Here is a 115,343-nt window from a genome sequence, read left to right on the forward strand (position 1 = left end):
ATAGGTGATGGTCGCCAGGCGATCGGCCCCTCCTTCGACGATGGCGCAATGAAGCGCCTCGCCATCGAGAAAGGTTGCCGCATCGCCGGAAAGCCGTAGTGTATTCTGCGCGCGGCGCGTTTCATTACGGGCTTCCCTGATGGTCTTGCCCATCTCGGACGAGATGATCCGGGCCATGTTCTCGGCATCGGCGGCAATCTCCGCTGCGAGTGCATTCAGCATGGCTCGCCGCTGCGCGGGCGTCGAACGGCGGAACTGCCATTGTGCCACCTTGGCGCGCCGGACCGCGGCTGCGATCTCTGTTGCGTCGCTCTCTGCGACTTCGCCGACGACCGAACCGTCGAAGGGATTGCGCACCATGACCGCGTTTGCGGCCGGAAAGCTTGCGCGTTGCATCTGTGTCATCTCAGAACCTCGTCTTGTCCTTCGGCGTGGGGAGGCACGCCCACCAGCGTGCCGATCGAAACAGGTCTTGCCGGCCAGCGCCGGCCGATCAGGTCACCGGGTGCCGGCGCCGGGATATCGGGCCGCAGCCGGGCCATGAGAGCCGCTGTATTCGCCGCGCAGAAGCGCCCCTGGCAGGCGCCCATGGCAAAACGGCCGTTGTGCTTGATCTCGCGGCCGGTCAGCGGATCGGGCCGGCTGCAAAGCTGGCGCAGGTCGCCGACGGTCCTACCTTCGCAACGGCAGAGGATCGTTTCGTCGGTCAGGCCATCCAAGAGAGAGCCGGACTGCACTGGAGCAAAAATACGGGCAAGTACGGCCTGCGACCGGCGATTGCGGGCGACAAGCTCCTCAAGCTCGTTGATCTCGTGCCGACCATGGGCCAGCAGACCCGCCATCATTCGCCCTGCGCGTTCGCCATCCGCCTCGGCGGCAACTGCGCCCAAAGCTTCGCGGCAATCGCCGGCGTGGATCACAAACGGTGCGGCCCGATTTACCGTCGTTTCCGGCGGCATGCCGAAATCGTTGGGCCGAATCCCGTCATGGAGACCGATGCGGTCCGCGAGAATTCGTCGCCGGCTGCCCTTGCGATCCTCGATGACGGCTGCAAGATCCTGTCCTTCCCTCTTGATGGAGACGAGCCGGTGCCCGCGCAACCACGGAACGCCGTGGCGATAGACTGTCCGGAGGTAGGAAAAAGCCTCTGCGAAAAGTCCTGGCGAAATCAGTATCTGCAGTCCTGCCGCGAGTTCCTTCGCCGGATCGCCGGCTTCCACAATCGCGACAGGCGGATTGCCGAGCCGCGCCATCTGAGCAGCGACTGCAATCAGTAGCGGCCCGCCACCGGCAAGCAGGATGCGGCCCTGCGGCGCCCGGCCGGTCTCCTTCATCATGACCTGCAATCCTCCGACCGTGGAGACACCGGCCAGATGCCAGCCGGGGCGCGGATAGACCTTCTCGACGGCACCGGTGGCAATGATCACGCCGCGAGGCTGCAGCCGGTCGAGTTTGCCTCTATCCCGATCGTCGATCAGGAATGTTCCGTCCCCATCGATCCCCAAGAAGACGGAATGGGTTCTGACCGGGACACCGGACTCGGCAAATCGTGTCGAAAGGCTCTGCCAACGCCGCTTTGCGGCGGCAGCCTGCGGTACCGGTTCGACGCCGTCGACCGGTTGCCGATAAATGGCACCGCCCGGTGCATGGCGCTGTTCGATCACCTCAACCTTCAGGCCCGTTCGAGAAGCGGCAATAGCCGCCGCAAGGCCGCCGGGACCAGCCCCGACAATGATGATGTCAGGCTCGCTCATGACCGATCCTCCAGAGGCGTGACGGTCATGCCGCTTCGCGCCGGCGTCAGGCAGGCTTCACAAGCCGTACCATCGACCCGGACGAGGCACGATTGGCAGGCACCGATTCCACAGAAATAGCGGGTTTCCCGGCCGAGCGCGTCCAGACCCAGGCGGACGATACCCGCAGCTTCCAGCGCCGCTGCTATGCTTTCGCCAGGCCGGAAACTGATCTCCCGACCCTGCCAGATGAAACGATTGACACTCATGCGGCCACCATGCCGGATTTGAAGCGCGCCGGGTCGAAAGGCACAAGATCGATGGAAGGGGCTTCCCCGCACACCAGTTCAGCCACCGTCCTGCCCACGATGGGACCTAGGCAGATGCCGTCGCCCTCGAAGCCGGTGGCGACGAAGGCGTTGTCCAAGCCGGGCACGCGCCCGATCAGCGGAAGCCCGTCGAGGACGGCCGTGCGATTGCCGGCAAAGCTCCGAAGCAGGCGGACATGCACAAGTTGCGGTACTAGAGCGACCGCATCGGCGAGAATCTGGGAAACGGCACCAATATCATTGGTGCGCCGGTCTCCGTGATCTTCCCGTGTTCCGCCAATCAGAAACTGTCCAGTCACAAGCGGATCGATGACAAGACCCAATCCACGGGCCGGTGTTGGCGCTCCGGGCTTGCGATTGCCCTTGGACATCAGATAGCGCCCGGACATGATGGAACCCGCGAAGGCCGCATTCAGCCTGGGGGCGCGTTCGGTCACCAGGAGCTGCCCCTTGCGCGGGATGAGGATATCCGCAAGCCCCAGCAGGGTCGCTGAGCCGGTTCCCGCCGCGATGACGACGACATCGGCTTTGATCTGACCTTTATGAGTTTCGACCCCAAGCGCTCGTCCATTTGCGTCGCGAAGAAGCGCATTTACCGGTGTATGGCGGTCAACCACAATGCCGGCGGCAGTCAGCAGGCGATGGACAATCTGGTAGCCGATCGCATGTCCCTCGCCATGCACTTGCACCGCGAGCCGAGTAGAGGGAGAAAGCGCGGGCAGCACCTCGAAAAGTGCGCCTCCGGTCAATCGCTCGATGCGAACACCCGCTTGTTCAAGCGCATCAGCATGAGCTTCCAGCACCGCGCACTCTTCATCAGAAGTTGCGACGATAAAGGTTGACCGGCTTTTGAAAAGGCCGGCGAAAAGCCCTTCGTGCTCAAGCTCGCGATAAAGCGCCACGCCGGCGATTGCCGCGACCATCATCGGGCCAGGCCTTTTGCTGGCGACCGAAACGGCACCGTCGGCCGCTCCAGTTGCCTCGGCGGCCGGAGCCGAAGCTTCGAGAAGCTGCACTCTTATCCCGCGGCGCGTCAGAAAATAGGCAATCGCGGCACCGACAATGCCGGAACCGATGACGATTGCTGTTTGAGGTATGGAAGAGCGCATCGAATGAACTGGTGCTGTTGCTTTCTTTGCACCGATATTGAAGTCTGCTGCCTCGGGCCGTCGATACAAGATGACGGTCTTCCGTCCTCACGAAATTTGTATCGGCTGCAGAGCCGATCAGTCCTAGAGCGTCTGGCAAGGGGGAAACGACGTGGCGAAGATCAGTCTCACTCTCATCCAGACCTTCTACCAGGTCGCGCGACACGGTTCTTTTTCGGGTGCGGCCCGGGAGCTCAATCTGAGCTACCAGTCGGCCGCCAATCACGTCCGCCGCCTGGAACAGATCCTCAAGGGGAAGCTCATAGAGTCCGAGCAGGGGGCAAAGCGCATATCGTTAACGCCCCGCGGAAGGGCGCTTTACAGTCTTCTCCATCCTGAACTCGACATCATGCTCGAACGCCTGACGAAACTGATCGAGAGCCAGCGCTCGTCACTGCGGGTGGGGATGCCGCAGGCGATCTTCTTTTACCTGTTCCCCAAGGTGCTTTCCCGTTTCAGGGAAGCTTTTCCAGACATCGAATTCTCTGTCTACGAACGCGATACGGTGCTCGCGGAACTCGTCAAGAACGGCAGCCTCGATGTCTGCATTTCGGAACGCTATTTCGGTGATCCAGTTGTGCCACAGCGTCTGCTGGGCAGCTACCGGCTGAGCCTTGTTTTTCCACGCAGCTGGGGCGAGCCGCCCGAGCAGCAGGACATTCCCGCCTGGGCGGAAGGAAAGCCGTTCATCACCTATGAGCCGGGACAGACGCTCCGCAACCTGGCGGTTGACTTTCTCGGACGCGACGGTGCGATCGTGCAGCCGGCCATCTCTACCTCGGGAAGTTCAAGCGTTATGCGATGCGTGGAGGCAGGGCTCGGCTTTTCGATTATCCCCTCCTGGTGCGTCGGCGCGGCGGATGTGGCCATCACCGCGGTCAGGCTCACCAATCTCCCCGAAGTACGCGTCTATTTCGGCAGCGCAGGCTTTCTGCAGACGCACCCGACAGTTCAGCGGCTTTTCGACGACTGTCTCCGGGAACTGGTCGGTCCCGTCTTCGATCCGCCACGGGGCAAGGAATATGCTCACCCGCCGCCCTGACCAGCGACATATAAAAAAGACGATAAGTACCTCCGAGTCTCTAGCATTGTTCCCGCTCCATTCGGGGATAGGCTTGGCTTTGTTCGGAGATGCGGCACCCGGAACTTGGGAAGCCGACCGAAAACAGGAAGATTTCTTGGGGAACAACGGAGAGACTGACGATGAACTTGATTTCGAAAATTTGCAGTGTGGCGGCGGTCGCACTGTCGCTGTTCGGGACGGCCGCCGGCGCAGGCACGATCGAGGATGTCCGTGCGCGGGGGGTGCTGCGCATTCCGGCGATCCTCAATGAAGTCCCGTATTTCAACAAGGACGTGCGAACTGGCGAGTGGCAGGGGTTCGTCATCGATATGGCTAAGGACATCGCCAAGACGCTCGATGTGAAGCTCGAAGTCGTCGAGTCGAGTTGGGCAAACGCCATTCTCGATGTCCAGAGCGGCAAGGTCGACATGGCTTTCGCGGTCACGGCGACCCCGGTGCGCGCCCTTTCGGTATCCTTCTCCGATCCGACCTATTACAACAGCTTCGTCCTCGTCTCGGCGAAGGACGACCTGACCGACAAGAGCTGGAACGAGCTGAACGACCCGAAATATACCTTTGCCGTCGATCTCGGATCGGCCCAGGACCTGATCACCCAGCAGTATCTGCCGAAGGCGAACATATTGCGTTTCAAGACCCGTGACGAAGCCATAGTCGCCGTCACCACCGGCAAGGCCGATGCCCTCGTGAACACCATGCTGAACGGGCTGGTGATCACCAAGAAGGCTCCGGCGATGGGCAGTGTCAAGGTTCCGACCCCGGTCCTGTCGACGCCGTCCGTCATCGCCGTGAACTATGGCGCGGACGAAACCTTCAAGAGCTTTGTTTCCGCCTGGGCCGAATACAACCGGCGTATCGGCAACAACCAAACCTGGATATTGAAGAGCCTCGACCCATTCGGCATCACGCTCACCGACATGCCGGTCGGGTTCGGCTTCGGCGGATAAGATATTCCGACGCTAATACGGATCGGCCATCGGCGGGCGCTGGTGGCCGATCCAAGCATTTGCATTAGGCCTGAGGATTACCTCGCCCAGCGTTTTTCGCGGCCTGCTCCAGAAGATTCTGGCAAAGCGTTCTCCGTCGGATTTCCAGCTATAAGTTCTTAAAAAATTCCGATCAGATTGCGGTACGGATGGATGAAATTAACCATCTGTTAACCATGGCAGCGATAGACATGGTCAACGATTTCTTTACGTAGATGACCAAAGTGCTAACAGACGCTCGCTCGATCCGCATCAAGGGCCGCTCTTTCCTGGCTGTCGTACTTTCTCCGGACCTTCCTTTCGATGATTGGCTGGTCCGGCTCGATGATCTGGCCGCGCGTTCGGCAGGCTTCTTCCTAGGACGGCCAGTCGTGCTCGATGTGGCCGATCTGCCGATCGACAGGACACAACTGAAGGAACTTCTTGGAGAATTCGCCCAGCGGAATGTCAGTATCATGGGTATAGAGGGCGCCCGCCCGTCGATTCTTGCTCAGGGAATGCCCCCTGCGTTGAAAGGCGGCAAACCGGTTTCCGACGAGGCTGTAGCCAAGGAACCGATCATCGAATTGCGCAATAGCCAGAGCAAACCTGTCGCGGCGGAAGTTCGGCCGGCATCGCAGTCCATCATCATTCGGGAGCCGGTGCGTTCGGGCCAGTCGGTCATCTTTCCGGAAGGCGACGTCACGGTTATCGGATCAGTCGCTTCGGGGGCGGAGATCATCGCCGGCGGATCGGTCCATATCTACGGCACCCTGCGCGGCCGTGCGATGGCGGGTTCTGTCGGCAACGCATCCGCGCGCATTTTCTGCCGCAAGCTCGAAGCCGAACTGCTCGCGATCGACGGCGTCTACAAGATGGCGGAAGACATGCCTCCCGGCCTTCGCGGGCAGCCTGTCCAGCTTTGGCTAGAAGGCGACACTATAATGGCAGAGACACTTATCTGAGCCGGAGCCCGGCCGGGAAACAGGAGAGAAAGATGGGGAAAGTCATCGTAGTCACGTCAGGCAAGGGCGGGGTTGGCAAGACGACCTCCAGCGCCGCGCTCGGAGCCGCCCTGGCCCAGAGAGGCGAGAAAGTCGCCGTCGTCGACTTTGACGTCGGCCTGCGCAACCTCGACCTGGTCATGGGTGCTGAGCGGCGGGTCGTCTACGATCTGGTGAACGTGATCCAGGGCGAGGCCAAGCTGCCGCAGGCATTGATCCGCGACAAAAGGCTCGAGACGCTGTTTCTGCTGCCTGCCTCGCAGACGCGTGACAAGGACGCCCTCACACCCGAAGGCGTCGAGCGCGTCATGGGTGAGCTGAAGCGCTATTTCGACTGGATCATCTGCGACAGCCCGGCCGGGATCGAGCGCGGCGCGACGCTGGCCATGCGTCATGCGGACATGGCGGTTGTCGTGACCAATCCGGAGGTTTCGTCGGTACGCGATTCCGATCGCATCATCGGCCTGCTCGACGCAAAGACGCTCAAGGCCGAGCGCGGCGAGCGCATGGAAAAGCACCTGCTGCTCACCCGTTACGACGCCAATCGCGCGGAACGCGGTGACATGCTCAAGGTCGATGACGTCCTGGAAATCCTGTCGATCCCGCTCATCGGCATCATTCCGGAAAGCATGGACGTTCTGCGCGCTTCCAACATCGGCGCACCGGTCACTCTCGCGGATGCGCGCAGCACGCCGGCCTTGGCCTATTTCGACGCCGCTCGCCGCCTTTCCGGCGAGGTGCTGCCGATCACGATTCCCGGCGAAAAACGGGGTATCTTCGGTAAAATTTTCGGAAGGAAAGCTGCATGAGCATTTTCAGTCTCTTCCGCAAGCAGAGGTCGGCACCGATGGCGCGCGAACGCCTGCAGGTGCTTCTCGCCCACGAACGCGCTTCGTCCGGCTCGGATCTGGTGTCGGTGCTTCGCGAGGAAATCCTCGCCGTCATTGCCAAGCACGTACAGGTCGACAATGACAAGGTGCAGGTGAAGATGGATCGCGACGAAAATGTCTCGATTCTGGAGATCGACGTCGAAATCCCACTGGATGCCGCCCAGCAGGCGGCTTGAGAGGAGGCGATCCGTTCCGGGCAGCCCAGCGGGTCAGAACTCCACCTCCAGTTCGATGATCTCTTCGGGCTCAGCCAAAGCGCCTTCGGTCCACTCGACCATCAGCGGCCAGGACAGAACGGTTTCCGAATAAGCCGCAAAGTCCGGCTCCAGCTCCACCGCATAGGTGCGAAAGCGAGTACAGACCGGCGCGTACATCGCGTCGGCGACCGTAGGGGCGGTGCCGAACAACCAGGGTCCGCCGCTCGCCTCCAGGCATTCGGTCCAGATCGCCTTCACGCGTTCGACATCCGGCCGGGCGCCGGAGAATATCTTGAAACGCTCGTGCCGGGCCTTGAGATTCATCGGCAAAGCCGAGCGGAGATTATGGAAGCCCGAATGCATCTCGCCCGAAACGGCGCGACAGCGGGCCCGCACCGCGATGTCTGCAGGCCAAAGCCCGGCATCCGGCTCTATCTCGTTGAGATATTCGGCGATCGCCAACGTGTCCCATACCGTCACGGCGCCATGGGTGAGCCGCGGCACCAGAACGGACGGCGAAAGCAGCAGAAGTTCCTGCCGGGCATCTTCATCCAATTCCACCAGAACTTCCTTGAAATCGAGCCCTGCCATGCGGCACAGGAGCCAGCCGCGCAGCGACCAGGAGGAATAGTTCTTCGAGGAAATCGTCAGTGTCGCCTGCGCCATCGGTCATGTCCCTGTCGAACCACATTGCGTTCCGGCGACAATCTTCTCGCATCGCAAGACATATTGCACTAGCATTTTTGCACCGCCGCAATTTCGCGGCAGGCGGGATCATACCCATGTTCTATCAGACCTACCAATTCCAGGATGACCTCATCGCCCCGATGCGCGACTTGGCGCACCGCCTGCAAGCGATGTCTTCGACCCTGTTCTGGGGTATCGAAAGCGAGATGGGACGGCACTGGTCTGCCACGCTCGAGATGCTCTCCCGCTTCAGGCTCACGCATAAGCGGCCAGACTTCGAGATTTCCTCGGTTATGGTCGGCAATCGGCAGGTGCCGGTCACCATCGAGATCGCGCTGGATATGCCTTTCGGCAAGCTTCTGCATTTTTCGGCGGATGTGGATGCGCCGCGGCCACGCGTGCTTGTGGTCGCACCGTTGTCCGGCCATTTTTCGACGCTTCTGCGTGGCACGGTGCAGACGTTGCTTCGCGACCATGAAGTCTACCTAACCGACTGGGTCAATGCTCGTGAAGTGTCGCTGTCGGCCGGCCGCTTCGGCATCGACGATTATACGGATTATCTCATCCGTTTCCTGGAAGAGATCGGACCAGGCGGACATATCCTTGCCGTCTGCCAGCCCTGTGTTCAGGCGCTGGCTGCCGTGGCGGTCATGTCGGAGGACCGGCATCCGGCAACGCCGCGCACCATGACCTTGATGGCCGGGCCGATCGATCCGCGAGAAAGCCCGACGAAGGTCAACGAACTCGCTCTTGGGAAACCTCTCTCCTGGTTCGAGACATCACTACTCAGCGGCGTTCCTCTGGGGTTTCCAGGCCAGGGACGGAGAGTCTATCCCGGATTTCTTCAACTCGTGGCGTTCATGAGCATGAACATGGAGCGCCATCAGGAATCCCATCGGAAGCTCTATCGTCATCTCGCCAAGGGTGAGACGGCGGAAGCCGACAAGATCAAGAAATTCTACGATGAATATTTCGCAGTGCTCGACCTCACCGCCGAATTCTACATAGAGACGATCGATCGGGTCTTCCAGAAAGCCGAGCTTGCAACGGGTGACTTTACCCATCATGGCAGCCAGGTCGATCCGGGACAGATCCGCAATACGGCATTGCTGACGGTCGAGGGGGGCCGCGACGATATCTGCGGGCTTGGCCAGACCTCGTCAGCGCATGATCTCTGTCGGTCCCTGCGGCCGCATCTGAGACGCCATCATCTCCAGGCCAATGTGGGCCATTATGGTGTGTTCAGCGGGCGCCGCTGGGAAGCGGAAATCTATCCCGTCGTCCGCAACATGATCCTCGCCATGGAATAGCTCCGCGCCCTGATACCGCCCGGACTGCTTGCATACGATCACTCTTCTGCTGTATGCAATAAGCGGGCAGGAGATAAAAGATGAGCCGCAGGGAACCAGTTTTTGGGTGGTGGGACGCTCCTCCGTTCATCGGCGAGCTGATCCAGTCATTGTCCGGCCGCGGCAAGGCCCTATTCGGGTTTTCCTCGCAGCCGGTGCAGAGCCGCGATCTGACGGGCCTTGCCGAGATGATCCTGTCGCGGCGCGGCGAGGTATCCGGCGCGATACTGGCGGAAGCCTTTCTTGAAGCCTATCGGCAGGCGAGCGTCGTGGAGCGGGAGGCTTTCATGCGCACCTTGCTGGAGCGGTTCGGCCCCGACCAAGGTATTCTGGACGCGGCGGTCGCTGCCTATCAGGCCGAGCCGGGTGCAAAGACAATTGCGCGGCTGCATGAGGCTGCTGAACCGCGCCGGCAGGAGCTCTTTCGCCGCATCAATTTCGCCAGGCGCGGCACGACGACGCTCGTCGAGATGCGCGAACACCTGATGGACATGCTCGGCAAGGAGCCTGCACTGCAGCCGGTCGATGTCGATTTCTGCCACCTCTTTTCCTCATGGTTCAATCGGGGTTTCCTGATGCTGCGATCGATCGACTGGAGCACGCCCGCCAATATCCTGGAGGCGCTGATCCGTTACGAGGCCGTGCACGATATCGACGGCTGGGACGACCTGCGGCGGCGGCTGGCACCGCCCGATCGCCGCTGCTTCGGCTTCTTCCACCCCCAATTGGAGGACGAGCCGCTGATCTTCGTGGAAGTGGCGCTGACCGACCACCTCGCATCGTCCGTCGACGCGCTGCTGGCGCGGGATCGCGCGCCGATGGACCCGAAGGATGCGACGACGGCGGTCTTCTATTCGATATCCAACTGCCAACGCGGGCTGGCCGGCATTTCGCTCGGCAACTTCCTCATCAAACAGGTGGTAAACGACCTGAAGCGCGAGTTGCCGCGGCTCGAGAATTTCGTGACGCTTTCGCCCATTCCGGGCTTCGGTGCATGGCTGCGCGGCGAAACTCGCGCCGAGGACAGCGAGGAGGTCGTTGCGGAGAAGAAGCTACTCGTCGCCCGATTGGAAGGCGATTGGACTTTGCTCGACGAGCGTGAACTCGACGCTATTCGCCGAGCCATGCTGCCGCTCGGAGCGCATTATCTGCTGAACGTCCGACGGAAGAACGGGCGGCCGGTGGACCCGGTGGCACGCTTTCATCTCGGCAACGGTGCGCAGGTCGAGCGGCTCAATTTCCTCGGCGACCGCTCACCCAAAGGCATGCGCCAGTCCTATGGCCTGATGGTCAACTACCGCTACCGGCTCGGCGAAATCGAGAAAAATCATGAAGCTTATGCCGAGAACGGCCATATCGCGGCGATGCCGGCGCTGCGGAAACTGGCCCAACCGGTATCGCAGGAGGTATATTGATGGCTGGCAATCTCTACGACGCGCTGCTTGGTGGGACCGAGGGGGAGGATCGGCTGCTTCTCAGGGACGAGACGGTCGGCACCATGAGCTATCGTGCCTTCACCGAGGAATGCGCCCGAATGGCTGGCGCGTTGCTGGAAGCCGGTCTCCAGTCGGGCGACCGCGTTGCCGTGCAGGCTGAGAAGTCCGTCGCGGCGCTCGCGCTCTATCTCGCGACTGTCAGGGCCGGCGGCATCTATCTGCCGCTCAACATCGCCTATACCCCGGCGGAAATCGAATATTTCCTGAACGATGCCGAACCGGCGATCTTCGTCTGCGATCCGGCGAAACTTCCGGCGCTGGCGCCGATCGCGAGCGCTGCCGGCGCCAAAGTGCTGACGCTCGATGCGACAGGCAAGGGAACGCTTGCCGATGCGGCAGCGGCAGCTCGGCCGCTTGCGGAAACCTCGCCGCGCGGCGGCAGCGACATCGCTGCGATCCTTTACACGTCGGGCACGACGGGACGCTCCAAAGGGGCAATGCTTTCGCACGACAACCTGCTTTCGAACGCGCACTCGCTGGTTGAAAGCTGGCATTTTACAGACAAGGACGTGCTGATCCACGCGCTGCCGATCTTCCACACCCACGGGCTTTTCGTTGCGACCAACGTGGTGCTCGCTTCGCGGGCTTCGATGATCTTCCAGGCGAAATTCGATCCGAACAAGATCATGGAAGCAATGCCGCAGGCGACTTGCCTGATGGGCGTGCCGACATTCTACACCCGCCTCCTGCAGCATCCCGGCCTTGACCGGCAAAACACGGCGCATATGCGCCTTTTCGTTTCCGGTTCTGCGCCGCTGCTGGCCGAGACTCACAGAGAATGGCAGGAACGCACCGGCCACGCGATCCTGGAACGCTATGGCATGACCGAGACCAACATGAATACGTCGAACCCCTATGACGGCCGACGCATCGCCAGCACGGTGGGTTTTCCTCTGCCGAGGGTCGAAATCCGCGTCACGGATCCGGAGACAGGCGCACTGCTGCGCACCGAGGAAATCGGCATGATCGAGGTGCGCGGCCCGAACGTGTTCCAGGGCTATTGGCGCATGCCGGAAAAGACGGCCGCCGAATTCCGCGAGGACGGATTCTTCATCACCGGCGACCTCGGCAAGGTGGATGAGGACGGCTACGTGCACATCGTCGGCCGCGGCAAGGACCTCATCATCACCGGCGGCTACAATGTATACCCGAAAGAGGTCGAAATGGAGATCGACGCCATGCCGGGCGTCAACGAAAGCGCTGTTTTCGGCGTCAGACATCCCGATTTCGGCGAGGGAATCATCGCTGCTGTGGTGCTGAAACCGGGCGCCGAACTCTCGGAGCAGCAAGTCATCAAAGCGCTTGACAGCCGGCTTGCAGCCTACAAACGCCCGAAGAAAGTAGCTTTCGTGCCGGAGCTTCCGCGCAACACCATGGGCAAAGTCCAGAAGAATATACTTCGCGACCAGTTCACCGGTACTTTCGAGCCCGACAGCAGCAAAAATAAGTCAGCCTGACTTTAGGGCTTGACGGATAATGTATACGAGTAGACTATGAATTGCATACGAGCAGTGTCATTTCGGGGAGGAAGTGGAATGCTGCAGCAGGGCAAGCCGGAGAGCGGTCAACCGCTTATCACCGTCCACAATCCGATGGGTTATCCACCGAAGGTCAGTCGCAAGCAGCCGGCCGCCCGGCCCACCAGTCTCGACGGGAAAGTCGTCTATCTTATTGACAGCCGTTTCGACGATTCCGTCGAGTTGTTGAAGCAGGTCGAGGCCTGGTTTGCCCGGAACATGCCCTCCGTCGAATTGCGCATCCGACAACTCGCCAGCACCTATGCCAAGGATGATCCGGCTCTCTGGGAAGAGATTAAGGCGAACGGCCATGCGGCGATCATCGGTGTCGGCCATTGCAGCACCTGCGCACCCGCCGTCACCACGCATGCGATAACACTGGAAACCAAATACGGGGTTCCGACCGCGGCAATCCATACGGATAAATTCGACAAGGTCGTGCGCTCGGTCGCCAAGATGGGCGGGCTGTCGCAGCAGCCGCTGGTTTTCGTGCCGCAGCCAGTCATGGGCAAGACGCCGGAAGAGCTGCGCGCCTATGTGGAAGGCATTGACCCGGTCAACGGCAAGCCGGTGATGCGAGAGATCATCGAGGCGCTGACGGTCGGCCTCGCCGCCGGCGCAGAGGACGGACATTTCGAGCGCAGCACGCCGCGATATGTGGAGTCCGACACTGAGGACAATCTCCACGCCTCCTTCCTGCGCAACAACTGGACGGACAAGCTGCCGATCATACTGCCGACGGATGCCCGCGTCGCAGATATGCTCGCCGGCACCTCCCGCACGCCCGAGGAGGTGGTCGGGCACATGCAGCCGACGACCAATCGCGGCCTGTGGGAATACACGGTCGAGAAAGTGGCGGTGAACGCCGTCATGGCCGGCGCGTCTCCGGAATATTTCCCGGTCATCCTGGCACTGGCGGCGGCGCAGGTCACTGCCCGTGGATCGACCTCCAGCTCGGCAGCCGCGATGGCGGTCGTCAACGGGCCGATCCGCGGCGAAATCGGCATGAACTGCGGCGTCGGCGCGCTCGGCCCGTATAGCCATGCCAATGCCACGATCGGCCGCGCCTTCGGGCTCCTGTCGCAGAACCTGCAGGGCGGCTCGGTTCCGGGTGAGACCTTCATGGGGTCGCTCGGTAACAACTATACCTACAACAACCTGACATTCGCAGAGAACGAGGAGCGCAGCCCCTGGGAGCCGCTCCATGTCCAGAAGGGTTTCGATGCGAAGACGAGCACAGTCAGCCTCTTCCACGGTTGCCGCTCGACGACCTTCAGCCTGGGACTGCGCAAGGAATACTGGCGCGAACATGTACGCGACATGCTGCTTGGCACGGACGCGATCACCGCGCCGACCCTCGTGCTCGATCCGATCTGCGCAAGGCAGTTCATCGATCGTGGCGGTTTCGTGAAGAAGCAAGATCTGCTGCACTTCATCTGGGAAACGGCGCAGATGCCGGCCGGTCGATACTGGGACCTGCAACTGGTACAGAACTACATCTATCCGCGCGCCACTTTCGGCGAAGAGCCGATGGCAGACAAGCTGAAGGCCGGCAGGGACGAACTCATCCATATCTTCCGCGAGCAGGATATAAACGTCGTGGTCGTGGGCGGCGAGTCCAACGGCTACTGGCAGATTTACGGCGCGCATTACCGCACCACCGTTTCCGTGGACGACTGGCGATGACCAGGGATGCGAACGATTACGACATTGCGATTATCGGCGCCGGTGTGGCGGGGCTCAATGCGGCAATCACGGCTGCACGACACGGCGCGCGCACGATCGTCATCGACATGCTCGGCGCCGGCGGCCAGGTGATCAATGTCGATCGCATCGACAATTTTCCGGGTCCGTCGGAAGGCATGTCCGGTTTCGAACTCGGCCCGATGCTGCAGATGCAGGCCGATGAAGCCGGCGTCGAATTCGCACTCGACACGATCGAAAGCGTCTCGAAGACAGACAGCGGTTTCCGCATCGCTGGTGCTGACCTGAATCTCACCGCAAGCGCGGTAATCGTCGCTGCGGGTTCCGCCAAACGCACGCTTGGCATTCCGGGTGCAGCGGAATTCGAAGGGCGCGGTGTTTCCCATTGCGCCTCCTGCGATGGCCCCCTGATGCGTGACAAGGAGGTCTGCATCGTCGGCGGCGGGGATTCGGCGCTCGATGAGGCCCTGACGCTGTCGGCTCATGCCTCGCGTGTGACCGTCATCCATCGCGGCCCGCGGCTGAAGGCCATTGCTGCGTTGCAGGCGAAAGTACGTGAGGCGGCGAATATCGATATCAGGCTCAATACGGTCGTACAGGCGATCCATGGCGAAGGTGGCGTCACCGCACTTTCCGCCCGTGACTTTTCGACGGGAGCGGAAAGTGAAATCCCATGCCACGGCGTCTTCATCTATGTCGGGCTGGAACCCCATACGGCCTTCCTCGGCGATACCGTCACGCTTGCGGCGGATGGCCGGATTGTCGTCGATCTCGACATGCAGACATCGGTACCAGGCATCTTCGCGGCGGGTGACATCCGCGCCCGCTCGGTCGCACATCTGGCGGCTTCAGCGGGCGACGGGGTAACGGCGGCAATTTCTGCAGTGCGCCACCTTGCCGCGGACGGCATCGAGCAACCGGCGAAACATTACGCGTCGACGGGATAGGATATCCATGAACGTGCAGCTCAAAGGCAAACAGGGCAAACCGAGCGTTCGCGATGCGATCGAGCAGGATATCGTTACCGGCTTCTATTCGCCCGGCGACAGGCTCGATGAAGCGGGCCTTGCGGCCCGTCATCAGGTCTCCCGCACACCCGTTCGCGAGGCGCTGATCCAGCTCAGCACCATGGGACTCGTGAAGATGGTGCCCAATCGCGGAGCCTTCGTTACCCAACTTACCGTCACCGAACTGGTCGAAATGTTCGAGGTGATGGGCGAGCTTGAAGCCATGTGCGCGCGGCTTGCGGCGCGGCGCATCCGGCCGGAGCAACTGAAGCTGCTGGAAGAGGCGCAACAGGCCTGCGCCAGTGCCCAGCAGGCAGGCAATTCGGACGACTATTATTACGCCAATGCGGAATTCCACCGGCTGATCTACGAAGCAAGCGGCAACGGGTTCCTCGCGGAAAGCGCCCATGCCCTGCAGCGGCGGCTGAAACCCTACCGGCGCCTGCAATTACGGGTGCCGGGACGTGTCAACAGTTCGCTTGCCGAGCACGAGGAGGTGCTTGCTGCGATCTGTGCCCGCGATGACGCCCGTGCCCGTGACGCGATGCGTGCTCATGTGGTCATCCAGGGCGAATATTTCAGCGATTTCCTGGCGCTCATGCGCCCGGTGGAGCGCCACCTCATACCTGGAGAATGACGGGAGCGAAATCTCCGAATCGGTGATGGCAGGGAAGGAACGCATGAACCTTTAGGCTCGGGAGGATTGAGCCTTTTGCCGGCAGCCGCCGGTTCAAACGGGAGGAGAGATCATGAAGCATGTCTTCAGTTATGTAGCCGGCTTTGTTCCGGCACTTGTGCTGGCGGCCGGCATTGCCGGTGCGGCCGAGATGACCGACGGAGAAAAACAGCTCTACGAGGCCGCCAGAAAGGAAGGCTCGGTCACCTGGTATGTTTCGCAGACGACGACTGAATTCGCCGATGGCATGTGCAATCTGTTCGAGAAGAAATATGCCGGCGTCGAATGCAATGTCGTGCGGGCTTCCGGCCAGGTGATTTTCCAGCGCCTTGTGCAGGAGCTTCAGGCCAAGGCTGTACAGGGAGACCTGATGTCGACCAACGACGATGGCCAGATGCTGCAGCTCAAGGAACAGGGCGCGCTCGCCCAGTTCGCGCCAGAAAACCTCAAGGACATGGTGCCGGTACTGCGCGACATGGCCGACAAGGAGCATTATTGGATCACGTCCGGCGTCTCGCCACTGGTGATAGCCTATAACACCAAGCTGGTTACCGAAGCGGAAGCGCCAAAGAACTGGACCGACCTCACCGATCCCAAATGGAAGGGCCAAGTTGCGGTCGGCCATCCGAGTTTTTCCGGTAGCGTTGGCCTCTGGACGATACTAATGAACGATCTTTACGGCTGGGACTTTTTCGAGAAGCTCGAGAAGAATGCGCCGCAGATCGGCCGTTCCGTTGCGGATGGGCATAACCTCGTCGTCTCCGGCGAACGAAAAGTGGCGCTTGCACCCCTGCCGCTGATCCTCTCGGATGCGGCCACCAAGAAAGCGCCCATCGCCGTCGTCTATCCAACTGACGGTGCGCTGCTTCCGCCGTCCGCAACCGGTATCCTGAAGGACGCGCCGCATCCGAATGCCGCGCGGCTTTTCGAGAATTTCCTGCTCGGTCCGGAGATCGCAGAGTATTTCTCCAAAGACTATCGTTATCCGCTGCGCGCCGGCGTGCCATTGGCCGAAGGCATGCGTCCCTTGGACAGCTACAAGACAAGGTCGATCGAGACGACCGAAGGCATAAGCAAGCTGCCGGACATTCAAGAAAAGTTCCGCGATACGTTCGGTATCTGAGCCTTTCCCCGAAGGCCGGTCCCATCCGGCCTTCGCCATGTTCTCGCGCGCAGGCGCGGATGAAGCGGAAAAATCCGACGCCTCCAACGATGAAGTGAGCGCCGATCATGACGAGTGTTTCCGATACTGATGCTATGAGCTGGACAAAAGACGAGCCGGCAAAGGCCCGCGTGCCCTGGCATCAGCGGCTGCAGCCGGCCAACCTGCTCTGGCTTTTTCTCGCCGGTATTCTGGTGGTCTTGATTATCGCACCCATGTGGACACTCGTGATCTCCAGCTTCACCGACGCCAAAACCGGCGGCTGGACGCTTCACAATTATGCGGAAGCCTATGGCAAGGAACGTCATATCACGGCGCTTACCAATACACTGAAGATGGGCGCCGCTGTCGTCGTGCTGAAACTGCTGTTTGGGGTGCCGCTCGCGTGGGCCTGCAGCCGCACCGACATGCCGGGCCGCAATTTCGTGCGTTATTCCGTATTCGGTGCCTTCATCATGCCACCCTATCTTGCCGGTGTCGGCTGGATCCTGCTTGCCGGTCCTAATACCGGCTGGATCAATAAGATCTGGCATGCTCTGACGGGGTCGACAGAACCACTGGTGAACATCTTCTCCTTCGGCGGGCTCGTTCTGGTCACGGCGATCGGCGGCTTCTTCCTCGTCTTCGTGCTGGTCAGCAGTGCCTTTGAGATGATCTCGTCGGAAATGGAGGATGCCGCCAATATACTTGGCGCCGGGCCGTTCAAGACGGCGATGAAGGTGACCTTCCCGCTTGTCATGCCGGCAATCATCGGGTCGGCGCTTCTTTCCTTCCTCGGTGCGATCGCGCTCTATGGCGTACCGGCGCTGATCTCGATTCCCGCGCGTTACCCGGTCGTGGTCATCCAGCTCACCGAGTTCTTCTCCTTTCCGCTCAGGCTGGAAGTGGCTGCCGCCTATTCAATGCCACTATTGCTGATCACGGCCGCCTTGCTCGGGTTGCAGAAGCTGATCCTGCGGCGCAAAGGCTATGTTTCGGTCAGTGGCAAGGGCGGCGAACGACGCATCGTCAAGCTCGGCAAATGGCGTTGGGTGTTGTTTACCTATTGCCTCATGGTCGTATCGCTCGCCGTCGTGATGCCGTTCTTAGTGCTTCTGCTCGCGGCCTTCTCGCAATCCTGGACGACCGGTTTCTCGTTCGACAACTTCACATTCGGCAATTTCCATTACGTGCTCTTCGAACATTCGAGCTCGCGGAGGGCATTGCTCGGCAGCATCGGTCTAGGCATCGCCGCCGCGACGGTCGCCATCGTCCTGGCACTCTTCATCGCTTACATCGTCCAGCGCCGGCTCCTGCCGTTCTCCGGCGTGCTCGCTTTCCTGGCGGTCTCCCCCTATGTCGTGCCGGGCATCGTGCTGGCTATCGGCTTTTATGCAGCCTATGCCCTGCCGCCGGTGGCGCTTTACGGCACCTACATGATCATGGCGCTCGCCTTCATCACCCGCTTCCTGCCAATCGCCTTTACCACCAGTTCGGCCGGCGTGCGCAGCATCCATCCGGAAATGGAGGAGGCGGTGCGCATCCTCGGCGGCGGGCGGACGACGGCGCTTCGTCATGTGGTCGGGCCGCTACTCAAGCGCACGCTTGCCGGCGGCTGGCTCCTGATCTTCGTGCCTGCCGCGCAGGAACTTTCGACCGCCATCTTCCTGGTCGGTCCCACCACGCGCGTCGTTTCCGTTGTGCTGCTCGATCTCAGCGAGGAAGGCGAGCTCGAAAAACTCGCGGCGCTGGGCTCACTTCTGTTGATCATCATCGTAGCGGTCGTTGCCGTCGGGATGAAATATCTCGGCCGCGACTTCATGTTGAGGAGGAGCTGATATGGACGGACTTGTCCTCAGGAAACTGGGTCGCCGTTTCGGTGCGGTAGATGCCGTTCTGGATTTCGACCTGCATATAAAGCCGGGTGAATTCGTCTCACTGCTGGGGCCGTCCGGCTGCGGCAAGACGACGACGCTCCGGATGATCGCCGGCTTCATCGATCCGACCTCCGGCTCGATCGAGCTGGACGGCAAGGTGCTTTCGGCACCGTCCGGCTCGGTGCCACCGGAAAAGCGCGGCATGTCGATGATCTTCCAGTCCTATGCGATCTGGCCGAACATGACGGTTTCGGAAAACGTCGCCTTCGGCCTCAATCTGCGCAAGCTGCCGGCCGAGGAGGTCAGGGCACGCGTGGGTGCCGTGCTGGAAACGGTCAGGATGAGCCATCTCGCCGACCGCTATCCTGCGGAGCTCTCCGGTGGGCAGCAGCAGCGCGTCGCACTCGCTCGCGCCGTCGTCATTCGCCCCGCCGTGCTTCTGCTCGATGAACCGCTCTCCAATCTCGACGCCAACTTACGCGAAGAAATGCGTTTCGAGATCAAGCGTATGCACGACGAGTTCCGCATCACTTCCGTCTATGTCACGCATGACCAAGGCGAAGCGATGGTGACCTCCGATCGTATCGCCGTGATGAACAACGGCCGGCTCGAACAGATCGACACACCCTACGCACTCTATAGCCGTCCCAAGACACGCTTCGTCGCAAGCTTCATTGGGCGCACCAATTTTCTCTCCGGCATCCGTGGCAATAGCATGATCGATTTTGCCGGCTTCAGTGTGCCGTTTGCGGCGATCGGTGAGGAGATGACGGGCGGCGGGCCGATCACCGTATCGATCCGGCCGCAGGCGATGAAGTTGTCCGCGACCGAAATGGCGAAGGACAAGACGATCAACCTGCCAGGCTCGGTGAAGCAGTCGTCGTTCCTGGGCGAAACCTGGGACTACGTCTTCCAGTCGCGCGAGGGGGGCTTGCAGTTTCGCGTCGCGGCACCGCCGGCGGACGTCTTTCCTGTCGGCACACCCGCGTGGCTGCAAATTGATCCTGCGCAGATCGTGCCGATCACGGACTGATGTTCACTGCAACCGTCCGGTGAGTTCTCAGGTTTGAGGAGATGCTGCTTCGGCGGGTGCACACTCGGTTTGCGCCAAGTGCACACTCGGCGGCGATGAGAGGAGATGAAAATTCGCCTCCGTCGCTCCTTCCTCAGATGCCGCCGACCTTTTCATTGAGGTCCGCCACAAGTCTCCGACGTCGCCGGATTTCCGAAAGAACCTCTCCAAAACGCTGCAGCCCGCGCCCCATCAGCATCGCCTTCAGTTTGATGAATGCTTCCGCCGTCGCGACGGCATCTCCCATCGCCGTATGCCGCTCTGCTTCGGTCAGGGGAATGGCGAGCCTGCGGGCCAACGCATCGAGTGTGTGCGTCTCGCTCTGTCCGAAGACGACGGCGGATAGGAGAACCGTATCGAGGACAGGATTGACGAAACGAATTCCTAGCTCCCTCTCCCTGCGGTAGAGGAATTCCATATCGAAAGGCGCATTGTGCGCCACAAGCACCGCCCCCTCCGCAAATTTATGGAATCGCTCGACCACTTCACGCGCACCTGGCGCATCGGCCACCATGGAATCCGTAACGCCGTGGACGGCCGAAGCGCTGGCAGGGATCGCTCGACCGGGATTGACCAGCGCCTCGAACATCTCTCCTTTAACGCGCTTGCCATTCACGATACGCACGGCCGCGATCTGCACGATTTCGTCGCCCTGCTCGGGCAGAAGTCCCGTCGTCTCCGTATCAAAAACGACATAGGTAAGATCATCCAGTTGCGCTTCGGCAATCTTTTCGTACTGAACACGCGAGAGCAGGTCGAAATCGTAGACGACCGTCCGCGAGAGATCGGTCGAGACCGGTTGCAGACGCTCGATCGGCTTCAATGTTGCGCCAAAACCACTTTCGGTTTCCGTGCGCAATTGCGTGATCTGTGTAGCATGTGCCGCGAGGATAGCATCCGCCGCCGGCCCGCCCTCCAGCACGGGCACGGCCAGCCATTCCTTGAGCTCACCGCCCGAGACGGAGGAGCCGGTCCAGCTGAGTGCGAGCATGGCGGCATCCCTCTCTTCCCGGATCGCTAGCCGGAAAGCCTTGACGCCGTTGCGATCCGCCACAAGCCGCGCCAGATACGCGAATAATGAGACGATATCGAAAGCGTTGCATCGCGCTGCCACCGGATCGACGTTGACGGCAAGGTTGATACCCTCATCCGCAAGCTCCCTCTGCAGCTGGTGCGCCAGTTCGCGGGCGTCGGCCGGGGCCATGGGCCAGCCATCGGAGCGGCAAGCTTCGAAGCGCTGCTCGAGATCACCCAAGGACGCATCGAGGGCCGCGACCTCACGCTCTACCGCAAACAACGTGTCGCGCGCTTTCGACTTATCGGGCTCGCCGAGAAACTGTCTGAGCGCCGCCACGACCGGGCGAAATCTCTCGAAGACATCGCTCAACAACACATCGCGACGCGCATAGGCCGCCACCTCGCTTGTCACATCGCGCAGCGTCATGGCATAGGCGCCGCTGTCGCCGCCATTATCGCCGATGAGGCGCATGCGGCCTGCCAGGCGGCGTGATCCACACGGGCTCATGCAAATGAATTCCACCACTGCATCTGGAGCATCCGCCTCCATCAGCCGGTGATGTGCATCGCGGATGGCACCGTCACTTAGATAATCGAAAAGGTTCCGATCGAGGCAGACCGGTCGCTGTGCGCCCGCGAGAAATCGCTGCGCCACGCCGTTATAGAAGACGAGATGATGGCGCCCAGTGCAGAGCAAGACCGCCGGCGGCACATCAGCGAGCAATTGCTCAAGCTTGCTCTTGTCCGACGACAGCCGAGCCGTTTCCCGCGCCACCGACTGCGCCAGCGAATTGCGGGTATGCGCAAGCGTCGCTGCTGCGGCCGATGCCGCCGCGGCGAGGTCACCAAGGTAGCGCGCATCGGCAGTTTCCATTTCCTCGTCGATATGGGCATGGGCATGTGCGCGCATAGCCGAAGCAACATTCCCGATCGGGCGTGCGACATAGGTATCGAATAGAAACCAGATCCAGGTGACGATCGCCAATATCCCGAAACCGGCGGCAACTGCGCCATGCATGAAGGCGTTGAACATCTCCGGATTCCCCTGGCGGTGGTAACCGAACCAGAGGCCGAGTGCCAGCGCAACCATCGAGCCGATAGCGATGGCTATGAAGAAAAGAAGAATTCGGCCGCGCAATCCTATTCGCACGTTAACGACGTCCTCAATCTTGCTTACACGCTGCGGCGAGCGTCGGATCATCCGCAGGAACATCCGACCATTTCGCCCCGATGATGGCGCCGTCCTCGGCAACGGTGACATCCTGATCGACAAGGTTCGCCTGTCGCTTGCCATTGCAATCGAATACCACTGTCACACGCACCGGCGGCTGCCAGCGCGCAGCCAGAACCAAATCCACCATGACCTGGCCCGGCTGTTCCGGATGACGCTTGGCACTGCCGGTGTCCACAGCGCTGAACCGGTCAATCACCGGCCGATAATAGGACCAGGGCCGCCAGAAAGAGCGATCCTCATGCTGCCATGTCACCGCGATCGTGGGCGGCATTGCGTTGGTAATCCGGGAGAACCAGCTGTACTCGCTCCACACTGCATAAAACAGCATGCCCAGCCCCGCCGCGGCCGGCACAATCCACTTCGGCAGGTGACCGCGGCTTATCCACCGGAGGCCCATGGCGATGCCTGCCAGTGCCACGCCTGCCACAACGGCTGCGATCAACTCGAATAGCATTCAATATTCCTCTATATGGGCGCCCTGCCGCTATTGGCCAGCGCCGATTGCATCGTGCGCACGACGACGAACGCGTCACGCAGATGGGAGCGTTCGAAGTCACCGAATTCATAGGGGCCAAGATAGTTGTCTGGCCGCAATCCCGCCCTCACCTGGGTCGCCTGATTGCGGAGTCTGAACTCGGCGATAAGGTCATAGGCTGCGATGAGATCGCGCGCTCCGGCCCCTGAAATGACACCCGCGTCCTCCGCCGCGAGCAACCGCGCCCGGGTATTCACCGGTGTCAGCCGCGCCATCAAGGCGTATACCCGCCCGAGATCGACGACGGGCACGACACCATTGTGCTTCATGTCGATCTGGTTGCGGTGTTCCCCATTGCGAACGGTGACAAGACCTCGCAAGAGACCGAGCGGCGGCGCATGTTTCAGGGAATTGCTGATCATATGGGCCACGAAGATCGAATTCCTGCTTGCCTGCTCCAAGGTCTGAGCCTGCAAACTTCCGAAAAGCGATACCGTGCCGGCTATGGGGCGCAGATCGAACATGACGCTTGCCAGCATCTGCGCCATCGGTTCCGGCGCGGTTATCCACCCGTGGAAGTACCCTCGCCAGACACTTACCGGCTGACACCAACGGGGATTGGTCGCCATCATGTCCCCTGGGCAGAAGACATATCCGCAGGCATCGAGGTTGTGGCTGACGAAACGGGCGAGTTTCTCGAACCATGGACGTTGGCTTTCGACGAAACTGTCATCGATGAAGATACAGTTATCCTGGTCGCTCACCCCGGCCTGTTCCTGCCTGCCTTGGCTGCCGCATGCGAGCCAGAGATAGGGAACGGGCGGAGGGCCCAGATCCCGCTCGGCAAGGACGATGAGCCGCCGTGTTACCGCATCGGCAATATCGGTAATCAGCCTGGTTACGACCTCGTGAGGATTGTTGCCGCCGACCAGTTGCGCGAGAAGCTGTGGAATGCGCGTCGTGATGTTTCGTAGATCCTCCACCTTTTCGGCGGCTGAAGCTTCGTGGATCAGCAGCGCCGAGGAGACGGCCTGAAATCGCGTCAGATCCGTCTGTGTAATCATGCCCACGAGCCGGTCACCTTCGACGACCGGCAGATGCCCGACGCCGCGCTCCAGCATCAGATTAAGGACGTCGGAACCCAGATCCTGCTCTGTAAGCCCGATGGGGTCCCGCGTCATCACGGTTGATACGGACGTGTTAACAGGGTCTAGGCCCTCGGCCAGCACTCTCGCAGCAAGATCACGCGTGGTGACGATGCCGACGAAGATTCCGTTGTCCACGACGCCGAGACTCGACACCTTGCGATCGCGCATGAGTTCCGCAGCATGCTTGACACTGTCCTTCGATGAGCAGACCAGCGGCGGCTTCGACATCAAGTCCCCGACCTTCCGCAAGGTCATGTCGGCGCGACGGACATCGTTGCTACTACCACGTGAGAAAAAGCGGGTATAGACCGGATGCTCAGCTAAAAGCCGCTTGAACTCGGCCGTGGGCAGGACAAGCAGGACGACGTCGGACAAGGCCCGGGCATTGGTGACGGCTCGGCCATCGGCCATCAGGCCGCGTTCGCCGAAAGAATTCCGCGGAGAAAGCTGAGAGATGACAGTGCCGGAAGAATCACGGATCTCGACGCTGCCTTCCATAACGAGATAGAGGCCGGGCAGGGGATCGCCACGGCTGTAGATTTCGCTGCCAGCCGACAGGCTTTGGCGGGTAAACCGTTGCGCGACATGATCAAACTCACGCCTTGGCAGGCTGTCATAGGGATGAACAGTCTCGAGAAACTTGGCTATATTAGGCGAGGTGGATCCCATAAGAGCCCTCATGCAAGCGCGCGAGGCCGGTTGATAGAAGAAAGCGGACGGCTATCACCGCCCGCTTCCTGCTGCATAAATGGATATCAGTGGCCTGTAGCCGCCCCGGCACCCCGCGGAACACGTATGGATTCCACGAGATCCTGTACATGCTGCGGCGGGGACTGGCTCATCATCGAGACGATATAGGCCGTCGCGAAGTTCAAGAGGGCGCCGATCGGGCCGAACGCCGTCGGCGGGATGCCGAACAGGTAGTTGGCCGGAACATCCGCCAGCATGTTGGTCCCCTTGATGAAGAACCATCCGAGGTAGGTGAACAGATAGAGGCACGTCACGATAAGACCGACGAGCATGCCGACCGTCGCGCCGACCGAGTTGATGCGCTTCGAGAAAATGCCCATCATCAGAACCGGGAAGATACTTGCTGCAGCAAGACCGAAGGCGAGCGCCACCGTCTGAGCAGCAAATCCGGGTGGGTTGAGACCCAGCAGAGTCGCAACAACAATGGCACCGGCCATGGCCACGCGGGCAGCCATGAGCTCACCCTTTTCGGAAATATCCGGTTTCATCCAATCCTTGATCAGATCGTGACTGATCGCGGATGAGATGGCAAGCAGCAGACCCGCGGCAGTCGACAAGGCTGCAGCAAGACCACCGGCAGCGATAAGGCCGATGACCCAGCCCGGAAGCTGCGCAATTTCCGGATTGGCGAGAACGAGAATATCATTGTTGATTTCCAGTTCATTGCCAGCCCAGCCACGCTCTGTTGCCTGAGCCTTGAAGCCCTCGGACTTGTCGTTATAATACTGCATGCGGCCGTCGCCGTTCTTGTCCTGGAATTTCAGGAGACCGGTCACTTCCCAGGTACGCATCCAGTCGGGACGCTCGTCATAGAGAACCGCCTGTTCCGAGGCGCCGTTCGGGAAGATCGTGTTGATGATGTTCAGGCGCGCCATAGCGCCGACCGCCGGAGCAGTCAGATAGAGAAGCGCGATAAACACCAGCGCCCAGCCTGCCGACCAGCGCGCATCAGCCACCTTCGGAACGGTGAAGAAGCGGATGATGACGTGCGGCAGGCCGGCGGTGCCAATCATCAGCGACAAGGTGAACAGGGTCATGTTCAGCATGGACCCCTGCGCGGTATAGGCCGTGAAGCCGAGGTCGGTAACGACCTGGTCGAGCTTCTGGAGCAGCGGCAGGCTCGATTCCATATGAGTCGAGAACAGACCGAGCGGCGGAACCGGATTGCCCGTGAGCTGGATCGATATGAAGATCGCCGGAATCGTATAGGCGATGATCAGGACAACATACTGGGCAACCTGAGTATAGGTAATGCCCTTCATACCACCTAGAACCGCGTAGACGAAAACAACTGCGGCAGCGATCCAGAGGCCGGTGGAGGATTCCACTTCAAGGAAGCGCGAGAAGGCAACGCCGGCACCGGTCATCTGACCGATAACATAGGTTACCGAGATGATAATGAGGCAGATTACCGCCACAAGACGTGCGCTCTGGCTGTAGAAGCGGTCACCGATGAACTGCGGCACCGTGTACTTGCCGAACTTGCGCAGATAGGGCGCAAGCAGAAGCGCGAGCAGAACATAGCCGCCGGTCCAGCCCATAAGATAAGTGGAATTGGCGTAGCCGACGCCGGCGATGAGGCCAGCCATCGAGATGAAAGAAGCGGCCGACATCCAGTCTGCCGCAGTCGCCATGCCGTTCATGACGGGGTGAACGCCGCGGTTTGCGGCGTAGAATTCAGCCGTGGAGCCGGCCCGGCTCCAGATTGCTATGCCGATGTAGATAGCGAAGGATGCCCCCACGATCAGCAGATTAAGCGTATATTGATCCATAATATAGGCCCGCCTTACTGCTCGTCGACGCCGAATTCGCGATCGATCTTGTTCATGTATATTGCATAGTAGAAGATCAACGCGATGAAGATGACGATCGACCCCTGCTGCGCAAACCAGAAACCGATATCCGTACCGCCGACCTTGATGCCGGACAGCGCCGGACGCAGCAGGATGCCGAAGCCGTAGGAAACGACCGCCCAGATCGCCAGACATATGCAGATGACACGCACATTCGCGGTCCAGTAGGCATTGGACGAAGACTTGTCCGCCATGAATGCTCCTCCCTTTTCAAAAGGCGCCAGTCGGCGCCTAACCCTCCAAGTCTATTTCTCCGACTCAACTCCTACGGCGGAATAGACCAGTGTTTAGAAGTAACCAAACCTCTGCCGCTGGTATATCCTCCGTTAGTCGTACATCCACAGCTCGCGACCGGTTTCGCCGGTTGCTACCGGACCAGGAGCATGTCGAGTGCAGAGTGGGCGTGAGCCAGCAGGGCGGGAAAGGCAAAGAGGCTGCGGCCAAGCGAAGCAAAACCCATGGAACCTTTCGTCAGCCTCAACCAGGCAATGACATCCGACTTGACCGATCCAGCATAGCCGATGGAAATTGAATCGAACCAGCCGACCTTTGCGAAAATCTGGCGGGAGTATTCATGGCGGCTCAGCCATCACTGATCGAAAACAGCTTCGTGATGCGGGAGTTGACGGAAACGATTCCGGTTGACACCATATCGTTGACCGCTGAAAAAGCCGTTACAAGCGGTGTGCCGGCGAGCATAAGCCAACGAAACGCTTATGTGCCCGGAACCTGTAATCGATTTGATTGACTGCAATGCATTTTAAGAACCTCTACGAGGAGAGTTGAGCCGCCGGCGTTTAGCTCGAACCGGAACACCTTGGAATGCCGGACTTCCCGATATTACGTCATGGTGGAAAGTGATGACGACATTCATCTCAAGATAAGAACCTGCCCGAACCCGTGGAGAATGGAACACTCCACTGCGCTGAAGTTGCTGATCGGAACCTACCAATGTCGCCTTTTCCACAAAACGCGCGAATTTTGATGTACAGCCACGACACGTTCGGCCTCGGCCATCTTCGGCGATGCAGGACGATTGCGCATTCGCTCGTCGATGCCTTCAGCGGGCTTCGTGTGCTCATCATTTCTGGGGCCACCATTGCCGGCGCGTTTGACTATCGGGCTCGCGTGGACTTCGTCAAAATTCCCAGTGTCATCAAGCTGCGCAATGGTGAATACACCTCGATGAACCGGCACATAGATCTTCACGATACGCTGAAGATGCGGCAGTCGATCATCCGTCATACAGCGGAGACATTTGAGCCGGACATCTTCATTGTCGACAAGGAGCCAATGGGCTTGCGTCGCGAGGTGGAGGAGACCCTGGTCTATCTGAAAACCAGAGGCACGGCCTTGGTGCTCGGCCTGCGTGAAGTCATGGACGCGCCACATCTTTTGAAGTCCGAGTGGGAACGAAACGACGTTCTCCGCAAGGTCGATCAGCTCTATGACGATATATGGGTCTATGGGCCTCCTGATTTCTACGATCCCCTCCTCGGGCTTGAGGTGCCACAGTCGCTGCGAGCGAAGATGAACTTCGTCGGCTTTCTGCAGCGCCAAGCTTCTCCCAAATCGCGCAACGGAACACGAGAGCGAGACGACTATATCCTTGTGACGACCGGCGGCGGCGGCGACGGCAGCGACCTCATCCGCGATGTGATCAACGCCTATGACAGTGATCCCACACTGACACAGCGGGCTCTCCTGGTGCTTGGGCCCTATATGCCCGCCGAGCAACGCCAACAGCTTACCCAGGCCGGTGCTCGGAATCCGGCGCTCGAAATCATCGAATTCGACAACCGGATGGAAGACCTGATCGCCGGCGCCAAAGCTGTCGTCGCCATGGGCGGCTACAATACCTATTGCGAAATCCTCTCCTTCGACAAGCCGGCTTTGATCATTCCGCGCATCCAGCCTCGGGAGGAGCAGTTGATACGTGCACTCCGAGCCCATGAACTCGGCTTGGTGGACATGCTCCATCCCGACGAATCGGTAAACGGACCCCGTCTGTCTCAGGCGCTCAAAGATCTCCTGAAGCGCCCACCACCGTCTGTCACCGCGCCGCATATGCAGCTGGATGGGTTGTCGAACATCTGCCAAATGGTCAACACTTGGCTCGGTCGCGATAATTCCGACCACCTCTCAGTGGTCCAAGGAGGATTGCCGTCCTGAACGGCCGGGTCGAACAGACGTTATCGTCGTATCTTTCCGACGCGTTCTGCAAGCAGTTCCCGGAGGATGATTGCGGTCTGCCGGGCTCCATCGAGCCGCAACGGAACCTCAATTGCGGAATCGAGCGCTAGGGCAGCCGGAATGGCCTCGACCAGCGCTTGTGCTGAAAGCGTCGCCTCGTCCACAGAGATTGCCAGACCAAGTTCCTGGAGTTTTTCGGCACGGGTCGTTTGCTCGGTCTCTCCGCCCGCGGCGAAAGGGATCAACACAGCCCGGCAGCGAGCCTGTAGAATATCGCAGACTGTGTTGTATCCAGCCTGTGAAATAGAAAGCCGCGCCTGCCCGAGCAGGCCTGGAAAATCCTTACGAAACCGAACGATCTCGATTTCCGGCGATGCCATCGCTACCAGGCGGTCCATTTCGGCTTGATCGAGGTTGGGACCGGCAATGACGCACCAGCGCCCAAGCGACGGTAGTTTCGGATAGGCCTCCATCGCCGCTTCGATCAGTTTTGCGCCAACGGCCCCTCCACCAGCGGAGACGATAACGTCGAATTCGGCCTCGCGCGGTTCCGGCGCAGGCGGTGCGACAAGACCGGTATAAGAGACCTTGTCGGCTATCTCAGCGGAAAGCGGGAAGGTTTCCTCTAGCCGTACGAAATTGGGATCACCATGGACGAGCACCCGGTCAAAATGGTCCCTGACGAGTGCTATCGTTTCCTCATCGCGGCCGGGCTTGCGATTCTCCTGCAGGATATCGCGTATCGAACTAATGACGAGGGGACGCGTTTCACAATGTTCAATTTCAGCCAGCAGCGGAAGGAGCTCGAAACGGACCTGCCGTCGGCCGAAAGGAAACGCCTCGATGATCACGATATCCGGCTGTCGCGCCCGGAACACGGCAAGAAGCTGTTCGCGACGCCGTGTCTCCGCTGCTTCGTCTATCGGATTTCCCGCAGCATCCTTAAGCTTTGAAAAACCGTCGCCGGCCGTCACCGCCGGTTCAAGCTGCACATGGTCGATCCCCGCAGCGGGAAAGCCTTCCAAGGGCAGGCCTCCCGTTACCATGGTGACCGAGAAATCACCCTCGCGCAGCGCGGCGGCAATGCGACTTGCACGGGCAAGATGGCCGATGCCGAGAAGGTGCTGGACATAGAAAAAAACCTTCGGAGAGGTCATGGAGCCGGCACCGGATTCAACGGGACAGCGATAGGCCGATCGGCAAACAAAGCCTGGAGCTGCCGGATGCTTTCGCGATGGTCGAATTCTGCGCGCACCTTCACTTCGGCGGCGATGCCTATCGCCCGACGACCCGCGGGGTCGCGAATGGCACTTTCGAGCATCTTCGCAAAAGCAACCGGATCTTCCGGTTCGACGAGGTAACCGTTCACGCCGTTTGAAAACATCTCGGGAATACCGGAGATCGAGGTCGAGACGCAGGCGAGCTTCTGGCTGGAAGCTTCGACAAGAACATTCGGAAGCCCGTCGCGATCGCCATTGCCAGTCACCCGGCAGGCTAGCGCGAAGATGTCGGAGCTGCGGTAATAGGCGAGGATTTCCTGCTGGGCCATCGCACCATGCCAACGGATGCGATCATCGATGCCCAGCCTATTGGCCAGAGCCTTGAGCTTGCTCAGTTCCTCGCCGCCTCCGATGTGCTCGAAACACCAGTGAAGATCGTCAGGCAGCAACGCCAGGGCTTTCAGCAGGACGTCGAAGCCCTTCTTGTCGACGGCACGTCCGACACTGAGAATAGTGATCGGCTGGCTCGCATCGGTACCGTCGCGCAATGGACGTTCCGCTTCGAAAGGCGGAAACCGGTCAAGATCGAGCCCGTGATAACTCAGATGCACGATCTCTTCACGCCTAGACAGACCACGAAGGCGCTCGAAACCCGCCTGGGTACAGGTGACGGTCCATCGCGCGTCGGCGAGCTTCTCGCGCAACTCCCATTCCTTTGTCGTCCAGATGTCCTTGGCATGCGCCGAAACGCTCCAGGGAATTCCGATCATACGGCTCGCATAACGCCCGACTGCCGCCGGCGTATGGATGAAGTGGACATGCAGCCAATCAGCCCCCTCAGGCCATTCGACGGCGAGTACGGCCGCCTGGCCGAAACGGCGGACGCGATTGCGCGTGAAATCCCGACCGAGATCACGTATGAAATCCTTGCACGCCGCGAAGAAGCCCGGCTTCGCACATGCGAGGATGAGAGAGCGCAGAACGCGGAACGGCTCCTCGTGCAGATACTCGGGCAGATAATGCACCGGTGCACGGATTTCGTCATGGATGGGATGACGCTTCTTGTCGGTCGGGCGGCGCATGGAAACGAGAACTAGCTCGAAACCGGCGCGTTCGAGGCCAAGCAGTTCCTGCGCGATGAATGTTTCGGAAAGCCGGGGATACCCCTTCAGCAGGACGACGAGTTTTCGCTGCATTGCTACGTTGATACTTTCCGATGTCGATGTGGCTATGGAACGACGTGTGGCAGCGGCGCCATGTGCAAGGATCAGTAGTCCGCAAGACGGCACATTGCAAGTTACCGATAAGGGTCTGCGGCATCGCGCAGTCCATCTCCCAGGAAGTTGAACGCCAGGATAACGACGATCACGGGAACAACCGGAAACAGCAGCCAGGGGTAGAGCGCGAGTACGTTGATGGTGCGGGCTTCCGTCAGAAGCACACCCCAACTCGTGATTGGCGGGCGCAAGCCGAGGCCGAGGAAGCTTAGCGTGGTTTCGCCAAGGATCATGCCGGGAATAGTGAGGGTCGCGCTGGCGATCAGGTGTGACATGAAACCGGGAATTAGGTGCCGGCCGATAATGCGCCAGTGGCTCGCTCCCATCAGTTGGGCCGCAAGAACGTAGTCCTCTTCACGCAAGGCCAGCAGTTTCGAGCGAACAGCCCGCGCAAGGCCCGTCCAGTCCAGCAGGCCAAGGATGAAAGTGATGCCAAGATAGATGACAAGCGGACTCCAATCCGCCGGCATGATGGCTGCAAGTGCCAGCCAGAGCGGAATGCTCGGAATTGACTGCAGGACTTCGATCACCCGCTGGACGAACAGATCGACGACACCTCCGTAATAGCCGGCGAGGCCGCCGATGACGATGCCGAGCAGGAAACTGGTGATGATACCCAGAAGTCCGATCGTCAACGAGATGCGCGCCCCGTAGAGAATGCGCGAAAGGACGTCCCGCCCCAGCCGATCGGTGCCAAGCAGGAAGAAATCCCCCTTCTGCGACGGACAGACCAAATGGAGATCGCTTTCGACGACACCCCAGAAACGATAAGCATCGCCGCGGCAGAAGAAGCGCAGCGGCTGCACGTTGTTCCGGTCATCGGTATAGACCCGGCGCAGCGTCTTCATATCGAGCGTCATATGGTGCCCATAGACGAAAGGCCCGACGAATTTCCCTTCATGGAACAATCGTACCCGCTGAGGCGGCGCATAGATGTTGTCCATGTTGCGCGTATGCAGATTGTAGGGAGCCAGGAATTCGATGAAGACGATGGACACGTAGGCGACGAGCAGCACGACTGCTGAAGCGAGGGCCAGCCGATGGCGGCGAAAGCGCCAGAACATCAACTGGAACTGCGACGCCTGCTTGAAAACCTTCTTCCCGTCTTTTGCCTGTTCGTCTGCATATGGGTCGAACGGTGTTGCGGAAACATAGTGCGGAAGGGGCTCGCCATCCGGCGGCAGCGAAGTGGTCATTTCATGCTCCCGCCCTTGAGTCGAATCCTCGGATCAAAGAGCGCGAGCGCGATATCGGAAATCAGTACGCCGATGACTGTCAGGAAGGCCAGGAACATCAGAAACGACCCGGCAAGATACATGTCCTGGCTCTGAAGCGCCCTGATCAGCAGCGGACCGGTCGTCTCCAGCGACAAGACGACGGCGGTGATCTCGGCACCGGAGATGATTGTCGGCAGAATGGAGCCGATGTCCGAGATGAAGAAGTTAAGCGACATGCGAAGCGGATATTTCACGAGGACGCGGAACGGATGGAGACCTCTGGCCCGGGCCGTCATCACATATTGCTTCTGCAACTCGTCCAGCAGGTTGGCTCTCAGGCGCCGGACCATGCCGGCCGTGCCGGCCGTGCCGATGATGATGACCGGAATCCAAAGATGCTCGAGGATGGACTTGAATTTATCCCAGCTCATCGACTGCCCTAGATATTGCGGGTCCATCAGGTTGCCGATCGACGTGCCGAACCAGATATTGGCGAAATACATGAAGACCAGCGCCAGCACGAAATTCGGAATGGCGAGGCCGATAAGCCCCACAAGAGTAAGCCCGTAGTCGCCCCAGCTATATTGATGCGTTGCTGAATAGATACCGATCGGGAAAGCGATCAGCCAGGTGAGAGCGATCGTCACCGTCGAGACTAGGATCGTCAGCCATAGCCGATCGCCAACCACATCGTTCACCGGCATGCGGTATTCGAATGAATAGCCGAAGTCGCCTACCAGCATGCCGGTGGCCCAACGCAGGTATCGGATCGGTGCCGGCTTATCGAAGCCGTAGCGCGCCCGCAACTCCTCGATCTCCTGCATGTCGGCCTTCTCGCCGATCGCCCGCATTTCGGCGACATAGCTTTCGAAATAGTCGCCCGGCGGCAGTTCGATGATCGTGAAGACGAACATCGAAATGAGGACCAATGTCGGGATCATCACCACGATCCGCCAGAGAATGTAGCGGACCATCAGACTTCCTCCTCCAGCCAGAAGGTGTCGGGCAGATAGACCCCGAGATAGGAAGTCGGATCGAAACCGAAGAGTCCCTTATCGGGCATGTTGCGCAGGCGGGACGAGCGGACAACAGGTTGAAGCGCCGCATTGACGATGCCGATCGTGAAAACCTGATCGGTGAAGCGTTGCAGCATCCTGTGCCAGATCGCCTCCCTTTCTGCAAAGGTCGACGCACGACGCCAGGCGCGCATGAGATCGACGAGTTCGATTGCCTCCGGCATGTCGGGAGGGTGGCCGTCGCTGCCGCCGGAGAGATAGTGAAGGCCCCAGACCGGCCATTGCAACTGATCATCGGCAGTAGGTGCCAGCTCCCTGGGCGGCATGTCCGCCGTCGGCACGCCGTTGTCCAGGCCCTGGAAGACCGACATGATGGCTTCACCGCCGATGACCCGCTTGCGAAAGAGATCCCGTTGCGAACTGTGGGAGAATAGCTTTATACCGATTTCGCGCCAATGATCGGCGATGAGTTCGAGCACATCGCTCTCGAAATTGTTTTCACCGGCATTCTCCACAATGATCGTGGCGGGTCGGCCATCCGGCAGGGACCGTATTCCGTGAGGGTACGTCCTCGGCAAGCCCGCCTCATCGAGAAGTCTGTTTGCCTCTTCAGGATCGTAAGCCGCCCAGGCCCGAGCATATTCGGGCTTGAAAAGCGGGCTTTCGGGGAGGATCGAATTGGCACTTTCATGTGCCAACCCGTAAAAAACTGCCTTGTTGATTTCCGCGCGGTCGATCGCGAGGGACAAAGCGCGCCGTACCCTGACATCCCTCAGAAGCAAGCGCCACACCTCGTCATTGCAGTTTAGATTCGGCAGTAGCGCGATGCGCGAACCTTGGGTACGCTTCCAAAGGTTTACCTTGATGGGAAAGCGGTCTTCGGCGCTTTTCAGGAACGTGTAGTCCGCAAAATCGATATTCATGAGCTGCAGGTCGCTTTCACCGGCGCCTGCCTTGGCGGCGATGATATCCGCCGAACTGACATTCAGCAGCACACGGTCGATATAGGGAAGCTGAGTGCCGTTTTCGTCGAGGCGATGGAAATAGGGGTTGCGAACGAATACGAACTGGGATGCGGGCGGCTCGGTCGTGTTGCGCCAGGGGTCGTGGGTCGGCAGGTCCGGATTTTCAGGCCGATTGGTGCGCGACATCTTGAGCTGCAGATCGCTCCACGTCTCGACGCGATATTTCTTGCACAGCTTGGCGAGGGTCTCCGGATCCTGATAGCGGGCGTGGAACTGCTTAAGATAGGCCGCCGGCATCGCCAGCTTCAGCGGCGATGGAGCGGCGAGCTGGGCAAGGAAATCCGGGTTAGGAGCATGCCAGCTGTAGCGCACTGTCCATTTGTCGAGGATTTCGAAGACCGGCGCCTGGTCATCCACCCGTAAATCGGTCGGAATACCGCCACGGTGCAATTCGCGATTGTTGTAGATATCTTCCCAGCAGAACCGGAAATCCTCCGTGGTAAATTCGCTGCCATCGGACCAGCAATGTCCCTGCCGAATGCGAAAGGTGAAGATGCGATCTTCCGTTGTTTCGAAACTTTCGAGAATATCCGGCTGCAGATTGAGCGCTTCGTCATAGCCGATAAGCCGAGCATAGCCGTAAATCGGCATCAGCCGGATATCGCGCTGCCCACCGATGAGCATGCGAATGGTGCCGCCTTGCTTGCCGGGCATGCGCCCCATGGCAGCCAGATCAACGCGCCGCGGCTTGTCCGGAAGACCTCCCGGAGTATCCGAGACTGCAGGCGAGGATTTACTCGATGCCGCTGCAATCCGCCCGGAAAGGGTAGTGGAGGCCAAAAGAACAAGGAGAGTACGACGGTTTATCATGATCGCAGCTCTCGTGCGTCGACATTGCGGCGCGCCAGGACCAGATGGCCATTGCCAAGGTCGGCATGGGCCAGCTCCTGTCCGCCGGCCTCGTCGTCGAACTGTTTGCCCCAGCCATGAAAGCCGCTTGTCTTCTTTTGGCCGAGCGCGGTGAAATCGAGCGGGTGATCGAGATCCGGCACAGGAATGGCCGCAATGAGCTTGCGCGTGTAGGGATGAACCGGATCTCTGAGAATGACTTCACGGGGGCCGATCTCGACAATACGCCCCGCATACATGACCGCCACCCGATCGGCCATGTAGTTCACCACCGCAAGATTATGCGAGATGAAGAGATAAGTGAGGCCAAGATCCTTCTTGAGATCCTTCAGCAGGTTGAGAATCTGGGCCTGGACCGAGACGTCCAAAGCCGATACCGGTTCGTCGCAGATCAGCAGTTCGGGACCGAGCGCCAAAGCTCTCGCGATGCCGATGCGCTGGCGCTGCCCACCGGAGAAGCTATGGGGATAGCGGGTGAGTGCCCCCTCATCGAGCCCCATGGTCCGGATGAGCCGACGCACCGAAGCCAGCCGATCGCTCCGGTTGCCGCGGTTGTGAATCTCAAGTCCTTCGCCGACGATATTGCGAACGGTCATGCGCGGCGAGAGTGACGAGATCGGGTCCTGAAAAACCATCTGAATCTTCTGGCGCAGCATCTCCAGATCGCGACCCCTTGCCTCCAGCACGTTGATGGAACGACCTTCCGTATTGAAAGCCACCGAACCGCCATCGGCGCTGAGGCCGCGCATGAGGATTTTGCTCAGCGTCGTCTTGCCGCAGCCACTCTCACCCACAAGACCAAGACTTTCGCCCCGGCGGATATCGAAGCTCACGTCGTTCACCGCTAAGGTGCGCCCTTGGCCGCCCCCGAAAAAGCCCGATTTCTTCGTGCTGAAGGATTTGCTAACGTGACGGACCGACAGGATGACATTCTGATCCGTTAGGCCCTTAAGGCCCTTGCGCTTGCCAAGCAGTTCCGAGCTGTCGATTTCGATTTCCCGCAAGGGCTTCAGGCGCTCACCGGGATGCATATCGAAATGCGGCACGGCAGCCATCAATCCCTTCGGATAGGGATGGATTGGCCGGCGGAATATGTCGTCGACGGTACCGGACTCCATGACTTCGCCGCGATAGGCGACCACGACCTCGTCGGCCAGATTGGTAACCACACCGAGATCGTGAGTGATCAGCAGCATCGCCATATGGAAGCGATCCTGGAGATCGCGGAGCAGTTTCAATATCTGCGCCTGGATCGTCACATCCAAAGCAGTCGTGGGCTCGTCAGCAATCAGAAGAGCCGGTCGGCAGATCAGTGCGGCGGCTATCATGGCGCGTTGGCGCATGCCGCCGGAGAGCTCGAAAGGGTACATCCGACGCACCTTGGCCGGGTCCCCGAAGCCTACAAGCGAGAGCATTTCGTCTATTCGCTCGAGCTGATCCTTGGCGGAGGATGCATCGTGGATACGTAGCGCCTCCTCGATCTGGTTGCCGACGGTATGGAGCGGTGAGAAAGATGTCATCGGCTCCTGAAAGATCATGCCGATGCGATTGCCTCGGATATGGCGGATCTGTCGTCCGTCGCGCGGCAGGCTTAGGAGATCGACCGACTGGCCGAGTGCGGGATCATTGTAAAGAATACGTCCGCCGATGGAGGCGATGGGGCTTTCTATCCCGACGATAGTGCGCCCGATGACCGACTTTCCAGACCCGGACTCGCCAACGAGCGCGGTCACCTTGCCAGGGCGGATACGCATGCTGAAATTCTTGACTGCGTTGATCCTACCGCCAAAAATCGGGAAACTGACTGACAGGTTTTCTATTCTCAGGAGGTCGGGCGTATATGTCATGCTGATCGCCCGCTTGCCGCGTGATCTGAAACCTGAGACTGTTGCTTCAGGGATGCTCGTCCATTGCCTAGCACTTTCATTGATGTTGTGCGCTCGCCTCGGCTGAGTGGCTCATCGAACGAAAACTGGACTACAGACATTGTATCACGAAAGCACGGGTCGCGCATTGGTTGACTGGGTTATAACAAGCATCGTAGCGCATAAGCTCTAGCATCGTCTATGCTGCAAATTCGTGTTTTTCAGGCTCGTTCATGAAAACCAGGCAATATTATAAAGACCTTCTGCGAGACGCCCAGGATCTCATCAGGAAAGGACTTTTCCAAGAAGCACGATCAATCCTCGATACACTGCTTGGCGAGGCTGACGCGATGGCAGAAGCCCTCGGAGCAAGAACTTCGCTAGGTCTACCAAGGCAATTGCAATCCGTCCTGCTAAAGCTCGCCAAATCCGAAGCAGATCCTATCCGGAAGATCAGTTATCAATATCATTTGGTGCCACCGCCCGAAATTATCGCAAAACATGTGAAATACAATGCGGATGAGCGCCGCATAATGGCTGCGGCCATGACTTTGCCGGTGCCGCGCGTCATCCACCAGATCTGGATCGGAAAGAAGCCGGTACCGGTGACGGTCGAGGCTTGGAGAGAACATGCCGACCTCCACGGCTACCGCCATCACCTCTGGCGCGAGGAGGACTTGCGCGCTGTCGGCGCATATGAAAATGCGATCTTCAAGGGAATGCTGGAGGCCGGCGATTATCCAGGCGCCGTCGATGTCGCGCGTTACCTGATCCTCGACCAAATCGGCGGAATTTATCTCGACTGCGACTGGTACCCGGCACAGCGCGGCGCAACTTTTCACGATCTCCTGCAGTTGAGCGGACTCGGAGCTTTTGCCGAGGATATCCCGCGCAATACCGGCGCAGGCGTTGCGCTGCTGGCCAATTCCTTCATTGCAGCACCGCCCAGCCATCCCGTCTTCTCCAAGATAATTGAAGCTCTGGCGGGCATCCGCGCGGAATTGCCTGGCGCACCGGCCTGGTGGACGACGGGACCGCTGCTTTTCACGGTCGCCGCCCGCTCAACCGCAATAAACCTCGCCCCCGCCGATTTTGTTGCCGCCAGCGCCCCTGCTGCTGCGACCTTGGACGAGGTTCGGCAGTTGGCAGCTAGAGCCGAAAACACAACATCCGGACTGCTGATTGCCTGGAAACCGTGGTGACTGAGGCCATTGCGGCCCATCAGTGTCGTGCTGTCCGGATGATTTCCTCACTACGCATCCAGCGGCACCCCGGGTGCCCGCGCGTCAGCTCAAACAGCGCTTCAAGAAAGCGCCAGGCGGATGCATCATGCACTAGGTGATGGCTCAGGATGCCAACCGTATCGAGCGGATGCCCGCTTAACTCCCCGATCCTTCGCAGAACTTCCCCAAACAACAAGTCCTCCGGCCGCCCTCCTCTGGTGCCGTGCCAGTCGATAATGTCGATATGAGTATTCAAAAGGGGAATGCGGTCGTTTCCGTTCTCCCTGCCGAAAGTCGAAAGCGCCTGAATGCCGAGAGGCGGAAGCGCTGGCAGCAGACCTCGATCGATACGGTTCCATGGGGGCACGAGCATGGGAAACGCGCGCTCCCCGAACAGACCCTCCAAACGCTTCCAACCTTGGTCGATTTCGGCCAGCACGACAGCAGGGTCCCGGTGCGATCCGAGTTCCTGCTTCTTCTCCCCTTCCGGGGCATGATTTTGATGGCTCCAGCCGTGTACGACCACGGTCACCAAAGGCTCATCCTCGAGCCTCGCAGCGAGGGATTGTCTGGCACCTGCTGGAATCACGGCGAGCGTGACTGGAACGTCGTTGTCGGTGGTGAGTTCGAGCAGCTGCTCAAGCGGATTTGTCGGCTCGGTCGCATCGTCGTCTCGCAACCAAAACGTGATCGGCCGGTTGTTTTCGACGGCGCGATCGAGAGCCCGCGCTACGAGATTCCTGGTCATGAAGAGGCTCCGATATATCTTGCCAGAATGTCCTGCAGCCTGATGGCTGCACGATCAACCGAACGCTCGCTGCCGGCGAACCGACGCGCCTCGACCGCCATAGCCTGCCTCTCCACTCCGGAAGTTAAAAGGCGCTCGATCGCAGCCGCGTAAGCGCTCACATCACCGGCGGTCATCAGCAGACCCGTGCGCCCGCTAGCGACAACTTCGGGGACGCCGGCGGTTTCTTCCGCAACCACAGGCAGGCCGGCAGCTTGCGCCTCCAGATAGGCCAAGCCGTAGGCCTCGCCGTGTCCGGGCCAGACATAAAGCGACGCAGCAGACAGCAGTTCGGCGATTTCGTCGGCGGTTTTGACACCATGCCAGCGGATTCGCTCCGGCGTGAGGAACCCGAATGCCGCTTCGACCTCGGCTCTCGCTGGCCCGTCACCGATTACATCCAGCGTCCACGGGAGATGCCGGAGAAGACGAAGGCTTTCGGCGAGCGCGCGGTAACTGTCGAGCTTGTCGCCCGGCCGCATCATGGCGACAGTGATCAGGCGAAAAGGCTCGGGCCTTGGTTCTCGAACCCGAAATGGGGCTGGATCGATGAATGCCGGCAGGCGTTCGAACCGACCTTGTGGAGCGACGGCACGAAGGCCTCGCTCATCCCGACCGGTGAAACAAAGATTCACGGCCGCCATTTGGACCGCGCTCAACACAGCCTCCTGGCTGAACACCCAAGCGCCTTCATTGCGTCGCAACGAGTAGGAGGCTTCTGCGGTCACATAAGGCAGCCCAAAATGCTGACAGAGCGCCGGACCGAGCAGATCGGGGGCCTTGTAATAGGGGTGATAACAGAACCACAGGTCGGGCTGTCCGCCGGAAGTCCATCCTTCTTCCAGCCGCGCAATCTCAGCTTGAGCGGCCTGCCGTCGTTCTGCAAGACTGGAGCTGCTTGCGGTCGGCATGAAGGAACGAAATTCTGAAGCGATCTCGACATCGTAGCCGGCAAGAGTGAGCGCCTGGATGAGCAGGCGCGCCATCAGTCGATCACCTGAAGGAACAGGGTGACCGGGGGGCTTCAAGGGTGAATAGAAGGCAATTTTCATAAGTGGACAATGACGAATGCGTGAGGGATCGGGCAAAGACTTGTATCAAGGCATAGCCAAACTTAAGTCACCGTCCGACCTTTCGATCACACTTGACACATTGGGACTTCTCTCTCAACTGTCGGCACTTCCCATATGCTGCGGAGCCAATCCTGAATGCTTGATACCACACATTCTTCCAAGCTCATGGCTGCTATTCGCGCGAAGACCGCAAAGGCGGGAGTGATCGGGCTCGGTTACGTTGGATTGCCGCTTGCCATGGCCTTTTCCCGTGCCGGCTTCGAGGTCATGGGCTTCGATATCGATCCCGGCAAAATTGTCGCCATCGACGAGAATCGCAGCTATATCGAGGCTGTGCCTAGTGAAGTCCTCGCCGTGGAGCGCGAGGCCGGTCGCTTCGCCGCGACATGCGATTTCGACCTCCTCGGCGACTACGACATCATTGCGATTTGCGTGCCGACGCCGTTGACTGCCAATCGCGATCCGGATCTCTCCTTCGTGGAGAAGACTGCACGCTCCATCGCTGCTACGTTGCGCCCCGGTCAGCTCATCGTTTTGGAATCCACCACCTATCCGGGCACGACCGACGAAATCGTCAAACCTATTCTGGAAGCGAAGGGCCTGACCAGCGGCATCGATTTCTACCTCGGCTATTCGCCGGAGCGGGAAGACCCCGGCAACCGGAATTTCCAGACTTCCACCATCCCCAAAGTGGTTTCAGGCGACGGCGACATTGCCAGCGCATTGATGTCGGCCTTCTACGGCTGCATTGTGAGTTCCGTCGTGCCCGTCTCCAGCAACGCCACAGCCGAGGCCGTCAAACTCACGGAGAATATCTTCCGGGCTGTCAACATCGCGCTCGTGAACGAATTGAAGCTCGTTTACGAAGCAATGGGAATAGACATCTGGGAGGTGATCGAAGCAGCAAAAACAAAGCCCTTCGGCTTCATGCCTTTCTATCCCGGCCCCGGTCTGGGGGGACATTGCATTCCCATCGACCCCTTTTACCTGACCTGGAGATCCCGCCAGTTCGAACAGCCGACGCGCTTCATCGAACTCGCAGGCGAAATCAATACGGCAATGCCCCGTCATGTGGTCAGCAGGCTTGCTGAAGCGCTCGACATGCGGTCAGGAAAGGCGCTCAGCCGGTCAAATGTGCTGATCATTGGGCTTGCCTACAAGAAGAACGTCCCGGATATCCGGGAAAGCCCGTCACTTCGCCTGATTGAGCTGATTGAGGCACGCGGCGGGAAAGCATCGTTTTACGATCCTCACGTAGCCGAGATTCCCTCAACTCGGGAGCATACAGCGCTTCGTGGTCGGAAAACGGTAACGTGGAATGAGCAGACGGTTCGCGCCTTCGATGCAGTGGTTGTCGCGACCGATCACGATGCGGTCGACTATGCGGCGCTTGCGGAATGGTCGACGCTGATCATCGACACCCGAAATATCTTCACCCGCTGCGGAATTGCGTCAGAAGCAATCGTAAAGGCCTAGGTCACAATATGAGCCGCTTGGATATTTTTATAAGCCGCATGATCGCGCAGCGCGATATCCTGAATTATATCCAGGCTAACGGCCTATTGCCTGGGGCCGGTGCAGTGCTCGAGGTCGGCCTCGGCAATGGCCGCAGCTACAGCCATCTTCGAGAACTGTTTCCCAACCGGCGGATCATAGCATTCGACCGCCATCTCGGGGCACACCGGACAGTTCTACCGGAACCGGAAGATTTCGTCATGGGGGAAATTCGAGAAACTGCGACCGGTTTTATCGGCTTCGATGCGGCACTCGCGCATGCGGATATTGGCACCGGATATCCGGAAAAGGACGCGATCATCATCACGTGGCTGCCGGAACTGATGGCTGGAATGCTGATTTCCGGCGGCATTGCAGTCAGCGGGCTTCCGCTCGATCATCCGCATCTCCGTCCGCTTCCACGGCTACCTTCGGTGGAAGAGGGGCGGTATTTCTTCTATCAACGCGCCTGAAACGCGCCCAACTCATCAGTTGGCGTTGGATGGAAAGTGTTCAAACAAACTGATGAGCTTTGACGGTATCCAGTTCGTCGGCCGTGTGCCGAAGCCGCTCCGCAAGCGTGCGGGTCACCCGCATCGTCATGTTCGGGCTGTCGTGGATGATCCGCGAGAAACAATCCTTGTTGATCTTGAGAGCCTCTACATGCGTGAGTGCCTTGGCGGTATTGGTGCGCTCGCCCTCGCAAAGGAGGCATATTTCGCCGACCACTGAATTAACGCCATTCTCGCGAATTTTCGTCTGGCCCGTGGGTGTCTCGAGCACGGTTTCCACTGTACCGCTGAGAATGACATAAGCAGAGTCGCCGCCATCGCCCTGCTTGAAAAGTTTCTGCCCCGGCTCGTAGCTCACGCGTTCGGACGCAAAGGCCAAGAGTTTCAGTTTGCAACCATCAAGGTCTGCAAAATAGGGCAACTTCTTCAGTAACTGCACTTCCTCACATAGCAACATCGCCGCCACCAATCGGATGCTATCAGATGATCGTTAGGCCACCAGTGCCTTGAATATACCACTTTCTTCCCGAAGTGTCTCGTACAAACCATCCTCCACAATTTCGCCGTTGTCAAACATAACCACTCTTTCAAACAATTTGGAAAGAGAAATGTTCGACAAGACCCATACGATTGTCGGATTGTTCTCCTGCTGGCGCAGATAGGTCAGGACATCGCTCACAATCTCCTCCTGCAAACGCCTTTCCTGGCCAGGCAGGGGCTTGTTGAAGATATAGAAATCCGAGCGGCGGATAAGGGCACGTGCCAAATTGAGCTTCTGCCGCTGAACCAGCGTCAACCGCCGGCCACCAGCACCGATGTCGAACTCCAACCCGACGCGCAGGAGCTGATGATAAAAGCCACGTTCCCGCGAGACTCTCGCTGCTATATTTCGGATTTCACTCGGAGCATCGGCATTTCGGTTGGCGATCTTGCCGAACAGGATGTTTTCCTGAAGGGTCGCATAGGACATATACGCATCTGGATCGTAATGCTCGATCAGTCCTCTGAGATGGGCCGGCAGCTCGGCGAAGAAAATCTCGCGTGCGCCGACGATCTTCTCTCTGAGATCATCGTGCAGAACGCCAAGGCGGTATCGCGGTTCGATATATTCGAGCGTCAACCGCACCACTGCGCGCTCCTCCTCCGCCGAGAGGGCATGGGAGCGGCGCGTTCCCAGCTTCTGCAATATCTGTTGGTAATAGACGATATCGTCAGCAGTGAGGAACGGCACCTGGTTGAAGAAGGGGTGATCGGGGGGAAGACCGGAAAAGATTTCCACCATATTGCCGGCAATGGTGAGGCCTGTATCGACGAAAGCTCTGAGAAGACCAACCTTGGCCAGCGCGGTATAGAAGTGGTCACTGTCGAGCAGGGCGCTCGTCTTGTCGAGCGGCTGCAAGGTCTTGCCGAACAGCAGATTCTCTCCCACCGTCGCCTCTTTATTGTAGACTTGAGGCTCGAACGGCACGATCAGGCCAGAGCGGCCCGTGCTGCGTATCTCGTTGTGAAGCGCATGACGCATCGCAACAACGTCAGCCACAAGCTGAGGATTTGATTGCGCATCCAGCGTGGAATGGAGCGCGAACTGTAGGATATCATCAGTCAGTTGCACCTTGTCGAGAGCGGCGAGGAGCGAATTCTTTATGTCACTCTTATCGCCATTATCGCTGATTGATGTCGTTCGGTGATCAACCCAGCTGGCTCGAACGTCGAAATCCGGATTGGAAGCCATTTGGGCTTCGCGAATTTCCCAGCGCCGTTGGTTCGCGGCATCTCCCTCATATTGGGCAGGCTCCACGGGGGCATGTTTCAAACCGTAAAGAAGATTGTCCTTGAGGCTTCCGTGGAAGAAGTAAGTGTCCGCCGATACGTAGGAGACGCGCCTTCCCGCGATCGATTCCGGAAGTTCCAGAATGTCATGGTCACCCAGGCAAATCTTGCCTGACGTCGGCCAGACCTGCCGCCCAAAAGCTTCCGCCAATGCCTCCGCGCCACGCCCGATGTTGTCGGCCATGGCCACAGACTCCCCTCGCGCCAGCCGGATCGACGCACCATTTAATACCCTGACGCCGCCTTCGTCCTCTATGACCAGATTTATCGCGGCCAGTTGTTCGCCGCTATATGGTTGACCTACGGAGGCAATTGCATGGGTCGCCGGGTCGATCAGATCATCAAACTCGAAATAGTCCCGGACCTGCTCGTACTTCACCTGCACATCCTGGCGCGCCTGATCCCAGTCGATCAGCTCCTTGAGCGGGCTTGGAAGATCCTTGTAAGCATTAATAACGGCGACAAGCTGACCGACGTCCAGCGATCCCCGCAACGCGAAGTAGCCGCCGATGAGATAGAAAAAGAAGGGCGTCAGCTGCGCAAGGAAGTTGTTCAGAAATTTGACGAGAAACTTCCACTGGTAGATGTCATAGCGGATCTTGAAGATCTGACCAAGTCGATTGGCGACATCCGCACGCTCATAGTTTGAAGTATCATAAGCATGGATAGTACCAATGCCTTCCACGACTTCGCCCACCTTGCCAGCCAGATGCCTGGCGGTAATCTGCCGCTGGCGGCCGAGTTCGATCAAGCGCCGGCGCATCCTTGGGATAACGATCACCTGCACAAGCACCATGACTGCAGCGACCAGTCCGAGCCAGAAACTCTGGAGCAATATGAACAGCATTGCTGCCACGGCCTGACCGCCCAGCATAGCGGGCTGAACGAAGGCATCGCCGGTGAAGCCGCCGAAAGGTTCCACCTCATCCTTGATCATACTGGCGATTTCGGCGCCGTGGATATTCTTGATGCGGCGCGGCGGAAAGCGCAGCACCCGATCGAAGAGTTCAAAGCGGATGCGGCGGAGCAAGCGCTCGCCAAGCCGCCCCTTGTAGGTATTGATATAATATTTGAAGAAATTATTGATAATGACCAGCGACAGAAACCCGCCGCTCAAAGCAACCAGTGTCTGCATACGCCCGAGCTGGAAACCTTCAAATGTATAGATCGATCCGAGCAGCGGCAGATTTATTTCAAATTCCATAAAAGGTTGGGTCGCATTCGGAGTCTCGAACCCCGCACCCTGGATAGGACCATTGATGATCTGCTTTGGCAGATCGAGCGACAAAAAATAGGGTATCATTGAAACCAATACGACAATCAGGACCCAGATCTGCTGAGGCCGGGTATGGTTCCAAATGTAGCGAAGCAGATTCTTTTCCATTATTTCTTCACAAGTACGCTAAAACCGGGTCCGGGTTGTGTATCCCCTGGCTAACTTTGCTGATGCGCGTTGCAGGCCAAATGATGGGGCGCAGAAATCAAGTTCAAATTGCGTAAGAAAACCCCATTCACGCGTTTGTGGCGGCTCCCCCAGTCAATTCCTCGAATCTAATATAGTATGCGAGCCTCGGGGTTCCATCAATTGGATTCGCAGGCGCGACATTTTTTGGATTTCCTCGACGTTTCCGCCCCTGCCTTGCCACGATCATCGATCGACGTGGCCCGGCATCCGAAGACTGGATCGGAGATTCGATGGGCGGGCGCAGATGGCCATAGGAAGGTCGCACCCACCGCCGCGATACGCATGGTCCGAAATCGGCTAACGATTGACTATCCGGCAGTATTCCGCTTGCTTTAAAACATCTTCGCAATTCGGCGAACGAATGAAATCGTCATAGTAAAGCGACCAGACATCAGGAGCGCCATCGCGATACGGGCCGAATTTGAAATATTGGTTATTTCCGAGGCCTCCATCGGAATGGCCAATCGAACCTTTTACCGAAACGATCCATTTGCCGTTTGCAAAAACCTCAAGATGACCGGTGCCATTGGGTCCCGGTTTGGAGAGCACCGCGAAATAAATCCAGCCTGAAGCGGGCTCCGGTATGACGTTGCCTCGCTCGGTAACTGAGATTTTCTCCGTGCAACTTGTAAACCGATCCGCATCGACCGCTTTCCAATCCGGCGGCCGTACCACAAGTGCGCGCATTTGATTTGTTTCGGGCCGGAGCCATACGGGTGTCGCGCCATCGGGGCATACCCCATTCCGCGGTGAGCTCACGAGGTCCGGGTGGTAGTTCGTTTCAACAGTTACGAAAATCTTGCCGCCACTGAAGCGGAACGCCAGATACGGGCTGAAATCGCCCTGTGCCTTCGGTCCGATTTCCCTCTTCCACTGGGCGATAAGATAGCGGTGGTCATCTGTTGGAATAGGGTCTGCAAATTTGACCGCAAACCCATACCAAACGGGAATCTCATAAGGGACGCGCAACGGCGTCCTTTCCCAAATCTCTGCCCGCTCGCTGCAGCCTGGATCGCTGGCCGGGCACAGGGAACGGACGCTCAACTTCAGTGCACCAGAGCCGCTGCGCCTGACCTTGCTCTGAAATTCAGCCGTACCAGCGGCTTGTTCGCTGTTTTCCCGATAGTAGAGGCCGCCTTCCTCGGTAAAACCCGACGAGTCGAACCCGTCGTGCAATATCCGCGAAGCCGAGTCCTTAGCCTGGGCTGCCGGGAAACCCAAGCAGGAGATCAGCATCGATGCTGCGATCAATATTCCTCGAAGATGCTCGGCCATGAAACCCCACCTGCTCCATCGTCGCGATTTATTTGAGCAAACCCCTTCAGAAAGCAAGATGAAACACTGGATCGTGATGGGAAATAGGGCTCAGGAGGACGTGTTTGACGAGAAATCTCCGGCCGGACAGCAGCCCGTGAGACATACTGAAAGTGTGTGCGATCTTGGACGATGTCCGGCTCTGGTGCATTCTGCATGAACGGGAGAGGAGCCGTTGATCTCAGCGAGAGAATCTGCGAGCGCCGGCAACGCAGAGAACAGTGGCAAGCGTAGCGACGACCATCATGGCGCTCACCTCTTCATGCAGAAGACCGGAGGCCAACAACAGGCCGAAGAACGGTTGAAGCAGTTGCAACTGCCCCACAGCCGCAATGCCTCCCAGTGCGAGACCGCGATACCAGAACACAAAGCCGACGAGCATGCTGAAGATGGACACATAGGCAAGCCCGATCCACGAAGCGCTCCCGATGCCTTGCCAGGTATCCGGAAGAGTCGTCAGGGCAAATGCCGCCATAAGCGGCAGCGCGAGGATCAAGGCCCAGGAAATTACCTGCCATCCCCCCAAAGTCCGCGAAAGTTTCGCACCCTCGGCATAGCCGAGCCCGCAGATGACGATCGCAGCGAACATCAACAGGCCACCTGTGACCGATACCTCTCCGCCAAATGTCAGAGCAAAACCGGTCACTATGACGCTGCCCAGCCCTGAGAACAGCCAGAAGAACGGATTGGGATGCTCCCCGCCTCGCAGGACTCCGAAGATGGCGGTCGCAAGAGGAAGAAGGCCAATGAATACGATCGAATGAGCTGACGTGATGTATTGCAGCGCCAGCGCCGTCAGCAGCGGAAAACCGATGACGACGCCAATCGCGACCACCGCGAGCGACAGGAGATCGCCAAAGGCCGGCCGGGGCTGACGAAGGGTAAAAAGGAGCGCTGCTCCAAACATTGCGGCAATTACCGCTCGAGCCGATGTCAGGAACAGCGGAGAAAAATCCGCCACCGCGACACGCGTCGCCGGGAGCGACCCGCTGAATATGATGACACCGAGGAGCCCGCTGCCCCAGCCTTCCATGGACGTCTTCATGGCACCTCACCTTTGCCCCGTCTGATACGCGCGAAACACTGGCGGAAACAGATACAGATCAGTACGATTTCGAATAACTGTATCAGTGTGCAGGACAATACAATTCTTGGAGGCAGACCATGCCGCGCAATCACGCGGGAAACCGGACATCGCAAGTCATGACGGCAATACGAACCAAGATTGCCGCCCGCACACTTGCGCCGGGAGACCGCCTTCCTTCGATCCGAGGTTTTGCAGCCGCCATGGGCGTGTCACCTTCCACTGTGGTCGAAGCCTATGATCGTCTTGCTGCGGTAGGATTGATCCGGGCCCAACGAGGCTCCGGTTTTTATGTCTCCAACAATGCTTTGCCACCACTGAAGCTGGCCGAGACGGAATCGCCGCAGACAAGGGCCGTCGATCCATTCTGGGTTTCGCGGCAGTCGCTTGATTCCGATGCCACGGTGTTGAAACCCGGTTGCGGCTGGCTTCCTGCTGACTGGATGCCGAATGACGCACTGAGGCGGGCCATCCGAAGCCTGGCGCGAAGCGACGACGACCTCCTTGCGTATTACGGCAGAACACGTGGCTCCCTGCAGTTGCGGCATCTCATGCTGGCCCGTTTTGCAGTGGAAGGTATCCAAGCCACGCCGGATCAATTGATGCTGACAAGTACGGGAACTCAGGCTCTTGACCTGATCTGTCGCTTCCTACTTCGTCCAGGCGACACCGTCATGATCGACGATCCCTGCTACTTCAATTTCCAGGCACTGCTGAAAGCCCATCAGGTGAAGATCATCGGCGTGCCTTACACGCCATCAGGCCCCGACGTTACGGCATTCGAAACTCTGCTAAGCGCCGAACGGCCGCGGGTCTATATCACCAATTCCGCGCTTCACAACCCGACGGGCGCGACGCTTTCGCCCCAGATCGCCCATCGTCTGCTGAACGCTGCGGCACGCCATGAAACGGCGATCATTGAGGACGACATCTTCGCCGATTTCGAGCCGGAACCGTCATCACGGTTGGCGGCGCTGGACGGATTGAACCGCGTCATCCGCATCGGCAGTTTCTCCAAGACGTTGTCGGCTTCGATACGCTGCGGATACATTGCATCTCGCCCCGATTGGATCGAGGGACTCCTGGATCTGCAGGTCGCCACCAACTTCGGGGGGCCTAGTCCGATCTGTACTGAACTGATCACCCACGTTCTGGGAGGCGGCAGCTATCGCAAGCATATGGAAGAGCTGCGGCAGAAGCTCGTCCGGGCGCGCCGTGAGGCCGTGGATAAACTGCACCGGCTCGGCATCAAGCCCTGGCTTTCACCGCGGGGCGGTTTTTATCTTTGGTGTCAACTTCCAGATGGCCTGGATTCTACGCAGATCGCACAAATCGCACTTGCCGAGAACGTTATCCTGGCCCCCGGCAACGTGTTCAGTGTATCGCAAAGTGCCGGCCGTTTCATGCGCTTCAACGTGGCCCACACACTGGATCTGCGCGTTCATCGAATCCTTGAAGATGTGCTGCGGAAGGCTGGTCAATAAATTGTCAGTCTGCCTCACCGCCAACGTCAACGACCCCTTCTCCGCCCCGGATCAACGAAGCGGGTGCGGCCGACGCCCGTTCATCTCCATAGACCATGCAGCTCAGGCAATGCCAAGCCCCCTTGCGTAATATTGAAAACCTGTTAAACGTTTCACAGTTAAACGTTTAACATCGAGGATGCGGTGGCACGCAGACGAGCAACATTGAAGGAAGTCGCGGAACGGGCGGGGGTCTCGATTGCCACCGTCTCGAACGTCTTCAGCGGCCGCAAGCCGGTGAATGATGATTTGCGCGAGAGGGTCGAAAAGGCAGCAAGAGAACTTTCCTTCCAAATCGACAGGGCGGCCTCGCAGCTAAAATCCGGAAAGGCCAGGGTTGTCGGCGTGCTGGTGCCGGATCTCGATGATACGTTCTTCACCTCGCTCATCTCGCGCATCGAGGTGATGGCTCTGAAGGACGGCTATGATGTCATTGTTGCAAGCTCGCGTGATGACCGGCAGTTGGAGGAGTCACGGCTGCACACACTGCTCGGCTGGCGGCCTTCGGGCATTATTGCTGTGCCGTGCTCGGATACGGTGCCGGATATTCTCGTCCGCGAAGTAGTGCATTTGCCGACCGTGCTGGTCGACCGCGTAATCGCGCAGGAAGCCGTCGCCGACACGGTGACGATCGACAATTTCGAGGCGGGCGAGATCGCCGGCCGCTATCTGGTCGAGATGGGTCATTCCGACATCGTGCTGGCGGCATCAGATCTGGATGTCGCGCCGATCCGCGAACGCGTCCGTGGTGCCGTTTCGATCGTGCAGAAGCTGACCGGCAAGGAGCCGGAGGCAGTTGCGCTGGGTTCGAATGCCGAGCGCGGCGCCGAACTCTTCGCCCATTGGCTCGAGCGGCATCCGCTGCCGTCAGCGGTCTTTGCACTCACGAACGTCACGACGCTTGCCGTCCTGACCGCACTTGCCCGGCAGAAGATCGATATTCCCGATCAGATCTCGATCATCGGCTTCGACGACTACACCTGGATGAGCGCCCGCAAGACGGCACTGACCGCGATCCGCCAGCCGGTGGACGACATTGCCCGCGTTGCATGGGAGCGGCTGCTGTTGCGCATGGAGGGAGACGTCTCCGAACCGACGCCGAGTATTCTGCACACCAGCCTGCAGGTTCGGGATTCAACCCGCCGACTGGTGCAGCCGGCAGATGGTGAAACGGCTCAGGGGACCGGCGAGCCGCCGGCCGGAAATGCCGCGGAGGAGCGGCCGAACAGCATCCATTAGGCGCGTGAGGAGAGTGCGCGCCGCACTGAAATGCCCGCATGGGAGGGACTTTTTTGCGTCTGAACAAGATTACCGAAGCGCTGCCATTCCTCGCGCCGGTACAGATACTGATCCTCAGTGTCATCGTCATTCCGTCGCTCTATGTCGTGTGGCTGAGCCTCAACGCGTCCAGCTTCGGGCAGTCGGCGACCTTCGTAGGGCTCGATAACTACATCAGGGTGCTCACCGATCCCGCCTTTCTGCTGGCGCTTGGCAATACGGTCTTGATCGTCATCTTCGCCGTGCATCTGGAACTGGCACTCGGGCTTGGAATGGCACTGCTTTTTGCAAGCGGCCTGCCCTTCCGGCGCGTCCTGCTCGTCGCTGTACTGGCGCCTTATGCCGTGAGCGAAGTCATCGCGGTTGCCATGTGGCGCTTCCTCTTCGACCCCGACGTCGGTCCGGTCACGGCCATGCTGACCTGGCTCGGCCTGCCGATGCTCGACTGGTCCTTCGAGCCGTCGCATGCGCTCATTATGATCGGTCTCCTGACGATCTGGCTGCACCTGCCCTTTACCTTCATCATCCTTTATGCGGCGCGTCTGGCGATCCCGAAGGATCTTTACGAGGCCGCGCGCATCGACGGTGCCACCGCCTTCGATGCCTTCCGCAGAGTGACAATACCGCTTCTCGGTCCGGCAATCGTGGTAGCGTTGCTCTTCCGCTACATCTTCGCCTTCCGCATTTTTTCGGAGGTCTGGCTGATGACCCAGGGCGGACCTGCCCGCTCGACCGAAGTGGTCGCGGTCTACCTCTACCAGGAGGCTTTCAGCTTCAACGCTTTCGGTACGGCAGCCGCCACCGCCTGGATCATGGTGCTCGCGTCGCTGCTTCTTGCGACCGGTTATGTGTTCCTTCTTCGCAAGCAGGTGGCCGGCAATGTGCACTGACAAGCTCGCCATCGGCCTCGGAAAAACGGTCGCAGTCGCGGTGATTCTCGTGTGGTCGCTCTTCCCGATCACCTTCATCCTCATGTCGTCCTTCAAGCCGGGACAGGACATTTTCGCGGTACCGCCGAAATTTGTCTTCTCGCCGACCATCCAGCACTATGTCGAACTCTGGAACGGCTGGGGCGTGTTCTTCGGCGGACTTTTAAACAGCACCATCATCACGGCAGGCGCTACCGTTCTCGCAATCACCACCAGCACGGCGGCCGGGTATGTCTATTCGCGCTACAGCAGCCGGATGCTGAATGCGAGCGTGATGTTCCTGATCATCGTACGCCTCATCCCACCGATCGTCGTGACATTGCCGCTCTTCCCGATCATCAACGCGATCGGCTTGAACGATACGCATATCGTCCTGATGGTGCTCTACGCGACCTTCTTCGTGTCACTCGGCACGGTGCTGATGCGCACGTTCATCGATCAGATCCCGCGCGAACTGGATGAGGCGGCGCAGATCGACGGCGCGGGGCGTCTCACGATCCTTCGGCGGGTCATTGTGCCGCTTGCTGCACCGGGCATCCTGGCGGTGGCTGTCTTCGTTGTCGTGTTCGCCTGGAACGAATTCCTGTTCGCCTTCATTTTCACCGCGACGCGAGCCAAGACCGCACCGCTGGTAATCTCCGAAATGATCGGATCGATCGACGGGGTCGACTGGGGCGTCCTGTTTGCCGCATCCACCGTTCAGCTCATCCCCGTTCTGCTCTTCGTCATCTTCATGAACCGCTATCTGGTGGCCGGCCTGACTGCCGGCGCGACCAAAGGCTGATCACTGTCTGAAAGGGAGGAAAATCATGTCAGACAAGGTATTCACGAACATTACACGTCGCGGGTTTCTCGGGACCTCGCTGGGAGGAGCGGCCATGTTAGCCGCCGGGCCATCCTTTGCCGTCGGCAAGACGCTCAACGTCCTGAGCCACAAGGTGCACCAGACCGTGCTCGGCTCCGGCTCCGGCGACGGCGATCTCCTGAAGGATTGGCGTACCGGCAATGATGCGGAGATCGTCTGGACGACATTCGACTCCAACCCGTTGCAGGATCGCCTCTTCCGCGAGGCGAGCCTCAATACTACCGACTTCAATGTCGGCTACATCGTCGATAACCGGCCGACCAAGCAGATCGCGGCCATGTTCGAGCCTCTCGACAGCTACCTGGAGAAGGATGCGATCGAGGACTTCGGCGACATCGCTCCAGGTCTCGTCCAAGGCATGACCGTTGATGGCAAGCTGATCGGCATTCCGGTCCGCCACGCGACGCAGGGCCTATTCTACAACGAGGCGCTTCTGGAAGAGCAGGGCATCAGCGCGCCGCCGACCACGCTGGAGGAACTGGTTGAGCAGGCCCAGAAGCTCACCTTTACCTCCAAGGCCGGCACACCGGTTGCGGGTATGGTTCTCGCGAGCGACCTCGCCGTCTTCCCGGTCATGTTCGCACGTGCTTTCGGCGGTGATTTCATCAACGCGAAATTCGAGCTGCTGCCGAACCCCGAAGCGATGGAAAAGGGCCTGACGGTTCTGCGAAAGATGTTCGAGAGTGGTGCCCTGCCACGCAGCTATGCGACTACCAAGAACGATGACCAGGTAACCTGGCTGCAGCAGGGCCGGGCCGCCTTTACGGTGCTGCCCTTCGCCCGAAATGCGCAATTGAACAACAAGGAACAGAGCAAGTTCCCAGGCAAGATCAAGGCGATCGAGTTCCCGATTTCGAGCGATCTCAAGGGCAAGGTGCCGATGTCTTCTATCGTCGAGGCCTGGGGCATGGTCATCCCGGCTAATTCCAAGGACAAAGAACTATCCTGGAAGTTCATCAAGGAGGTCTCCAGCAAGCGCGTGACGCTTGGCATGGCCAGGAACGGCAACGGCCCGGTACGCGTCTCGACCTATGCGGACCAGTCTTTCGTGAATAATCCGGTTGCCGCCGTCGAGGCCGAGGTCCTGAAGAATGCCCGCGGCGCCTTCCCGCCTTTCCCGGAAGCGGCGCGCGCTCAGTCGATCTTTCTCGAAGAGGTGCAACTCGCCGTCCTCGGCCGCAAGGAGATCAAGGAAGCGGTCGCCTCCATCGCCACGCGCGTGAAACCGCTCCTGCAGGCCTGAAGTTTCTAATCACCGTCCGGGCGTTCTACGCCCGGACGGGCGATATCGCCGGAACCGCCACGAATGACACGGACCTTCGGGTCCACTCCCACGAAAGAGACCAGGACAATGCCGAACACTACCATTCGATCAATCCAGGAGCCGGCCCGGGCAACACCCGTCATGGCCGAATATGACGTGCTCGTCGTGGGCGGCGGGCCGTCCGGTCTGACGTCTGCGCTTGCTGCTGCCGAAGACGGGCTGAGGGTCGGATTGATCGAAAGCCGCAGCTTCGTCGGCGGCAACATGACGATCGGTCTGCCGGTACTCGGTTTCCTCGGTCAGAAGGGCAACCAGATCATCGAAGGCCTGCCGCAGAAATTCATCGACCGGCTGAAGCTTCGTAACGCCGCAAGCGAGCACCGGCCCTGCCCGTTGCATATGGGCATCACCCTCGTCGAGCCGGAGGCCGTCAAGACCGTTGCGCTCGAAATGTTGACGGAAGCCGGCGTCGAAGTGCTATTTTACACCTTTTGCGCTGGCGTGATTATGGACGGCGATACGATCCGCGGCGTCATCACCGAGAGCAAGAGCGGCCGTGGCGCGATCCTCGGCAAGGTGGTCATCGATTGCACGGGGGATGCCGATGTCGCCTACCGCGCAGGCGTGCCTTGTGAAAAGGGCAATGCCCATGGCGGTATGCAACCTCCTACATTGATGTTCTGCCTCGCCGGCGTCGATACCGAGAAGCTTCGCCTCAGCATCGCCAACCAGCCGCCACAGGCGCGCACTTATCTGACCGATTTCATTCCGGCAGAATATTTTGGCCAGAACAACCAGTTCATCATCGTCGGCCTGCGCGAGCTGATTGCCAGGGCGCAGACGGAAATGGGGCTCAAGATCCCCAATGAACGCACGATCATTATCACGGGCCTCAAAGCTGGCGAGGTCTGGATCAACATGACCCGCGTCAAGGGCGTCGACGGAACCGAGGCGGAAAGCCTGACGATGGGGGAGATCGAGGCCCGCGGGCAGATCGACGACATCGTCACCTACCTCATCAATTACGTGCCAGGCTTCGAGAACGCCTATTTCACGAAGACGGCACCATTCCTCGGTATTCGTGAGACGCGCCGTATCATCGGCGAATATGTTATGACGCAGGAAGACGTGCTCGCCTGCCGCCACTTCGATGATGCGATTGCGGTGGCGAGCTACCCCATCGACATTCACCGCCCTGCCGATGACGGCTGCACACTCATCTGGTGCGGTGACTGCTACGATATCCCCTATCGCTCATTGATCCCGACAAAGGTGAACAACCTGATCGTTGCCGGTCGGGCAATCTCCACCACCCACGAGGCAATGGGCGCGATCCGCGTCATGGCCACCTGCATGGCAATGGGCGAGGCAGCCGGCCGCGCGGCAAAGATTTCCGTCCGCGGCAATCGCGCACCGGCGGATATCGATGTGAAGGAACTCCGCCGTCAGTTGATCGCCAAAGGTGCTTATCTGCGCACCAGGGACAGCGCCGAACGGGCGCGCGAGCTGGAAGACGCTTAACGTCGCGGCTCGACGCAGAATGCGAAGGAAGTGAGGAAGCATGGCAAGTTTGCGCCTGGCCGGGCTCAGAAAAGATTTTGGTTCCGTCAACATCATCAAGGGTGTCGATCTTGAGATCGAGGACGGTGAATTCGTGGTTTTTGTCGGACCGTCCGGCTGTGGCAAATCCACTCTTCTGCGGATGATAGCGGGACTCGAGGACATATCGGGCGGTGATCTTTATATAGGTGGTCGGCTTTGCAACGACATTCCGCCGCGTGAACGCGGGATCGCCATGGTCTTCCAGTCATATGCACTCTATCCGCATATGACTGTGCACGAGAACATGGGTTTCGGTCTCTCCCTGAACAAGACACCGAAAGCCGAGCTGGATGCTCGGGTGCGGGAAGCTGCCCGAATTCTGAAAATGGAGCACCTGCTCGACCGCAAACCCAGCCAGTTGTCCGGCGGCCAGAGGCAGCGCGTGGCAATCGGCCGGGCAATCGTACGCAAGCCCGCAGTCTTTCTCTTCGATGAACCGCTTTCGAATCTCGACGCAGCGCTTCGGGTGGACATGCGCATGGAGCTTGCCAAGCTGCATCGCGATCTCGGTGCCACGATGATCTACGTCACCCATGATCAGGTCGAGGCGATGACGCTTGCGGACAAGATCGTGGTTCTCGACGGTGGTCTGGTCCAGCAGGTCGGTTCGCCGATGGAACTTTACAAGAAGCCCGCAAACAAATTCGTCGCAGGCTTCATCGGCGCGCCGAAGATGAATTTCCTTGCGGTAAAGGTGCAAGCTGCCCACGGAGGCACCGCAACCGTAGCGTCTGAGGCGATCTCGCCCATTCCGGTACGTGGCAAAGGGTTCGACAGCGGCGACAGCGCCTGGCTCGGGATCAGGCCGCAGTATCTGAAACCCGGCAGGGCGGCTGAAGGTGAGGGAGGCATCTGTGGAAAGATCGTGCTGATCGAGCGCCTGGGTACAGAGACAATCGTTGCGATCGAGACCCGAGCGAACGAGCGGGTGGTCGCCTCGATCCCTGTCGATATGGAACTAGCGTTCGACGACAACGCCGAGTTTCTCTTCAATCCATCTGCCGCGCATTTGTTTTCGTGATCGTCGGATGGACTGATCTAGCCAACCATCGTCAGCCGCGAAGATCGATCCAATCTGTGACCGGCATTGCCTGACGTAAATCGAAGCAAGGAATAGCATGAGACAGGAACTTTCTGGAAAGGTTGCAGCGGTTACCGGCGCTGCCTCGGGCATCGGCCTCGAATGCGCCCGTTCCCTGTTGCGCGAAGGCGTAAGCGTCGTTCTCGTCGACCGGGCCGCGGAGACTCTGGAAAAGTTGAGCTCCGAATTGGGGCCGAACGCCTTTCCTCTGACGATCGATCTGACCGACCCGTCCAGCGTATCCACGATGATGCCTCAAATCCTGGAACGGTTCGGAAAGCTTGATATCTTTCATGCCAATGCCGGCGCCTATATCGGCGGTGAGGTCGTCAATGGCGATCCCGATGCCTGGGATCGTATGCTCAATCTCAACATCAACGCCGCTTTCCGGTCCGTACAGGCGGTGTTGCCCCATATGGTGGAGCAGAAGACCGGCGATATCATCATGACCAGCTCGATCGCCGGTCTGGTGCCTGTCGTCTGGGAGCCGATTTATACGGCATCCAAGCACGCGGTGCAGGCGTTCGTTCACACGGTTCGACGCCAGGTGGCCAAACACGGCATACGCGTCGGCGCGGTGGCACCCGGACCGGTCATCACGGCACTGATCAGCGATTGGCCTCAGGCCAAGCTCGATGAGGCAATTGCCGCGGGTGGATTGATGGAGGCGACCGAAGTGGCCGAAGCAGTCATGTTCATGCTGACCCGGCCCCGCAACATCACCATTCGCGATCTGGTAATCCTCCCACTCAGCACGGATCTCTGACCATGACCCGGTTTTTCGTCGGCATCGATGTGGGAACAGGCAGCGCCCGCGCCGGCCTGTTCGATGAGAATGGCAATCTGAAGGCGTCGGCAAAGCGCCCGATCACCATCTGGCATGAGGCCGGCAATATCGTTGAACAATCGAGCGAACAGATATGGAAAGCGGTCTGTGAGAGTGCTCGGGAAGCCGTCAGTGCGGCCGGAATCCCGCCCTCGGCCGTTGCTGGAATCGGCTTCGACGCAACCTGCTCGCTGGTTGTCGTCACCCCTGACGGTGCACCGGTCGCGGTCGGCCCGTCGGGTGATGCTCAACGCAACGTCATCGTGTGGATGGATCACCGCGCCGCTGGCGAAGCCGCTGAGATCAACAACGGGACACACGAGGTTTTGCGGTATGTCGGCGGGCGTATCTCGCCGGAAATGGAAACACCGAAGCTTCTCTGGCTGAAGCGCAACCTGCCCGGCTCGTTCACTGGTGCAGGGCATTTTTTCGATCTCGCCGACTATCTGAGCTGGCGCGCGACGGGATCACTTGCACGCTCGGCCTGCACGGTCACCTGCAAATGGACTTATCTGGCGCACGAGAAGCGATGGGATGCGCAGTATTTTCGAGCCATCGGCCTCAAGGAGCTTGCAGATGAAGGCTTTAAGCGGATCGGCACAGATATCGTCGATCCCGGAATGCCCCTGGCAAACGGTCTGACGGAAAAGGCAGCGGCTGATCTTGGCCTGCCTGCAGGAATACCTGTCGGTGCAGGCCTCATCGACGCACATGCGGGTGGCATCGGGACGCTGGGTGGCCGGGACGCGCGCGGCAGCACCGATGTTCGCAACAGGCTGGCCTATATTTTCGGGACCTCCGCATGCTCGATGGTATCCAGCAACGATCCGGTATTCGTCGACGGGGTCTGGGGTCCCTATCATTCGTCAATGGTCCCCGGGTTGTGGCTCACCGAAGGCGGCCAATCGGCAGCGGGCGCGGCCCTCGATCATCTTGCCACAATGCACCCGGCCTCCGGGGAGGCGCGTGTGAAGGCGGAGGCCGCCGGCCTCTCACTGGTTGCGTGGCTTGATCGAGAAGTCACGAAGTTGTGCCCGGACCTTTCGCGTTCGGTGGAGCTTGCTGGCTCGATACACGTCGTGCCCGAGTTCATGGGAAACCGATCGCCACATGCTGACCCCGACGCGCGAGCGATCATTGCCGGTCTGGGACTGGAAGCCGACATTGGCAGTCTGATCTCCCTCTACGTCGCAGGACTTTGCGGTATCGGCTATGGTCTCCGGCAACTCCTGGAAAAACTGTCCCAGAACGGCATCATGCTCGACACGATCGTCGCGAGCGGTGGCGCCGCCCAAAGCAATCTCGTGCGACAGGTATTGGCGGACACCACCAATCTGCCTGTGGCCGTTGCTGACAGCGAAGAGCCGGTTCTGCTGGGGGCTGCAATGCTTGGGGCTGTCGCTGCCGGCAGATATCAATCACTGACTGAGGCCATGGGAGCGATGTCGCGCCTGTCGAAGCAATATGAACCCCAAGGAGGTGCAACCCGCGAATTGCACACTCATCGATACCTGGCCTTTGGACTTCTTCAAGCGGCCGGCAGACAGATCCGATCAGTTATCCCGAAGAGCTAGCGCTGGCTGAGAGACTCGTCCGCTCGCTCATTCGACGATCTTGCAAAATATTATTGACTAAAAGTGTCATGTTAATTTATTGGCCCACCTATCCCTTCTCCCAAGGCACGGGGCGCTGTCGTGTATTCTTTGAAAGCAGAGGTCGAGCAGACGGGCGGGGCAGCCAAGGCATTCAGCCTCTCGGGGATCTCCTTTTCCGTCGAACACCGCGGTCTGCTCAAGAACGTGAACATTGCTTTCGGCGCCGGTGAGATCTCGGCCCTAGTCGGTCACAACGGCTCGGGAAAATCGACGCTGCTCAAGCTTCTGGCCCGTCAGATGATCCCGTCGTCGGGCGAGATCCGATTCGGGGGCCATAAACTTAGCGAATTTGACCAACGCACCTTCGCCCGCTCCGTGGCCTATCTCCCGCAGGAGGTTTCCGCGGCCCCTGGCATGACGGTCCGGGAACTGGTGGCCTGCGGACGTTATCCCTGGCACGGCGCGCTTGGCCGCTTCACGGCAGGCGACAGCGCCAAAGTGGAAGAGGCGCTGGCGCTCACCCATGTCGAAAGTTTCGCCGATAGGCTCGTGGAGACACTGTCCGGCGGGGAGCGTCAACGCGCCTGGATCGCCATGCTGATGGCGCAGGATGCCGAATACCTCCTGCTCGATGAACCGACGTCTGCCCTCGACATCGCCCACCAGATCGAATTGCTCGGCCTCATCCAGCGCCTTTCCCGGGAAAAGGGGTTGAGCGTCGTGATCGTGCTTCACGACATCAACATGGCGGCGCGCTTCTGCGACCGCATCTACGCCTTGAAAGCTGGCGCTGTCGTGGCGGAGGGCCGCGCCGCCGACATCCTTCGATGCGAGGTGCTGGAACGCATATATGGCGTCAGGATGGAGGTGATGCCGCATCCGCATCTCGGAATTCCGCTCGCTTATGTCTGCTAAATCCGAAAACATGCGGGTCAAGGGCCTGAGCCGCCGCTCTCTTCTGTCTGCGGCCGCATTGGGGCCTCTCGGTCTTGCCGCCCCGGCCCGCGCCGCATCCCCGGCGCCCGTGCCAAAGGTCGCAAGCCTGGATTACGGCCTCGCGTCCACGCTGATGAACCTCGGAATCACACCGACTGCGATTGTCTCCCTCGCAGATTGGGACAAATGGGTCATCGAACCGGAAATCCCTGCGGGCGTGACCGATCTCGGCAACGGTTGGGAAATCAATTTCGAAGTCCTGGCGATGCTCAAGCCCGATCTGATCCTGACCACTCCTTATCTCGACGCATTGAAGCCAAGACTCGAAACCATGGGCAAGGTACTTCGCCTTGAAATTTACGATGCCAGCGGCGGCGCCGTTTTGTCCAAAGCCTATGCGGCCACGCGTGAACTGGCGCAGGCCGTCGACCGGGTGGCGGAAGGCGATACCTTTCTCGCCCGGGCGGACGTCTACTTCGACGATTGCCGGAAAAGGCTGGCGCTGATCGGCGCCCCGCCGGTTGTCCTCATGGGCTTCCTCGACGCCCGCCATGCGCGGGTCTACGCCAGTCCAGGTCTCTATGACAACGTACTTTCCCGCATCGGCGTCGAGAATGCCTGGAAAGGCCAGGGAAACTATTGGGGGTTCGAAACCATCGGCATCGAGGATCTGGCGCGTGTCACCAACCCACGTGCTCGTCTGATCGCGTTCGAGCCCGTGCCGGGCGACGTCCTGCCGAAGCTCGCCGAAAGCCCGCTATGGAAGGCGCTGCCGATATCGCAGCCAGGCCGTTTCTCGGTGATCCCCGGTGCTCTGATGTTCGGCATGGTCAACGACGCAATGCGTTTCGCGCATCTCCTGACCGAACACCTGGAGAATACGGCATGACTGCGATTGCCGCCGCGCCTGGCCGCCTTGCCGGCCCGCCCCTCGTCACGATCATCATCGCGCTTGCTGCGGCCGCATTCGCCGTCCTCCGGCTGGAGCCGGAACTTGTTGCCATCAGCCAGCAGGCCCCCGGCTACGATATCCGGCAAGTCGTGCTCCTGTATTCGACCCTGCCACGCATGGCTACGGCGCTTCTGGCGGGGGCGGCGCTTGGCCTTTCGGGCTCGCTGTTCCAACAGGTGCTGCGCAATCCGCTTGCTTCGCCGACGACGCTCGGCGTCTCGGCCGGGGCCAATCTCTCGCTCGCGCTCGCGACGCTTTACATGCCCGGTCTCCTGGGCTTCGGGCGGGATCTGGTAGCGCTTGCCGGCAGCGCAATCGCGGCCGGACTTGTGTTTCTGCTCGGAGCCAGACGCGGTTTTTCACCCTTTTCGCTCGTGCTGTCGGGCCTGATCATCAGTCTGTGGTGCGGTGCGCTCTCGGCCGTCCTTGTCATGCTGAATGACCGTTGGCTGGCAAGCCTCTTCATCTGGGGCGCGGGTTCGCTTTCACAGCAAAGCTGGGTCATCCCGCTTTCGCTGTTGCCCAAGGTGGCAATGGCCGGGCTTCTCGCCTGGCTGATCGTCAGGCCGCTCGGGCTGGTCGAACTCGGGGAGGCGGGCGCAACCGCACTCGGCGTCGATACGGCACGGCTGCGGCTGCTTGCCATCATCGTCGCTGTCGCGCTCGCCGCCTTCGTAACGAGCGCCGTCGGCGTCATCGGCTTTATCGGCCTCGTCGCACCGATCATCGCGCGGCTTTCCGGCGCACGCCGGTCCGGTTCCGTGCTCCTGTGGTCCGCTCTTATCGGGGCGGCGCTGCTGTGGCTCGCCGACGGCGTCGTCCAATATCTCGCCGGCGCATTTTCCGACTTCCTCCCGACCGGCGCGGTGACTGCGGTTTTCGGTTCTCCATTGCTCCTCCTGCTTCTGCACCGGCTCAAAGTGCGCCACCGCGTCCTGCCTGAACAAGGCAGGATACTCAGCAGGCGGCTCCAGGCATCCCCTGGCCTCACACTTGCTGCGATCGCAGGGCTTGCCCTGTTGGTCGCTGCAGCGCTTCTTGTGGGACGCGCGGCCGACGGCGATTGGGCTCTTCTTCAACCCGATCTTTACATCGACATTCTGCCCCTTCGGTTTCCGCGAGTTCTGGGGGCGCTTTCGGCGGGCGCCATGCTGGCAATCGCAGGTACGATCCTTCAACGCCTGACCGGAAACGAGATGGCAAGCCCTGAAGTGCTCGGCATAGGCGCCGGCGCCACGATCGGCGTGACGGTGACGATCTTCATCGTTGCCTCGCCGGGATTTGGCCTGCAGATCACTTCGGCGGCGGCCGGCGCGCTCGCGGTGCTGGGGCTTGTCGTCGGGTTTGCTTTGCGCGGGGGGCTGCTGCCTGAACGGGTGCTGCTTGCGGGCATAGCACTCAGCGCGATGGTCGATGCCGTCGTGGGCGTTCTATCCTCGACAGGCGATCCCAGGGCCATGTTTCTCTTGCGCTGGATGAGCGGCTCCACCTACGGCATGGAAACCTCCACCGCACTTGCGGTTGTGGCCGCGGCCATCGTGCTTGTGACGGCAGCGGCATCGGCTCATCGTTGGCTCGATATCCTGCCGCTCGGCCCCGCGCCCGCCGCCGGCCTGGGCCTCTCGCTCCCCCGTTCGCGGCTGTTTCTCTTCGCGCTGGCGGGGCTTGCTTCGGCGGCGGCAACGCTTTGCGTGGGGCCATTGAGCTTCATAGGGTTGATGGGGCCGCATCTGGCGCGGGAATGCGGGCTCTTGAGAGCACGTCCGCAAATTCTTGGCGCGGCGCTGCTTGGTGGCGGGCTGATGGTCGTCGCCGATTGGCTCGGCCGCACGATCATCTTCCCCTACCAGATTCCGGCGGGGCTGGTGTCGGCCCTCGTCGGCGCACCGTTCCTGATGCTCTTAATGCGGCGGAAGTGAAGACCGGAAGCGCTCAAGAGCGCGCCTACTGCCGTCCTTCCGGCAGGGGGCAGGTCTGGCCGCAACCACCGATCGCCGGCAGGCAGTAACGCAGGCAGCACACCTTGCGACGCTTGAACGCGACGCCATTCTCGTCGGTCATGGCCCGGAGCGTGCCGCAGAGAGGGTTTTTCGCACCGTCGGGAAATACCGCATCCTGAAACAGGGGGGCTCCTTCCGCAGCCAGCGCCGGACGGCTCTGGCGCCCCGCCTCCTCGACGATCCAGTCGAGATATCCGGCGGCATTTCCCCATAGCAGCTTGGTGCTGATACGCGTGTGGGCGGAGATCGCGCTGGCCAAAGGCTCGATATGCTGCCGCAGGAGGGGGTGCATCGCTTCATGGATGCCGAGTTCCCGCCGCTGGCCGAGACTGTGGACAAGGAAGGCCATGGGCACGCCTGTTTCCCGATCGAGACATACCGAGGTTTCATCAAGCGAGATCGGCAGGAGGCGCCGCAATTCCAGCCATGCGAGAGCGGTGTTGATGGTCAGGGTACTGAAATAATAGAGCGTCCAGAGCGACACGACGGCGCGACGGTCCGCATTCGGGAAAGCAGCTCCGTATCGATCGACAATGCGGTTGAAACAATCGGCCTCGCAGAGCGCGGAACACGGCACCGTCTCGCACCCGGCCGGCACATCGAGGACGAACTTTCCCCTACAGAAAGCGTATTTCTCGCCGCCGCGCCGTATCAACAGTTCGCCGAGATCGCGACAGCCGCCCGCATTGTCTGATGCGGGCGGCTCCGCTCCCTTTTCCGGGGAGGCGTGACTGGACGCGGTAGAGATCAAGCGATCACCATGTGAATTTCAGCGTTCCGACGATCTTGCGACGATCGCCGTAATATTCGGTCCCGTAATAGCTGCTCGCCACATATTTCCGGTCGAACAGATTGGTCGCGTTCACCGAGAGCTTGACGTTCTCCGTTACCTTGTAGCTTACAGCGGCGTCGAAGACCGTATAGCTCGGCACCTTGACCGTGTTGGCGTCGTCGCCATAGGTCTCCCCGATGTAACGCACGCCTCCGCCGATCGTCAGGTCACCGCGCTGGCCGTCCCCCGGAATGGTGTAGTCAAGCCAGGCAGATGCGAGATGCTTGGGCACGCGCTGCGGTCGGTTGCCCTCGTTGGCACCTGCGTTCTCACGAATCTCGGCGTCCCAATAGGAATAGGCGAGCGTCATGTTCAGCCGGTCGTTGATCGCCGCCTTGCCTTCAAGCTCGATGCCGCGAACACCGATCTTGCCGACCTGCTCCTGAACCAAGGGGCTGACATAGGTCGGAACATTCGTCTGGGTCAGGTCGAAGAGCGCGAGCGTGAACAGGCCGTCGAAATCTTCGGGACGGTATTTCAGGCCGACTTCATACTGCTCACCCTCCTGCGGCTTCAGAGAGCCACTCAGCGCGTAGCCGTTCGCGCTCGGCGTCACCAAAGGCTGGAAGCTTTCCGAATAATTGGCATAGGCCGCAAGGTTGGGCGTGAACTTATAGGTGAGCCCGACGCGGGTGGTGAAAGCGCTGGCTGTATTGTCGTCCCTGGTACCGGTGTCGACATAGTCAGCCGTGGTATGCACATGATCCCAGCGCCCACCAAGCGTAATGACCCAGCGGTCATCAAAAGTCAGTTGCTCCTGGGCATAGATGCCGACCGCCTGCTGCTTGACACGCCAGTTTACATATGGATCGAGATCAATGAACGAGAGCCCGCAATAGACGGGGTCGTAGATATCGATCGGTTCCGCAGTGCCATACTTGATGTCTTCGCGCGTGTTGTCGCTGGTGTAGTCGACGCCGACCAGGGTCTTCGATTCAAAATTGTCCCAGCTTGTGTCGTATTGAAGCTGATTGTCGAAGGCCCAGCGGTTCGAAAGGCCATCAACGGAAAAAGCAGCGCGGTCGGCTGTCGGGTCGAGAGAAGCCCCGTAGACTTCCGCGTAATCCAGGCTGAGATGCGTGTAGCGGGCGTTGGACCGGAACGTCAGGCCGTCGGTGATTTCATGCTCGAACTGATAGCCGATATCGGTCTGACGCGTGTTGAAGCGATTGAAGTCCGGCTCTCCGAGAAAGGTATCGATGTCGATATCGGCGCCGGTGGGAAAGCCACGGGCACCCGTGCCATCGCGCTTGTAGTAATCGGCAAGGATGGTGAGCGACGTGCCTTCTTCCGGCTTGATGGTCAAGGCCGGCGCGATATAGAAGCGGTCGTCGTTGGAATAATCCCAACCATTGTCTCCGTCCTTTCCAAGCGCGGTCAAACGATAGGTCCATACGCCTTCAGCATCGATCGGGCCGCCGAAATCCGTGCCGATCTCCTTGGTACCGTCACCGTAGGAGGTGTAGATTTCTCCGTGCTTTTCGTCCAATGGACGCTTGGTGATCGCGTTGACGAGGCCACCGGGGGCGTTGAGGCCGAACAGGGTCGAGGTCGAGCCCTTCAGCACCTCCACACGCTGCAGGCCATAGGGTTCGAGCCGGCTTGCCGTGTACCAGGCGGGAATGCGGGCGGCGAGCCCGTCGCGATAGGTGCCGAGCGCCGTCTGATCGAAGCCGCGGATGCGAATATAGTCGTAGCGGTCGTCGTTGCCGAACTCATCGGAGAAAACGCCGGCGGTATAGGCGATGGCCTGCTGCAGGTTGTCCACATGGCGTTCTTCGAGTTCCTTTTCGGTGACGACCGAAACGGAAGCCGGAATGTCGATGATGGGCGTATCGGTTTTGGTGCCGGTGGCCGTGTCCTTCGCGACGATCGTCCTGTCGGGGCCTACCGCGCGGCTCATCTTGCTGGTCAAAACGATCGTCGGCAGTTCGGTCGATATCTCTTGCGCAAAAATCGTCGTCGTCAGCGTCGAGGAAGAAAACAATACCAGGGCGCTGCTTGCCATCAGCCGCCTTACGGCAATACCCCGACTTGCGCACCTCAAGGACGTGCGTGATCCCGCCTGCCGGATGGCCTCCATGGCAAAGCATCTCCTGTCGTGTCATTTCAATTCCGCGCTATGCGTTGCTTTCAATTCGTCCCCGAAATCGATGCTGCGCCGCCGGAAAATATAAACATAACAAAAATAGTCAACTTAAAATTCTGAAATAGATGCGACAAAAAACACCAAGGACCGGAACCATGGAAGTGTGCGCAATCCTGGCAGGCATCAGGTCGAGCGCGGGATAAAAGCTCCGGCACCTTTATCAGCAATCGCCGTCTATCCACGTCCCTGCTGCAGCACCTAGATGCGCATGACACGAGACTTCTGCTACAATCATCCTTCTAGGCGGCCGCTCATGCGCTATACCGGGCGACTGATGCGAAGGATGGGAATTTCAACGATGCAGCAGCCACGTCAGATTCCACTCAGGGAACGGATGACAATCCTCGGCGATCTGGATGCTTCCTCCTTCGTGCCCTGGATCCGGCGCCACGCAGCCAAGCTCGGGCTTTCGCAAGACATAGCTCATACCGGGCCGGACCGTATTGAACTCGAGGTCACTGGACCTGAAGAGTTGATCGACATGATGGAGATGGGGTGTTCGCTAGGCCCGATTGATGTCTGGGTCGACACGATCGAACGCAGGCCCATTGACGACTGAAACAGGGTACCTTGAGCAGCCTGCGCGCCCGGCCTTGCACTTTATTTGGTCATCATTGCCAATGAGGAATATTTATGCAAACGTGCTGTCGTCGGGCAGCAGGCCGAGGACGAACATGCCTCGCGTGCGTCCTGCAAGTTATTGATGACGCTCAGAAAGTCTACCCATGCACTCCGATACGGCAGGCTCATGGATGCCAGTCGCTCTTTCCGTTGACCTGCCGGCGGGAACTGTCGTGCCGGCGCGTCTTCCTGCCGGATCAGTCGCCCTCTGGCGCAGCGCATCCGGGCGCCCGGCAGCATCGGCTGACCGCTGTCCCCATCGCGGTATGCGCCTCTCGCACGGTTTCGTGCGCGGCGAGGCCCTTTCCTGCATCTATCACGGCTGGAGTTATGGCCAAGCCGGACACTGTCTGCGCATTCCGGCCCATCCGAGGCTTGCTCCTCCGGAGACAATCCGCGTCACAACGCATCGGGTTGAAGAATCCGACGGGCTGATCTGGATTGCCGTGGGCAACCCTCTCTCCCAGCCACCGCGGCTAACCGGTTTTGCTCCCCTGCGTTCCTTGACTGTGCTGGCGGGTGTCGCTGCCATTGAAGCTGCTGCCGGCGCAAAGGCAAGCCTTGAAGGTCTTCTTGAGCTGAGCGAAGACGCCAGGAACATCTGTCTCCTGCTTTCAGCCCAGGATGACGGGGAGACACTGGCGCATGTCCTGATCAAAGGCGAGGCCGGACCGGCGGACCGCGTCGCCGCCTCGCGTACCGCGGAGAGCCTGCGCCGCAAGGCGGAGGGTCTTCAGAAAAAGGAGATCACGCAATGACTGTGAAAGCGATGATCGACGAATGGTACCCGGTCGGCCTTCTCAGCCAGCTCGACCTAAAGGGGCGAAAGACCGCGCTGATGGACGAGCCGATCGACGTAGCGCTCGACGCCGACGGCAACGCCAGGGTGACGGGCGGAAACGGGCGGACATTACCCGTACGCGTACGCTATGGCCATGTCTGGGCATCCCTCGGCGAGCCGAAGAAGGAGCTCTTCGACATTCCCGAGGCCGATCAGCCAGGCCGACGCTTCGTCGATGTCGGCGTGGTGCGCGTGCGCTGCTCCCCGCTCCGCGCCGTCGAAAACTTCCTTGACATCGCTCATTTTCCCTTCGTGCATACGGATATTCTGGGCGCCGAACCCCACACGGAAGTCCAGAACTACAAGGTCGAGATTCGCGAGGAAGAAGATGAAGTCTGGGCGACACAGGTGAAATTCTACCAACCCCAGGCAGCCAAATCGGCAAGCGGCGGCATCACGACGGAATATATGTACCGCGTGCCGGCGCCGACCTGTTCGGTCCTCTACAAGACCTGCCCGCCCCGCCCGGGAGAATGGGATGTCATCACCCTCTTCGTGCAGCCGCTTGCCGAGGATCTATGCGACGTCTGGCCGTGGATGGCGCTTTTCGATGACGAGAGCTCCATGACCGACCTCATCCATTTCCAGCAGACGATCTTCCTTCAGGACCGATCGATCCTGGAAAACCAGATCCCGCGGCTGTTGCCGCTCGATCCGGGCATGGAAATCCCGACACGTGCCGATCTCACCTCGGTCGCTTATCGGCGCTGGCTGAAACGCCACAATTATACCTATGGCGCACAGCTGGTGGCGCAATGAAGCTCTACGACTACATCCTCTCGCCCAGTTGCTACAAAGTGCGCCTGATGGCATCGCTGACCGGTGTGAAGCTCGACATCCGCCCGGTGGATTTCCATCCCGGCACCGAACATCGTAGCCCCGAACTCCTGGCGCTCAATCCGGCAGGCTCGATTCCGATCCTGGAGGACGGTGACCTGGTTCTTACCGAATCCTCCGCCATGCTCGCCTATCTCGCTGCCAAGGCCGCACCGGAATGGCTCGCCGGCAGCAGACCGGAGGAAGCGGCGCGCGTGCAGCAATGGCTGTCCTTCTCGGGCCGACTGACCGCCAGTCTCGGCGGTGCGCGGCTTCATGAAATGCTGTTGCGGCCCGGCGACATCGGTGCGCTGCAAACTCAAGGCGTTGCCGCTCTGCGTGAGCTGGAGGCCGGCCTCTTCGAACAGAGCATGCGCGGCATGCGCTTCCTCGCTGCCGAACGGCCGACGATCGCCGACATCGCCTGTTTTCCCTATGTGGCGCTCGCACCCGACGGAGGCGTCTCGCTTGATCCATATCCCACGATACGGCTCTGGTCCCGTGCCGTCCGCTCGCTCGATCAATTCCTTGAGATGCCGGGCATTCACCGGCTCCACGAGTTGAAGCCCGAGCCGCACGTCGAAGGGAGCGAGGCGTGACATGGCGGGTTACCTTCTGAAGAACTGCGCAGCGGTCATCGTCGACGAGGGTAAGGGGCCGACTGTCTATCGCAATGTCGACGTTCTCACGAACGGCCCAGCAATCCAGTCGATCGGCCAAAATCTTGGCGCAGGCGACCTGCTCGACGGCACGATCACACAGGATGCCACCGGTTGGTTCGTCTATCCTGGCCTCATCAACACCCACCATCACTTTTTCCAATGCTTCGTGCGCAACCGCGCGGACCTCGATTGGACGAAACTCTCGGTCATCGAGTGGCTGGACCGCATCTATCCGATCTTCTCGCGGCTCAACGAGGATTGCTTCTATCACTCCTCGCTCACGGCCATGGCCGAGCTGATCAAGCATGGCTGCACCACGGCCTTCGACCACCAGTACAATTTTCCCCGGCACGCCGGAAAGCGGCTGATCGACCGTCAATTCGAGGCGGCCGATCTTCTCGGCATGCGCTTCCATGCCGGCCGCGGCGGAAATACGCTGCCGAAATCGGAAGGCTCGACCATTCCGGACGAAATGCTGGAAACGACGGACGAATTCATCGACGATTGCGCACGCCTGATCGACACCTATCACGACGCCGGCGAATTCAGCATGCGCCAGGTCGTGGTTGCGCCGTGCCAGCCGGTCAATTGCTACAGGGAGACCTTCGTCGAGTCCGTCGCGCTGGCGCGAGATCGCGGCGTCATGATGCATACCCATGTCGGTGAGGGCGAAAGCCCAGTCATCGAAGCACGCCACGGCATGCGGACCGTCGATTATCTCGAGAAACTCGGCTTTGCCGGCCCGGATGCTTTCTATGCCCATTGCTGGGAGCTGACCCACGACGAACTCAGGAATATGGCCGTCAGCGGCACCGGCGTTTCGCACTGCCCGGAACCGGTTTATCTGGTCGGCGCCGAGGTGACCGACATACCCGCCATGTCCGCCTTCTGCTTGCGCGTCGGTCTTGGCTGCGATGGCGCTGCCTCCAACGACAATTCGAACTTCATGCACTGCCTCCACTCGGCTTACATGCTGCAGTGCCTCGTTTCCTCCGCCCGCGCCCATCCGGTACCACCTCCAGCCGATTTCCTCGGTTATGCCACGACCGGCGGCGCGAGCCTGCTTGGCCGGAGCGACATCGGCCGGCTTGCGCCCGGCATGGCCGCCGACCTGTTTGCCATCGACACCCGCCGCATGGACTATGTCGGCACCCGGCATGACCCGTTGAGCCTGATTGCCCGTGTCGGCATCGGCACGCCGACCGACATGACCATGATCAATGGCCGGATCGTCTGGCAAAAAGGCGAGTTCATCGGACTGGACGAAGCGCAATTGTTCGCCGAGGCCGAAGCGGCACTCGCCGCCGTGGAATTCTAAAACCAAAAGAGGGAACCTGTATGCTCGACAACCTGACCCGCAGAACGTTTATGAAAGGCCTTGCCGCCACGGGCCTTGCCGGCGCACTCGGCAGCCGCCTTGCCGTCGCGGCCGATGAACCGCTCGGTATCGCTCTCGTCGTCCCCTCGCCGGTCGGCGATGTCGGCTGGGCTCATGCGCTCGCCGCCGGTCTCGATCCGATCAAGGCTGCCTATGGCGACAAGGTGAAGGTCACCGTCATCGAAAACATCCCCGAAGGCCCGGATGCCGACCGCATCATGAACAAGACGGTCGCCGACGGGAACAAGTTCCTGATCGCCGGCTCCTTCGGCTACCAGAACGGGGCGTTGCAGATTGCCCGCCGGAATCCGGGCGTCACTGTACTGCATGCTTCCGGGTTTCAGGTCGCCCCCAATTTTTCGCCTTTTGCCGCAAAATACTTCCAGGGCACCTATCTGCTCGGCATGGCGGCCGCCGCCCTTTCCAAGACCGGCAAGCTCGGCTCCGTCTCCGCCTTCGCGATTCCCGAGCTGATTACCTCCATCAATGCCTTCACGCTGGGCGCTCAGGCCGTGAAACCCGATATCGAGGTTTCGGTCGTCTGGGTGAATTCCTGGTTCGATCCGGCCAAGGAACAGGAAGCGGCAAAGGCTCTCATCGCCCAGAAGTGCGACGTGATTTTCTCCAATGCACAGGATACCCCGTCCGTCATCGCAGCCTGCGAGGAAGCCGGCGTCTATGCCTTCAACCTCAATTCGTCGATGAAGAAGTACGCGCCGAAAACCTATCTGGGCTGCGTGGCAACCGACTGGTCCCCCTTCTTCAAAGCTTCTGTGGACGCCCATCTCGCCGGCACGTTCAAGGGCGCAAACGCCTTCCTGGGCGTCGCCGACAAGGTCGTTGAAGTGGTCGACTGGAATCCCGACATCCCGGCAGACACGATGGCCAGGATCGAGGAGGTCGGAACCAAGATCGCCGACGGCAGCTTCTCGCCCTTTACCGGACCGATCACCAAGGCCGACGGCAACGAGGGTGTCGCTTCCGGCAAGACCATGGCCGATGCCGAGATCATTGCCATGAACTGGCACGTCAAGGGCGTGACCACACCGCTGCCGAAGTAAGCCATGTCACAACCCCTCCTGTCTCTCCGCGGCATCTCCAAGAGTTACGGTGCAATCAGGGCCAATCAGGAGATCGACCTGGACGTGGCTCCGCGGTCGATCCACGCGATCCTCGGAGAAAACGGGGCTGGCAAGTCCACGCTGATGAAGCTTATCTACGGCGTCGAACAGCCAGATGATGGGACCGCTGCCTGGAAAGGAGAACCTTTGAGCCTGGCCTCGCCTGCCGAAGCCAGGCACAGAGGAATCGGCATGGTCTTCCAGCACTTCTCGCTGTTCGAAACCCTGACGGTCGTTGAAAACATCCAGCTCGTCGTGCCAGGCCGGAAGGCCGAGCTGACCAAACGCATCCGCACGCTCGGACGGGATTTCGGCCTCGAAGTCGACCCCTTTGCCCATGTGCACGCGCTGTCCGTCGGCGAGCGGCAGAGGGTCGAAATTATCCGCTGCCTGATGACCAATCCGAAGCTTCTGATCCTCGACGAGCCGACGTCCGTGTTGCCGCCGCAGCTCGTCAACAAGCTCTTCGACACGCTGCGGCGCCTGCGCGATGGCGGCGTCTCCATCCTCTTCATTTCCCACAAGCTGGAGGAGATCCGGGCGATCTGCGACCGGGCAACCATCCTGCGTGGCGGGCGCGTCACCGGCAATGTCGATCCTCGCGAACACGATGCCCACGATCTTGCCCGCATGATGATCGGCCGCGACATGCCGGAGCCTATTCCGGCGCTGCCGTTATCGGGTGGCGAGAGACGGCTCGAAATCATTGGGCTCGACTACACGCCGGACGACCCATTCGCCGTGCCGCTTTCCAGCATCAGCCTGACGGTACGGGCAAGCGAGATACTGGGCATCGCCGGCATTTCGGGCAACGGCCAGAGCGAGCTTTCGGCACTGATTTCCGGCGAAACGGTGCTGAAACGCGAGCAGGCGGACCGCATCTTCATGATGGGCAGGGATGTGGGCACGCTCGATCCCGCCGCCCGCCGTGAACTGGGCTTCGCCTTCGTGCCCGAAGACCGGCTCGGCCGCGGCGCGGTACCCGAAATGTCGCTCCTGCTCAACAGCCTGCTGACCGCCCATCCGCTTAAGCTCCTGAAACACGGCCTCATCAACAGAGCACGCGCGGCCGCCTTCACCAATGACTGTATCCGCCAATACGATGTACGAACGCGCGGCCCGGATGCCGAAGCGGGCTCGCTTTCCGGCGGAAATCTTCAGAAATTCATCGTCGGGCGCGAGATCATGCTGGCGCCCAAGCTCCTCTTCGTCGCCCAGCCTACCTGGGGGGTCGATGTCGGTGCGGCTTCGGCAATCCGCCAGCGGCTCATCGCGCTGCGCAATGCCGGCATGGCGATCCTCGTCATCTCCGAGGAGCTGGAGGAGCTGTTCGAGCTCAGCGATTTCATCCAGGTCCTGCATCACGGGACCCTCAGCCCTCCGCTCCTGGCCGTGAACACGAAGCCGGAGGAGATCGGCCGATACATGATAGGGGCGGAACCTGCCGGCGAGAAAGCCTCCGCATGAGTCGCCCCGCCCTTGCCCTGCTGCCTATTCTCATACGTCGGGACCGCGCTTCTCTCACGGCGACCCTGCTTGCTCCGGCCTTGGCGCTGGCGGCAGCCCTTATCCTCAATCTGGGACTCTATGTACTCCTGGGTCGTGACCCCGTCGCCGTCGTCCATGCGATGCTCCTCGAACCCTTCCTCTCATGGGCATCATTTTCGGAAGTGCTGCTGAAGACCGGGCCGCTGCTCCTTATCGCCCAAGGACTGGCGATCGGCTTTCGTGCCAAGGTCTTCAACATCGGTGCGGAGGGCCAATTCATCCTCGGAGCGATCTTTGCTTCCGCCCTCCCGATCTGGTTTCCGCAGGCGACCGGGGCGTGGATCTGGCCGGCCATGCTGTTGCTCGGCGCGATCGGCGGCGCGCTTTGGGCGTCGATCACTGCCTTCTGGCGCGTCAGGCTCAATGCCAACGAGATCCTGGTATCACTGATGCTGAGCCTGGTGGCGGCGCAATTGCTCTACTACCTGCTGCTCGGACCCTGGAAGGATCCGAACGGCTTCAATTTCCCACAGTCGGTCATGTTCCAGTACGACGCGATGGTGCCGACCCTGATCCCCGGAACGCGCGTGAACGTCTCGCTTCTTATTGCTTTCGCCCTCTCCGCCGCAGCGTGGATCTTCATGCAGAAGAGCTTCATGGGCTACAAGCTGCAGGTCGGCGGACTTGCGCCGCGCGCCGCCGGCTATGCCGGCTTCAACCAGGGCTGGGCAATCTGGCTCTCGCTGCTGATCGGTGGTTTCGCTGCAGGCCTTGCGGGTGCTGCCGAAGTGGCGGGGCCGCTCGGCCAGCTGCAGCGGTCAATCTCCACCGGTTACGGCTATGCCGCCATCATTGTCGCCTATCTCGGCGGCCTGCATCCGATCGGCATCGTCGTCTCCGCCTTTTTCATGGCGGCGCTTTATATTGGCGGGGACAATGCCATGGTCTCGGCCAACCTGCCGATCGCCGCCGTGCGCGTCTTCCAGGGCAGCCTCCTGCTCGCCTATCTCGTCGCCATTACCTTCGTGCGCTACCGCCTCGAGTGGCGTCATGCCGGCCATCGGAATACATCATGAACGCCATCCAGTTCATCCTTGCGGGCATGCTTGCGGCCGCGACACCTTTTCTGCTCGCCGCACTCGGCGAACTGGTGGTCGAACGCGCCGGCGTACTCAATCTCGGGGTCGAGGGCCTCATGGCACTGGGCGCGGTCATCGCCTTCATCATTGTCTATCACGGCGGTGGGCATCTGATCGGCTTCGTCGCCGCAGGCATCTGCAGCGCATTGCTTTCACTCGTCTTCGCTATCATCGCACTGGTTTTCAGAGCCAATCAGGTGGCGGCGGGCCTTGCGATCGGCATCCTCGGCCAGGGCCTTTCGGCGTTATTCGGCAAAAGCTACGAAAGCCTGACAGTCAAAGGCCTGCCGAGGCTCGCCTTGCCCTGGTTTTCAGAGCTGCCGATCATCGGTGGTCTCTTCACCCAGGATATCGTCGTCTGGTTTTCGCTCGCCGGCACGCTCGCCATCTGGGCGATCTTTACCTTCACCAAGACCGGCCTTGTAATCCGGGCCGTTGGCGAAAATCCGAAAGCTGCGCACGCTATCGGTTATCCGGTAATCCTTGTTCGCACCGCTGCCGTCGCCTTCGGAGGAATGATGGCCGGCTTTGCCGGCGCGTATGCCGCGGTAGTCTATACCCCGCTATGGGCCGATGGCATGATCGCCGGCCGCGGCTGGATTGCAATCGCGCTCGTGGTTTTCGGTACCTGGCTTACCGGCCGCATCTTCCTCGGCGCCTGCCTCTTCGGCGCGGTTTCCCTCATGGGTCCTGCCGCCCAGGCGACAGGGATGGACGTACCATCGCAGCTGCTTTCCAGCCTGCCGTATCTTGTCACGATCATCGTGCTGGGGATCATCTCCGCCGATCGCCGCCTTTTAAAGCTCAACGGCGTCGCTTCGCTCGGCGAACCCTTCGAGCGCTAACGACGAGCCGTGGGATTGTATCCCGCATCGATACGTTCCGGTCGTCCTTCGATCTGCAGTTCGGTGATCTTCGGCACCGTGCGGGCGATGACCTTTCCCCGCCGCAGGACAGCAAGCCTGGTCGGCTTCAAGCGCAGGGCCTCGGGCACGTCCTCTGCCTGCAATATCACGAGGTCGGCATGGCATCCGGCATCGAGGCCATAGTCTTCGAGACCAAGCGCCTTTGCGGAATTGACCGTCAGGGCATCGAAGATCTTCTTCTTGTCCTCCACACCAGACATCTGCGCGACATGGATCGCCATGTGCCCGACTTCCAGCATGTCACCCGAGCCCATCGAGTACCAGGGGTCCATCACGCAGTCGTGGCCGAAGGAAACGTTCAGTCCTGCCGCCATCAGTTCGCGGACCCGCGTCATCCCGCGCCGCTTCGGATAGGTGTCGTGACGACCCTGCAGCATGATGTTAATCAGCGGGTTGGGAATGACATTGATCTCCGCCTCCGCCATGAGCGGAATGAGCTTGGAGACATAGTAGTTATCCATCGAATGCATCGACGTCAGGTGCGAGCCTGCAACGCGTCCCTTGAGACCGAAGCGGACGGTTTGGGCCGCCAGCGTTTCGATATGCCGGGACATGGGATCGTCGGTCTCGTCGCAGTGCATGTCGACCGGCAGGCCGCGATCGGCAGCGATCCGGCACAGCGCCTCCACCGACATTGCCCCCTCCTGCATGGTCCGCTCGAAATGCGGAATGCCACCGACGATATCGACACCCATGTCGAGCGCGCGCTCCAGCGATTCCACGCCTTCCGAGGCGCGGTAATAGCCGTCCTGCGGGAAGGCAACGAGCTGCAGGTCGATGTAAGGTGCCACGCGCTCCTTTACCTCCAGCATCGCCTCCACGGTGACGAGACGCGGATCGGAGGTGTCGACATGGGTGCGGATATGCAGAAGCCCCTGGCTGACGGCGAGATCGCAATAAGCCAGCGCACGTTCGACGAGCGCCTCCCTGGTCAGCAACGGACGCAGTTCCCCCCAGAGCGCAATCCCTTCCAGAAGCGTACCGGAAACGTTCATGCGCGGCAGGCCGAGGGAAAGCGTCGCATCCATGTGGAAATGCGGATCGACAAAGGACGGGCTGACCAGGCGGTTCGTCGCGTCAATGACCTCGCGCGCTCCACCCGGCAATCCCGCCTCCACGGCAGCGATCTTTTCGCCCGCGATACCGACATCGATGCCCCTGCGCCCGTCCGGGAGGTTGGCATTGCGAATGATCAGGTCAAACATGGAGAACTCCTCGGGCCTCGGTCAGCGCTCGCCGCGCCTATAGGGTTGCATCAGTGCCTGCGGGACACGGGCACGCCGCGCCATCGCGGCAAGCGCCGCGATCGACAGCAGATAAGGGATCATCAGGAATATTTGATAGGGCACCACTCCGCTCAGCACCGTCTGAAGACGCAGCTGAAAGGCATCGAAGAAAGCAAAAAGCAGCGCACCGAATAGAGCTCGCTCCGGACGCCACGAAGCAAATACGACGAGCGCGATGCAGATCCAGCCACGCCCCTGCACCATGGTCGGGAAGAAGCTGTTGAAGGCTGACAGCGTCAGAAAGGCACCGCCGACACCCATCAGCGCGCTGCCGGCAATAACAGCGCCGTAGCGGATCGCCATAGGATTGATGCCTTGGGCTTCCGCCGCATGCGGGTTTTCACCTGTCATACGGATGGCAAGCCCGATTGGGGTACGCGAGATGAGATAGGCCAGGACGACAGCAAGCACGATCGCGACATAGGTCGGAGCAGTCTGCGTGAAGAAGGCGGGTCCCAGGAAGGGGAGCGAGGAAAGACCCAGAATATCGATGGGCTTGAAAGGCTCGATGGTCGGCGGCGTGCCGGTGACCGGCACCATCAGCCGGAAGACGTAATAGGCAAAACTCGACGCAAAGAGCGTGACGCCGAGGCCGGAGACGTGCTGCGACAGGCCGAGCGTGACCGTCAGCACCGAATGCAAGAAGCCGAATACGGCACCACCGAGTGCGGCGATTAATAACCCCGTCCAGAGATCGGCGCCGTTATAGACCGCCAGCCAGCCGATCATGGCACCAAAGGTCATGATCCCTTCGATGCCCAGATTAAGCACGCCCGATCGCTCGGAGAGCAGCGCTCCGAGCGTGCCCAGGATCAGCGGAGTGGCAATACGCAGAACGGCAGCCCAGAGACCGGCAGAGGCAAGGATGTCGATCAGGGCGTTCATCGGCGTATCCTGTATTGCGTGAAGAAGACGGCGATCAGCATGGAAAGTAGCGAAAGGGCGACAGTGACGTCGGCGATATAGGTCGGGATGCCCACGCTGCGGCTCATGCCGTCTGCGCCAACGAACATGGCGGCCGTGAAGAGGGCTGCCAGCACGACGCCGAGCGGATTTAGGTTGGCGAGCATGGCGACGACGATACCTGAATAGCCATAACCGGGCGAAAGATCACTGGTCACGTATCCCTTGACGCCCAACACCTCGATCGTGCCGGCGAGGCCGGCAAGGCCACCGGAAATCATGGCGACGATCACCAGCGTGCGTCCGAGCGGCACCCCGGCAAAGACGGCGCTTGTCGGATTAAGCCCTGCGGCACGCGACCGGACGCCGAAAACGGTACGTGACTGCACGAAATGGATGGCAAAGGCGATCGCGACCGCCATCACCAGACCGATATGCAGGCGCGAACGTGTCAGAAGTTTCGGCAGACGCGCAGCGGCATCCACCGCCTCCGACTGCGGCCAGCCGAAGGCCAGCGGGTCTTTCAGCACGCCATCGATCAACATGGAGACAAACAGGAGCGAGACGAAGTTCAGCAGAAGTGTCGTAACGACCTCATCCACCGAAAAGCGTAGCCTTAGCCAGAGCGGTACCAAAAGCAACAGCATCCCGGCTACGGCGCCGATGATGAAGAGCAGCGGAATCTGCGCGGCGGAGGACCAACCATCGAAGAGCCGGGCGCTTGCAGCGGCAACGGCAATGGCGCCGAGATAGAACTGCCCTTCGCCACCGATATTCCAAAGTCGCGCCCGAAACGCTACCGCCGCTGCAAGGCCGGTCAGAATAAGCGGGCTGGCGCGGGTCAGCGTTTCCGTTACCGAAAGGCGCGAGCCAAAAGCACTCGTCAGAATCTTCCAATAGGCTTCGAGTACCGGAGCACCCGCCAATGCGATCAGGACACCGGCAACGGCGAGCGCCGCCGCGACAGCAATCATAGGCGCTGCGACGACAAGCGCTGCAGGTCGATGTTCACGCCTCTCAAACCGCATCGACCACCTCGCGTTCCTCCCATTCACCGGCCATCATCAGGCCGAGGCTGCGCGCATCGGCATCCTCCGCATCGAGGGACGGTGAAAGCCTGCCCCCAACGATCGCCTGGATGCGATCGGCCAGCGCCATGACCTCGTCGAGATCTTCCGAAATGAGCAGAATTGCCGTTCCCGCCCGACGGGCCTCCAGAATTCTCTGGTGCACCGCCGCCACCGCGCCTTCATCCAAGCCGCGTGCCGGCTGGGCGGCGAGAAGAATGCGCGGGGGCTCGATCAGGTTTCGGCCAAGGATGAGCTTCTGCATGTTGCCGCCGGAAAGCAGCCGGACGCGGCTCGTCGGAGATCCACCGCGCACATCGAAGGCTTGGATGATTCTGGCGGCGAAGGCAACACCGGCCTTCCGGTCGACAAGGCCCAACCGTGAGAAGCGTGAGAGACGTTCAAGGATTGCGTTTTCCCAGATCGTCATCTCGCCGATCACGCCTTCCCGGTTGCGATCCTCGGGAATACGGCCGATCCCGCTGGTGACCGCGTCCGCGACCGTGAGGTCAGCGGTTTCCTCGCCGAACAAGACAAGGGACCCCGCACTGCGCTGCGCCGTGCCGCTCAGCAACTGCGCAAGCGTCGCCTGACCGTTGCCGGAGACGCCGATGATCCCCAATACCTCGCCGGCGCGCAGCCGGAAGTCCACGGATTTCAGCCGGTCGACACCGCCCGTCCGCACCGTCACGCCGATCGCTTCAAGCACGACCTCGCCTGGGGTCGAGGCATCGCGCACCGGCCGCTTGACGGCCCGGCCGACCATCAGTTCGGCAAGCTCCGCCTTGCTGGTCTCTTCCCTCTTGCGCTCCGCCACCAGCTTGCCGCCGCGCAGCACGACGATGCGGTCGGCCGTCGCCATCACCTCGTCGAGCTTGTGCGAGATGAAAATCAGTGACAGCCCCTGGCGTGCCATGTCCTTAAGTGTCGAGAACAGCTTGTCCGCCTCAATCCTGGTGAGCACCGCAGTGGGTTCATCGAGAACGAGTATGCGCGCGTCGTTATAGAGCGCCTTCAGGATTTCCACGCGCTGCTGCTCGCCCACCGAGAGATCGCCGAGGCGCGCATCCGGATCGACCTTCAGTCCGAAACGCTCTGATATCTCCAGAAGCTTCTTGCGCCCGGCGGCAGCATTCGAGGCCGGCAACCAGAGGCTTTCCGTGCCGGTCATGACATTTTCCAGCACCGTGAGATTGGGCGCCAGCGAGAAATGCTGGTGTACCATCCCGACGCCGGCCCGGATTGCCGCCCGCGGCTTGCCGGGCGGCAACTCCCTGCCCATGACAGTGACCTTACCGGAGTCCGGCATATAGTGGCCGAAAAGAATGCTCATCAGCGTCGTCTTGCCGGCGCCGTTTTCACCAAGCAGGGCGACAATCTCGCCTTTCGCCAGGTTCAGCGAAATATCGTGATTGGCAAGATTGTCGCCAAACTGCTTGCTGATGCGGTCAAGTTCGAGCACCGGGCCGGTCATGAATTCAATCCTGCTACGCGATAGCGGTGCTGCCAACGGTCTTCCTTTTCCAGACGGCCTGCAAGGTGAAGAAGCAAGCGGTCATGACCCATTGGCGCGATCAGCTGCACCGGGAGAGGCAGGCCTTCGGCATCAGCGCCGAACGGCAGGGTCAGCGCCGGAAAACCGGTGATGTTGGCAAGCGCGGCAAGCGGCGCGAAATCCGTCATGCGACGGATCTGCAGATCCGGATCGCCGTGGTCGAAAGGGAATGAGCCAAGCGGACGTGGCGCTGTTGCCAGCATCGGCGCAACAAGAAGATCGAGATCCTCGAAGATGTCCCAGAAAGAGCGGCTGGCGCGGACCGCCCCATCCAACGCCGACCATAGCTCGCCACCGGTCATCGCCACGCCGCGGCGGATAAAGGCCCCTGTCAGCGGCTCCGCCAGTTCCGCATCAAGTCGGGCGCCCGCGACGTAGGACGCCAGGTTGACGGCAATGATGTCGCGGAGCGCGATCGCACTCGCGGCCACCGGCCCGACGAAATCTCTCCAACCGAGAGAGACAACAGTGTGGCCATCCTTTTCCAGCGATCTGGCCGCCGCCTCGACGGCTTCGCTGCGGGAGGGGTCGGTCGAATGGTCGTTACCCGTTTCGGCTAGAAGTCCGATGCGCAACGTTCCGCGCTTTACGGGAGCCAGTTCAGGATCGGCGAACGGACCGCGTACGCCGCCAAACACTGCCTCGAAGATCGTCGCGAGATCGCGAGAGGAACGGCAGACGGCGAGTTCACCAGCAATCCCGCCGAGATGATTGCCGAAACCCGGGCCGGCCGGCATTGCGCCGCGCGTCGCCTTCATACCCAAAAGCCCGCAACAGGCGGCGGGCACGCGTATCGACCCGCCGGCGTCAGTCGCGTGGGCGATTGCGACGACCCCGGCGGCAACCGCTGCTGCTGCGCCTCCGGATGAGCCGCCCGGCGTCCGAAGGGGATCGAGCGGATTGCGGCAGATCGGCCCGGCGGCGGGCTCACAGGACAATGAAAGCCCCATCTCCGGCACGGTGGTCAGCCCGAAGAAACAAAGGCCGGCCGCTCGCATGCGGGCGGCGAGATCGGAGTCCGGACAGTTCTCGTTACCGCGGCTCAACATGCGCGAACCGGCGGCGACCGGGAGGCCAGCAAAAGGACCGCCCAGGTCTTTGACAAGGCTGGGTACGCCGGCGAAAGGCACGGAAGCCAGACGCTCATCCGCTTGCGCCAGCCGGGCATCGATCGCCCGTGCCGCCTCAAGACCAGCCTCGGCCTCAAGATGAACGATCGCACCAAGGCGGTCCATCTGCTCCGCACGTTCCAGCGCGGCCTGCATGGCCCCGGAGGCATTGAGGCGATCTTTACGGATCGCCTCCGCCAGTGCCGTTGCATCGTCGGGCATGGAAGCGCCCGCTATTTCGGCTCTTCCATGTTGCGTGGAACCTCGAACGTGCCGGCCTTGATCTCGGCACGCTTGGCTTCCATCGCCGCTTCTGCGTCAGCCGGAGCGACACCCTTCACATATGCGATATCGCTGCCACCTTCCTTGAGAAGACCGAATGCGGTGTAGTCCTTACCGACCGGCTTGCCGGCTGCGACGTCGGCGAGTGCTGCATTGAGGATCGGACGGAAACCCCAGAGCGCGTTGGCGAAGACAGTGTCAGGGTAACGTGGCGTGTAATCGATCAGCGAGCCAACGGACTTGATGCCACGCGCCTTGGCGGCATCGGCCGTGCCGATCCGCTCGCCGAACAGGATATCCGCACCGGCATCGATCTGGGCGAGACCGGCTTCGCGGGCCTTCGGCGGATCGAAGAAGGTTCCGATGAAGGAAACGAGGAGCTTCGCATCCGGATTGACGGCCTTCACGCCTTCGCCGAAGGCATTGATCAGCATGTTGACCTCCGGGATCGGCATGGCGCCGACAGAGCCCACGACATTGCTTTTGGTCATCTTGCCGGCGAGCATGCCCGCAAGATAGGCGCCGTCATGATTCCACGTGCCGAAGACGCCGAAGTTATCTCCGGCCTCCTTGCCGCTCGAACCTAGCACGAAAGCCGTTTCCGGGTAGTCGGCGGCGACTTCGCGGGCTTCGGTTTCGACAGCATAGGCTTCGCCGATGATCAGTTGATGCCCTTGTTCGGCATATTCGCGCATGGCACGCGCATAGTCCGTTCCCGACACTCCTTCGGAGAACACATATTCGATCACACCTTCCGCGGCGGCATCCTGTAGAGCCTTGTGAAGGACGGAGTTCCAGGCATTTTCAACAGGTGAGCCATGTATGCCGGCGACCTTGATGGGAGCCGCCGCGCGCGCCCCCGACAAGAAGGTCCCGGCACTGAAAGCCGCGGCTGAAGCAAGCAGCGCACGGCGAGATAGACGTATTTCGGTTGTCATGACTGAAGCCCCTCTTCTTTGCCGGTTGGTCAAAAATTTCTATGGGCCGCCCAAAACTGTGTCAAGCGATGGAAATGCACAATCCGTAAGCAGAGCACCTAGAGAGCGTAGTGGCTGACGGCGTCCCGATCTAGGGGCATCCCCCAACCCGGCGCATCGGGGATGCGGGCTATCCCGTCGACGTGTCAATCTGATTTGCCGTCTCAAGAGGCGGACCGTGAAATCACTGCAGGCAGGGCTAGCGGCAGTGATTCCTGCGAGGATACATCGCAGACATGGGATGCCACCGGAAATCAGGTAGCCATGACGATCCTATTTCGCCAACGAGTGGATCTTGAGCGCCGCTTTGGCGCCGCAACCATTCTCTCTGGACTCGGTCAGTTCCTTGTGTCCGGAATACAACGACGCAGCACGTGGGATCGAAAAGACTTGTCCGCACACGGCTCATCAAGCCTGTATCTATGATAACTCCTGAAGATACCCTTCCTCGCCGTCAAACGCGACGAAGCCCGTCCTTTCAGCATTGATCATCGGGTACCGGCAGTTCAGACGGCGCAATACCGCTCCTGGATGTCCTTGTCCGCCAGCAGCGTGACCGCATCGCTGCGATAGACGATCTCACCCTGGTCGACAATCACGGCCCGGTCAGCGAGCTTCAGCGCCCATTCCACATTCTGCTCGACGAGTAGCAACGTCGTCCCCTCATCCCGCAACCGCCGGAACAGCACCCCCATCTCTTCAACGAGAACCGGCATGATGCCTTCGGACGGTTCATCGAGCAGGATCATCTTCGGCTTGGCGATCATTGCGCGGGCGATCGCCAACATCTGTTGCTCACCGCCTGACATCGTCACACCTTCCTGATGCAGCCTTTCTTTCAGGCGCGGGAAACTGCGGGCGATCTCCTCGATGGCGGCAGCCTCGTCGATACCCTGGCGGTCGGCCACCAATCCGAGCTGGAGGTTTTCCAGCACCGTCAGTCCACGGACGATACGCCGTTCCTCGGGTACGTAGGCGAGGCCACGAGTATAGCGGGCGTGCGCTTTCAATCGCGAGATGTCTTCACCATTGAACCGGATGCTGCCGGTGGTGCGCGGCATCAAGCCCATGATCGAACGGATGATGCTGGTCTTGCCCGCGCCATTGCGGCCGACCAGCGCGACAATTTCCCCGGGTTCAACGGCGAAGGACACGCCGTGGAGCACGTGGCTTGCGCCGTACCAGCCATTCAGACCTTCGATTTCAAGCATAGCCATCGTTCTGCCCCAGATAGACGCGGCGAACCTCGCCGTTCGCCCGAATTTCCTCCGGCGTACCATCCGCCAGAAGCTCGCCGTGATGAAGGACGAGGACCCTGTCGCTCAAGCCGAGGATCATCTTCATCTTATGCTCGACCAGCAGGATGGTCCGGTCGGCCGCCAGCTTCTCGATCAGCGCCACCATCTCGCGCGTCTCCTCCGGCCCCATGCCGGCAGTGGGTTCGTCGAGCAGCAGGAGGGCGGGATCGGCAACGAGCGCGATGGCAATCTCCAGCGCCCTTTGCTGCCCGTGGGCCAGGAATTTCGCCAGCGTCCCCGCCCGTCCCGATAACCCCACGGCGGCAAGAGTCGCGGATGCCTTGTCCTCGATGTCTTCGTAAACACCTCGGTTGGTCCAGATATTCATCCGGGATCTGAATGCCTGAGCCGCAACGCGGACGTTTTCAAGAACGGCAAGGTTCGGGAAGATATTGGTAATCTGGTAGGAGCGGGCGATGCCGCGGTGCACGTAATCGTGCTGCGGTACGCCCGCCATATCCGCGCCACGGAATTTCAGGGTACCGCTCGATGGTTTGAGGGCGCCGGACAGAATGTTGAAGAACGTGCTCTTGCCCGCTCCGTTCGGGCCGATGATCGCGGTGATCTGCCCTTCCTTGAAGTCGGCCGTGATACCCCTGAGGGCAATGAGGCCGCCGAACTGCTTACCGACATTGGCAACGCTCATAATCGGTTCGTTCATCGGCCCTTCCCCCAGGAAATCAGCGTGCCCCAGATGCCTTTCGGCAGGTAGAGGACAAAGAGGATGAAGATCACTCCGACGATGAGCTGCCAGTTGGTGGTCCACAGCGAAAAGATATCTTCCATCAAAAGGAAAGCGAGCGCGCCTATGAAAGGACCGAAGAAACTGCCGGCCCCACCGAGCAGTGTCATCATCACGATCAGGCCCGAGGTCTGATAATGCAGTGAGTCGAGCGGCACGATCGAGAGGTGCATGGCCGACAGCGTGCCGGCGAGCCCGCAAAGGATGCCCGACAGCACGAAAGAGAGGAGTTTGGTGCGCTCAACATTGTAACCGCAAGCGCGCGCCCGCGTTTCGTTTTCCCGGATAGCCTCGATAACGGCGCCGAATGGCGAGTTCAGCGCGCGCGACACGAACCACAGCGCCAGCGCCACGACGATCGTGATCGCGTAATATTTGACGAGCGGATCGAGGAAGTTCAACGAAAAGCCCGGAAAACTCAACGTGCTGACGGTGAAGCCGCGCAGACCATTCTCGCCACCGGTCCAGGAGGACGCCTGCAGCGCCGTATAATAAACGAGCTGCGAGAGGGCCAGCGTCACCATGGAAAAGTAGATGCCGCGCGTGCGGATCGCCAGCATGCCCATGATAGTCGCAAGGAAGCCGGCCACGGCGAGCCCGACCACCATGGCAACGAACCAGTTCACGCCGAAAGTGCCGATCGCAATACCGGTAGCATAGGCACCAGCACCGAAGAAGGCCGCATGGCCGAAGGAAAGCAGGCCGGTATATCCGAACAGAAGATTGTAGCCCACGGCCAAAAGGCCGTAGATCAGGACGTTCACGGCAAGCGCCTGCGATGGCAGCACCCAGGGCAGGATACAAAGTGTCAGGACGGAAAGCGGCACACGCCAGCGGTTGGCGCCTGGGAAAAGCACCGCAAGACCCCGCCGGGATGAAGGGGGAGCAAGCTCGACGTTTCTGACGACCGACATGACCATCTCCTCAAAGCCCCGGCGCTGCGCGACCATAGAGGCCATTCGGACGCACAAGAAGGATGAGCGCCATCAGCGCGAACATCACGATCGTCGCCATTTCCGGTGCGAACAGCGACGTCATGCTGACTGCCACGCCGACGATAAGACCCGCGATGACAGCGCCTGCAAGCGAGCCCATGCCGCCGATGACTGTGACCACGAAAGCTTCGGCGAGCACCAGCGTTCCCATTTCGGGAGAGACATTGCGCATCGGCGCGGCGAGCACGCCGCCGAGTGCGGTGATGCCGACCCCGATGCCGAACACGACCAACCACAGCTTGCTGATATCGACTCCGAGCACCCGCATGATCAGCGGATCAGCCGATCCGGCCCTTACGATCAGTCCGAATTTCGTCCTTTCGAGACCAAGCCACAGAAGGAGCAGCACGGCGAGGACGACACCGATGACGAACAGCCGATAGAGCGGAAAGAAACCGATACCGAGATTGACCACGCCGCGCAGAGCCGCCGGCGTGGAAAACGGAATTCCGTCGGTGCCGAAGAGGATGCGCACGGCTTCCACCAGCACATAGCCGAGGCCGAAAGTCAAAAGCAGCGGATCATCTGGCGAACGACCATAAAGGGGACGGATGAGAAAACGCTCAATGAGCATGCCGAACAGGCCGATCAGCACCGGCGCCAGCACGAGAGCCCACCAGAAACTCCCCGTCAGCCCGGCCACATAAAGACCCGCATAGGCACCCACCATGAACAGCGCCCCGTGCGCAAAGTTCACGATGCCCAGCATGCCGAAGATGATCGACAGGCCGAGCGCAACCATGATCAGGATCGCGCCGAGCGCGAGGCCTGAAAACAGCTGCATCGCAATGAGTTGCACAGTCATAGGTTCATCCGTCCCGGAATATCGGCTCTTGTCTCAGCTCTTGAAGCCGAGTTCGGAGCAGCTTCTGAGAATGCTCTCCGAGGCCGGCTCGTTGGCGACGATCTTGAAGAGATCGGCATCCGACTTCATGTCGCTCTTGGCTTTCGATTCCAGCACGAGAACCGACTGTACCGACTGATGGTCGCACTTGCGATAGAATTGCTCGCCCTTCGCAACGTCGTATTTCAGTGCCTCCATGGCCTCGATGACCTTCTGCGGTTCGGTTCCGCCGGCCTTCTCGATCGCCATGAGCAGCGACGCGACGCCGGTATAGCCGTAAGCACCGTAGTCGGTCGGTATCGCTCCCTTGTACTCGGCGCGGAAGACGTCATTGAAGGCCTTTGCCGACGGTACGGTTTCTTCGAGTCCCCAGTAATAGTTCGCGCCGCCGACCACGCCTTCAAAGACTTCCGGATCGACCGCGAGGCGCTGGTTGTGCAAGATAACGGGCACGACGATCTTCATCATGTCCTTCACGCCGAAATCCACCGCCTGCTTGATCGAATTCGCCTGGTCGCGGCCGAAATTGCAAATGCAGAGGATATCCGGATTGAGCGACAGGATGGTCGGGATGAAGGTGGAATAGTCCGCTGCACCGAAAGGATGCAGGATCTCGCCGACCGTCTCGGCACCGATCACCTCGGCAGCCCGCTTGAAGCCGGTCAGCATTTCATGGCCATAGGCATAATCGGCCACCAGATAGGCGACTTTGGAGCCCTTCTGGAAGGAATGCCTGGCCACCACCGCCGTGGTCATGGTCGGGTTCAACGCCTCGTGGAACGTATAGGGGCTGAAGTCCTTGATCTCGTTGATCGTATCCGACTGGCTGATCGAAACATAGATCATGTTGCGCGCACGGGTCACTTCGTTGACTGCAAGCTGCACGGCGCTCGAAAGCGCCCCCACCACCGCATGCACTTTGTCCTTCTCGATAAGTTCAAGCGTACGGGTTGCGGCTTCGCCGGCGTTCAGCTTGTCGTCACGGACAAGCAGCTCGACCTTGCGGCCTGCAATACCACCCTTGTCGTTCGCCAGCTTGACCGCGAGCTGGGCGCTGCGCACCTGGTCGTTGGCCTCGGCTGCAAACGGACCAGTGAGCGGCGTCGGAAAGCCAATGCGGATCGTCTCCGCCTGGGCCCGCGCGATCCACGGCATCGAAAGCGCGCCAGCGGTTCCGACCAGCCCTATCAGTGCGGTACGGCGGCTGATCGGCCTTTGGACCAGCTTATCAATTCCCTTCGTCATTGTTGTCCTCCTCCTCTTGGACATGTGTGCATGCGTCAGATCTTGCCGAGCGCTTTCAGGATGCGGGTCGGCGTCATCGGTATCTGCGACAGCACCGCGCCATGACCGGCAAGCGCATCGTTGACGGCATTCATCGCGGCAGCAGAAGCGGCAGCCGTGCCGGCCTCGCCGACGCCCTTGGCGCCGAGTTCCGTGTCGCGGGTCGGCGTCTCCACATGTGAAATCTCGATGTCGGGCATTTCGCAGGCCATCGGCACGAGGTAATCGGTGAGCGAGCCGTTGGTGAGCTGGCCTTCCGCGTTGTAGAGGCATTCCTCGAAGAACGCCGCGCCGAGCCCCTGAACCACGCCACCTCGGATCTGCTCGTCGACCAGAAGCGGATTGATGATGCGGCCGCAATCCTCCACCACCCAGTGCCGAAGGATCTTTACGAAGCCCGTCTCCACATCGACCTCGACGAGTGACCCCTGCGCGCCGTTGGTGAAGGCGAAGGGGTAGCCCTGCGGGGCATAATGATGGGCGACCGAGAGCTGCGCCTGCGTGCCAGGCGGCAAGGTGTCCGACCGAAAAAAGGCGATGCGGGCCACTTCCGCCAAACTGATCCGCTGCTGACCGGTAGTTGCCTCGATGATCCAGTCCTCGCGGATATCGAGTTCGCCAGGCTGCGCCTGCAGGATGAAACCCGCGATCGAGAGAAGATTGGCCTTCAGCCTGCGCGCCGCCTGCAGCGCTGTCTCGCCACCGATGCCTGCCCCGCGGCATGCCCAGGTCGCGCCACCATGCGGCGTCATGTCCGTATCGCCGGTCATGATGCGAACCTTGGCGCGATCAACGCCTAGCTGGTCCGCGACGATCTGACCAATGACGGTCTCGGTCCCCTGCCCCTGCTCGGTTACGGAGATCGCGCAATGCACCTCGCCGGATGGCGTCAGTTTGACGACCGCGCCGTCCTGCGCGGAAATACGCGCCCCGCCAACGCCGTAAAAGGCTGGGCTGGGATTGGTAATCTCAACGAAAAGCGCTATGCCGATGCCGCGCAGGATGCCTTTCTCGCGCAATTTCGCCTGTTCCTCGCGAAGCGAGTCGTAATTCATCAGCGACCGCAGGCGCGAAAGGCAGACTTCGTGGGAGAGCTTCTCGAACTGGTAACCCGTCGGCGACTTGCGCGGATAGCTGTCGTCAGGGATGAGATTGCGGCCGCGGATATCAAAAGGATCGAGCGCGAGCTCACGCGCCGCCTTATCGACCATGCATTCGGTCACCGCACAGGCGATCGGATGGCCAACGGCGCGATACTGGCTGGCCTGCACCTTGTTCTGGAAAACCACCGAGAGCTTTGCCCTATAGGCGGAGAAGTCATAGGGGGCGCCCATCAACCGGACGACCTGGTTGCCTTCCACGGCGCTGGTACGCGGGTAGCTGGAGAATGGACCGATCGCGGTCACGTCGTCGACTTCCATGCCGGTGATACGGCCATCCTTCCCGACTGCAAGCCTTGCCGTAACGCGATGGTCGCGGGCATGAATGTCGGAAACGAAGGATTCCATTCGATCCGCCACATATTTCACCGGCCGGCCGAGCAGGATCGAAGCCCCAACCGCCGCCATCTCCTCGTGATAGACATGCAGCTTCATGCCGAAGGAGCCGCCGATATCCGGCGCAATTACGCGGACATTGGCTTCCGGAATTCCGAAATGGCGGGAATAGACATCCTGGAACTGATAGGGCGTCTGAGTGGCGTGATGCGCCGTCAGCCGGTTTTCGCTGGGATCATAATCAGCGACGATCGCCCGAGGCTCCAGCGTCACGGCCGTATGCCGACCGAAGATGAAGCTCTGCTCCACGGTCAGATCCGCCGCCTCCAAGGCTTCATCGACACCGCCAGCGTCAAGCTTCATCGAAAAACAGAGATTGTCGTCGAGTTCCTCTGAAATCGCGCCTGCGGACATAGCCTCAACCGGGTCCGCAAGCGCCGGCATCTCCTCGATGTCGATCATCACCAGTTCGGCGGCGTCCTCGGCGATTGCCCGGCTGTCGGCGACGATCAGCACGACCGGCTGGCCGGACCAGGTCACCTTTTCCGTTGGAAGCGGCAGTTGCGGTGGCGACTTCATATTCTTGAAGTGATCGAGCGTGCCGACCCAGGGCGTACAGATCGCCGCGAGATCCTTGCCTGTGAAAACGGCGCGAACGCCCGCAAGCGCCGCGGCTTCATCCGTGTCGATCGAGAGAATTCGTCCGTGGGCATAGGGGCTGCGGACAAAGGCCGCATAGAGCATGCGCGGCAGGACAAGGTCAGTGACATACCGCCCCTTGCCTTCGAGCAGGCGTTTCGCATTCGGCCGGGAGACCGAACGGCCGATATAGGAATTGGGCCTGTCCAGGGAGCCGGCGGACACGTTCATGCCTCCTCCTCCGCCACCTTGGCGCGCCAGCGCTCGCCGACCGTCCGCTCGATCGCGTCGACGATCGCCTCGTAGCCCGTACAGCGGCAATAGTTTCCGGAAAGCGCATCGCGGATTTCCTCGCGGCTCGGAACCTTGCCGGACGACAGGATGCCGTAGGCGCTGACCAGCATGCCGGGCGTACAGAACCCGCATTGCAGCGCATTGCGCTCGTGGAATGCCTTCTGGAGATCGGTGATTGCATCGCGTGACGTCAGCCCCTCGACCGTCTCGATCACGCATCCGTCCACTTGTACGGCAAACATCAGGCAGGCATGGACGGGCTGGTCGTCGATGAGCACCAGGCAGGCGCCGCAAACGCCCATCTCGCAGCCGGCATGGGTGCCAGTAAGCTGAAGGTCCTGGCGCAGGAAATCGGCCAGCGTGGTTCTCGGGGCAACGAACGCCTCAACCTCCTCGCTATTTACCGTCAGCGAAACCGCGATCTTGCCACTCATGGCCTCGCCTCCAGCCGCCCCAGCAGGCGGCCGAGCAACACGCGCGCCAGATGCAGGCGCATCTCGACGGGCGTGTGCTCGTCACCAGGAGGATCAAGATCGACATCAAGGGCTTCCTGCGCCTCGCGGATAATTTCGAGCGTCAGGCGGCTCCCCGTAAGGATGGCTTCGGCGCGTCTCGCCCGCATGGGCGTAGGCCCTGCCGACAGAAAGGCAATCCCTATGCGCTCGATGCGATCGCCGTCGTATTCCGCGTTCACACCGGCACCGACGAGCGCATAGTCGCCGCGGCGACGGGCAAGTTCGTCGAAAGCGTAGCGGGTCTTTGCAGTCGCGACCGGGATGTGAACGGCCCGGATCATCTCACCGGACTGGAGCGCTGTCTCATAGAGACCGAGAAAAAAATCGGCAATCGCGACGCGCCGATCGCCTGCGAACGAGGCGATCTCGACCTCCGCGTCAAGCGCCAACGCCATGGTGGGAAATTCCGATGCAGGATCGGCCAGCGCCAGGCTGCCGCCGAACGTCCCCTTGTTACGGATCGCAGGATGGGCGACGAAAGGTGCCGCTTTCGAAAGCAGCGGCGCATGTTCTGCCACCAGTTCAGAGTTGAGGATTTCGAAATGGCGGGTTGTCGCCCCGATGCGGAGCCTATCTCTCACGACGGCAAGGCCATGCAGTTCCTCGATACGTGCGATGTCAATGAGCAATGCCGGTGCCTGGAGCCTTAGCGCCAGAGCGGGAACAAGGCTCTGCCCACCCGCGATATAGGCCGCATCGCCATCAGCATCCCCAAAGGCCCGCAGCGCCTCCTCGACGGATTGCGGGCGCACATATTCGAAAGCTCTCGCCTTCACCGGTCTCCTCCCGATGGCCGCTGGAATTTGTGACCACTTGGTTACATTATTCCGCAAGGTGGCTGCCGGTCAACAAAAATTACCAAATGGTCTCAAATAAATTACCACTTGGTCTCAATCGCAACTTGCGCTATCGCTGAGAAAGCAATGCGTTATGTGCCGCAGATGGCGAGCGGTCGTGGATTCAGGAGTGCAATGACGGATCAGCTGAATGTCCCGGAAGGCGGGCATGGCCGGCCAAAGCCACGGCGCCCCAAGCAGTACATGCGGGCAACCGAGCGGGAGCAATTCATTCTGGAAGAGGCCGTCCGCTTCTTTGCCGAGCATGGTTTCGAGGGGCAGACCCGGGAACTCGCAAAGAGGATCGGCATCACCCATTCGGCGATCTACCGGCATTTTCCCAGCAAGGAGGCGCTGATCGAGCGCGTCTACGAACACGTCTATCTAAGCCGCTGGGACGAAGCCTGGGCAGGTTTGATTACCGATCGCAGCCGACCGCTCGAAGGCCGGCTCACGGAATTTTACCTTCAGTACGTGAACCGCGTCTTCCATTATGATTGGGTAAGGATCTTCGTCTTTTCCGGGCTGAAGGCATTCGACATCACACCACGCTATCTCGACATCGTACGGCAGCAGATCATCGAACCTGCCTGCCTTGAGCTTCGTCATGAACTCGGGCTACCCGGGGCGGACGAGACGCCGCTGACCGAGCGGGAAACTGAACTCTTTTGGGGATTGCACGGCCGCATCTTCTATCTGGCGATCCGGCGTTTTGTCTATTCTACGCCAACACCGGTATCCTTGGACGATATCGTCCGAGACGGCGTTAAGAGCTTCATGCTCGGCGGACCGGAAGTCGCAAAAGCGATCGTGCAGGCAAAAGCCTGATCGGTCATTCCGCTGATCGTCGTCTGCTTCAGGTACTCCACGTTTCTCGAACGCCTTTAGACCTCATGCTCAAATAGCAAAGCTGTTCGACAAGCGATCAAGATCTTCCGAGATTGCCACCGCTGCCGACTGCAGAATTGGGACATAGCGATCGCAGGCCTCCTGCTCCGAACTGAAAGCCGATTTGAAATAAGTCAGTCCTATGCTCGCTATCACTCGCCCCCCCTGGCCGACGATGGGAACGCCGATGGTATTGGAGTTCTTGGGCTCCACAAGCGACGAGCGTGTTGCATAGCCGGATTCACGTACCTTTCCGACAAGCCTTTTCAGTTCATTGGGATGATGGCTCAGCGCGTTCTCCGGATCATCCGACCTTTTAAGAATATCGATGATCATGTCGAACTCGTCCTTGTCGAGAAACGCCAGATATGCCAGCCCAAGTCCGCGCGTAAGCAGGCACAGCCGCTTGTTCACGGTGCTGTGGAAGGGGGAGATCAAGCTATCGGGAACCGTGCTGAAGCGCACCACCATCCCGTCATAATCCGGGAGGGCGATCGCGATCGGCCATTTGTGCTTGCGGGTGATCGCGATAGCCCATGCACGCCCCGCCTCCACGACCAGCGGCCCCTTGTGAAAGCCGGAGCTGAGGGACGTCACCAGCGCACTGACACAGTATCCCCCCTGCCGCACATCATTCTCGACATATCCTGCATCCTCAAGCGTGCGCAGGATACGCACGAGAGTGGGCTTCGGAAGCTTCGTTCGGGCATGCAATTGGGCAATCGTGTTGATTGGCTGCAGATTCAGCTCCTGCAAAACATTCATCGCGCGCTCGATCGCTCGAATGCCCATTGATCTTCCTCCCCCTGGAATCGCTGCTACATATTTCGACTGGCGAAATGCGTGGGATGATAGGTTGTCGCTTTCCGGTGTCAAGTTTTAGGGGAGTCCTCGGATGCAAGCAGGGGAATGTCATGGCTTCGACAGACGATGCGAAACGCAACAGGGAAGAAGTGAGACGGCTTATGGCCGGCATAGATGATGCCAGAGCAAATGCCTTGCTGAAGGGCGCCATCGATCTTCACGTTCACTCCGGGCCGTCAACCATGCCTCGGCAGCTCGACCATATGGAGGCGGCCGAGGAAGCCGCGGCGGCAGGGATGCGCGCCATCCTTTTCAAGGATCACCACTACTCGGTCTCCCCGGTCATACCGATGATGGAACGCATTTTCGCAAACCCGGACTTTGCGATGTACAGCGGCCTGGTCCTCAACAATTCCACCGGGGGGCTGAACCCGTTCGTCGTCGATGCGCAACTGAAGATGGGCGCCAAGTTGATCTGGATGCCGACGGCCCAAGCAGCCAACCATATCCGTAGCGCTCACCGCAAGACGCGGCTTGCCTCGAACGTCCAGCTCAGAAACTCGCCGGCCCTGACGGTCGTTGATCCATACGGGGAAATCCTGGACGAGGTGAAGCAGATCCTCGATCTCATTGCCGAATTCGATGTCATCCTGTCCTCGGGTCATCTGCATGTCTGGGAAATCTGGAAGCTCTTCGATGAAGCACGTGCACGCGGCGTCAAGCGGCTGCTTGTCAATCATCCGATGTACGGATTACACTTTACCTATGACGATATCCGCGAACTGGCGCAGCTCGGCGCCCTGATCGAACAGTCTGCCGGGCTCTATGTCGATTCCCGCTTCAACACCTATACGCCGGAAGAGCTCAGGGAGCATATTCTTGCAGCTGGGGTCGAACATTCCTCGATCGGTTCGGACCTTGGGCAGGTCGACAATCCCACACCAGTCGAAGGCATGCGTCAAGCCATCAAGCTCTGCCTGGCGCTCGGCTTCACGGATGCGGACGTGCGGACCATGGTGGCAGACAATCCGGCTCGCCTGGTCGGATTGACGTCATGAACCCTTTCGGCATGGCGGGTGAGACATGCAAACCGTCATGATCGAAAGGCCGGGGGGGCCTGAAGTTCTTCGGATCGTCGAACAGCCGCGCCCCCTGCCAAAGGCCGGGGAGGTTCTGATCCGTGTCGTGGCTGCCGGGGTCAACCGCCCCGATATCCAGCAACGGCGGGGTCTCTATCCACCCCCGCCGAACGCCTCCGAAATCCCGGGCCTCGATGTTGCCGGCATCATCGATGAGGTGGGCGAAGGCGTTGGCAGGCAACACGTTGGCAACCCCGTCTGCGCGCTCGTCAACGGCGGAGGATATGCAGAGTTTTGCACCGTCCCGGCTGTGCAATGCATGCCTATTCCAAACGGTTTGAGCTTCATAGAGGGAGCGTCGCTCCCGGAAGTCTTCTTCACGGCCTGGAATAATCTGATCTGGCTTGCTAGGCTGGAGCTTGGAGAGACGCTGCTGATCCACGGCGGTACGAGCGGGGTCGGAATGGCCGGCATCCAGATCGCCAGACATCTTCGCGGTGCTACGGTTTTTGCCACTGCCGGCACCGAGGAGAAGCGGGCCGTCTGCAAGGCCATCGGCGCCCAAGCAGCCGTCGATTACCGCGGCGCCTGGGACGAGGGCATCCGGGCGTCAACGGGTGGCGAGGGCGTTGATGTCATCCTGGACGGCCAGGCCGGGGCCAACACGCAGCGCCAGTTGGATCTGCTGAAATACGACGGTCGGCTCGTCTTCATCGCCAGCCATCAAGGCAGTACAGCCGAGGTGAATATCCGCACGCTCGTGCGCCGCCGATTGACGATAACCGGATCGACGCTCCGGCCACGCCCTCCTGCCTACAAGGGGCGGCTCGCCAGAGAACTGGTCGACCATGTCTGGCCGCTGTTTGAGGATGGGCGCATCACGACCCGCATCCACAAAGTCGTTCCATTCACCGAAGTGCAGGAAGCCCATCATATCCTGGACGAAAACCAGCAGATCGGCAAAGTGATCCTGGCTGTGGACCCGGCGCTTGCCGCAATCGTACCCTCGTCCGGCAAGCGATTTTGATGTTCAAGGTGATAGCCGCCGACATTCGTGGCGAAAGCCGGCCGCAATCTCTTTAACGATGGGGCATTGGATAATCATTCTCGTTGAGCACCCAACCCGGCTTTTCTGAAAAATCCATGCGGGGCGGGGCGAAGATATCAACCAGTTGGTTGACACCTGGTCCTTCGGCGGTGGTCGTATGGATGGCCGGCGGCGGAATGACGCAGATCGAGGGCGACTCGCAATAGAGATGTTCGTCCTCGCGCCAGATGTTCATGTTCGTCGTCCACGGCCAGCGCAGATGATGCGTGAAGGTACCGCTCAGTGCCAGGGAGCACTGCTCGAAATCGTCGTGATGATGCGGTGAGACCTTATCCCGCTCTCGCGGGCCGATACGCGGCACGAGGTAGTTGATCATGAATGTCGTGCAGCGGTAGATTCGGCCGAACCGTGAAGGATCGTCCGGGACGTCCAGGGTATACCATTTCAGCTTGAGGCCGCCGGGCGGTTCGGGCCAGGCTTCGAACGGTGGCACATTGGGATGCGGCCCGCGATACGCATCAGCATTCGAGGCGGCCTCCGCCACATCCGTCGACTTCGGCGTGAAGAACCGGACGATGCTGCCGGCGGTCAGCATCCGGATGGAGCTCTTGCCGGGCGGCACGAAGGCGACCGAATAGCCGGGCACGGTCGCAGTACCCTCAGCGGTGGTGATTTCGACCGAAGTCTCCTTGTCCGGAATGATAACGGCATATTCGTCGGGCTGCGCGTCGCGGGAGAAGGCGCCGCCTTCCTTGCCTTTGGTATAGGCGACGACGAAGTTCTGGCCTCGACTGATCCAGGTATCTCCGTTGGCGTCCGTGATTTGGGGCTTTTCCTTATAGAACAGCCCCATCTGCGAACCAAAATAACTGCTGTGGACCCTGGCGCCCGCCGGCTTCGCATTGCCCTGCAGGCTGGATCGTGGGTCGTTCCGATCGTACATCCGTTCCTCCGCTTGTCTTTGTCGAAATGTCGGTAGAGCTCAAAGCCGCAGGCCGGGCGCGCGGGTGAGCCGCTGCCCACTCCCCCTAGCCGGCCCTGGGAGCCTGTTTCTTCAGTCCTAGGATTTCGCGCGCCTCGCCCGGGGTTGCGATGGTGCCGCCGAGTTCCTTCAGGATGCGCACGGCCTTCCTGACGAGCACGGTATTGCTTTCGGCGAGCACGCCTTTTTCGAGATAGATATTGTCCTCCAGCCCGACCCTGACGTGGCCGCCCAGAAGCCAGGCCTGCGCGAGCATGGGAAACTCCCAGCGCCCGACGCCGAAAGCCGCCCAGCGCGAGCCTGCCGGAAGCAGCGATCGCATGTAGAGAAGCGTCTCGGGCGTGGCGATCGCGCCGTAACGGACGCCGAGCACGATCTGGAAGAGCGCCGGCGCATCAAGCCGCCCTTCCTGAATGAAATGGTTGGCGAGCTGGATATCGCCGGTATCGAAGACTTCGAGCTCGGGCAGGACGCCTGAATCGCGAATAATATCCGCCATGACTGCGAGATTGCGCGGCGTATTGATGACCACTGACGAGCCGGAATACATCGTGTTGAAGTCGAGGCTGCAGATTTCGGGCCTCAGGGCCGCGATATGCTCGACGCGGCGCGCCGGCGGCATGAGCGTCGTGCCCGGTGCAGCGACGCTCGGATCGTGGTCGCTGGGGATGAAGCGACCGCCGGGGCCGGTGGTGAGATTGATGATGACATCCTCTTCGGCAGCGCGCAGGCGTTCGACGACCTCCCGGTAATGCGCCAATTCCATGCTCGGGCGCCCATCTGGATGCCTGACGTGGATGTGGACGATCGCTGCACCGGCGCGCGCCGCATCCAAACAGGCATCGGCGATCTGTTCCGGCGTTATCGGCAGATAGGGTGTCTGGGAGGGGCTCGTTATATTGCCGGTGACGGCACAGCTGATAATCGTTGGATTGGCCAAAGCTCTCGTTTTCCTTATTGAGCGCGGTCAGAGCTGACCTCACGCTGTCATGAAGCTCTGGCTCGCATCCAACGTCGGGGACCTCAATCGTTATCACCGGCCGTTTCGCGGAAAGAAACGCAAGTTGAAGGGCGGTGTTTCGCAGCGAGAAACGTCGCGGCAATTGGCTTCGTGCTCTGCGAAGGAGCCGCTACGAACGGCTAACGAAAGGCAGCCATATGACAGAACAGCGTCCCGACTTCACGACATTCCGCGAACGATTACTGACGCGCCAGCGAATGTTCGGCACATTCCTCAAGCTCCCGACGACGCAGGTCATCGAGATTCTCGGAACGATCGGATACGATTTTGTCGTCATCGATCAGGAGCATGCGCCGCTCGATCGCAACATCACGGACCTTATGATTTTTGCCGCGAGGGCCTCCAACATCACACCTCTGGTCCGTGTCGGCGAATTCACGGATGCGAACATTCTATCCGCGCTCGACTGCGGCGCGATGGGCATCATGGTTCCCCACGTGACCACCGTGGAAAAAGCACAGGCAATAGCCCGCAGTTGCCGTTATGCGGGCGGCAATCGCGGTTTTGCGGGACTGACTCGGGCCGGCATGTGGGGCAGCGTTGGCGGCATCCGCCATATGGCTCAGCAGGACCGCCAGATTGCCTGCATCGCCATGATCGAGGATGTCGAAGCGGTCGATCGCGCCGAGGAGATTGCCGCAGTGGATGGTATCGACGCCCTATTCATCGGTCGGGGCGACCTGACCGCATCCTTTGGCGACGACCCGCAGGCACAGGCCAGGGTCGCCGAAATCAGCAGGAAGGTTGCCGCTGCGGCCCAAAAGGCCAACGTCCCGCTGCTGATGCTGCCTACCAGCAAGGCCGATTTTGCCTTTGCAAAGGAACTCGGCGCCTCGGCTATGCTTCTGTCCAGCGACCACGGCTTCATCCGCTCGGCAGCGAGTGCAACCCTCGCCGATTATTCCGATTGAGAAAGTCAGCGGTTGCTTACGCACTGAACCGTCGGGGTCTTGCCCGTGGCGATCCGTCAGATTTGCTGACATGATCGTGTGCAAGAGAAACCACTGGCGTGGAACCATATAATCACATCAAACTGTAGAAGGCTTCGGTTGCCGCGGGAATGCGGGAAGTCTGTCGGGGAGAAACATGACTGCCATCGAAATTCCGGAGTTGACGATCCCGAAAGTGGCCCTCGTCACCGGTGGAAACAGCGGGATCGGACGGGCGATTGCCGCGCGCCTCGCCAGCATGGGTACAACCATCGTGGTTGGCTATAACAGCCGCCGCGAGATGGCGGATGAGGTCGTGGGCGCGCTTCAAGGCAGCGGGCATTTCGCCATAAGTATCGCCATCGATGACGCAACCTCCGTCGCCGCTGCCGCCGCCGTGGTCAGTGAACGGTTCGACGGTCTTGACGCCTTGATCAATTGCGGCGGTGCGACAACACCCGTCGCCGCCAATGATCTCGATGCTCTGACCGATGAAATTTTCGACCGTGCCGTCGCGATAAATTTAAGAGGCCCCTTTGCCATGGTTCGCGCTTTCCGTCCGCTGCTTGAACGCAGAGACAGTGCGGTCATCGTCAACATTTCCTCCATTGCCGCGCGGACAGGTGTCGGAAGCAGCCTTGCCTATGTCGCGGCAAAAGGCGGGTTGGATGCGCTTACCATAGCACTTGCCAAGGTGCTGGCACCGAAAATCCGCGTCTTCTCCGTTTCACCCGCCGGTGTCGATACGGATTTCGTTCCGCATCGTACCCGTGACCAACTCCAGAAAACCGCAGAAAGACTTCCTCTCGGAAAAGTCACGATCCCCGACGACGTCGCACGGGCGGTGATCGCCTGTATCGTCAACCTCACCAGCTCGACCGGTATCGTCGTTCCGGTAGACGAGGGCCGTCACCTCTAGCAATTGAAGGACGCAATCTCTCACGTCGTTCGGATCAAGCTCCGGTCGCAGCTTCGCGCCTTGCTCTTCGTCTGACGAAACATACTCATTTACCAGGTTGTCAGCATAGGGCAGTCCTGAATTGATAGTGACATGGACAACTTGCGACGTTTCTTACGAGCATTCGGCCCCTTGCCGAGCGAATCTTCTGACGCCGAGTTGTGATAGAATGATCACTTCTTCTTATGGTGTCGGGAGGACCTCGGATGAAGCTAAGCCAAGACGTTTTGCTTGGGCTCTTTTTTTCAGTCATCGGTGCCGTGTCGGCATGGATCGCGTGGAGCTATCCCTTCGGCACTTCCAGTCGGATGGGACCCGGCTATTTTCCAATCATCGTCTCGAGCCTGCTCTTGTTTACAGGCCTTCTCGTTCTCCTTCGCGCGCGGTTGGCCGGATCCCAGCCGATACCGACGATCCGGTGGAGGCCGCTCGTTCTCGTGCCGGTTGCGATCCTGATTTTCGGCCTGACGATGGAGAACCTCGGGCTGCCGCTTGCCGTCCTCCTGCTAGTGATCTTAAGCGCTGCGGCGAGCGTCAAATTCCGGCTCGATTGGAAAGCCTTCGTAGGTTCTCTCGTCTTTGCGGGACTCTGCTCCGTTATCTTCGTCGAACTGCTCGGCCTCCCCATACCAATCATCGGGAACTGGCTGCAGGGTCTTGGTTTCTAGTCGGTTCACGGGTTTGACATGGATATATTCAACGGACTTCTTCTTGGCCTTTCGACTGCAACCACGCTATCGAACTTCGCCTATTGTTTTGTCGGCGTCCTTCTCGGCACCGCAGTCGGCGTTCTGCCCGGTCTGGGGCCGATCGCGACCATTTCGATGCTCCTGCCCTTTACGTTCGGACTGCCGGTGGATACGGCGCTGATCATGCTCGCGGGCATCTTCTATGGCTCGCAATACGGAGGCTCCACCACGGCCATTCTGATGAACCTCCCCGGGGAGGCCTCGTCCGTCGTCACGACACTCGACGGCCATGAAATGGCTAAACAGGGCAAGGCCGGGCGCGCATTGGCAGCCGCCGCGATCGGCAGTTTCTTCGCGGGCACCGTGGGCACACTTTTTATCGTGATATCGGCACCTCTGCTGGCAAGCCTTGCCCTTACCTTCGGGCCTGCGGAGTATTTCTCGCTTATCGTGCTCGGCCTTATCACCTCAATGGTGCTGGCCAGCGGATCGTTGCTGACGGCTTTTGGCATGGCGCTGTTCGGCGTCATTCTCGGCCTGATAGGAACCGACGTCAATTCAGGTGCCGCGCGCTATACATTTGGCACGCCCTATCTCCTCGACGGGCTGGATTTCGTCATCGTCGCCACGGGCATATTCGGCCTCGGCGACGTTCTCGCCAACCTGGAGAATGAACACAAACGGATAGCCAGCGTGACGCACGTCACCAGCTTGTTCCCGACCCGCGAGGACTGGCGCCGGATGTCCATGCCGATCTTGCGCGGCACCGGCATCGGGGTGCTGCTGGGCGTGTTGCCGGGCGCCGGCGTCTTGCTTGCATCCTTCTCAGCCTATGCGCTGGAGAAGAAGATCTCGCATCGCCCGGAGGAATTCGGTAGAGGCGCGATCGAAGGTGTCGCGGCACCCGAAGCAGCGAACAACGCCGCGGCGCAGACCTGTTTCATTCCGATGCTGACGCTCGGGCTTCCCGGAACCGCGACCATGGCCCTGATGATCGGAGCACTGGTCGTTCAGGGCGTCCAGCCGGGTCCGGATATCCTCTCTCAACAACCGGCACTGTTCTGGGGCCTTGTCGTGTCCATGTGGTTCGGCAACTTGATGCTGCTGTTCCTGAACCTTCCACTGGTCGGCTTGTGGGCAAAGCTGATCTCGGTACCCTACCATTTCCTGTTTCCGACGATCTGCGTCTTCATCGCAATCGGCGTCTACAGCATCAACAACAGCGTCTTCGACGTATACATGATGGCCTTGTTCGGCGTGCTGGGATACTTCTTCAAGAAAACAGGAGCGGAACCCGCGCCTCTGATCCTGGCCATGATCCTCGGCCCGATGGCTGAAGAGTATCTGCGTCGGGCACTTTTGATCTCCCATGGGGACGCAAGCGTCTTCTTCACAAGCCCCGTGAGTCTCGGGACGCTGACCGTCGCTGCCCTCCTGCTCCTGTCGATCGTGTCCCCACGCTTCCGAAAAGTGCGTGAGGAAGGGTTGCAGGAAGCCGACTGACGGACGGTTTTCAGTTCTCCGGCACCTTTTCTCATCGGCGGAGCCCAGCCCTTGACCGACGCACGAACCCAGCCCCAGGAGCAACCCATGCAGCAGGACAGCAACAGTCGCCTTCAGGCCCTTCTTGATCGCGAAGAACTCTTCGATCTCGTGCGCCGTGAGCGCTTTGCACGCGATCAACGCCGTTTTGACGTCATGAGCGCGTGCTTCCATCGTAACGCCTATGTCCGCACGAGCTGGTATGACGGACGCGGAGGTGAGGCGTATGTGGACGCCACCCGCAAATGGATGAGCACGACGGGCAACAGCAAGCACTGGGTGTTTCCTGCGTTCGCCCAAGTGGCCGGTGATCGGGCAACGGTGGAAAGCCCGGCGATGATCTTCAACCGTGCGACGATGAGCGGCATCGAGGTTGATTTTCACGTCTTTTGCCGATTCTTCTCGCGCGCCGTACGGGAATCCGGGACCTGGAAGCTATTCAGCTTCGAGGTTCTGTTCGAGAGGGACGTTATGAAGCCCGTCAACCCATCCGAAGTGCTTCCTGTTGACTGGGTGCTCCTGTCGACGATGCGGCCGTCTTACAAGTTCCTGGCATATATCCAGCACACGCGAGGGGTGAAGGTTAGCCCCGACTTGCTGGGTGACGATCGGCAGGATCAGCTCGCCGCATTTCACGCGCGGGAAGAACTATGGCTCGCGGGGGAGGACTGACAGCCGTTCGTGCATATGAAGGTGCTACCGTTTCAAGAGGCGGAATGACCATAGTCAGCAGTTCTTTGCAGAGACCAGACAGGCTAAGTCTCGTCAGAATGAAGCTCGATCAAAACGAGCGGGAGGAGGAGTGAGGATGAACAGACGTGAATTTATCGTGTTCGGGGGAACAGCCGCCGTGCTGGCTTCCAGCAAAATCGCGCTGGCTGATAAATGGCCGAGCAAATCGGTCATGGTAATCTCGGCCTACCCTCCGGGTGGCACAAGCGACATCGTCGCCCGTCTCGTGGCCGATCTCCTGACGGCAAAGTTCGGTCAGCAGTTCGTCATCGCGAACGTGGCCGGCGCGGCTGGCGCACTCGCAGGCGGCAAACTCGCACGCTCGGCGCCGGACGGCTACACAATCCTCGTCAGCGGCAGCGCGCCGATTGCCGCCAACAAGGTGGTGCAGGCGAACCTTGCCTACGATCCGCAGGTTGACTTCACCCCGATTACCGTCGTCGCGGAAAGCCCTGCATTGCTCACCGCAAGCTCCAATGCGCCCGCGAAGTCGCTTCAGGAGCTGATCTCCTATGCGAAAGCCAACCCTGGAAAGGTCAATATCGGAAATCCAGGCGCGGGGACCAAGGGCCATATCTGTGCTGCGATCATCAGTCTCCAGACCGGCGTGGAAATCAACCACATCCCCTATAAGGGGTCGCCGCCGCTGCTGGCCGATCTGCTGGGAGGACATATCGACTTCGCGATCGATGCCCCGTCGAATTACCTTCCGCACATTAAGGGTGGAAAAATCCATGGGGTTGCCGTGACGTCGGCAAAACGCATCGGCGAGATACCTGAGGTGCAGACCGTCGCGGAACAGGGCCTTGACGGCTACAATCAGGCCCTCTGGTTCGGCGCCGTCGGTCCGAAGGGCATGTCCCCGGAGATCGTGACCGCCATTCACCAGGCCATCAAGGAATGGAGCGATACACCCGCAGCAAAGGAAAAGCTGACATCGCTCGGCCTCACTCCCGTTGTCAATTCACCCGAGGAGATGCGTGGCTCGATCGAGCGCGAAATCGAGTCGATCAGACCGCTGGTCGAAGCGGGACTTGTTCAGCCGAGCTGATTGCGACTTGATTGAGCGACAGAAGGCGGCCGGAACGGGAAGCCGGATGTCCGGCTCGGGGCCCGGCCGCCTTTTTCTGCATACGGTATAGGAAAGACTGCATCGCATGAGCAAAGCTCTAACCCTGACCGTCAATGGCCAAGACCATGACATCGACGTGCCCTTGACAACGCCTTTGCTGGACGTGCTGCGCAACCATCTGGGGCTAACGGGGAGCCGTTATGGCTGCGGCTTGGAGCAATGCGGCGCGTGCATGGTGCTGATCGATGGCAGGGCTACCTATTCCTGCAGTCGCGAAGTCGGCACGCTCGCCGGCCGCGCCGTCACGACGGTCGAAGGTCTGGGCTCGGCGGCGGCGTTGCATCCGCTTCAGCAGGCCTTTCTCGACGAACAGGCAGGACAATGCGGCTATTGCCTGTCAGGCATGCTTATCGCGGCAAAGGCCTTTCTCGACCAAAACCCCCAGCCGACCCGGTCCGAGGTCGCCGCTGCGCTGGATGCAAACCTCTGCCGCTGCGGATCGCATCCCCGCATCCTGCGTGCCGTGCTCAAGGCGGCGGCAAAGATACACCCGAAGGCGGCTTGATGACCGGGCTCACCTTCAGCCTCAAGGACAATCCGCAGCTCGACCGCTGGCTTCGTTTCCAGGATGACCGTACCGTGCGGATAGGCACCGGCAAGGTCGAACTGGGCCAGGGCGTCCTGACGGCGCTTGCCCAGATCGCGGCCGACGAACTGGACCTCGACATCGGCCAGATACGGATGATGTCGGGCAACAGTATAGAAGGCCCAGCCGAAGGCTATACCGCATCGAGCTGGTCGATCGAACATTCCGGTGCGGCAATTCGCGTCGTCGCGGCCGAAGTTCGCGCGCTCGCTCTGGCACGCGCCGCCCTGCGCCTGAATGCGGCCCCTGACGAGCTGACTATCGTTGAAGGCGCTTTTCTGAGGAATGGCGCACCAAGCGGCATCGATTATTGGAGCATCGCCGGCGAGATCAACCTCTCCGCCGAAGCCACGGGCACGGTTCCGCCGAGACCCGGAAGCACTTACCGCCTTGTCGGCACCTCGGTGCCGCGGATCGACTTGCGGGCCAAGCTGACCGGTTCCGGCTTCATCCAGGATATGGCGCTACCCGGAATGCTGCACGCCCGCACCTTGCGCCAGCCCGGCCGCGGAGCGACCTTGATCGGCCTGGATGAGGATGCCATCCGGCGCAGGGCCGGAGCCGCTATCCAGATTGTGCGCATCGACAACTTCGTAGCCTTTGTCGGTGTCGACGAGACTGCCGTCCGTGCTGCGGCCATAGCCGCGGCAGCGTGCGCCGTCTGGGAAAATGCCAGAGCCTTGGACCCCGAACAGGCGATGCCCGACTGGGTCGCATCGCAGCCTTCAATTGACCAGCGTATTGGAGATCCGCTCCCCGAGCCGGCGCCAGACCGCGTGTCCGTACGCTTCACTCGCCCCTTCCTGTCTCACGGCTCCATCGCCCCCTCCTGCGCAGTTGCACTTTACCGCGATGACATACTGACCGTCTGGTCGCATGCCCAGGGCATGCACCCGTTGCGTGAAAACATCGCGAAGACCGTCGGCCTGTCTCCCAACAAGGTCGCGTGCCATCATATGCAGGGCGCCGGCTGCTATGGGCATAACGGCGCGGATGACGCAGCGCTGGATGCCGCTCTCGTGGCCCTTGCGCTTCCCGGCCAGCCGATCCGCCACATGTGGCGGCGTGAAGAGGAGTTTGGCTACGAACCGCTCTCCTCCGCCATGGCGGTTACCGTACATGCGGCGCTCGACCCGGCGGGCCGTCCCGTCGACTGGACGACAGAAATCTGGAGTGCCACCCATGGCCAGCGCCCCGGCGTGGGAGGAGCCTATCTGCTCGCAGCCGATGCGTTGAAGGAGCCGCCGCCCGAACGCAAGCCCTTCGATATACCTCTGGAACGTGGCGGCGGCGCTACCCGCAACGGCATTCCGCTCTACGACATAGATGCCAAACGGATAGACCTGCATCTGATCCATGACGTGCCGGTACGCACCTCGTCGCTGCGAGGCCTCGGGGCGACATTGAACGTTTTCGCCATCGAGGGCCTTCTTGATAATTTGGCCGCGCGTGCCGGAGAGGACCCCGTCACATATCGCCTGGCCATTCTTTCCGACCCGCGTGCCCGCCGTGTTCTCGAAAAAGCCGCAGCTATGGCGGACTGGTCGTCGCGTGACGCCGGCGGCGCCGGAAGCGGGCTGGGCCTTGGTTTGGCCCGCTACAAGAATTCTTCGGCCTATGCGGCTGTTGTCGCCGCTGTCGAAGTTGACGAAACCGTGCGCGTCACCGACGTCTGGTGCGCCGTGGATGCAGGCCTCGTCATCAATCCTGACGGACTCGTCAACCAGATCGAAGGCAACATCGTCCAGGCGATCAGCTGGACATTGATGGAGGAAGTCCGCTTCGGCCTGGAGGGAATCGCGACCGTCGACTGGGAAAGCTATCCGGTCATCCGGTTTTCGGACATGCCTGAAATCAGGGTCGAACTTACCGAGGCCGGCGAGCACCCGCCGCTTGGCGTCGGCGAATGCGCCGGCGGACCGACTGCTGCCGCCATCGGTAATGCGGTTGCCCATGCGCTGGGCATACGCATCCATGACATGCCGATGACGAGAGACCGGATCATGACTGCCCTGATGGCATGAAGTTGAGGAGTTCAGGATGAGCGATCGATCTGCTGCCTTGGAAAAGATGTCGCTGCCGCGCGGCGAGTTGATATTGTTCCATAGTCCCGGCGCCTGTTCGCTGGCCTCACACATCGCGCTGGAGGAAACGGGCAAGCCATTCAGACCGGTGGAAACCCTGCTGTCGAAGAAGCAGCACCTCACGCCGGAATACCTTGCCGTCAATCCTCGCGGCAAAGTGCCGGCGCTTGTCGCGCAGGACGGCCGGGTGATCACGGAAAACACCGCCATCTTGACATATATAGGCTTGAACAATCCGGAAACCGGCATGTTTCCTACCAATATCGTCGAGCAAATGCAGTGCATCGCACAGATGGCCTGGTTCTCGAATACTCCTCATATCTTCCAGCGCGCGAAGTTCCGGCCTTACCGCTTCGCCGACCGTGAAGAGGCGTATGAGGACATTCGCGCCAAGGCGGGATCATCCTATTGGGAGAGCATGCAGGAAATAGACAGCCTTATCGCCGGCAAAACGTGGATCATGGGGAACCGGTACACGGTGGTGGATCCCTACGCACTTGTCTTCTATGGCTGGGGCAGAACCAACGGGCTGTCGATGGACACGCTGAAGGATTTCACGAGACACATGAACCAGATGCTCGAGCGACCAGCCGTAAGAGCTGTACTCGAGCGGGAGAACAATCCTCACTTTAAGTAAACGCGCCTTCTCGTCTCATGCACTCGGTACCGGTAGGCAAATCTTCTGCAATTTGTCATCCAATGAAAGGGCGCCCTCATCACTCTGGAAGCGGGATGTGCTCATCCCGGTCGTCGACCGGAAGATCGAAGCGGCCCTTGCCCCAGTTTTCAGCGCGCCACTCGGCCTTTGCGGCTTCGATACGCTCCTGCGACGAGGCAACGAAGTTCCACCAGATATATCGGGGTCCGGCGAGCGTCGCACCGCCCAGGATCATCAGCCGCGCGCCTCTCTCGCCAGCCGCGACCGTAATCTTGTCGCCTGGACGGAACACCATCATCTGAGGCGCATCGTACTCCTGACCGGCTATCGAGATCGTGCCTTCGACGATGTAGATGCCCCGGTCTTCATGGTCGTCCGGCATTGGCAATCGACTTCCCGTTTCAAGCGTTACGTCGGCATAAAATGTCTCGGAAAGCATCGTGGCAGGCGCACGCTTGCCATACGCGTTTCCAAGGATAAGCCGAACCGAGACTCCATTGTCCTCGATTGTCTGCAGCGCCTCCTTGCCATGATGTTCGAATACGGGCGCCATATCCTCGTGGCTTTCGGGCAAGGCCACCCAGGTCTGAATCCCGAACAAGCTGTTCGGGCCGCTTCGCGCCGCCACCGTGGTCCGCTCCGAATGGGTCACACCTCGCCCGGCAATCATCCAGTTCAACTCGCCGGGGCGGATGATCTGGTCCGCGCCGGTGCTGTCGCGGTGATGAAAATCACCGCGAAAAAGGTACGTAACGGTCCCCAGACCAATATGCGGGTGCGGCCTGACATCGACGCCTTGCCCGGTCAGGAGCTCGGCCGGTCCCGCCTGGTCGAAGAAGATAAATGGTCCAACCATTTGCCGTTTTGGCGCCGGCAAAGCGCGCCGAACCTCAAAGCCGCCAAGGTCGCGGGAGCGCGGAACGATGAGCGTTTCGATGGCGTCGATGTCGACCTCGTCAGGACAGCTTGGTTCGATTGCAGGGTTCCAACTCATACGCGTTCACCTCTCCTCTTCGCCTGGCGATCTCCCACCCGTGTAGAGCACAGGAGCCTTTGCATGGTCCAAGTGACTAACAGGTGAGCGCACTTACTACTAGCTGCACGACGCGGAGAGCTGTGTCGCAAAAAGTGGAACGTGCAGTCGAAAGCATCAACTCCCTGCGCCCTACAAATGAGGATTTCTTTCGAACGATTCGACCAGGAGCTCGGAAAGGATACGCACTTTTCGCGACGGGCGCGGGCCGGGCGGCCGCACGACGTAGACCCCACCCACCGGCAGTGGATAGCGGGTCATGACTGGAACGAGCGTGCCGGAGGCAAGATACTCATGGGTGACACAATCGGGGAGCCACGCAATACCAAGCCCTGTTGCTGCTGCACTGGCGAGCGCCGCGCCGTTGTCGGACCTGAAGCGGCCTTGCGGTTGTACAGCGATGATCTCCTCACCATCCATGAACCGCCACGTTTCGGCACCAACCAAGGCTTGGTGGGCGACGATTTCGTCCGGTGTCTCAGGCGAACCATGTATTCTGATATAGTCCGGGCTCGCTCGCCACCAGCTTGCCGTAGATCTGACCAATGCGTCTTGTAATCAGCTTTGAGTCGTGGAGGGCGCCGGCCCGGATTGCGCAATCGAAGCCGTCCGCGATCAGATCGACGAACCGATCACTGTATTCAGCGTGGATCTGAAGCTGTGGATGGTGGCGCGCCATCTCTGCCAGCACGGGCGCAAAATGCACCGGGCCTGATGTAGCGGAAGGGCTACCCGCAAGCGCCCGCGAAGGTCACCGGTAGGTACTATCGTTTCTCGTGCGATGTCGATCTCCGCACGGATCCTTGCTGCATAGTCGCGAAACGTCGTCCCGGCCTCCAAGAGTCCGGCGCCACAGGTCGTTCGTGCAAGAAGCTGGATGCCAAGCGCTCCCTCGAGCCGGATGAGACGCCGACTGACCATCGACTTGGAGATCCCCAGTCGACGTGCCGCGGGAGAAACACCCCCGGCATCGGCGACTTCGACGAAGGTCCGCAGATCTTCGATATCCATTCGGCTACCGCGCTTCCCGGATGATCGGCGCGACCTCAGTGCCAAGAAGTTCGATCGATCTCTTCATCGCTGCCGTATCGAGAGAGGCAGTGCTCATCTGGAAGGTGATGCGCGAGACGCCGCCAAGCGTTTCGCTGGCCTGCAGTATCTTAGCTGCGACCGTCTTCGGGTCACCGACCAGGAACGCGCCCTCCGGACCTGTCATGCCTTCGAACTGCCGGCGCGTCGGCGGCGACCAGCCGCGTTCGCGACCGATCTTCGTCGTCAGATGCGCCCATCCCGGAAAGAAGGCGTCTTTCGCTGCGGCGCTGGTTTCGCCCACGAATCCCATCGCATGAACGCCTACCTTGAGCTTCTCCGGACCGTGCCCCGCGCGCAGGCCGGCCTCACGATAGAGATCGACGAGCGGGCGAAACCGTTCAAAGGTTCCTCCAATGATCGCCACCGTCAGCGGAAGGCCGAGCGCGCCGGCACGCGCGAAGGATTGCGGCGAGCCGCCGACTCCGATCCATACTGGTAGCTGTGCTTGATGGGGACGCGGAAAAACACTTTGCCCTCTGAGGGCCGGACGGAAGCGACCTTCCCATCTAATATTGGTCGCCTCGCCAAGTTTGAGAAACAGGTCAAGCTTCTCCGCAAAAAGGTCGTCATAATCCCGCGTATCCAGACCGAATAGCGGATAGGCTTCTACGAACGAACCTCGGCCGACAACGACTTCCGCGCGGCCTTTGGAAATCAGATCGAGAGTTGCGAACTCCTGAAAAACCCGCACCGGGTCGGCGGCGCTCAAAACGGTCACCGCGCTCGTCAATCTGATCCGGCCGGTCCGGGCCGCTGCCGCGGCTAGAATGACAGTTGGGGCGGAATCAAGAAACTCGCCGCGATGATGCTCGCCTATGCCAAAGACATCGAGCCCGACGCGGTCCGCGACGACGACCTCCTCGATGAGTTCGACCATACGCTCGGTCGCCGAAGGAAGCTTGCCTGTGGTCGGATCCGGAAGGATGGCTGCAAAACTGTCGATACCGATTTCCATGAGAAGTCACCTGCGATTTGCGCGGAAGGCGCGGCGCCTTGTTGGGAGGGATGACGCAGTTCGATAGGCAATCAGCCTGTTCGCTGCGGATCGCTCACGACTTTCGTCACCCCCGCCCGGATCAGCCTGCGGTGCCCGGCACAGGCGTGTTGAGCAATTGCTGCTCCCACAAATACGCGATGCCGCTACCACCGGCATGCTGCACGACCACGTCCGTCATCTTTACGGCAGTGTCCATCCGCGCCCAATCGCGCTGCCATTCAGACGCAACCGCCAGCCAGGTCATCACGTTCGCGCCGGCCGCGATCATGCGGTGGATGGCGACCTCGTGCGCTTCGACCGACGTACCGCCCGATGCGTCTGTTACGACCGTTACATCCCAGCCTTCGCCGAGGGCCTGGATCGTCGGCATGGCGACGCAAACTTCAGTCCAGAGGCCGGCGATGATCAGCTGCTTGCGGCCGGTCGCCTTAACCGAATCCACTGTCGTCTTATCTTCCCACGTGTTAATGAACGTCCGGTCGATTATCTCCTGGCCTGGGAACACATCTGCGATTTGGGGGAACAGGTTACCGCCCCGCTCGGCGATCACGGTCGTCAAGATCGTGGGGACGCCGAACGCCTTCGCTGCCTTAGCCAAACCCACAGTGTTGTTGATCACCATCATCGGCTCGTGGCTGTTCAGGTTCGCAAGCTGATAAGGTTGGTGGTCGATCAGAACAAGGACGGAGTCTTCGGGGCGGAGAAGTGAGTCAAGGCCGTTGCGAAAGGTCATGGTTTCATCCTGTGTTGGCGGTTTGTTGAAGCGCGTTTGCTCAAAGGACATGCGCCATCCGAGGCGCTGCCGCGGGACGAAACTTGTCATTCCTGTTTGTGATGCAGTAGTCCGTGTCTGTGCTAAGCTGTGTCGCAGAATGAGGAACGCCGAGTGGATATTGAAGATCTCCGGACATTCGTCGAAGTTGCCGATGCGGGAGGCGTCACTTCGGCCGCGCTGCGACTTGGCATTTCCAAATCGATGGTCAGCCGAAGGCTCGTGCGGCTCGAAGCGGAGCTCGGTGTCCAGCTCCTTGCCCGGTCAACCCGCGGGGCTTCTCTGACCGAGGCCGGCGCGACGTTCCGGGACTATGCCGCAAGGATTTCAGCCGAAATCGATATGGCCAGGGAAACGATTCTGCCGGCCGGTGAGCTCCGCGGCCGCTTGCGGATTGCTGCGCCGCTATCCTTTGGCCCTACGCATTTCGCAGCGGTGATTGCACAAATGGCACGCCGCCATCCTCATCTCCAGATCCAAACCTGTTACAGTGATCGTTTCGTGGATCTGATCGCGGAAGGCTACGATTGTGCGATCCGCGTTGGCATTCTTCAGGACTCCAGCCTGATCGCAAGGCGCGTCGGTCCCCTCTATGGGAGTTTCGTCGCAAGCCCGGATTACATCAAAACCCATGGCTCTCCGGAGACGCCGGACGAGCTTGTCGCCCATCAGGCTCTCATGCAAGGCACGGAAACCTGGCAGCTGATGGATGGGGATAAGATTATAACCATTCGCCCGCAGGGGCGCTTCAAGGCCGACAACGGGGTTGCTCTCGCTGTCGCTGCAGTAGCCGGTTTGGGTATCGCCGCGCTCCCTGACGATCTCATAAAAGATTATCTGGCCTCAGGCGAATTGGTTCTGGTCATGAAACGCCATCCACCGCCCCCGGCCGGCATATATGTCGTCAGACCGCCGGGGCAGCGTCCTGCAAGAAAAGTCCGGGTGCTGACCGAAATGCTGATCGAGTGTTTCGACCACGCCCCGAGGTCGACAAGATAACGCGACTGGCCTGCTACCGGTTTCATGGACACCCGGATAAGGTGCTCCTTCCGAAACCGGAGAGTGTGAATGCAGAGACGGAAGTTCAGTCGCGAATAAAAGCTTGAGGCAAGATCAGAAAGACCACGGATTCGGGCGCTTAGAAACGCCAAAAGCCCCACGGAGGGGGCTCATTGGGATCGCAGGGATCGTTGGTTGCGGGGGCTTGCAACACCCGATTCCTGCGATTGGTGGAGCGGACGTTTCCAAGATTAGCGGCTTAGCCTCTCGATGTACGCCCAGTTCGATCCCTCGCGGCCCAAAACAGAAAAAATTTCCGCTCCCCAAGAATGGAGTCTTTTCGCCTTGAAGACGATTCCTTGACGCTGATATCTAACGCGCTTGAATTTAAGTTATTTTCAAAGCCTCGATATCTCCCGTTTCCAACGCCCGCAAATTCGCCTCGATCCTGTCGATCGGCCAGTCCCACCACGCAAGATCCAAAAGATCGGCGATGATTGCGCCTGCGCCGATCTGCACGCCGGGCATGATAGCGGTATTGTGACCGATCCAGACGTCGTGGCCGACGATCGTGTCCTTCACGGGCAAGTCCTTGTAACCGAAGGTTTCCCATTTGAAGATACGGAACGGATAAGTGGTGACGCCGGTCATGGGATGATTGGCTGAACTGGTGATAAAATAGCTGCCCCGGGCGATCTGCACGAATTTGCCGATCACCAGCCGCTCGCGGCTGTCAGGAAACAGATAGGGCGCCAGGATCTCGGCAGTCTCGTCCAGCTTTCCGTAATATGTGTAGTAGCTGTAGTCGCCGATCTCCATGCGCGGATGATTGATGACGTTCTTCAGGTAAACCGTGGTTCGCGAAACCCTGCCGTCCGGATGAGTGACCGGAAACATCGCATTCGCATCGAGAAGAGGCACGGCAAGACCCTTTCCTTGGAAAATTCAGCGCCCATCGGAAGCAGTTCAGAAACCTTCTGGAGCCTGTTCGACCAAAAGAACAGCAATCCCGCGACACGCACAGCAATCCCGCAAGGTCATGGATTTTCGCCCTCGCCTAGAACGTCTGCGAGCGATGCCTCAAACACGGAGATAGCCATGACTGGAAATTCTTTCCCCGACCTTACAAACGCAAAGGAACATCTTTTTGCAGCACCGCTGCCGCTTCGCCGCAATCTGCTGATTGCCGGCCTTTCCGCCTCGGTTCTGGCGGCCATGCCCACCGGCGCCGCAGCCAAAACCACCGCCACCACCAAAGGCAGCCAGGCCACCAAGGAGAGCCGTGACATGAACTATGTAACCACCACCGACGGCGTAGAGATTTTCTACAAGGACTGGGGTCCGAAAGATGCCCGGCCGCTCGTCTTCCATCACGGCTGGCCGCTCTCAGCCGACGATTGGGATGCCCAGATGCTCTTCTTTCTCGGCAAGGGATATCGCGTGATCGCCCATGACAGGCGTGGACACGGACGTTCGAGCCAGGTCAGCGGCGGCCACGACATGGATCACTATGCTGCTGATTTCGCCGCGGTCGCCAAGCATCTCGATCTCCGCAACGCCATCCATATCGGGCACTCGACCGGAGGCGGCGAGGCGACGCATTATGTCGCCAGGTACGGCCAGCCGAACGGGCGCGTGGCAAAGCTGGTGCTGATCGGCGCCGTGCCGCCGATCATGGTCAAGACGAAAGCCAATCCAGGCGGCCTGCCGCTTGAAGTCTTCGATGGCTTGCGCGCCCAGCTTGCCGCCAACCGCGCTCAATTCTATTACGATCTCGCAAGCGGCCCCTTCTACGGTTTCAATCGGGAAGGCACGAAGACGGTCGACACTATCGTCCGGAATTGGTGGCGCCAGTCGATGATGGGTGGCGCAAACGCTCAATATCTCGGCATCAAGGCGTTTTCTGAAACCGATTTCACCGAAGACTTGAAGACGATCACGGTGCCGACATTCGTCATGCATGGCGACGACGACCAGATCGTACCGATCGCCGATTCCGCGCCGCTTTCGGCCAAGCTCCTGAAGAATTCCACTCTCAAGGTCTATCCTGGCCTGCCGCATGGCATGTGCACAACACACGCCGAGGTCATTAACGCCGACCTGCTCGCCTTCATCGAGCGCTAGGTCGGCCGGGAAGCGGCGCCATCCGCCGCCGCCGCCGCTTCCCTATCTTTCATCTCTTTCGCCCTTAACGATCGGCCTCACAAACACACCGATCGACATCTGAACTAAAAGCTGAAAGCCACTCTATCTGCGATAAAGCGGTTATCGCTATCGTTGATAGTCGGCTGGAGTTTCGATCGGAAAAGCTATCCCCAGGCACAGGACTCCCCGCTATTTTCCGAATGTCGGCAGTGCCTCCGGTGCTGGCCGCCCAATTCTTTGGGCCAGGTTGCGGCAGTCCAGCGACCAATGTCGCCAATAGCGGTTGAAATCCTATTCTCCTTCCACGTTCTCGACAACGAGCCCGCTGGAAGGAATCGAGCATGGCTTCCTTTGATATCAAGGCGCCGAACCCGGCGGGGACCTTCACGAAGGCCTTGGAAGCATGCGTGACACCGGACCGCGAAATGCAGCGCGTGCTGCGTACTGCACCAGTGGAATCCTTCCACATCGACGACCCTTTCGATACCCGGCTCGCGCGGTGGAAGCACGATCCCTTTCATGAAGTCGTGCAGGGTATGTCGGACCACGTGATCATGACCTATCTCGGTACGATGCAGCGTCTGGAGCGGCGCTCTGGAACGGAATATTCGGCGGGCATGGGGCGCCGCGGCAGCATCACGTTCATCCCCGCCGGCTCCAGTTCGCGATGGGACATCTATGGACCGATGGATATTGTGCAGCTGTATCTGTCTCCGGAACTTCTTGACCGTGTCGCGCGCGAATGCCCCGGCCCTGCGAAGCCTCTGATCGAGAGCACGGCGCAGCCGGACAATGTCATGGCGACCCTGCTCGAGATGACGCTTAAGTCATCGGGCGATCCGGCCTATCTGGAAGCACTCTATCGGCAACAGTTGGCAAGTCTGATTGCCATCCACCTCGTCAAGACCCATAGCGGTATCGCTGAAACCGCTAAAAAAGCCGCGGGCGGCCTAGCACCGGCCATTCTCCGCATGTCGCTGGAGCGGTTGTCCTCGGAAAACGAGGAGGACTTTTCGCTCGGCGCGCTTGCCGAAGCTGCCAATCTGTCGCGATTCCACTTCTGCCGGGCCTTCAAGAAAAGCACGGGGCTCACGCCGCATGAATGGCTGCGCCAGCGACGGATGGAGCAGGCGATGGTGATGCTGCATGACCCGGTGCTGCAGATAACCGACATCGCCGGGATGCTTGGTTATGCGACGCTCACCGCATTTTGCGTGGCGTTCAAGCGCCATACCGGATCGACGCCCGGTGAGTGGCGGCGGGCTGCTGCCCTTTAAAATGATACCGGGCATGATCGATATTCGGTTAAGAAATCACTGCAGCCGGCTCGTCGGAAGCCGGCTGCAGCGCGTTGCACAATGGAAAGGCGGAATACGCCCCTCTCCGTCAATGTTCACGAGGCGGAAGGAACCCCTTGACGGTGGCGAGGTCCGGCCAGGGCAAGACCGTTTCCCCCGACACTTTCCAATCGCCGTTTATCCGTCGCATCCGCAACTCGTAGAATGCCGGCGACGCGCGATCGCTCATGCGGCGATAGAGAATTGCCGTCGCCTCATCGCCCTGCTGCTCGATGTGCAATATCCTTTTCTCCGTCGAAAGCGGCTTCTCACCTCCGTCGCGTCGGGCACGGAATTCGGCAAACATTTCCGCCTTGGAGAACCGGGCGATTGTGCCTTGCGGGGTCAGGACCAGAAAGCCCAGATCTCCAGTGTACAAATCCTCCATCTCCTCCATTCGATAATTGCTGCCGGCTTCTGCCAGCCGATCGATGAACGCGACGATTTCAGGATTATGCTGCTCATTCATAACTTTGCTCCTTTAAGCCAGCGTCATGCCGCCATCGACATGCAGTTCGATGCCGTTCACGAAGCTTCCTGCATCGGACGCGAGAAACAGCGCCGCGCGGGCCAGTTCCTCCGGCCGCCCCATGCGGCCAGCCGGAATGAGGGACGCCATATGGTCCTCAAATGCCGGACGATCGGCTTCCGAAACCCCGAGCTTGCCGAGGATTGCGGTTTCGACCGGTCCGGGGCTCAGGATGTTCACGCGGATCTTCCGTGGTTTGAACTCGATGGCCCAGTTCCTCGCGAAGGCGGCAACCGCAGCTTTCGAGCCGGAATAGACGGCGTGGTCCGGCAGGACCTTGGTGGCGGCCAGCGAACTCGTAACGATGATGTTGCCGCCATCACGGATCAACGGGGCAAGTACCTGCACGCCGAAGAATACGCCGCGGGTATTGGTGGCGAAGTGGCGGTCGTAATCCTCGGGAGTGACGCTGCCCGAAGCCGTGAGGTTGATAACACCGGCATTGGCCATATAGATGTCAAACCCGCCGAAGCGGCCCTTCACCAGGTCCGTGAGTTTTTGGTGATGTTCCAGATCGGTGACGTCGCCGGCAATGCCGATGGCGCCGTGGCCGATTTCGCCGGCCGC

The 115,343-nt window shown here is 60.1% G+C and carries 102 protein-coding genes and 1 pseudogene (2 of these 103 cut by a window edge); 55 read left to right on the forward strand and 48 right to left on the reverse strand.

Annotation, left to right across the window (positions count from 1 at the left end):
- The 4 genes in view from J2046_RS07830 to J2046_RS07845 are tightly spaced (each overlapping or abutting the next) and all read right to left on the reverse strand, a layout consistent with a single transcriptional unit that may run on beyond the window.
- Positions 1 to 405, reverse strand: the 5' end (the start) of a protein-coding gene (locus tag J2046_RS07830) for an aldehyde dehydrogenase family protein (protein WP_210050710.1). Its footprint begins 993 nt before the window's first position; only the first 405 of its 1,398 coding nucleotides appear in the window; the start codon lies at positions 403 to 405; the stop codon falls past the left edge of the window.
- Positions 402 to 1,754: an FAD/NAD(P)-dependent oxidoreductase gene (locus tag J2046_RS07835; protein WP_210050711.1), complete on the reverse strand. Its 1,353-nt coding sequence runs from the start codon at positions 1,752 to 1,754 to the stop codon at positions 402 to 404. Before J2046_RS07835 ends, J2046_RS07830 begins: the two co-directional genes overlap by 4 nt.
- Positions 1,751 to 2,002 (reverse strand): 2Fe-2S iron-sulfur cluster-binding protein, encoded by a 252-nt coding sequence (locus tag J2046_RS07840; RefSeq protein ID WP_210050712.1) that lies wholly within the window; start codon positions 2,000 to 2,002, stop codon positions 1,751 to 1,753. Before J2046_RS07840 ends, J2046_RS07835 begins: the two co-directional genes overlap by 4 nt.
- Positions 1,999 to 3,171 carry an NAD(P)/FAD-dependent oxidoreductase gene (locus tag J2046_RS07845; protein WP_210050713.1) on the reverse strand — a complete coding sequence of 391 codons (1,173 nt, stop codon included), beginning with the start codon at positions 3,169 to 3,171 and terminating at the stop codon, positions 1,999 to 2,001. The genes J2046_RS07840 and J2046_RS07845 overlap by 4 nt, the downstream gene beginning before the upstream one ends.
- Before the next feature lie 151 nt (positions 3,172 to 3,322).
- On the opposite strand from J2046_RS07845, the gene J2046_RS07850 reads away from it, so the two are divergent.
- From J2046_RS07850 to minE, 5 genes are all read left to right on the forward strand, one after another.
- Complete coding sequence (locus tag J2046_RS07850) at positions 3,323 to 4,252, forward strand: LysR family transcriptional regulator (RefSeq protein WP_210050714.1); 930 nt, start codon at positions 3,323 to 3,325, stop codon at positions 4,250 to 4,252.
- A 161-nt stretch (positions 4,253 to 4,413) separates the two neighbouring features.
- A complete protein-coding gene (locus J2046_RS07855; RefSeq protein WP_210050715.1) occupies positions 4,414 to 5,238 on the forward strand; it encodes a transporter substrate-binding domain-containing protein in 825 nt (274 codons plus the stop codon).
- Positions 5,239 to 5,492: 254 nt separating this feature from the next.
- Positions 5,493 to 6,221: a septum site-determining protein MinC gene (minC, locus tag J2046_RS07860; RefSeq protein ID WP_210050716.1), complete on the forward strand. Its 729-nt coding sequence runs from the start codon at positions 5,493 to 5,495 to the stop codon at positions 6,219 to 6,221.
- A 32-nt stretch (positions 6,222 to 6,253) separates the two neighbouring features.
- On the forward strand, positions 6,254 to 7,069 hold the full coding sequence (gene minD / locus J2046_RS07865) for a septum site-determining protein MinD (RefSeq protein ID WP_210050717.1): 816 nt from the start codon (positions 6,254 to 6,256) through the stop codon (positions 7,067 to 7,069).
- Positions 7,066 to 7,326, forward strand: coding sequence for a cell division topological specificity factor MinE (gene minE, locus J2046_RS07870; RefSeq protein ID WP_037152119.1), 261 nt, complete (start codon positions 7,066 to 7,068; stop codon positions 7,324 to 7,326). The genes minD and minE overlap by 4 nt, the downstream gene beginning before the upstream one ends.
- Positions 7,327 to 7,359: 33 nt before the next feature.
- Here the strand turns inward: minE and J2046_RS07875 are convergent, their stop codons facing one another.
- Positions 7,360 to 8,013, reverse strand: a complete 654-nt coding sequence (locus tag J2046_RS07875) for a glutathione S-transferase (RefSeq protein ID WP_210050719.1) — start codon at positions 8,011 to 8,013, stop codon at positions 7,360 to 7,362.
- Positions 8,014 to 8,129: 116 nt separating this feature from the next.
- Here J2046_RS07875 and J2046_RS07880 point away from each other — a divergent pair, with 116 nt between their 5' ends.
- The 9 genes from J2046_RS07880 to J2046_RS07920 all read left to right on the forward strand — a co-directional run bounded on the left by J2046_RS07880 (position 8,130) and on the right by J2046_RS07920 (position 19,834).
- Positions 8,130 to 9,344: a polyhydroxyalkanoate depolymerase gene (locus J2046_RS07880; RefSeq protein WP_210050720.1), complete on the forward strand. Its 1,215-nt coding sequence runs from the start codon at positions 8,130 to 8,132 to the stop codon at positions 9,342 to 9,344.
- Positions 9,345 to 9,424: 80 nt separating this feature from the next.
- Entirely contained in the window at positions 9,425 to 10,798 is a 1,374-nt protein-coding gene (locus tag J2046_RS07885; RefSeq protein WP_210050721.1) for a malonyl-CoA decarboxylase, read from the forward strand.
- Positions 10,798 to 12,336 (forward strand): malonate--CoA ligase, encoded by a 1,539-nt coding sequence (locus J2046_RS07890; protein WP_210050722.1) that lies wholly within the window; start codon positions 10,798 to 10,800, stop codon positions 12,334 to 12,336. Before J2046_RS07885 ends, J2046_RS07890 begins: the two co-directional genes overlap by 1 nt.
- A gap of 78 nt (positions 12,337 to 12,414) precedes the next feature.
- On the forward strand, positions 12,415 to 14,082 hold the full coding sequence (locus tag J2046_RS07895; RefSeq protein WP_210050723.1) for a UGSC family (seleno)protein: 1,668 nt from the start codon (positions 12,415 to 12,417) through the stop codon (positions 14,080 to 14,082).
- The gene (locus J2046_RS07900; RefSeq protein WP_210050724.1) at positions 14,079 to 15,047 is read left to right on the forward strand and encodes an NAD(P)/FAD-dependent oxidoreductase; all 969 of its coding nucleotides are present in this window, start codon (positions 14,079 to 14,081) and stop codon (positions 15,045 to 15,047) included. The genes J2046_RS07895 and J2046_RS07900 overlap by 4 nt, the downstream gene beginning before the upstream one ends.
- Positions 15,048 to 15,054: 7 nt before the next feature.
- Positions 15,055 to 15,744, forward strand: a complete 690-nt coding sequence (locus J2046_RS07905; RefSeq protein ID WP_210050726.1) for a GntR family transcriptional regulator — start codon at positions 15,055 to 15,057, stop codon at positions 15,742 to 15,744.
- 112 nt (positions 15,745 to 15,856) lie between these two features.
- Positions 15,857 to 16,906 carry an ABC transporter substrate-binding protein gene (locus tag J2046_RS07910; protein ID WP_210050728.1) on the forward strand — a complete coding sequence of 350 codons (1,050 nt, stop codon included), beginning with the start codon at positions 15,857 to 15,859 and terminating at the stop codon, positions 16,904 to 16,906.
- 134 nt (positions 16,907 to 17,040) lie between these two features.
- Positions 17,041 to 18,762, forward strand: coding sequence for an ABC transporter permease (locus tag J2046_RS07915; protein WP_210050729.1), 1,722 nt, complete (start codon positions 17,041 to 17,043; stop codon positions 18,760 to 18,762).
- 1 nt (position 18,763) lies between these two features.
- The gene (locus J2046_RS07920; protein WP_210050730.1) at positions 18,764 to 19,834 is read left to right on the forward strand and encodes an ABC transporter ATP-binding protein; all 1,071 of its coding nucleotides are present in this window, start codon (positions 18,764 to 18,766) and stop codon (positions 19,832 to 19,834) included.
- Positions 19,835 to 19,967: 133 nt separating this feature from the next.
- On the opposite strand, the gene J2046_RS34210 is transcribed toward J2046_RS07920, so the two are convergent.
- The 5 genes from J2046_RS34210 to J2046_RS07945 all read right to left on the reverse strand — a co-directional run bounded on the left by J2046_RS34210 (position 19,968) and on the right by J2046_RS07945 (position 26,544).
- A complete protein-coding gene (locus J2046_RS34210) occupies positions 19,968 to 22,040 on the reverse strand; it encodes a 3'-5' exonuclease (RefSeq protein ID WP_210050731.1) in 2,073 nt (690 codons plus the stop codon).
- Between the two features lie 13 nt (positions 22,041 to 22,053).
- The gene (locus tag J2046_RS07930; RefSeq protein ID WP_210050732.1) at positions 22,054 to 22,578 is read right to left on the reverse strand and encodes a hypothetical protein; all 525 of its coding nucleotides are present in this window, start codon (positions 22,576 to 22,578) and stop codon (positions 22,054 to 22,056) included.
- A gap of 11 nt (positions 22,579 to 22,589) precedes the next feature.
- Positions 22,590 to 24,416 (reverse strand): DUF294 nucleotidyltransferase-like domain-containing protein, encoded by a 1,827-nt coding sequence (locus J2046_RS07935; protein WP_210050733.1) that lies wholly within the window; start codon positions 24,414 to 24,416, stop codon positions 22,590 to 22,592.
- An 86-nt stretch (positions 24,417 to 24,502) separates the two neighbouring features.
- Positions 24,503 to 26,269, reverse strand: coding sequence for a sodium:solute symporter family protein (locus J2046_RS07940; protein WP_210050734.1), 1,767 nt, complete (start codon positions 26,267 to 26,269; stop codon positions 24,503 to 24,505).
- Between the two features lie 14 nt (positions 26,270 to 26,283).
- The gene (locus J2046_RS07945) at positions 26,284 to 26,544 is read right to left on the reverse strand and encodes a DUF4212 domain-containing protein (protein WP_037152093.1); all 261 of its coding nucleotides are present in this window, start codon (positions 26,542 to 26,544) and stop codon (positions 26,284 to 26,286) included.
- Positions 26,545 to 26,924: 380 nt separating this feature from the next.
- Between J2046_RS07945 and J2046_RS07950 the strand changes: the two genes are divergently transcribed.
- Both J2046_RS07950 and J2046_RS07955 read left to right on the forward strand, forming a co-directional pair.
- Positions 26,925 to 27,098, forward strand: a complete 174-nt coding sequence (locus J2046_RS07950; protein ID WP_210050735.1) for a hypothetical protein — start codon at positions 26,925 to 26,927, stop codon at positions 27,096 to 27,098.
- 203 nt (positions 27,099 to 27,301) lie between these two features.
- Positions 27,302 to 28,522: a glycosyltransferase family protein gene (locus J2046_RS07955; protein ID WP_210050736.1), complete on the forward strand. Its 1,221-nt coding sequence runs from the start codon at positions 27,302 to 27,304 to the stop codon at positions 28,520 to 28,522.
- 20 nt (positions 28,523 to 28,542) lie between these two features.
- On the opposite strand, the gene J2046_RS07960 is transcribed toward J2046_RS07955, so the two are convergent.
- From J2046_RS07960 to J2046_RS07985, 6 genes are all read right to left on the reverse strand, one after another.
- Positions 28,543 to 29,700 (reverse strand): glycosyltransferase family protein, encoded by a 1,158-nt coding sequence (locus tag J2046_RS07960; protein ID WP_210050737.1) that lies wholly within the window; start codon positions 29,698 to 29,700, stop codon positions 28,543 to 28,545.
- The gene (locus J2046_RS07965) at positions 29,697 to 30,959 is read right to left on the reverse strand and encodes a glycosyltransferase family 4 protein (RefSeq protein ID WP_210050738.1); all 1,263 of its coding nucleotides are present in this window, start codon (positions 30,957 to 30,959) and stop codon (positions 29,697 to 29,699) included. Before J2046_RS07965 ends, J2046_RS07960 begins: the two co-directional genes overlap by 4 nt.
- A 101-nt stretch (positions 30,960 to 31,060) precedes the next feature.
- Complete coding sequence (locus J2046_RS07970; protein ID WP_210050739.1) at positions 31,061 to 32,236, reverse strand: ABC transporter permease; 1,176 nt, start codon at positions 32,234 to 32,236, stop codon at positions 31,061 to 31,063.
- Positions 32,233 to 33,231, reverse strand: coding sequence for an ABC transporter permease (locus J2046_RS07975; RefSeq protein WP_210050740.1), 999 nt, complete (start codon positions 33,229 to 33,231; stop codon positions 32,233 to 32,235). Before J2046_RS07975 ends, J2046_RS07970 begins: the two co-directional genes overlap by 4 nt.
- Positions 33,231 to 35,108 carry an ABC transporter substrate-binding protein gene (locus J2046_RS07980; RefSeq protein ID WP_210050741.1) on the reverse strand — a complete coding sequence of 626 codons (1,878 nt, stop codon included), beginning with the start codon at positions 35,106 to 35,108 and terminating at the stop codon, positions 33,231 to 33,233. The genes J2046_RS07975 and J2046_RS07980 overlap by 1 nt, the downstream gene beginning before the upstream one ends.
- Positions 35,105 to 36,994, reverse strand: a complete 1,890-nt coding sequence (locus J2046_RS07985; RefSeq protein WP_210050742.1) for an ABC transporter ATP-binding protein — start codon at positions 36,992 to 36,994, stop codon at positions 35,105 to 35,107. The genes J2046_RS07980 and J2046_RS07985 overlap by 4 nt, the downstream gene beginning before the upstream one ends.
- Positions 36,995 to 37,545: 551 nt before the next feature.
- Between J2046_RS07985 and J2046_RS07990 the strand changes: the two genes are divergently transcribed.
- Positions 37,546 to 38,214: a glycosyltransferase family 32 protein gene (locus tag J2046_RS07990; protein ID WP_210050743.1), complete on the forward strand. Its 669-nt coding sequence runs from the start codon at positions 37,546 to 37,548 to the stop codon at positions 38,212 to 38,214.
- A 19-nt stretch (positions 38,215 to 38,233) separates the two neighbouring features.
- Here the strand turns inward: J2046_RS07990 and J2046_RS07995 are convergent, their stop codons facing one another.
- The gene (locus J2046_RS07995) at positions 38,234 to 38,983 is read right to left on the reverse strand and encodes a polysaccharide deacetylase family protein (protein ID WP_210050745.1); all 750 of its coding nucleotides are present in this window, start codon (positions 38,981 to 38,983) and stop codon (positions 38,234 to 38,236) included.
- The gene (locus tag J2046_RS08000; protein WP_210050748.1) at positions 38,980 to 40,074 is read right to left on the reverse strand and encodes a glycosyltransferase family 4 protein; all 1,095 of its coding nucleotides are present in this window, start codon (positions 40,072 to 40,074) and stop codon (positions 38,980 to 38,982) included. The genes J2046_RS07995 and J2046_RS08000 overlap by 4 nt, the downstream gene beginning before the upstream one ends.
- Positions 40,075 to 40,230: 156 nt before the next feature.
- On the opposite strand from J2046_RS08000, the gene J2046_RS08005 reads away from it, so the two are divergent.
- On the forward strand, positions 40,231 to 41,571 hold the full coding sequence (locus tag J2046_RS08005) for a nucleotide sugar dehydrogenase (protein ID WP_210050750.1): 1,341 nt from the start codon (positions 40,231 to 40,233) through the stop codon (positions 41,569 to 41,571).
- Between the two features lie 8 nt (positions 41,572 to 41,579).
- Positions 41,580 to 42,062 (forward strand): class I SAM-dependent methyltransferase, encoded by a 483-nt coding sequence (locus J2046_RS08010; protein ID WP_210050752.1) that lies wholly within the window; start codon positions 41,580 to 41,582, stop codon positions 42,060 to 42,062.
- A gap of 40 nt (positions 42,063 to 42,102) precedes the next feature.
- Here J2046_RS08010 and J2046_RS08015 read toward each other — a convergent pair whose 3' ends face one another.
- The 4 genes from J2046_RS08015 to J2046_RS08030 form a co-directional block, all read right to left on the reverse strand.
- Complete coding sequence (locus J2046_RS08015; protein WP_210050877.1) at positions 42,103 to 42,558, reverse strand: cyclic nucleotide-binding domain-containing protein; 456 nt, start codon at positions 42,556 to 42,558, stop codon at positions 42,103 to 42,105.
- A 33-nt stretch (positions 42,559 to 42,591) separates the two neighbouring features.
- Complete coding sequence (locus J2046_RS08020; protein WP_210050754.1) at positions 42,592 to 45,315, reverse strand: ABC transporter ATP-binding protein; 2,724 nt, start codon at positions 45,313 to 45,315, stop codon at positions 42,592 to 42,594.
- Between the two features lie 378 nt (positions 45,316 to 45,693).
- Positions 45,694 to 46,671, reverse strand: coding sequence for a polysaccharide lyase (locus J2046_RS08025; RefSeq protein ID WP_210050756.1), 978 nt, complete (start codon positions 46,669 to 46,671; stop codon positions 45,694 to 45,696).
- 220 nt (positions 46,672 to 46,891) lie between these two features.
- Positions 46,892 to 47,755 carry a DMT family transporter gene (locus tag J2046_RS08030; protein WP_210050758.1) on the reverse strand — a complete coding sequence of 288 codons (864 nt, stop codon included), beginning with the start codon at positions 47,753 to 47,755 and terminating at the stop codon, positions 46,892 to 46,894.
- A 119-nt stretch (positions 47,756 to 47,874) separates the two neighbouring features.
- Here J2046_RS08030 and J2046_RS08035 point away from each other — a divergent pair, with 119 nt between their 5' ends.
- The 12 genes from J2046_RS08035 to fhuB all read left to right on the forward strand — a co-directional run bounded on the left by J2046_RS08035 (position 47,875) and on the right by fhuB (position 62,564).
- Complete coding sequence (locus J2046_RS08035) at positions 47,875 to 49,278, forward strand: aminotransferase-like domain-containing protein (RefSeq protein ID WP_210050760.1); 1,404 nt, start codon at positions 47,875 to 47,877, stop codon at positions 49,276 to 49,278.
- Between the two features lie 183 nt (positions 49,279 to 49,461).
- Positions 49,462 to 50,556 carry a LacI family DNA-binding transcriptional regulator gene (locus J2046_RS08040; RefSeq protein WP_210050762.1) on the forward strand — a complete coding sequence of 365 codons (1,095 nt, stop codon included), beginning with the start codon at positions 49,462 to 49,464 and terminating at the stop codon, positions 50,554 to 50,556.
- A gap of 53 nt (positions 50,557 to 50,609) precedes the next feature.
- A complete protein-coding gene (locus J2046_RS08045; protein WP_233469611.1) occupies positions 50,610 to 51,485 on the forward strand; it encodes a carbohydrate ABC transporter permease in 876 nt (291 codons plus the stop codon).
- Positions 51,475 to 52,308 (forward strand): carbohydrate ABC transporter permease, encoded by an 834-nt coding sequence (locus J2046_RS08050; RefSeq protein ID WP_210050766.1) that lies wholly within the window; start codon positions 51,475 to 51,477, stop codon positions 52,306 to 52,308. The genes J2046_RS08045 and J2046_RS08050 overlap by 11 nt, the downstream gene beginning before the upstream one ends.
- A 25-nt stretch (positions 52,309 to 52,333) precedes the next feature.
- A complete protein-coding gene (locus tag J2046_RS08055) occupies positions 52,334 to 53,632 on the forward strand; it encodes an ABC transporter substrate-binding protein (RefSeq protein ID WP_210050768.1) in 1,299 nt (432 codons plus the stop codon).
- A gap of 108 nt (positions 53,633 to 53,740) precedes the next feature.
- Positions 53,741 to 55,174, forward strand: a complete 1,434-nt coding sequence (locus tag J2046_RS08060; protein WP_210050769.1) for an FAD-dependent oxidoreductase — start codon at positions 53,741 to 53,743, stop codon at positions 55,172 to 55,174.
- 40 nt (positions 55,175 to 55,214) lie between these two features.
- A complete protein-coding gene (locus J2046_RS08065; protein ID WP_210050771.1) occupies positions 55,215 to 56,276 on the forward strand; it encodes an ABC transporter ATP-binding protein in 1,062 nt (353 codons plus the stop codon).
- 97 nt (positions 56,277 to 56,373) lie between these two features.
- The gene (locus J2046_RS08070; protein ID WP_210050773.1) at positions 56,374 to 57,102 is read left to right on the forward strand and encodes an SDR family oxidoreductase; all 729 of its coding nucleotides are present in this window, start codon (positions 56,374 to 56,376) and stop codon (positions 57,100 to 57,102) included.
- Between the two features lie 2 nt (positions 57,103 to 57,104).
- On the forward strand, positions 57,105 to 58,736 hold the full coding sequence (locus J2046_RS08075; protein ID WP_210050774.1) for an FGGY-family carbohydrate kinase: 1,632 nt from the start codon (positions 57,105 to 57,107) through the stop codon (positions 58,734 to 58,736).
- A gap of 120 nt (positions 58,737 to 58,856) precedes the next feature.
- The gene (locus tag J2046_RS08080; protein WP_411828479.1) at positions 58,857 to 59,672 is read left to right on the forward strand and encodes an ATP-binding cassette domain-containing protein; all 816 of its coding nucleotides are present in this window, start codon (positions 58,857 to 58,859) and stop codon (positions 59,670 to 59,672) included.
- Positions 59,662 to 60,582, forward strand: coding sequence for an ABC transporter substrate-binding protein (locus tag J2046_RS08085; protein WP_210050775.1), 921 nt, complete (start codon positions 59,662 to 59,664; stop codon positions 60,580 to 60,582). The genes J2046_RS08080 and J2046_RS08085 overlap by 11 nt, the downstream gene beginning before the upstream one ends.
- A complete protein-coding gene (gene fhuB, locus J2046_RS08090; RefSeq protein WP_210050777.1) occupies positions 60,579 to 62,564 on the forward strand; it encodes a Fe(3+)-hydroxamate ABC transporter permease FhuB in 1,986 nt (661 codons plus the stop codon). Before J2046_RS08085 ends, fhuB begins: the two co-directional genes overlap by 4 nt.
- A gap of 25 nt (positions 62,565 to 62,589) precedes the next feature.
- Here fhuB and fhuF read toward each other — a convergent pair whose 3' ends face one another.
- Together fhuF and J2046_RS08100 are read right to left on the reverse strand one after the other, a co-directional pair.
- Complete coding sequence (gene fhuF, locus J2046_RS08095; RefSeq protein WP_052182883.1) at positions 62,590 to 63,396, reverse strand: siderophore-iron reductase FhuF; 807 nt, start codon at positions 63,394 to 63,396, stop codon at positions 62,590 to 62,592.
- Between the two features lie 4 nt (positions 63,397 to 63,400).
- The gene (locus J2046_RS08100) at positions 63,401 to 65,485 is read right to left on the reverse strand and encodes a TonB-dependent siderophore receptor (protein ID WP_233469612.1); all 2,085 of its coding nucleotides are present in this window, start codon (positions 65,483 to 65,485) and stop codon (positions 63,401 to 63,403) included.
- Positions 65,486 to 65,924: 439 nt separating this feature from the next.
- On the opposite strand from J2046_RS08100, the gene J2046_RS08105 reads away from it, so the two are divergent.
- The 9 genes from J2046_RS08105 to J2046_RS08145 all read left to right on the forward strand — a co-directional run bounded on the left by J2046_RS08105 (position 65,925) and on the right by J2046_RS08145 (position 74,537).
- Positions 65,925 to 66,185: an acylphosphatase gene (locus J2046_RS08105; protein WP_210050779.1), complete on the forward strand. Its 261-nt coding sequence runs from the start codon at positions 65,925 to 65,927 to the stop codon at positions 66,183 to 66,185.
- Positions 66,186 to 66,351: 166 nt separating this feature from the next.
- Complete coding sequence (locus J2046_RS08110) at positions 66,352 to 67,005, forward strand: Rieske (2Fe-2S) protein (protein WP_210050780.1); 654 nt, start codon at positions 66,352 to 66,354, stop codon at positions 67,003 to 67,005.
- Positions 67,002 to 67,847: an aromatic ring-hydroxylating oxygenase subunit alpha gene (locus tag J2046_RS08115; protein ID WP_210050781.1), complete on the forward strand. Its 846-nt coding sequence runs from the start codon at positions 67,002 to 67,004 to the stop codon at positions 67,845 to 67,847. The genes J2046_RS08110 and J2046_RS08115 overlap by 4 nt, the downstream gene beginning before the upstream one ends.
- On the forward strand, positions 67,844 to 68,503 hold the full coding sequence (locus J2046_RS08120; RefSeq protein WP_210050782.1) for a glutathione S-transferase family protein: 660 nt from the start codon (positions 67,844 to 67,846) through the stop codon (positions 68,501 to 68,503). Before J2046_RS08115 ends, J2046_RS08120 begins: the two co-directional genes overlap by 4 nt.
- 1 nt (position 68,504) lies before the next feature.
- Positions 68,505 to 69,884 carry an amidohydrolase gene (locus tag J2046_RS08125; protein WP_210050783.1) on the forward strand — a complete coding sequence of 460 codons (1,380 nt, stop codon included), beginning with the start codon at positions 68,505 to 68,507 and terminating at the stop codon, positions 69,882 to 69,884.
- 20 nt (positions 69,885 to 69,904) lie between these two features.
- Positions 69,905 to 71,005 carry a BMP family ABC transporter substrate-binding protein gene (locus tag J2046_RS08130; protein ID WP_210050784.1) on the forward strand — a complete coding sequence of 367 codons (1,101 nt, stop codon included), beginning with the start codon at positions 69,905 to 69,907 and terminating at the stop codon, positions 71,003 to 71,005.
- A 3-nt stretch (positions 71,006 to 71,008) separates the two neighbouring features.
- The gene (locus tag J2046_RS08135; RefSeq protein ID WP_210050785.1) at positions 71,009 to 72,532 is read left to right on the forward strand and encodes an ABC transporter ATP-binding protein; all 1,524 of its coding nucleotides are present in this window, start codon (positions 71,009 to 71,011) and stop codon (positions 72,530 to 72,532) included.
- A complete protein-coding gene (locus tag J2046_RS08140; protein ID WP_210050786.1) occupies positions 72,529 to 73,629 on the forward strand; it encodes an ABC transporter permease in 1,101 nt (366 codons plus the stop codon). The genes J2046_RS08135 and J2046_RS08140 overlap by 4 nt, the downstream gene beginning before the upstream one ends.
- Positions 73,626 to 74,537, forward strand: a complete 912-nt coding sequence (locus J2046_RS08145; protein WP_210050787.1) for an ABC transporter permease — start codon at positions 73,626 to 73,628, stop codon at positions 74,535 to 74,537. The genes J2046_RS08140 and J2046_RS08145 overlap by 4 nt, the downstream gene beginning before the upstream one ends.
- Here J2046_RS08145 and J2046_RS08150 read toward each other — a convergent pair.
- The 14 genes from J2046_RS08150 to J2046_RS08215 all read right to left on the reverse strand — a co-directional run bounded on the left by J2046_RS08150 (position 74,534) and on the right by J2046_RS08215 (position 90,680).
- Positions 74,534 to 75,823 (reverse strand): amidohydrolase family protein, encoded by a 1,290-nt coding sequence (locus J2046_RS08150; protein ID WP_210050788.1) that lies wholly within the window; start codon positions 75,821 to 75,823, stop codon positions 74,534 to 74,536. The genes J2046_RS08145 and J2046_RS08150 overlap by 4 nt on opposite strands.
- Before the next feature lie 21 nt (positions 75,824 to 75,844).
- On the reverse strand, positions 75,845 to 76,789 hold the full coding sequence (locus J2046_RS08155; protein WP_210050791.1) for an ABC transporter permease: 945 nt from the start codon (positions 76,787 to 76,789) through the stop codon (positions 75,845 to 75,847).
- The gene (locus J2046_RS08160; protein WP_210050793.1) at positions 76,786 to 77,835 is read right to left on the reverse strand and encodes an ABC transporter permease; all 1,050 of its coding nucleotides are present in this window, start codon (positions 77,833 to 77,835) and stop codon (positions 76,786 to 76,788) included. The genes J2046_RS08155 and J2046_RS08160 overlap by 4 nt, the downstream gene beginning before the upstream one ends.
- A complete protein-coding gene (locus J2046_RS08165; protein WP_210050794.1) occupies positions 77,825 to 79,348 on the reverse strand; it encodes an ABC transporter ATP-binding protein in 1,524 nt (507 codons plus the stop codon). The genes J2046_RS08160 and J2046_RS08165 overlap by 11 nt, the downstream gene beginning before the upstream one ends.
- Positions 79,345 to 80,760, reverse strand: coding sequence for an amidase (locus J2046_RS08170; protein WP_210050796.1), 1,416 nt, complete (start codon positions 80,758 to 80,760; stop codon positions 79,345 to 79,347). Before J2046_RS08170 ends, J2046_RS08165 begins: the two co-directional genes overlap by 4 nt.
- 11 nt (positions 80,761 to 80,771) lie before the next feature.
- Positions 80,772 to 81,758 (reverse strand): BMP family protein, encoded by a 987-nt coding sequence (locus tag J2046_RS08175; RefSeq protein ID WP_210050798.1) that lies wholly within the window; start codon positions 81,756 to 81,758, stop codon positions 80,772 to 80,774.
- A gap of 545 nt (positions 81,759 to 82,303) precedes the next feature.
- Positions 82,304 to 83,008 (reverse strand): ABC transporter ATP-binding protein, encoded by a 705-nt coding sequence (locus tag J2046_RS08180; RefSeq protein WP_210050880.1) that lies wholly within the window; start codon positions 83,006 to 83,008, stop codon positions 82,304 to 82,306.
- A complete protein-coding gene (locus J2046_RS08185; protein ID WP_210050799.1) occupies positions 83,001 to 83,756 on the reverse strand; it encodes an ABC transporter ATP-binding protein in 756 nt (251 codons plus the stop codon). Before J2046_RS08185 ends, J2046_RS08180 begins: the two co-directional genes overlap by 8 nt.
- Complete coding sequence (locus tag J2046_RS08190) at positions 83,753 to 84,751, reverse strand: branched-chain amino acid ABC transporter permease (RefSeq protein WP_210050800.1); 999 nt, start codon at positions 84,749 to 84,751, stop codon at positions 83,753 to 83,755. Before J2046_RS08190 ends, J2046_RS08185 begins: the two co-directional genes overlap by 4 nt.
- Positions 84,752 to 84,761: 10 nt before the next feature.
- Positions 84,762 to 85,637: a branched-chain amino acid ABC transporter permease gene (locus tag J2046_RS08195; RefSeq protein WP_210050801.1), complete on the reverse strand. Its 876-nt coding sequence runs from the start codon at positions 85,635 to 85,637 to the stop codon at positions 84,762 to 84,764.
- Between the two features lie 33 nt (positions 85,638 to 85,670).
- Positions 85,671 to 86,921, reverse strand: a complete 1,251-nt coding sequence (locus J2046_RS08200) for an ABC transporter substrate-binding protein (RefSeq protein WP_210050802.1) — start codon at positions 86,919 to 86,921, stop codon at positions 85,671 to 85,673.
- Between the two features lie 35 nt (positions 86,922 to 86,956).
- On the reverse strand, positions 86,957 to 89,326 hold the full coding sequence (locus J2046_RS08205; RefSeq protein WP_210050803.1) for a xanthine dehydrogenase family protein molybdopterin-binding subunit: 2,370 nt from the start codon (positions 89,324 to 89,326) through the stop codon (positions 86,957 to 86,959).
- Positions 89,323 to 89,823, reverse strand: coding sequence for a (2Fe-2S)-binding protein (locus J2046_RS08210; protein ID WP_210050804.1), 501 nt, complete (start codon positions 89,821 to 89,823; stop codon positions 89,323 to 89,325). The genes J2046_RS08205 and J2046_RS08210 overlap by 4 nt, the downstream gene beginning before the upstream one ends.
- A complete protein-coding gene (locus J2046_RS08215) occupies positions 89,820 to 90,680 on the reverse strand; it encodes an FAD binding domain-containing protein (RefSeq protein WP_210050805.1) in 861 nt (286 codons plus the stop codon). Before J2046_RS08215 ends, J2046_RS08210 begins: the two co-directional genes overlap by 4 nt.
- 264 nt (positions 90,681 to 90,944) lie before the next feature.
- Between J2046_RS08215 and J2046_RS08220 the strand changes: the two genes are divergently transcribed.
- Positions 90,945 to 91,568 (forward strand): TetR/AcrR family transcriptional regulator, encoded by a 624-nt coding sequence (locus tag J2046_RS08220; RefSeq protein ID WP_210050881.1) that lies wholly within the window; start codon positions 90,945 to 90,947, stop codon positions 91,566 to 91,568.
- Positions 91,569 to 91,637: 69 nt separating this feature from the next.
- On the opposite strand, the gene J2046_RS08225 is transcribed toward J2046_RS08220, so the two are convergent.
- Entirely contained in the window at positions 91,638 to 92,420 is a 783-nt protein-coding gene (locus J2046_RS08225; protein ID WP_210050807.1) for a helix-turn-helix domain-containing protein, read from the reverse strand.
- A gap of 122 nt (positions 92,421 to 92,542) precedes the next feature.
- Here J2046_RS08225 and J2046_RS08230 point away from each other — a divergent pair, with 122 nt between their 5' ends.
- Positions 92,543 to 93,490, forward strand: coding sequence for a DUF6282 family protein (locus J2046_RS08230; protein ID WP_052182881.1), 948 nt, complete (start codon positions 92,543 to 92,545; stop codon positions 93,488 to 93,490).
- A gap of 25 nt (positions 93,491 to 93,515) precedes the next feature.
- Complete coding sequence (locus J2046_RS08235; protein WP_210050808.1) at positions 93,516 to 94,538, forward strand: NAD(P)H-quinone oxidoreductase; 1,023 nt, start codon at positions 93,516 to 93,518, stop codon at positions 94,536 to 94,538.
- A 52-nt stretch (positions 94,539 to 94,590) separates the two neighbouring features.
- Here the strand turns inward: J2046_RS08235 and J2046_RS08240 are convergent, their stop codons facing one another.
- Together J2046_RS08240 and J2046_RS08245 are read right to left on the reverse strand one after the other, a co-directional pair.
- On the reverse strand, positions 94,591 to 95,502 hold the full coding sequence (locus J2046_RS08240) for a cupin domain-containing protein (protein ID WP_210050809.1): 912 nt from the start codon (positions 95,500 to 95,502) through the stop codon (positions 94,591 to 94,593).
- A gap of 85 nt (positions 95,503 to 95,587) precedes the next feature.
- A complete protein-coding gene (locus J2046_RS08245; RefSeq protein ID WP_210050810.1) occupies positions 95,588 to 96,481 on the reverse strand; it encodes a beta-keto acid cleavage family enzyme in 894 nt (297 codons plus the stop codon).
- 218 nt (positions 96,482 to 96,699) lie between these two features.
- Between J2046_RS08245 and J2046_RS08250 the strand changes: the two genes are divergently transcribed.
- From J2046_RS08250 to J2046_RS08290, 9 genes are all read left to right on the forward strand, one after another.
- Positions 96,700 to 97,473: an HpcH/HpaI aldolase family protein gene (locus J2046_RS08250; RefSeq protein WP_210050811.1), complete on the forward strand. Its 774-nt coding sequence runs from the start codon at positions 96,700 to 96,702 to the stop codon at positions 97,471 to 97,473.
- A gap of 175 nt (positions 97,474 to 97,648) precedes the next feature.
- Positions 97,649 to 98,410, forward strand: coding sequence for an SDR family NAD(P)-dependent oxidoreductase (locus tag J2046_RS08255; RefSeq protein WP_210050812.1), 762 nt, complete (start codon positions 97,649 to 97,651; stop codon positions 98,408 to 98,410).
- Between the two features lie 245 nt (positions 98,411 to 98,655).
- Positions 98,656 to 99,117 carry a tripartite tricarboxylate transporter TctB family protein gene (locus J2046_RS08260; protein WP_210050813.1) on the forward strand — a complete coding sequence of 154 codons (462 nt, stop codon included), beginning with the start codon at positions 98,656 to 98,658 and terminating at the stop codon, positions 99,115 to 99,117.
- A gap of 18 nt (positions 99,118 to 99,135) precedes the next feature.
- Positions 99,136 to 100,641, forward strand: a complete 1,506-nt coding sequence (locus tag J2046_RS08265) for a tripartite tricarboxylate transporter permease (RefSeq protein ID WP_210050814.1) — start codon at positions 99,136 to 99,138, stop codon at positions 100,639 to 100,641.
- An 87-nt stretch (positions 100,642 to 100,728) separates the two neighbouring features.
- Entirely contained in the window at positions 100,729 to 101,352 is a 624-nt protein-coding gene (locus J2046_RS08270) for a nuclear transport factor 2 family protein (protein ID WP_210050816.1), read from the forward strand.
- A gap of 136 nt (positions 101,353 to 101,488) precedes the next feature.
- Positions 101,489 to 102,463 (forward strand): Bug family tripartite tricarboxylate transporter substrate binding protein, encoded by a 975-nt coding sequence (locus J2046_RS08275; protein WP_210050817.1) that lies wholly within the window; start codon positions 101,489 to 101,491, stop codon positions 102,461 to 102,463.
- 106 nt (positions 102,464 to 102,569) lie between these two features.
- Positions 102,570 to 103,049, forward strand: a complete 480-nt coding sequence (locus J2046_RS08280) for a (2Fe-2S)-binding protein (protein ID WP_210050819.1) — start codon at positions 102,570 to 102,572, stop codon at positions 103,047 to 103,049.
- Positions 103,049 to 105,154, forward strand: a complete 2,106-nt coding sequence (locus tag J2046_RS08285) for a xanthine dehydrogenase family protein molybdopterin-binding subunit (RefSeq protein ID WP_210050820.1) — start codon at positions 103,049 to 103,051, stop codon at positions 105,152 to 105,154. Before J2046_RS08280 ends, J2046_RS08285 begins: the two co-directional genes overlap by 1 nt.
- Before the next feature lie 16 nt (positions 105,155 to 105,170).
- Positions 105,171 to 105,851, forward strand: coding sequence for a glutathione S-transferase family protein (locus J2046_RS08290; RefSeq protein WP_210050822.1), 681 nt, complete (start codon positions 105,171 to 105,173; stop codon positions 105,849 to 105,851).
- A 79-nt stretch (positions 105,852 to 105,930) separates the two neighbouring features.
- Here J2046_RS08290 and J2046_RS08295 read toward each other — a convergent pair whose 3' ends face one another.
- The 4 genes and pseudogenes from J2046_RS08295 to J2046_RS08310 all read right to left on the reverse strand — a co-directional run bounded on the left by J2046_RS08295 (position 105,931) and on the right by J2046_RS08310 (position 109,727).
- Positions 105,931 to 106,866, reverse strand: a complete 936-nt coding sequence (locus tag J2046_RS08295) for a pirin family protein (RefSeq protein ID WP_210050823.1) — start codon at positions 106,864 to 106,866, stop codon at positions 105,931 to 105,933.
- Between the two features lie 171 nt (positions 106,867 to 107,037).
- A pseudogene (locus tag J2046_RS08300) lies at positions 107,038 to 107,916 on the reverse strand (LysR family transcriptional regulator).
- A 4-nt stretch (positions 107,917 to 107,920) separates the two neighbouring features.
- A complete protein-coding gene (locus J2046_RS08305; RefSeq protein ID WP_210050825.1) occupies positions 107,921 to 108,952 on the reverse strand; it encodes an LLM class flavin-dependent oxidoreductase in 1,032 nt (343 codons plus the stop codon).
- Positions 108,953 to 109,073: 121 nt separating this feature from the next.
- Positions 109,074 to 109,727, reverse strand: a complete 654-nt coding sequence (locus J2046_RS08310; RefSeq protein WP_210050882.1) for a hydrolase — start codon at positions 109,725 to 109,727, stop codon at positions 109,074 to 109,076.
- A gap of 153 nt (positions 109,728 to 109,880) precedes the next feature.
- Here J2046_RS08310 and J2046_RS08315 point away from each other — a divergent pair, with 153 nt between their 5' ends.
- A complete protein-coding gene (locus J2046_RS08315; protein ID WP_210050827.1) occupies positions 109,881 to 110,765 on the forward strand; it encodes a LysR family transcriptional regulator in 885 nt (294 codons plus the stop codon).
- 387 nt (positions 110,766 to 111,152) lie between these two features.
- On the opposite strand, the gene J2046_RS08320 is transcribed toward J2046_RS08315, so the two are convergent.
- The gene (locus tag J2046_RS08320; RefSeq protein ID WP_210050828.1) at positions 111,153 to 111,686 is read right to left on the reverse strand and encodes an LbetaH domain-containing protein; all 534 of its coding nucleotides are present in this window, start codon (positions 111,684 to 111,686) and stop codon (positions 111,153 to 111,155) included.
- 366 nt (positions 111,687 to 112,052) lie between these two features.
- Here J2046_RS08320 and J2046_RS08325 point away from each other — a divergent pair, with 366 nt between their 5' ends.
- A complete protein-coding gene (locus J2046_RS08325) occupies positions 112,053 to 112,889 on the forward strand; it encodes an alpha/beta fold hydrolase (RefSeq protein ID WP_210050883.1) in 837 nt (278 codons plus the stop codon).
- 446 nt (positions 112,890 to 113,335) lie between these two features.
- Entirely contained in the window at positions 113,336 to 114,187 is an 852-nt protein-coding gene (locus J2046_RS08330) for a helix-turn-helix transcriptional regulator (RefSeq protein ID WP_210050830.1), read from the forward strand.
- Positions 114,188 to 114,296: 109 nt separating this feature from the next.
- Here J2046_RS08330 and J2046_RS08335 read toward each other — a convergent pair whose 3' ends face one another.
- Both J2046_RS08335 and J2046_RS08340 read right to left on the reverse strand, forming a co-directional pair.
- Entirely contained in the window at positions 114,297 to 114,716 is a 420-nt protein-coding gene (locus J2046_RS08335; RefSeq protein WP_210050831.1) for a nuclear transport factor 2 family protein, read from the reverse strand.
- A gap of 12 nt (positions 114,717 to 114,728) precedes the next feature.
- Positions 114,729 to 115,343, reverse strand: the 3' portion of a protein-coding gene (locus J2046_RS08340) for an SDR family NAD(P)-dependent oxidoreductase (RefSeq protein WP_210050833.1). The gene runs 135 nt beyond the window's last position; 615 of the gene's 750 nt are visible here — the last part of the coding sequence; its start codon lies off the right edge, out of view; its stop codon occupies positions 114,729 to 114,731.

Origin of the sequence: Neorhizobium petrolearium, assembly GCF_017873175.1 — a bacterium.
GTDB classification, from domain to species: Bacteria; Pseudomonadota; Alphaproteobacteria; order Rhizobiales; family Rhizobiaceae; genus Neorhizobium; species Neorhizobium petrolearium.

Excerpts from the sequence above, each read along its gene's own strand:
- J2046_RS07835 (WP_210050711.1), bottom strand. The coding sequence starts at position 1,754 with ATGAGCGAGCCTGACATCATCATTGTCGGGGCTGGTCCCGGCGGCCTT.
- J2046_RS07840 (WP_210050712.1), bottom strand. The coding sequence starts at position 2,002 with ATGAGTGTCAATCGTTTCATCTGGCAGGGTCGGGAGATCAGTTTCCGG.
- J2046_RS07845 (WP_210050713.1), bottom strand. The coding sequence starts at position 3,171 with ATGCGCTCTTCCATACCTCAAACAGCAATCGTCATCGGTTCCGGCATT.
- J2046_RS07855 (WP_210050715.1), top strand. The coding sequence starts at position 4,414 with ATGAACTTGATTTCGAAAATTTGCAGTGTGGCGGCGGTCGCACTGTCG.
- minC (WP_210050716.1), top strand. The coding sequence starts at position 5,493 with ATGACCAAAGTGCTAACAGACGCTCGCTCGATCCGCATCAAGGGCCGC.
- minD (WP_210050717.1), top strand. The coding sequence starts at position 6,254 with ATGGGGAAAGTCATCGTAGTCACGTCAGGCAAGGGCGGGGTTGGCAAG.
- minE (WP_037152119.1), top strand. The coding sequence starts at position 7,066 with ATGAGCATTTTCAGTCTCTTCCGCAAGCAGAGGTCGGCACCGATGGCG.
- J2046_RS07875 (WP_210050719.1), bottom strand. The coding sequence starts at position 8,013 with ATGGCGCAGGCGACACTGACGATTTCCTCGAAGAACTATTCCTCCTGG.
- J2046_RS07880 (WP_210050720.1), top strand. The coding sequence starts at position 8,130 with ATGTTCTATCAGACCTACCAATTCCAGGATGACCTCATCGCCCCGATG.
- J2046_RS07885 (WP_210050721.1), top strand. The coding sequence starts at position 9,425 with ATGAGCCGCAGGGAACCAGTTTTTGGGTGGTGGGACGCTCCTCCGTTC.
- J2046_RS07890 (WP_210050722.1), top strand. The coding sequence starts at position 10,798 with ATGGCTGGCAATCTCTACGACGCGCTGCTTGGTGGGACCGAGGGGGAG.
- J2046_RS07895 (WP_210050723.1), top strand. The coding sequence starts at position 12,415 with ATGCTGCAGCAGGGCAAGCCGGAGAGCGGTCAACCGCTTATCACCGTC.
- J2046_RS07900 (WP_210050724.1), top strand. The coding sequence starts at position 14,079 with ATGACCAGGGATGCGAACGATTACGACATTGCGATTATCGGCGCCGGT.
- J2046_RS07905 (WP_210050726.1), top strand. The coding sequence starts at position 15,055 with ATGAACGTGCAGCTCAAAGGCAAACAGGGCAAACCGAGCGTTCGCGAT.
- J2046_RS07910 (WP_210050728.1), top strand. The coding sequence starts at position 15,857 with ATGAAGCATGTCTTCAGTTATGTAGCCGGCTTTGTTCCGGCACTTGTG.
- J2046_RS07915 (WP_210050729.1), top strand. The coding sequence starts at position 17,041 with ATGAGCTGGACAAAAGACGAGCCGGCAAAGGCCCGCGTGCCCTGGCAT.
- J2046_RS07920 (WP_210050730.1), top strand. The coding sequence starts at position 18,764 with ATGGACGGACTTGTCCTCAGGAAACTGGGTCGCCGTTTCGGTGCGGTA.
- J2046_RS07930 (WP_210050732.1), bottom strand. The coding sequence starts at position 22,578 with ATGCTATTCGAGTTGATCGCAGCCGTTGTGGCAGGCGTGGCACTGGCA.
- J2046_RS07935 (WP_210050733.1), bottom strand. The coding sequence starts at position 24,416 with ATGGGATCCACCTCGCCTAATATAGCCAAGTTTCTCGAGACTGTTCAT.
- J2046_RS07940 (WP_210050734.1), bottom strand. The coding sequence starts at position 26,269 with ATGGATCAATATACGCTTAATCTGCTGATCGTGGGGGCATCCTTCGCT.
- J2046_RS07945 (WP_037152093.1), bottom strand. The coding sequence starts at position 26,544 with ATGGCGGACAAGTCTTCGTCCAATGCCTACTGGACCGCGAATGTGCGT.
- J2046_RS07950 (WP_210050735.1), top strand. The coding sequence starts at position 26,925 with ATGGCGGCTCAGCCATCACTGATCGAAAACAGCTTCGTGATGCGGGAG.
- J2046_RS07955 (WP_210050736.1), top strand. The coding sequence starts at position 27,302 with ATGTCGCCTTTTCCACAAAACGCGCGAATTTTGATGTACAGCCACGAC.
- J2046_RS07960 (WP_210050737.1), bottom strand. The coding sequence starts at position 29,700 with ATGACCTCTCCGAAGGTTTTTTTCTATGTCCAGCACCTTCTCGGCATC.
- J2046_RS07965 (WP_210050738.1), bottom strand. The coding sequence starts at position 30,959 with ATGCAGCGAAAACTCGTCGTCCTGCTGAAGGGGTATCCCCGGCTTTCC.
- J2046_RS07970 (WP_210050739.1), bottom strand. The coding sequence starts at position 32,236 with ATGACCACTTCGCTGCCGCCGGATGGCGAGCCCCTTCCGCACTATGTT.
- J2046_RS07975 (WP_210050740.1), bottom strand. The coding sequence starts at position 33,231 with ATGGTCCGCTACATTCTCTGGCGGATCGTGGTGATGATCCCGACATTG.
- J2046_RS07980 (WP_210050741.1), bottom strand. The coding sequence starts at position 35,108 with ATGATAAACCGTCGTACTCTCCTTGTTCTTTTGGCCTCCACTACCCTT.
- J2046_RS07985 (WP_210050742.1), bottom strand. The coding sequence starts at position 36,994 with ATGACATATACGCCCGACCTCCTGAGAATAGAAAACCTGTCAGTCAGT.
- J2046_RS07990 (WP_210050743.1), top strand. The coding sequence starts at position 37,546 with ATGGCTGCGGCCATGACTTTGCCGGTGCCGCGCGTCATCCACCAGATC.
- J2046_RS07995 (WP_210050745.1), bottom strand. The coding sequence starts at position 38,983 with ATGACCAGGAATCTCGTAGCGCGGGCTCTCGATCGCGCCGTCGAAAAC.
- J2046_RS08000 (WP_210050748.1), bottom strand. The coding sequence starts at position 40,074 with ATGAAAATTGCCTTCTATTCACCCTTGAAGCCCCCCGGTCACCCTGTT.
- J2046_RS08005 (WP_210050750.1), top strand. The coding sequence starts at position 40,231 with ATGCTTGATACCACACATTCTTCCAAGCTCATGGCTGCTATTCGCGCG.
- J2046_RS08010 (WP_210050752.1), top strand. The coding sequence starts at position 41,580 with ATGAGCCGCTTGGATATTTTTATAAGCCGCATGATCGCGCAGCGCGAT.
- J2046_RS08015 (WP_210050877.1), bottom strand. The coding sequence starts at position 42,558 with ATGTTGCTATGTGAGGAAGTGCAGTTACTGAAGAAGTTGCCCTATTTT.
- J2046_RS08020 (WP_210050754.1), bottom strand. The coding sequence starts at position 45,315 with ATGGAAAAGAATCTGCTTCGCTACATTTGGAACCATACCCGGCCTCAG.
- J2046_RS08025 (WP_210050756.1), bottom strand. The coding sequence starts at position 46,671 with ATGGCCGAGCATCTTCGAGGAATATTGATCGCAGCATCGATGCTGATC.
- J2046_RS08030 (WP_210050758.1), bottom strand. The coding sequence starts at position 47,755 with ATGAAGACGTCCATGGAAGGCTGGGGCAGCGGGCTCCTCGGTGTCATC.
- J2046_RS08035 (WP_210050760.1), top strand. The coding sequence starts at position 47,875 with ATGCCGCGCAATCACGCGGGAAACCGGACATCGCAAGTCATGACGGCA.
- J2046_RS08050 (WP_210050766.1), top strand. The coding sequence starts at position 51,475 with ATGTGCACTGACAAGCTCGCCATCGGCCTCGGAAAAACGGTCGCAGTC.
- J2046_RS08055 (WP_210050768.1), top strand. The coding sequence starts at position 52,334 with ATGTCAGACAAGGTATTCACGAACATTACACGTCGCGGGTTTCTCGGG.
- J2046_RS08060 (WP_210050769.1), top strand. The coding sequence starts at position 53,741 with ATGCCGAACACTACCATTCGATCAATCCAGGAGCCGGCCCGGGCAACA.
- J2046_RS08065 (WP_210050771.1), top strand. The coding sequence starts at position 55,215 with ATGGCAAGTTTGCGCCTGGCCGGGCTCAGAAAAGATTTTGGTTCCGTC.
- J2046_RS08070 (WP_210050773.1), top strand. The coding sequence starts at position 56,374 with ATGAGACAGGAACTTTCTGGAAAGGTTGCAGCGGTTACCGGCGCTGCC.
- J2046_RS08075 (WP_210050774.1), top strand. The coding sequence starts at position 57,105 with ATGACCCGGTTTTTCGTCGGCATCGATGTGGGAACAGGCAGCGCCCGC.
- J2046_RS08085 (WP_210050775.1), top strand. The coding sequence starts at position 59,662 with ATGTCTGCTAAATCCGAAAACATGCGGGTCAAGGGCCTGAGCCGCCGC.
- fhuB (WP_210050777.1), top strand. The coding sequence starts at position 60,579 with ATGACTGCGATTGCCGCCGCGCCTGGCCGCCTTGCCGGCCCGCCCCTC.
- J2046_RS08100 (WP_233469612.1), bottom strand. The coding sequence starts at position 65,485 with ATGGCAAGCAGCGCCCTGGTATTGTTTTCTTCCTCGACGCTGACGACG.
- J2046_RS08105 (WP_210050779.1), top strand. The coding sequence starts at position 65,925 with ATGCAGCAGCCACGTCAGATTCCACTCAGGGAACGGATGACAATCCTC.
- J2046_RS08110 (WP_210050780.1), top strand. The coding sequence starts at position 66,352 with ATGCACTCCGATACGGCAGGCTCATGGATGCCAGTCGCTCTTTCCGTT.
- J2046_RS08115 (WP_210050781.1), top strand. The coding sequence starts at position 67,002 with ATGACTGTGAAAGCGATGATCGACGAATGGTACCCGGTCGGCCTTCTC.
- J2046_RS08120 (WP_210050782.1), top strand. The coding sequence starts at position 67,844 with ATGAAGCTCTACGACTACATCCTCTCGCCCAGTTGCTACAAAGTGCGC.
- J2046_RS08125 (WP_210050783.1), top strand. The coding sequence starts at position 68,505 with ATGGCGGGTTACCTTCTGAAGAACTGCGCAGCGGTCATCGTCGACGAG.
- J2046_RS08130 (WP_210050784.1), top strand. The coding sequence starts at position 69,905 with ATGCTCGACAACCTGACCCGCAGAACGTTTATGAAAGGCCTTGCCGCC.
- J2046_RS08135 (WP_210050785.1), top strand. The coding sequence starts at position 71,009 with ATGTCACAACCCCTCCTGTCTCTCCGCGGCATCTCCAAGAGTTACGGT.
- J2046_RS08140 (WP_210050786.1), top strand. The coding sequence starts at position 72,529 with ATGAGTCGCCCCGCCCTTGCCCTGCTGCCTATTCTCATACGTCGGGAC.
- J2046_RS08145 (WP_210050787.1), top strand. The coding sequence starts at position 73,626 with ATGAACGCCATCCAGTTCATCCTTGCGGGCATGCTTGCGGCCGCGACA.
- J2046_RS08150 (WP_210050788.1), bottom strand. The coding sequence starts at position 75,823 with ATGTTTGACCTGATCATTCGCAATGCCAACCTCCCGGACGGGCGCAGG.
- J2046_RS08155 (WP_210050791.1), bottom strand. The coding sequence starts at position 76,789 with ATGAACGCCCTGATCGACATCCTTGCCTCTGCCGGTCTCTGGGCTGCC.
- J2046_RS08160 (WP_210050793.1), bottom strand. The coding sequence starts at position 77,835 with ATGCGGTTTGAGAGGCGTGAACATCGACCTGCAGCGCTTGTCGTCGCA.
- J2046_RS08165 (WP_210050794.1), bottom strand. The coding sequence starts at position 79,348 with ATGACCGGCCCGGTGCTCGAACTTGACCGCATCAGCAAGCAGTTTGGC.
- J2046_RS08170 (WP_210050796.1), bottom strand. The coding sequence starts at position 80,760 with ATGCCCGACGATGCAACGGCACTGGCGGAGGCGATCCGTAAAGATCGC.
- J2046_RS08175 (WP_210050798.1), bottom strand. The coding sequence starts at position 81,758 with ATGACAACCGAAATACGTCTATCTCGCCGTGCGCTGCTTGCTTCAGCC.
- J2046_RS08180 (WP_210050880.1), bottom strand. The coding sequence starts at position 83,008 with ATGCTTGAAATCGAAGGTCTGAATGGCTGGTACGGCGCAAGCCACGTG.
- J2046_RS08185 (WP_210050799.1), bottom strand. The coding sequence starts at position 83,756 with ATGAACGAACCGATTATGAGCGTTGCCAATGTCGGTAAGCAGTTCGGC.
- J2046_RS08190 (WP_210050800.1), bottom strand. The coding sequence starts at position 84,751 with ATGTCGGTCGTCAGAAACGTCGAGCTTGCTCCCCCTTCATCCCGGCGG.
- J2046_RS08195 (WP_210050801.1), bottom strand. The coding sequence starts at position 85,637 with ATGACTGTGCAACTCATTGCGATGCAGCTGTTTTCAGGCCTCGCGCTC.
- J2046_RS08200 (WP_210050802.1), bottom strand. The coding sequence starts at position 86,921 with ATGACGAAGGGAATTGATAAGCTGGTCCAAAGGCCGATCAGCCGCCGT.
- J2046_RS08205 (WP_210050803.1), bottom strand. The coding sequence starts at position 89,326 with ATGAACGTGTCCGCCGGCTCCCTGGACAGGCCCAATTCCTATATCGGC.
- J2046_RS08210 (WP_210050804.1), bottom strand. The coding sequence starts at position 89,823 with ATGAGTGGCAAGATCGCGGTTTCGCTGACGGTAAATAGCGAGGAGGTT.
- J2046_RS08220 (WP_210050881.1), top strand. The coding sequence starts at position 90,945 with ATGCGGGCAACCGAGCGGGAGCAATTCATTCTGGAAGAGGCCGTCCGC.
- J2046_RS08225 (WP_210050807.1), bottom strand. The coding sequence starts at position 92,420 with ATGGGCATTCGAGCGATCGAGCGCGCGATGAATGTTTTGCAGGAGCTG.
- J2046_RS08230 (WP_052182881.1), top strand. The coding sequence starts at position 92,543 with ATGGCTTCGACAGACGATGCGAAACGCAACAGGGAAGAAGTGAGACGG.
- J2046_RS08235 (WP_210050808.1), top strand. The coding sequence starts at position 93,516 with ATGCAAACCGTCATGATCGAAAGGCCGGGGGGGCCTGAAGTTCTTCGG.
- J2046_RS08240 (WP_210050809.1), bottom strand. The coding sequence starts at position 95,502 with ATGTACGATCGGAACGACCCACGATCCAGCCTGCAGGGCAATGCGAAG.
- J2046_RS08250 (WP_210050811.1), top strand. The coding sequence starts at position 96,700 with ATGACAGAACAGCGTCCCGACTTCACGACATTCCGCGAACGATTACTG.
- J2046_RS08255 (WP_210050812.1), top strand. The coding sequence starts at position 97,649 with ATGACTGCCATCGAAATTCCGGAGTTGACGATCCCGAAAGTGGCCCTC.
- J2046_RS08260 (WP_210050813.1), top strand. The coding sequence starts at position 98,656 with ATGAAGCTAAGCCAAGACGTTTTGCTTGGGCTCTTTTTTTCAGTCATC.
- J2046_RS08265 (WP_210050814.1), top strand. The coding sequence starts at position 99,136 with ATGGATATATTCAACGGACTTCTTCTTGGCCTTTCGACTGCAACCACG.
- J2046_RS08270 (WP_210050816.1), top strand. The coding sequence starts at position 100,729 with ATGCAGCAGGACAGCAACAGTCGCCTTCAGGCCCTTCTTGATCGCGAA.
- J2046_RS08275 (WP_210050817.1), top strand. The coding sequence starts at position 101,489 with ATGAACAGACGTGAATTTATCGTGTTCGGGGGAACAGCCGCCGTGCTG.
- J2046_RS08280 (WP_210050819.1), top strand. The coding sequence starts at position 102,570 with ATGAGCAAAGCTCTAACCCTGACCGTCAATGGCCAAGACCATGACATC.
- J2046_RS08285 (WP_210050820.1), top strand. The coding sequence starts at position 103,049 with ATGACCGGGCTCACCTTCAGCCTCAAGGACAATCCGCAGCTCGACCGC.
- J2046_RS08290 (WP_210050822.1), top strand. The coding sequence starts at position 105,171 with ATGAGCGATCGATCTGCTGCCTTGGAAAAGATGTCGCTGCCGCGCGGC.
- J2046_RS08295 (WP_210050823.1), bottom strand. The coding sequence starts at position 106,866 with ATGAGTTGGAACCCTGCAATCGAACCAAGCTGTCCTGACGAGGTCGAC.
- J2046_RS08305 (WP_210050825.1), bottom strand. The coding sequence starts at position 108,952 with ATGGAAATCGGTATCGACAGTTTTGCAGCCATCCTTCCGGATCCGACC.
- J2046_RS08310 (WP_210050882.1), bottom strand. The coding sequence starts at position 109,727 with ATGACCTTTCGCAACGGCCTTGACTCACTTCTCCGCCCCGAAGACTCC.
- J2046_RS08325 (WP_210050883.1), top strand. The coding sequence starts at position 112,053 with ATGAACTATGTAACCACCACCGACGGCGTAGAGATTTTCTACAAGGAC.
- J2046_RS08330 (WP_210050830.1), top strand. The coding sequence starts at position 113,336 with ATGCAGCGCGTGCTGCGTACTGCACCAGTGGAATCCTTCCACATCGAC.
- J2046_RS08335 (WP_210050831.1), bottom strand. The coding sequence starts at position 114,716 with ATGAATGAGCAGCATAATCCTGAAATCGTCGCGTTCATCGATCGGCTG.